The 113,340-nt window shown below is 54.2% G+C and carries 118 protein-coding genes and 1 pseudogene (1 of these 119 cut by a window edge); 85 read left to right on the plus strand and 34 right to left on the minus strand.

Going from position 1 to position 113,340, the window contains the following annotated elements; translation table 11 throughout:
• A protein-coding gene (rluC, locus tag MKR05_RS00525; RefSeq protein WP_012542245.1) for a 23S rRNA pseudouridine(955/2504/2580) synthase RluC crosses the window boundary here: on the plus strand, positions 1–666 show its 3' portion. The gene continues 288 nt to the left of window position 1, outside the view; 666 of the gene's 954 nt are visible here — the last part of the coding sequence; the start codon falls outside the window, past its left edge; the stop codon is at positions 664–666.
• A gap of 37 nt (positions 667–703) precedes the next feature.
• Here rluC and MKR05_RS00530 read toward each other — a convergent pair whose 3' ends face one another.
• Positions 704–1,288 (minus strand): nucleoside triphosphate pyrophosphatase, encoded by a 585-nt coding sequence (locus MKR05_RS00530; RefSeq protein WP_023289135.1) that lies wholly within the window; start codon positions 1,286–1,288, stop codon positions 704–706.
• A gap of 141 nt (positions 1,289–1,429) precedes the next feature.
• On the opposite strand from MKR05_RS00530, the gene yceD reads away from it, so the two are divergent.
• The 22 genes from yceD to MKR05_RS00640 all read left to right on the plus strand — a co-directional run bounded on the left by yceD (position 1,430) and on the right by MKR05_RS00640 (position 20,403).
• Positions 1,430–1,951 (plus strand): 23S rRNA accumulation protein YceD, encoded by a 522-nt coding sequence (gene yceD, locus MKR05_RS00535; RefSeq protein ID WP_017900733.1) that lies wholly within the window; start codon positions 1,430–1,432, stop codon positions 1,949–1,951.
• 16 nt (positions 1,952–1,967) lie between these two features.
• A complete protein-coding gene (gene rpmF, locus MKR05_RS00540) occupies positions 1,968–2,141 on the plus strand; it encodes a 50S ribosomal protein L32 (RefSeq protein ID WP_000290724.1) in 174 nt (57 codons plus the stop codon).
• A 203-nt stretch (positions 2,142–2,344) separates the two neighbouring features.
• Positions 2,345–3,442 carry a phosphate acyltransferase PlsX gene (gene plsX, locus MKR05_RS00545; protein ID WP_201785712.1) on the plus strand — a complete coding sequence of 366 codons (1,098 nt, stop codon included), beginning with the start codon at positions 2,345–2,347 and terminating at the stop codon, positions 3,440–3,442.
• A gap of 53 nt (positions 3,443–3,495) precedes the next feature.
• A complete protein-coding gene (locus tag MKR05_RS00550) occupies positions 3,496–4,449 on the plus strand; it encodes a beta-ketoacyl-ACP synthase III (protein WP_002899288.1) in 954 nt (317 codons plus the stop codon).
• Positions 4,450–4,464: 15 nt separating this feature from the next.
• The gene (gene fabD, locus MKR05_RS00555) at positions 4,465–5,394 is read left to right on the plus strand and encodes an ACP S-malonyltransferase (protein WP_023289138.1); all 930 of its coding nucleotides are present in this window, start codon (positions 4,465–4,467) and stop codon (positions 5,392–5,394) included.
• 12 nt (positions 5,395–5,406) lie between these two features.
• On the plus strand, positions 5,407–6,141 hold the full coding sequence (gene fabG / locus MKR05_RS00560; protein ID WP_002899294.1) for a 3-oxoacyl-ACP reductase FabG: 735 nt from the start codon (positions 5,407–5,409) through the stop codon (positions 6,139–6,141).
• 210 nt (positions 6,142–6,351) lie between these two features.
• Positions 6,352–6,588 (plus strand): acyl carrier protein, encoded by a 237-nt coding sequence (gene acpP / locus MKR05_RS00565; protein ID WP_000103754.1) that lies wholly within the window; start codon positions 6,352–6,354, stop codon positions 6,586–6,588.
• An 89-nt stretch (positions 6,589–6,677) separates the two neighbouring features.
• Positions 6,678–7,919 (plus strand): beta-ketoacyl-ACP synthase II, encoded by a 1,242-nt coding sequence (fabF, locus tag MKR05_RS00570; protein ID WP_002900666.1) that lies wholly within the window; start codon positions 6,678–6,680, stop codon positions 7,917–7,919.
• Positions 7,920–8,044: 125 nt separating this feature from the next.
• Positions 8,045–8,854 (plus strand): aminodeoxychorismate lyase, encoded by an 810-nt coding sequence (pabC, locus tag MKR05_RS00575; RefSeq protein ID WP_032452437.1) that lies wholly within the window; start codon positions 8,045–8,047, stop codon positions 8,852–8,854.
• Between the two features lies 1 nt (position 8,855).
• Positions 8,856–9,878: a cell division protein YceG gene (yceG, locus tag MKR05_RS00580; RefSeq protein WP_023289140.1), complete on the plus strand. Its 1,023-nt coding sequence runs from the start codon at positions 8,856–8,858 to the stop codon at positions 9,876–9,878.
• Positions 9,868–10,509 carry a dTMP kinase gene (gene tmk, locus MKR05_RS00585; protein WP_023289141.1) on the plus strand — a complete coding sequence of 214 codons (642 nt, stop codon included), beginning with the start codon at positions 9,868–9,870 and terminating at the stop codon, positions 10,507–10,509. Before yceG ends, tmk begins: the two co-directional genes overlap by 11 nt.
• A complete protein-coding gene (holB, locus tag MKR05_RS00590) occupies positions 10,506–11,510 on the plus strand; it encodes a DNA polymerase III subunit delta' (protein WP_284118013.1) in 1,005 nt (334 codons plus the stop codon). Before tmk ends, holB begins: the two co-directional genes overlap by 4 nt.
• Before the next feature lie 10 nt (positions 11,511–11,520).
• The gene (locus MKR05_RS00595; protein ID WP_032452441.1) at positions 11,521–12,315 is read left to right on the plus strand and encodes a metal-dependent hydrolase; all 795 of its coding nucleotides are present in this window, start codon (positions 11,521–11,523) and stop codon (positions 12,313–12,315) included.
• 296 nt (positions 12,316–12,611) lie between these two features.
• Positions 12,612–14,045: a PTS glucose transporter subunit IIBC gene (gene ptsG / locus MKR05_RS00600; RefSeq protein WP_002900680.1), complete on the plus strand. Its 1,434-nt coding sequence runs from the start codon at positions 12,612–12,614 to the stop codon at positions 14,043–14,045.
• 261 nt (positions 14,046–14,306) lie between these two features.
• The gene (hinT, locus tag MKR05_RS00605; protein ID WP_032452442.1) at positions 14,307–14,663 is read left to right on the plus strand and encodes a purine nucleoside phosphoramidase; all 357 of its coding nucleotides are present in this window, start codon (positions 14,307–14,309) and stop codon (positions 14,661–14,663) included.
• Between the two features lie 4 nt (positions 14,664–14,667).
• Entirely contained in the window at positions 14,668–15,042 is a 375-nt protein-coding gene (locus MKR05_RS00610; protein ID WP_004204572.1) for a YcfL family protein, read from the plus strand.
• Between the two features lie 21 nt (positions 15,043–15,063).
• Positions 15,064–15,702, plus strand: coding sequence for a penicillin-binding protein activator LpoB (lpoB, locus tag MKR05_RS00615; RefSeq protein ID WP_072096711.1), 639 nt, complete (start codon positions 15,064–15,066; stop codon positions 15,700–15,702).
• Positions 15,683–16,510, plus strand: coding sequence for a thiamine kinase (gene thiK, locus MKR05_RS00620; RefSeq protein ID WP_048297235.1), 828 nt, complete (start codon positions 15,683–15,685; stop codon positions 16,508–16,510). The genes lpoB and thiK overlap by 20 nt, the downstream gene beginning before the upstream one ends.
• Positions 16,511–16,533: 23 nt before the next feature.
• Positions 16,534–17,544, plus strand: coding sequence for a beta-N-acetylhexosaminidase (gene nagZ / locus MKR05_RS00625; RefSeq protein WP_072422053.1), 1,011 nt, complete (start codon positions 16,534–16,536; stop codon positions 17,542–17,544).
• Between the two features lie 35 nt (positions 17,545–17,579).
• Complete coding sequence (gene ycfP / locus MKR05_RS00630; protein ID WP_002900775.1) at positions 17,580–18,122, plus strand: alpha/beta hydrolase YcfP; 543 nt, start codon at positions 17,580–17,582, stop codon at positions 18,120–18,122.
• A gap of 245 nt (positions 18,123–18,367) precedes the next feature.
• On the plus strand, positions 18,368–19,672 hold the full coding sequence (locus tag MKR05_RS00635) for an NAD(P)/FAD-dependent oxidoreductase (RefSeq protein WP_008805997.1): 1,305 nt from the start codon (positions 18,368–18,370) through the stop codon (positions 19,670–19,672).
• Between the two features lie 191 nt (positions 19,673–19,863).
• Positions 19,864–20,403, plus strand: coding sequence for a glycine zipper 2TM domain-containing protein (locus tag MKR05_RS00640; protein WP_064158277.1), 540 nt, complete (start codon positions 19,864–19,866; stop codon positions 20,401–20,403).
• Positions 20,404–20,460: 57 nt separating this feature from the next.
• Here the strand turns inward: MKR05_RS00640 and MKR05_RS00645 are convergent, their stop codons facing one another.
• Positions 20,461–22,650, minus strand: a complete 2,190-nt coding sequence (locus MKR05_RS00645; RefSeq protein ID WP_044522092.1) for a TonB-dependent siderophore receptor — start codon at positions 22,648–22,650, stop codon at positions 20,461–20,463.
• Positions 22,651–22,718: 68 nt separating this feature from the next.
• Between MKR05_RS00645 and MKR05_RS00650 the strand changes: the two genes are divergently transcribed.
• Entirely contained in the window at positions 22,719–22,841 is a 123-nt protein-coding gene (locus MKR05_RS00650; RefSeq protein WP_012542233.1) for a hypothetical protein, read from the plus strand.
• Positions 22,842–22,893: 52 nt separating this feature from the next.
• On the opposite strand, the gene MKR05_RS00655 is transcribed toward MKR05_RS00650, so the two are convergent.
• Complete coding sequence (locus tag MKR05_RS00655; protein ID WP_023289148.1) at positions 22,894–23,529, minus strand: TetR/AcrR family transcriptional regulator; 636 nt, start codon at positions 23,527–23,529, stop codon at positions 22,894–22,896.
• Positions 23,526–23,645, minus strand: a complete 120-nt coding sequence (locus tag MKR05_RS00660; RefSeq protein WP_044522093.1) for a hypothetical protein — start codon at positions 23,643–23,645, stop codon at positions 23,526–23,528. Before MKR05_RS00660 ends, MKR05_RS00655 begins: the two co-directional genes overlap by 4 nt.
• Before the next feature lie 133 nt (positions 23,646–23,778).
• On the opposite strand from MKR05_RS00660, the gene bhsA reads away from it, so the two are divergent.
• Positions 23,779–24,036, plus strand: coding sequence for a multiple stress resistance protein BhsA (bhsA, locus tag MKR05_RS00665; protein ID WP_002900788.1), 258 nt, complete (start codon positions 23,779–23,781; stop codon positions 24,034–24,036).
• Positions 24,037–24,164: 128 nt separating this feature from the next.
• Here the strand turns inward: bhsA and MKR05_RS00670 are convergent, their stop codons facing one another.
• Both MKR05_RS00670 and mfd read right to left on the minus strand, forming a co-directional pair.
• Positions 24,165–25,118: a L,D-transpeptidase family protein gene (locus tag MKR05_RS00670; protein WP_023289149.1), complete on the minus strand. Its 954-nt coding sequence runs from the start codon at positions 25,116–25,118 to the stop codon at positions 24,165–24,167.
• 165 nt (positions 25,119–25,283) lie between these two features.
• Complete coding sequence (gene mfd / locus MKR05_RS00675) at positions 25,284–28,730, minus strand: transcription-repair coupling factor (protein ID WP_238875528.1); 3,447 nt, start codon at positions 28,728–28,730, stop codon at positions 25,284–25,286.
• Positions 28,731–28,769: 39 nt separating this feature from the next.
• Between mfd and MKR05_RS00680 the strand changes: the two genes are divergently transcribed.
• The 9 genes from MKR05_RS00680 (at position 28,770) to MKR05_RS00720 (ending at position 38,045) form a co-directional block, all read left to right on the plus strand.
• Entirely contained in the window at positions 28,770–28,901 is a 132-nt protein-coding gene (locus MKR05_RS00680) for a hypothetical protein (protein ID WP_060592440.1), read from the plus strand.
• A gap of 133 nt (positions 28,902–29,034) precedes the next feature.
• Entirely contained in the window at positions 29,035–30,234 is a 1,200-nt protein-coding gene (gene lolC, locus MKR05_RS00685; protein WP_284118016.1) for a lipoprotein-releasing ABC transporter permease subunit LolC, read from the plus strand.
• Positions 30,227–30,928 carry a lipoprotein-releasing ABC transporter ATP-binding protein LolD gene (lolD, locus tag MKR05_RS00690; protein ID WP_065812111.1) on the plus strand — a complete coding sequence of 234 codons (702 nt, stop codon included), beginning with the start codon at positions 30,227–30,229 and terminating at the stop codon, positions 30,926–30,928. The genes lolC and lolD overlap by 8 nt, the downstream gene beginning before the upstream one ends.
• Complete coding sequence (gene lolE, locus MKR05_RS00695) at positions 30,928–32,172, plus strand: lipoprotein-releasing ABC transporter permease subunit LolE (RefSeq protein WP_023289152.1); 1,245 nt, start codon at positions 30,928–30,930, stop codon at positions 32,170–32,172. Before lolD ends, lolE begins: the two co-directional genes overlap by 1 nt.
• A 48-nt stretch (positions 32,173–32,220) precedes the next feature.
• A complete protein-coding gene (nagK, locus tag MKR05_RS00700; protein ID WP_044522096.1) occupies positions 32,221–33,132 on the plus strand; it encodes an N-acetylglucosamine kinase in 912 nt (303 codons plus the stop codon).
• 14 nt (positions 33,133–33,146) lie between these two features.
• Positions 33,147–33,977, plus strand: coding sequence for a Sir2 family NAD+-dependent deacetylase (gene cobB / locus MKR05_RS00705; protein ID WP_017898959.1), 831 nt, complete (start codon positions 33,147–33,149; stop codon positions 33,975–33,977).
• A gap of 90 nt (positions 33,978–34,067) precedes the next feature.
• A complete protein-coding gene (locus MKR05_RS00710) occupies positions 34,068–34,412 on the plus strand; it encodes a hypothetical protein (protein WP_044522101.1) in 345 nt (114 codons plus the stop codon).
• A gap of 283 nt (positions 34,413–34,695) precedes the next feature.
• The gene (locus MKR05_RS00715) at positions 34,696–36,324 is read left to right on the plus strand and encodes a long-chain fatty acid--CoA ligase (protein WP_044522103.1); all 1,629 of its coding nucleotides are present in this window, start codon (positions 34,696–34,698) and stop codon (positions 36,322–36,324) included.
• Positions 36,321–38,045: an aldehyde dehydrogenase family protein gene (locus MKR05_RS00720; RefSeq protein WP_072422052.1), complete on the plus strand. Its 1,725-nt coding sequence runs from the start codon at positions 36,321–36,323 to the stop codon at positions 38,043–38,045. The genes MKR05_RS00715 and MKR05_RS00720 overlap by 4 nt, the downstream gene beginning before the upstream one ends.
• Before the next feature lie 45 nt (positions 38,046–38,090).
• Here MKR05_RS00720 and potD read toward each other — a convergent pair whose 3' ends face one another.
• The 4 genes from potD to potA are packed head-to-tail and all read right to left on the minus strand — an operon-like array spanning position 38,091 to position 41,893.
• The gene (gene potD, locus MKR05_RS00725) at positions 38,091–39,137 is read right to left on the minus strand and encodes a spermidine/putrescine ABC transporter substrate-binding protein PotD (RefSeq protein WP_023289157.1); all 1,047 of its coding nucleotides are present in this window, start codon (positions 39,135–39,137) and stop codon (positions 38,091–38,093) included.
• Positions 39,134–39,919, minus strand: coding sequence for a spermidine/putrescine ABC transporter permease PotC (potC, locus tag MKR05_RS00730; RefSeq protein WP_004150813.1), 786 nt, complete (start codon positions 39,917–39,919; stop codon positions 39,134–39,136). The genes potD and potC overlap by 4 nt, the downstream gene beginning before the upstream one ends.
• A complete protein-coding gene (potB, locus tag MKR05_RS00735; protein WP_004150812.1) occupies positions 39,916–40,773 on the minus strand; it encodes a spermidine/putrescine ABC transporter permease PotB in 858 nt (285 codons plus the stop codon). Before potB ends, potC begins: the two co-directional genes overlap by 4 nt.
• A complete protein-coding gene (gene potA, locus MKR05_RS00740; protein ID WP_017898964.1) occupies positions 40,757–41,893 on the minus strand; it encodes a spermidine/putrescine ABC transporter ATP-binding protein PotA in 1,137 nt (378 codons plus the stop codon). Before potA ends, potB begins: the two co-directional genes overlap by 17 nt.
• A 257-nt stretch (positions 41,894–42,150) precedes the next feature.
• On the opposite strand from potA, the gene pepT reads away from it, so the two are divergent.
• Together pepT and MKR05_RS00750 are read left to right on the plus strand one after the other, a co-directional pair.
• Positions 42,151–43,383 carry a peptidase T gene (pepT, locus tag MKR05_RS00745; protein ID WP_023289160.1) on the plus strand — a complete coding sequence of 411 codons (1,233 nt, stop codon included), beginning with the start codon at positions 42,151–42,153 and terminating at the stop codon, positions 43,381–43,383.
• 403 nt (positions 43,384–43,786) lie between these two features.
• Positions 43,787–44,278 carry an REP-associated tyrosine transposase gene (locus MKR05_RS00750; protein ID WP_044522118.1) on the plus strand — a complete coding sequence of 164 codons (492 nt, stop codon included), beginning with the start codon at positions 43,787–43,789 and terminating at the stop codon, positions 44,276–44,278.
• Positions 44,279–44,533: 255 nt separating this feature from the next.
• Here the strand turns inward: MKR05_RS00750 and MKR05_RS00755 are convergent, their stop codons facing one another.
• From MKR05_RS00755 to MKR05_RS00770, 4 genes are all read right to left on the minus strand, one after another.
• On the minus strand, positions 44,534–45,655 hold the full coding sequence (locus MKR05_RS00755) for a cupin domain-containing protein (RefSeq protein ID WP_004206634.1): 1,122 nt from the start codon (positions 45,653–45,655) through the stop codon (positions 44,534–44,536).
• A gap of 85 nt (positions 45,656–45,740) precedes the next feature.
• Complete coding sequence (phoQ, locus tag MKR05_RS00760) at positions 45,741–47,207, minus strand: two-component system sensor histidine kinase PhoQ (protein ID WP_004206635.1); 1,467 nt, start codon at positions 47,205–47,207, stop codon at positions 45,741–45,743.
• Entirely contained in the window at positions 47,207–47,878 is a 672-nt protein-coding gene (gene phoP / locus MKR05_RS00765) for a two-component system response regulator PhoP (protein WP_004206636.1), read from the minus strand. Before phoP ends, phoQ begins: the two co-directional genes overlap by 1 nt.
• 41 nt (positions 47,879–47,919) lie before the next feature.
• Complete coding sequence (locus MKR05_RS00770) at positions 47,920–48,138, minus strand: hypothetical protein (RefSeq protein ID WP_123822730.1); 219 nt, start codon at positions 48,136–48,138, stop codon at positions 47,920–47,922.
• A gap of 21 nt (positions 48,139–48,159) precedes the next feature.
• Here MKR05_RS00770 and MKR05_RS00775 point away from each other — a divergent pair, with 21 nt between their 5' ends.
• Positions 48,160–48,966 carry an AraC family transcriptional regulator gene (locus MKR05_RS00775; protein ID WP_048297242.1) on the plus strand — a complete coding sequence of 269 codons (807 nt, stop codon included), beginning with the start codon at positions 48,160–48,162 and terminating at the stop codon, positions 48,964–48,966.
• Between the two features lie 83 nt (positions 48,967–49,049).
• Positions 49,050–49,412 (plus strand): cupin domain-containing protein, encoded by a 363-nt coding sequence (locus MKR05_RS00780; protein ID WP_044522124.1) that lies wholly within the window; start codon positions 49,050–49,052, stop codon positions 49,410–49,412.
• A 54-nt stretch (positions 49,413–49,466) separates the two neighbouring features.
• Here the strand turns inward: MKR05_RS00780 and purB are convergent, their stop codons facing one another.
• The 5 genes from purB to rluE are packed head-to-tail and all read right to left on the minus strand — an operon-like array spanning position 49,467 to position 53,825.
• A complete protein-coding gene (gene purB, locus MKR05_RS00785) occupies positions 49,467–50,837 on the minus strand; it encodes an adenylosuccinate lyase (RefSeq protein WP_004176557.1) in 1,371 nt (456 codons plus the stop codon).
• A 3-nt stretch (positions 50,838–50,840) separates the two neighbouring features.
• Entirely contained in the window at positions 50,841–51,482 is a 642-nt protein-coding gene (gene hflD / locus MKR05_RS00790; protein WP_004140557.1) for a high frequency lysogenization protein HflD, read from the minus strand.
• A 54-nt stretch (positions 51,483–51,536) separates the two neighbouring features.
• On the minus strand, positions 51,537–52,643 hold the full coding sequence (mnmA, locus tag MKR05_RS00795) for a tRNA 2-thiouridine(34) synthase MnmA (RefSeq protein WP_248569373.1): 1,107 nt from the start codon (positions 52,641–52,643) through the stop codon (positions 51,537–51,539).
• Positions 52,644–52,699: 56 nt separating this feature from the next.
• Positions 52,700–53,158: an NUDIX hydrolase gene (locus MKR05_RS00800; RefSeq protein WP_112201696.1), complete on the minus strand. Its 459-nt coding sequence runs from the start codon at positions 53,156–53,158 to the stop codon at positions 52,700–52,702.
• 16 nt (positions 53,159–53,174) lie between these two features.
• On the minus strand, positions 53,175–53,825 hold the full coding sequence (gene rluE, locus MKR05_RS00805) for a 23S rRNA pseudouridine(2457) synthase RluE (RefSeq protein WP_112201695.1): 651 nt from the start codon (positions 53,823–53,825) through the stop codon (positions 53,175–53,177).
• A gap of 240 nt (positions 53,826–54,065) precedes the next feature.
• On the opposite strand from rluE, the gene icd reads away from it, so the two are divergent.
• Both icd and MKR05_RS00815 read left to right on the plus strand, forming a co-directional pair.
• Positions 54,066–55,316: an NADP-dependent isocitrate dehydrogenase gene (gene icd, locus MKR05_RS00810; protein ID WP_023289166.1), complete on the plus strand. Its 1,251-nt coding sequence runs from the start codon at positions 54,066–54,068 to the stop codon at positions 55,314–55,316.
• A gap of 146 nt (positions 55,317–55,462) precedes the next feature.
• A complete protein-coding gene (locus MKR05_RS00815) occupies positions 55,463–56,407 on the plus strand; it encodes a hypothetical protein (protein ID WP_284118017.1) in 945 nt (314 codons plus the stop codon).
• A gap of 2 nt (positions 56,408–56,409) precedes the next feature.
• Here the strand turns inward: MKR05_RS00815 and MKR05_RS00820 are convergent, their stop codons facing one another.
• The 5 genes from MKR05_RS00820 to MKR05_RS00840 all read right to left on the minus strand — a co-directional run bounded on the left by MKR05_RS00820 (position 56,410) and on the right by MKR05_RS00840 (position 58,908).
• A complete protein-coding gene (locus MKR05_RS00820; RefSeq protein WP_099755944.1) occupies positions 56,410–57,543 on the minus strand; it encodes a site-specific integrase in 1,134 nt (377 codons plus the stop codon).
• Complete coding sequence (locus tag MKR05_RS00825) at positions 57,524–57,769, minus strand: excisionase (protein WP_012542206.1); 246 nt, start codon at positions 57,767–57,769, stop codon at positions 57,524–57,526. Before MKR05_RS00825 ends, MKR05_RS00820 begins: the two co-directional genes overlap by 20 nt.
• A gap of 52 nt (positions 57,770–57,821) precedes the next feature.
• Positions 57,822–58,169 carry a 3'-5' exonuclease gene (locus MKR05_RS00830; protein ID WP_409254879.1) on the minus strand — a complete coding sequence of 116 codons (348 nt, stop codon included), beginning with the start codon at positions 58,167–58,169 and terminating at the stop codon, positions 57,822–57,824.
• Between the two features lie 157 nt (positions 58,170–58,326).
• The gene (locus tag MKR05_RS00835; RefSeq protein WP_014228879.1) at positions 58,327–58,671 is read right to left on the minus strand and encodes an Rrf2 family transcriptional regulator; all 345 of its coding nucleotides are present in this window, start codon (positions 58,669–58,671) and stop codon (positions 58,327–58,329) included.
• Between the two features lie 42 nt (positions 58,672–58,713).
• Positions 58,714–58,908 carry a DUF1482 family protein gene (locus MKR05_RS00840; protein ID WP_039103071.1) on the minus strand — a complete coding sequence of 65 codons (195 nt, stop codon included), beginning with the start codon at positions 58,906–58,908 and terminating at the stop codon, positions 58,714–58,716.
• 389 nt (positions 58,909–59,297) lie between these two features.
• Between MKR05_RS00840 and MKR05_RS00845 the strand changes: the two genes are divergently transcribed.
• Positions 59,298–59,612: a hypothetical protein gene (locus MKR05_RS00845; protein ID WP_040234937.1), complete on the plus strand. Its 315-nt coding sequence runs from the start codon at positions 59,298–59,300 to the stop codon at positions 59,610–59,612.
• A gap of 329 nt (positions 59,613–59,941) precedes the next feature.
• On the opposite strand, the gene MKR05_RS00850 is transcribed toward MKR05_RS00845, so the two are convergent.
• Complete coding sequence (locus MKR05_RS00850) at positions 59,942–60,325, minus strand: helix-turn-helix domain-containing protein (protein ID WP_014228883.1); 384 nt, start codon at positions 60,323–60,325, stop codon at positions 59,942–59,944.
• Positions 60,326–60,426: 101 nt separating this feature from the next.
• On the opposite strand from MKR05_RS00850, the gene MKR05_RS00855 reads away from it, so the two are divergent.
• The 5 genes from MKR05_RS00855 to MKR05_RS00875 are packed head-to-tail and all read left to right on the plus strand — an operon-like array spanning position 60,427 to position 63,183.
• Positions 60,427–60,648 (plus strand): helix-turn-helix transcriptional regulator, encoded by a 222-nt coding sequence (locus MKR05_RS00855; RefSeq protein WP_072042998.1) that lies wholly within the window; start codon positions 60,427–60,429, stop codon positions 60,646–60,648.
• A 5-nt stretch (positions 60,649–60,653) separates the two neighbouring features.
• Positions 60,654–61,208, plus strand: a complete 555-nt coding sequence (locus MKR05_RS00860) for a toxin YdaT family protein (RefSeq protein ID WP_284118018.1) — start codon at positions 60,654–60,656, stop codon at positions 61,206–61,208.
• 44 nt (positions 61,209–61,252) lie between these two features.
• Positions 61,253–62,272 carry a DnaT-like ssDNA-binding domain-containing protein gene (locus MKR05_RS00865; protein WP_194429242.1) on the plus strand — a complete coding sequence of 340 codons (1,020 nt, stop codon included), beginning with the start codon at positions 61,253–61,255 and terminating at the stop codon, positions 62,270–62,272.
• Positions 62,184–62,729, plus strand: a complete 546-nt coding sequence (locus MKR05_RS00870) for a replication protein P (RefSeq protein WP_284118019.1) — start codon at positions 62,184–62,186, stop codon at positions 62,727–62,729. The genes MKR05_RS00865 and MKR05_RS00870 overlap by 89 nt, the downstream gene beginning before the upstream one ends.
• A gap of 13 nt (positions 62,730–62,742) precedes the next feature.
• Positions 62,743–63,183 (plus strand): PerC family transcriptional regulator, encoded by a 441-nt coding sequence (locus MKR05_RS00875; RefSeq protein ID WP_277555558.1) that lies wholly within the window; start codon positions 62,743–62,745, stop codon positions 63,181–63,183.
• 536 nt (positions 63,184–63,719) lie between these two features.
• Here MKR05_RS00875 and MKR05_RS00885 read toward each other — a convergent pair.
• From MKR05_RS00885 to MKR05_RS00900, 4 genes are all read right to left on the minus strand, one after another.
• Positions 63,720–64,862: a hypothetical protein gene (locus tag MKR05_RS00885; RefSeq protein WP_284118020.1), complete on the minus strand. Its 1,143-nt coding sequence runs from the start codon at positions 64,860–64,862 to the stop codon at positions 63,720–63,722.
• A complete protein-coding gene (locus MKR05_RS00890) occupies positions 64,859–65,308 on the minus strand; it encodes a response regulator (protein WP_186957463.1) in 450 nt (149 codons plus the stop codon). The genes MKR05_RS00885 and MKR05_RS00890 overlap by 4 nt, the downstream gene beginning before the upstream one ends.
• A complete protein-coding gene (locus MKR05_RS00895) occupies positions 65,305–68,286 on the minus strand; it encodes a hypothetical protein (protein WP_284118021.1) in 2,982 nt (993 codons plus the stop codon). Before MKR05_RS00895 ends, MKR05_RS00890 begins: the two co-directional genes overlap by 4 nt.
• 1,053 nt (positions 68,287–69,339) lie before the next feature.
• Complete coding sequence (locus MKR05_RS00900) at positions 69,340–69,567, minus strand: DUF1737 domain-containing protein (protein WP_186957465.1); 228 nt, start codon at positions 69,565–69,567, stop codon at positions 69,340–69,342.
• Positions 69,568–69,968: 401 nt separating this feature from the next.
• Here MKR05_RS00900 and MKR05_RS00905 point away from each other — a divergent pair, with 401 nt between their 5' ends.
• The 5 genes from MKR05_RS00905 to MKR05_RS00925 all read left to right on the plus strand — a co-directional run bounded on the left by MKR05_RS00905 (position 69,969) and on the right by MKR05_RS00925 (position 72,787).
• Complete coding sequence (locus MKR05_RS00905) at positions 69,969–70,202, plus strand: DinI family protein (RefSeq protein ID WP_284118022.1); 234 nt, start codon at positions 69,969–69,971, stop codon at positions 70,200–70,202.
• Between the two features lie 44 nt (positions 70,203–70,246).
• Positions 70,247–70,504: a hypothetical protein gene (locus MKR05_RS00910; protein ID WP_284118023.1), complete on the plus strand. Its 258-nt coding sequence runs from the start codon at positions 70,247–70,249 to the stop codon at positions 70,502–70,504.
• 40 nt (positions 70,505–70,544) lie between these two features.
• Positions 70,545–70,937: a DNA-binding protein gene (locus MKR05_RS00915; protein ID WP_284118024.1), complete on the plus strand. Its 393-nt coding sequence runs from the start codon at positions 70,545–70,547 to the stop codon at positions 70,935–70,937.
• 199 nt (positions 70,938–71,136) lie between these two features.
• Positions 71,137–72,168, plus strand: coding sequence for a DUF968 domain-containing protein (locus MKR05_RS00920; RefSeq protein WP_284118025.1), 1,032 nt, complete (start codon positions 71,137–71,139; stop codon positions 72,166–72,168).
• 16 nt (positions 72,169–72,184) lie between these two features.
• Positions 72,185–72,787, plus strand: coding sequence for a hypothetical protein (locus MKR05_RS00925; protein ID WP_284118026.1), 603 nt, complete (start codon positions 72,185–72,187; stop codon positions 72,785–72,787).
• 243 nt (positions 72,788–73,030) lie between these two features.
• On the opposite strand, the gene MKR05_RS00930 is transcribed toward MKR05_RS00925, so the two are convergent.
• Complete coding sequence (locus MKR05_RS00930) at positions 73,031–73,234, minus strand: hypothetical protein (RefSeq protein ID WP_192138578.1); 204 nt, start codon at positions 73,232–73,234, stop codon at positions 73,031–73,033.
• A gap of 654 nt (positions 73,235–73,888) precedes the next feature.
• Between MKR05_RS00930 and MKR05_RS00935 the strand changes: the two genes are divergently transcribed.
• From MKR05_RS00935 to MKR05_RS01100, 33 genes and pseudogenes are all read left to right on the plus strand, one after another.
• Positions 73,889–74,104, plus strand: a complete 216-nt coding sequence (locus MKR05_RS00935) for a class II holin family protein (protein WP_017880269.1) — start codon at positions 73,889–73,891, stop codon at positions 74,102–74,104.
• On the plus strand, positions 74,104–74,601 hold the full coding sequence (locus tag MKR05_RS00940) for a lysozyme (RefSeq protein WP_032735240.1): 498 nt from the start codon (positions 74,104–74,106) through the stop codon (positions 74,599–74,601). Before MKR05_RS00935 ends, MKR05_RS00940 begins: the two co-directional genes overlap by 1 nt.
• Positions 74,598–74,948: a hypothetical protein gene (locus MKR05_RS00945; protein WP_064142524.1), complete on the plus strand. Its 351-nt coding sequence runs from the start codon at positions 74,598–74,600 to the stop codon at positions 74,946–74,948. The genes MKR05_RS00940 and MKR05_RS00945 overlap by 4 nt, the downstream gene beginning before the upstream one ends.
• A gap of 208 nt (positions 74,949–75,156) precedes the next feature.
• Positions 75,157–75,522 carry a hypothetical protein gene (locus tag MKR05_RS00950; protein ID WP_202678101.1) on the plus strand — a complete coding sequence of 122 codons (366 nt, stop codon included), beginning with the start codon at positions 75,157–75,159 and terminating at the stop codon, positions 75,520–75,522.
• A gap of 799 nt (positions 75,523–76,321) precedes the next feature.
• Positions 76,322–76,546, plus strand: a complete 225-nt coding sequence (locus tag MKR05_RS00960; protein ID WP_227694765.1) for a DNA gyrase subunit B — start codon at positions 76,322–76,324, stop codon at positions 76,544–76,546.
• A gap of 143 nt (positions 76,547–76,689) precedes the next feature.
• Positions 76,690–77,052, plus strand: coding sequence for an HNH endonuclease (locus MKR05_RS00965; RefSeq protein ID WP_094315821.1), 363 nt, complete (start codon positions 76,690–76,692; stop codon positions 77,050–77,052).
• Complete coding sequence (locus MKR05_RS00970) at positions 77,004–77,327, plus strand: hypothetical protein (protein ID WP_199660235.1); 324 nt, start codon at positions 77,004–77,006, stop codon at positions 77,325–77,327. Before MKR05_RS00965 ends, MKR05_RS00970 begins: the two co-directional genes overlap by 49 nt.
• Positions 77,324–77,755 (plus strand): hypothetical protein, encoded by a 432-nt coding sequence (locus MKR05_RS00975; RefSeq protein WP_077269189.1) that lies wholly within the window; start codon positions 77,324–77,326, stop codon positions 77,753–77,755. The genes MKR05_RS00970 and MKR05_RS00975 overlap by 4 nt, the downstream gene beginning before the upstream one ends.
• Before the next feature lie 248 nt (positions 77,756–78,003).
• Positions 78,004–78,438 carry a phage terminase small subunit P27 family gene (locus MKR05_RS00980; protein ID WP_012542168.1) on the plus strand — a complete coding sequence of 145 codons (435 nt, stop codon included), beginning with the start codon at positions 78,004–78,006 and terminating at the stop codon, positions 78,436–78,438.
• Positions 78,438–80,159, plus strand: a complete 1,722-nt coding sequence (locus tag MKR05_RS00985; protein ID WP_012542167.1) for a terminase large subunit — start codon at positions 78,438–78,440, stop codon at positions 80,157–80,159. Before MKR05_RS00980 ends, MKR05_RS00985 begins: the two co-directional genes overlap by 1 nt.
• Complete coding sequence (locus MKR05_RS00990; RefSeq protein ID WP_017898992.1) at positions 80,153–80,332, plus strand: hypothetical protein; 180 nt, start codon at positions 80,153–80,155, stop codon at positions 80,330–80,332. Before MKR05_RS00985 ends, MKR05_RS00990 begins: the two co-directional genes overlap by 7 nt.
• Positions 80,332–81,591 (plus strand): phage portal protein, encoded by a 1,260-nt coding sequence (locus MKR05_RS00995; protein ID WP_284118027.1) that lies wholly within the window; start codon positions 80,332–80,334, stop codon positions 81,589–81,591. Before MKR05_RS00990 ends, MKR05_RS00995 begins: the two co-directional genes overlap by 1 nt.
• A gap of 36 nt (positions 81,592–81,627) precedes the next feature.
• Complete coding sequence (locus MKR05_RS01000; RefSeq protein WP_033128541.1) at positions 81,628–82,548, plus strand: S49 family peptidase; 921 nt, start codon at positions 81,628–81,630, stop codon at positions 82,546–82,548.
• A 77-nt stretch (positions 82,549–82,625) separates the two neighbouring features.
• The gene (locus MKR05_RS01005; RefSeq protein ID WP_284118028.1) at positions 82,626–83,912 is read left to right on the plus strand and encodes a phage major capsid protein; all 1,287 of its coding nucleotides are present in this window, start codon (positions 82,626–82,628) and stop codon (positions 83,910–83,912) included.
• 57 nt (positions 83,913–83,969) lie between these two features.
• Positions 83,970–84,257: a hypothetical protein gene (locus MKR05_RS01010; RefSeq protein ID WP_048964994.1), complete on the plus strand. Its 288-nt coding sequence runs from the start codon at positions 83,970–83,972 to the stop codon at positions 84,255–84,257.
• The gene (locus MKR05_RS01015) at positions 84,238–84,555 is read left to right on the plus strand and encodes a head-tail connector protein (RefSeq protein WP_023339902.1); all 318 of its coding nucleotides are present in this window, start codon (positions 84,238–84,240) and stop codon (positions 84,553–84,555) included. Before MKR05_RS01010 ends, MKR05_RS01015 begins: the two co-directional genes overlap by 20 nt.
• Positions 84,552–84,890 carry a head-tail adaptor protein gene (locus tag MKR05_RS01020; RefSeq protein ID WP_014228910.1) on the plus strand — a complete coding sequence of 113 codons (339 nt, stop codon included), beginning with the start codon at positions 84,552–84,554 and terminating at the stop codon, positions 84,888–84,890. Before MKR05_RS01015 ends, MKR05_RS01020 begins: the two co-directional genes overlap by 4 nt.
• Positions 84,871–85,251 carry a hypothetical protein gene (locus tag MKR05_RS01025; protein WP_284118029.1) on the plus strand — a complete coding sequence of 127 codons (381 nt, stop codon included), beginning with the start codon at positions 84,871–84,873 and terminating at the stop codon, positions 85,249–85,251. The genes MKR05_RS01020 and MKR05_RS01025 overlap by 20 nt, the downstream gene beginning before the upstream one ends.
• A gap of 4 nt (positions 85,252–85,255) precedes the next feature.
• Positions 85,256–85,669 (plus strand): HK97-gp10 family putative phage morphogenesis protein, encoded by a 414-nt coding sequence (locus MKR05_RS01030; RefSeq protein ID WP_176713423.1) that lies wholly within the window; start codon positions 85,256–85,258, stop codon positions 85,667–85,669.
• Positions 85,670–85,689: 20 nt separating this feature from the next.
• Positions 85,690–86,169, plus strand: a complete 480-nt coding sequence (locus MKR05_RS01035) for a hypothetical protein (protein WP_049013950.1) — start codon at positions 85,690–85,692, stop codon at positions 86,167–86,169.
• 14 nt (positions 86,170–86,183) lie between these two features.
• Positions 86,184–86,528 (plus strand): hypothetical protein, encoded by a 345-nt coding sequence (locus tag MKR05_RS01040; protein WP_016160678.1) that lies wholly within the window; start codon positions 86,184–86,186, stop codon positions 86,526–86,528.
• A gap of 228 nt (positions 86,529–86,756) precedes the next feature.
• Positions 86,757–89,753, plus strand: coding sequence for a phage tail tape measure protein (locus tag MKR05_RS01045; protein WP_284118030.1), 2,997 nt, complete (start codon positions 86,757–86,759; stop codon positions 89,751–89,753).
• Entirely contained in the window at positions 89,753–90,103 is a 351-nt protein-coding gene (locus MKR05_RS01050; RefSeq protein WP_044650396.1) for a phage tail protein, read from the plus strand. The genes MKR05_RS01045 and MKR05_RS01050 overlap by 1 nt, the downstream gene beginning before the upstream one ends.
• 12 nt (positions 90,104–90,115) lie before the next feature.
• Positions 90,116–90,268 (plus strand): hypothetical protein, encoded by a 153-nt coding sequence (locus tag MKR05_RS01055; protein ID WP_284118031.1) that lies wholly within the window; start codon positions 90,116–90,118, stop codon positions 90,266–90,268.
• 6 nt (positions 90,269–90,274) lie between these two features.
• Positions 90,275–90,475 carry a hypothetical protein gene (locus MKR05_RS01060; RefSeq protein WP_284123262.1) on the plus strand — a complete coding sequence of 67 codons (201 nt, stop codon included), beginning with the start codon at positions 90,275–90,277 and terminating at the stop codon, positions 90,473–90,475.
• A gap of 92 nt (positions 90,476–90,567) precedes the next feature.
• A complete protein-coding gene (locus MKR05_RS01065; protein WP_110209385.1) occupies positions 90,568–91,317 on the plus strand; it encodes a phage minor tail protein L in 750 nt (249 codons plus the stop codon).
• A gap of 2 nt (positions 91,318–91,319) precedes the next feature.
• Positions 91,320–92,027: a C40 family peptidase gene (locus tag MKR05_RS01070; protein ID WP_064148978.1), complete on the plus strand. Its 708-nt coding sequence runs from the start codon at positions 91,320–91,322 to the stop codon at positions 92,025–92,027.
• Complete coding sequence (locus MKR05_RS01075) at positions 92,017–92,616, plus strand: tail assembly protein (protein ID WP_016160684.1); 600 nt, start codon at positions 92,017–92,019, stop codon at positions 92,614–92,616. Before MKR05_RS01070 ends, MKR05_RS01075 begins: the two co-directional genes overlap by 11 nt.
• A 1,959-nt stretch (positions 92,617–94,575) precedes the next feature.
• Positions 94,576–105,264, plus strand: coding sequence for a DUF1983 domain-containing protein (locus MKR05_RS01080; RefSeq protein ID WP_284118199.1), 10,689 nt, complete (start codon positions 94,576–94,578; stop codon positions 105,262–105,264).
• Between the two features lie 61 nt (positions 105,265–105,325).
• On the plus strand, positions 105,326–106,750 hold the full coding sequence (locus MKR05_RS01085) for a tail fiber domain-containing protein (protein ID WP_110225057.1): 1,425 nt from the start codon (positions 105,326–105,328) through the stop codon (positions 106,748–106,750).
• Between the two features lie 422 nt (positions 106,751–107,172).
• Complete coding sequence (locus tag MKR05_RS01090) at positions 107,173–108,231, plus strand: sensor domain-containing diguanylate cyclase (protein WP_032430712.1); 1,059 nt, start codon at positions 107,173–107,175, stop codon at positions 108,229–108,231.
• Between the two features lie 355 nt (positions 108,232–108,586).
• Complete coding sequence (locus MKR05_RS01095; protein WP_023159863.1) at positions 108,587–109,279, plus strand: EAL domain-containing protein; 693 nt, start codon at positions 108,587–108,589, stop codon at positions 109,277–109,279.
• 634 nt (positions 109,280–109,913) lie between these two features.
• Positions 109,914–110,081: pseudogene (locus MKR05_RS01100) on the plus strand (isocitrate/isopropylmalate family dehydrogenase); the annotation flags it as partial.
• A gap of 273 nt (positions 110,082–110,354) precedes the next feature.
• Here the strand turns inward: MKR05_RS01100 and MKR05_RS01105 are convergent.
• The 4 genes from MKR05_RS01105 to MKR05_RS01120 all read right to left on the minus strand — a co-directional run bounded on the left by MKR05_RS01105 (position 110,355) and on the right by MKR05_RS01120 (position 112,383).
• Positions 110,355–111,068, minus strand: a complete 714-nt coding sequence (locus MKR05_RS01105; protein WP_049014914.1) for a helix-turn-helix transcriptional regulator — start codon at positions 111,066–111,068, stop codon at positions 110,355–110,357.
• Positions 111,065–111,457: an amino acid-binding protein gene (locus MKR05_RS01110; protein WP_017899009.1), complete on the minus strand. Its 393-nt coding sequence runs from the start codon at positions 111,455–111,457 to the stop codon at positions 111,065–111,067. The genes MKR05_RS01105 and MKR05_RS01110 overlap by 4 nt, the downstream gene beginning before the upstream one ends.
• Complete coding sequence (locus MKR05_RS01115; protein ID WP_049014917.1) at positions 111,450–111,773, minus strand: antibiotic biosynthesis monooxygenase; 324 nt, start codon at positions 111,771–111,773, stop codon at positions 111,450–111,452. Before MKR05_RS01115 ends, MKR05_RS01110 begins: the two co-directional genes overlap by 8 nt.
• Before the next feature lie 136 nt (positions 111,774–111,909).
• Complete coding sequence (locus tag MKR05_RS01120; RefSeq protein ID WP_238875519.1) at positions 111,910–112,383, minus strand: OsmC family protein; 474 nt, start codon at positions 112,381–112,383, stop codon at positions 111,910–111,912.
• Between the two features lie 157 nt (positions 112,384–112,540).
• Between MKR05_RS01120 and MKR05_RS01125 the strand changes: the two genes are divergently transcribed.
• Complete coding sequence (locus MKR05_RS01125; protein WP_044522232.1) at positions 112,541–113,182, plus strand: GntR family transcriptional regulator; 642 nt, start codon at positions 112,541–112,543, stop codon at positions 113,180–113,182.
• Positions 113,183–113,340: the final 158 nt, after the last annotated feature.

A 113,340-nucleotide genomic window follows, 5' to 3' on the forward strand; every position in this document is an offset into this window, starting at 1 on the left:
TATGAAGACGATCATATTCTGGTCCTCAATAAGCCTTCCGGCACTGCGGTACATGGCGGCAGCGGCCTGAGCTTCGGGGTGATTGAAGGGTTGCGCGCCCTGCGCCCGGAGGCGCGCTTCCTTGAGCTGGTGCATCGACTCGACCGCGATACTTCAGGCGTGCTGCTGGTGGCGAAAAAGCGCTCGGCGCTGCGTTCGCTGCACGAGCAGCTGCGCGATAAAGGCATGCAGAAAGACTATCTGGCGCTGGTGCGCGGCCAGTGGCAGTCGCATACCAAAGTAGTGCAGGCCCCGCTGTTGAAGAACATTCTGCAGAGCGGGGAGCGAATTGTCCGCGTGAGTCAGGAAGGCAAGCCGTCAGAGACGCGCTTTAAAGTGGAAGAGCGTTATGAATTCGCCACGCTGGTGCGCTGCAGTCCGGTCACCGGGCGCACCCATCAGATTCGCGTTCATACCCAGTATGCCGGCCATCCTATCGCCTTTGACGACCGCTATGGCGACCGCGAATTTGATAAGCAACTCTCTGGTACCGGCTTAAACCGCCTGTTCCTCCACGCTGCTGCGCTGAAGTTTACCCACCCGGGGAGCGGGGAGGTGATGCGCGTTGAGGCGCCGCTGGATAACCAGCTGAAGCACTGTTTACAGGTGCTACGGAAGAGCAAATAAGCGCAACGGCGGAATCAGTTCCGCCGTTTTTTTTGCCTTAGCCTAACAGTGGGTTGTCGTTTTCGCGGCGCAGCATCTGACACAGCGCGATTAAGGGTAACCCGACCAGCGTATTCGGGTCGCGGCCTTCCAGCCGTTCGAACAGCGTAATGCCTAACCCCTCGCTCTTGAAACTCCCGGCGCACTGCAGCGGGTTCTCTTTGCGCACATAGCCTTCGATCTCTTTATCGCTGAGATGGCGGAAGTGGACGTCAAAGGGCTCGCATTCGGTTTGCAGATGACCGCTGGCGGAGTTATACAGCGCCAGGCCGGTATAAAAGGTGACGATTGACCCGCTGGCCTTTCTCAACTGCCTGCGAGCATTTTCCTCGGTGTGCGGTTTACCGGTGATCTCACCGTCCAGTACGCAAACCTGATCGGAGCCTATAATAAGGTGATTGGGGTAGCGCGAGGCCAGGCTCTGCGCTTTGGCCTGCGCCAGCCGGGTGACAAGCTGACGCGCGGATTCTTCAGGACGGGGCGTTTCGTCGACGTCAGGCGCCGCGCATTCAAACGGTAATCCCAGTTTTTCCAGCAGCATGCGCCGCCAGGGAGAGGTTGACGCCAGGATAAGTTCAGACATATTTTTTCATCCACATATAGCGCTTCGCAGAGCATCATCTTAAACTATGCGCCGCAATGTGTGCGAATAAATGGCAAAAGGCAACCTGAGGCTGCCTTTTTCTTTGACTCTATGACATTACAAAGTTAATATGCGCGCCCTATGCAAAAGGTAAAATTACCCCTGACTCTTGATCCGGTACGCACGGCTCAAAAACGCCTTGATTACGAAGGCATCTATGCCCGCGATCAGGTTGAACGTGTAGCCGATTCTGTAGTCAGCGTGGACAGCGATGTGGAATGCAGCATGTCGTTCGCTATCGATAACCAGCGTCTCGCCGTCATTACAGGCGATGCGAAGGTAACGGTAACCCTCGAATGCCAGCGTTGCGGGAAACCGTTCTCCCATCACGTCCACACCACGTATTGTTTTAGCCCCGTCAGAAATGACGAACAGGCCGAAGCACTACCGGAAGCGTATGAGCCGATTGAGGTTAACGAATTCGGTGAAATCGACCTGCAGGCAATGGTCGAGGATGAAATTATCCTCTCCCTGCCCGTAGTTCCGGTGCATGATTCTGAACACTGTGAAGTGTCCGACGCGGACATGGTCTTTGGCGAACTGCCTGAAGAGGCACAAAAACCAAACCCATTTGCCGTATTAGCCAGCTTAAAGCGTAAGTAATTGAGGAGTAAGGTCCATGGCCGTACAACAGAATAAACCAACCCGTTCCAAACGTGGCATGCGTCGTTCCCATGACGCGCTGACCGCAGTCACCAGCCTGTCTGTAGACAAAACTTCTGGTGAGAAACACCTGCGTCACCACATCACTGCCGACGGTTTCTACCGCGGTCGCAAGGTTATCGCTAAGTAATCACGCGATACTCGCAGGATTTCCCGTTGCAGGCCATGGCGGGCGTGTGCGTACCTGGACACTCGGTTAACCCGGTAACCAGAAGCGTCAATGCCCGGATTGTTGCGTCTGCAGCGTGAAAATTCGCGGGTGCCAGCGTGATGAAGCTTAGTGAGGACTCCCCGGGCAACTGGGGAATCACCGAACCGGGCAGCGACGATACCTTGACACGTCTAACCCTGGCGTTAGATGTCATGGGGGGCGATTTCGGCCCATCCGTGACAGTGCCTGCAGCACTGCAGGCACTGAACTCTAATTCGCAACTCACACTTCTTTTAGTCGGCGATCCCGACGCCATCACGCCATTACTCGCCAAAGCTGACTTCGAACAACGTTCGCGTCTGCAGATTATTCCTGCGCAGTCAGTTATTGCCAGTGATGCGCGACCCGCACAGGCTATCCGCAGCAGTCGCGGAAGCTCAATGCGCGTGGCGCTGGAGCTTGTGAAAGAAGGGCGGGCGGAAGCCTGCGTTAGCGCCGGCAACACCGGCGCGCTGATGGGCCTGGCGAAACTGCTGCTCAAACCGATTGAAGGTATTGAGCGGCCGGCGCTGGTGACGGTTCTGCCACACCAGCAGAAGGGCAAAACCGTGGTGCTGGATCTCGGCGCCAACGTCGACTGCGACAGCACGATGCTGGTGCAGTTCGCGGTGATGGGCGCGGTGCTGGCGGAAGAGGTGGTCGGCATTGCCAATCCACGCGTCGCCTTGCTGAACATCGGCGAAGAAGAGATGAAAGGCCTCAGCAGCATCCGCGATGCTGCCGCAGTGCTCAAAACGCTGCCTTCCCTCAACTACATCGGCTATCTTGAAGCCAATGAACTGTTGACCGGAAAAACCGATGTGCTGGTTTGTGACGGATTCACGGGCAACGTCACATTAAAAACCATGGAAGGTGTTGTCAGAATGTTCCTTTCACTGCTGAAATCTCAGGGAGAGGGCAAAAAACGGTCGTGGTGGTTGCTGTTACTAAAACGTTGGTTACAAAAAAGCCTGGCGAGGCGATTCAGTCACCTCAACCCCGACCAGTATAATGGCGCCTGTCTGTTAGGATTGCGCGGTTCCGTGATCAAGAGTCATGGTGCTGCCAATCAGCGCGCCTTTAGCGTCGCGATAGAGCAGGCAGTGCAGGCGGTGCAGCGGCAAATTCCTCAACGGATCGCCGCGCGCCTGGAATCTTTATACCCAGCTGGTTTCGAGCTGCCGGAAAGCGACAGTGACGTGAACGCCCGACAGCAAAGCGGGACGAATGGACACCACTGACGCCGCGGCGGTTGAACGAGGCGGGTATATTACCCAAGAGTGACTGAGCGTACATGTATACGAAGATTATTGGTACCGGCAGCTATCTGCCCGAGCAAGTGCGTACAAACGCCGACCTGGAAAAAATGGTAGAGACCTCTGACGAGTGGATTGTCACCCGCACAGGTATCCGTGAGCGTCGTATTGCCGCAGCGCATGAAACAGTTGCTACGATGGGCTTTGAAGCCGCAAAGCAGGCGCTGGCGATGGCGGGCGTGTCCGCGGAGCAAATTGGTCTGATCATCGTTGCGACCACCTCCGGCACGCACGCGTTTCCGAGTTCGGCTTGCCAGATTCAGTCTATGCTGGGCGTCAAAGGCTGCCCGGCGTTTGACGTCGCGGCCGCCTGCGCCGGTTTCACCTATGCGCTGAGCGTCGCCGATCAGTATGTGAAAAACGGCGCGGTGGATTATGCGCTGGTCGTTGGCGCTGATGTGCTGGCGCGCACCTGCGATCCGGCCGATCGCGGGACGATTATTATTTTCGGCGATGGCGCCGGCGCGGTGGTGCTGGGCGCCTCCGAAGAGCCTGGCATTATCTCGACGCATCTGCATGCTGACGGTAGCTATGGCGAACTGCTGACCCTGCCGAACGCCGATCGCGTCGATCCGGAAAATCCGATCTATCTGACGATGGCCGGTAATGAAGTCTTCAAAGTGGCGGTCACCGAGTTAGCGCATATCGTTGATGAGACGCTGGCCGCGAATAATCTTGAACGTTCAGCGCTGGACTGGCTGGTGCCGCATCAGGCAAACCTGCGGATCATCAGCGCGACGGCGAAGAAACTGGGCATGTCGATGGATAACGTCGTAGTGACCCTCGACCGCCATGGCAACACCTCCGCGGCGTCAGTCCCTTGCGCGCTGGATGAGGCCGTCCGCGATGGCCGCATTCAACGTGGGCAGCTGATTTTGCTGGAAGCCTTTGGTGGCGGTTTCACCTGGGGTTCCGCGCTGGTTCGTTTTTAGTATAAGGATTTAAACATGACGCAATTTGCTTTTGTGTTCCCGGGACAGGGCTCTCAGGCCGTAGGCATGCTGGCCGATATGGCGGCGACCTGGCCGGTCATTGAAGAGACCTTCGGTGAAGCTTCCGCAGCGTTGGGTTACGATCTGTGGGCGCTGACGCAACAGGGCCCGGCAGAAGAACTGAATAAGACCTGGCAGACCCAGCCGGCGCTGCTGACCGCCTCCGTGGCGCTGTACCGCGTCTGGCAGCAGCAGGGCGGCAAAGCGCCGGCGCTGTTGGCAGGCCACAGCCTTGGCGAATACTCCGCGCTGGTTTGCGCGGGCGTTATCGCTTTCGCTGACGCCGTTCGCCTGGTTGAACTGCGCGGCAAATTTATGCAGGAAGCCGTACCGGAAGGTACCGGCGCCATGTCAGCGATTATCGGTCTGGACGACGCGGCTATCGCCAAAGCCTGTGAAGAGTCGGCCGAAGGGCAGGTCGTCTCTCCGGTGAACTACAATTCCCCGGGACAGGTGGTTATCGCCGGTCACAAAGAGGCCGTCGAACGCGCAGGCGTCGCCTGTAAAGCCGCGGGCGCTAAACGCGCGCTGCCGCTGCCGGTGAGCGTGCCCTCCCACTGTGCGCTGATGAAGCCCGCTGCGGAAAAACTGGCGCTTGAGCTGCAGAACATCACCTTCAACGCGCCGACGATTCCGGTGGTAAATAACGTCGACGTGAAGTGCGAAACCGCGCCGGACGCCATTCGCGACGCGCTGGTACGCCAGCTGTATAGCCCGGTTCAGTGGACCAAAACCGTTGAGTTTATGGCTGCTCAGGGCGTCACGCATCTGTATGAGGTTGGCCCGGGTAAAGTCCTCACCGGCCTGACCAAACGTATTGTTGACACCCTGACCGCTTCCGCGCTTAACGAGCCGGCGGCGATGTCTGCGGCGCTTGAGCAATAAAAGAGGAAAACCATGAGTTTTGAAGGAAAAATCGCGCTGGTTACCGGTGCAAGCCGCGGTATTGGCCGCGCCATCGCTGAAACGCTCGTCGCCCGCGGCGCGAAAGTTATCGGTACTGCGACCAGCGAAAGCGGCGCGCAGGCGATCAGCGACTATTTAGGCGCCAACGGTAAAGGTCTGATGTTGAATGTGACCGACCCGGCATCTATTGAATCTGTTCTGGAAAATGTGCGCGCAGAGTTTGGCGAAGTGGATATCCTGGTTAATAATGCCGGGATCACTCGCGACAACCTGTTAATGCGCATGAAAGATGACGAGTGGAACGATATTATCGAAACCAACCTGTCATCGGTTTTCCGTCTGTCAAAAGCGGTAATGCGCGCTATGATGAAAAAGCGTCATGGACGTATTATCACTATCGGTTCTGTGGTTGGTACCATGGGAAATGCGGGTCAGGCCAACTACGCTGCGGCGAAAGCGGGTCTGATCGGCTTCAGTAAATCACTGGCGCGTGAAGTTGCGTCACGCGGTATTACTGTAAACGTTGTTGCTCCGGGCTTTATTGAAACGGACATGACGCGTGCGCTGACCGATGAGCAGCGTGCGGGTACGCTGGCGGCAGTTCCTGCGGGGCGCCTTGGCACCCCAAATGAAATCGCCAGCGCGGTGGCATTTTTAGCCTCTGACGAAGCAAGTTACATCACTGGTGAAACCCTGCACGTCAACGGCGGAATGTACATGGTCTGACCGAGATTTGTGCAAAACGTTCAGGAACCGCGCACTTCGCACGGTTCTGTGTGCGGTTTTGTGCGAAAAGATTTGCGTTCTTAGGGCAAACGGCCTCAAAATAGCGCAAAATCGTGGTAAGACCTGCCGGGATTTAGTTGCAAATTTTTCAACATTTTATACACTACGAAAACCATCGCGAAAGCGAGTTTTGATAGGAAATTTAAGAGTATGAGCACTATCGAAGAACGCGTTAAGAAAATTATCGGCGAGCAGCTGGGCGTTAAGCAGGAAGAAGTTACCAACAATGCTTCCTTCGTTGAAGACCTGGGCGCTGATTCTCTTGACACCGTTGAGCTGGTAATGGCTCTGGAAGAAGAGTTTGATACTGAGATTCCGGACGAAGAAGCTGAGAAAATCACCACCGTTCAGGCTGCCATTGATTACATCAACGGCCACCAGGCGTAAGTGAACATCTCCAGGCGGTCATTCGACCGCCTGAGTTTTATCTTTTTTTTGTCCCACAAGAATCTATTTTCCCTCCCTGGAGGACAAACGTGTCTAAGCGTCGTGTAGTTGTGACCGGACTGGGCATGTTGTCTCCTGTCGGCAATACCGTAGAGTCTACCTGGAAAGCTCTCCTTGCCGGTCAGAGTGGCATCAGCCTGATCGACCATTTCGATACTAGCGCCTATGCAACGAAATTTGCTGGCTTAGTAAAGGATTTTAACTGTGATGACATCATCTCGCGCAAAGAGCAGCGCAAGATGGATGCCTTCATTCAATATGGAATTGTCGCTGGCGTTCAGGCCATGCAGGATTCTGGCCTTGAAGTGACGGAAGAGAATGCTACCCGTATTGGCGCCGCGATCGGCTCCGGTATTGGCGGCCTCGGCTTGATCGAAGAAAACCACAGTTCGCTGGTCAACGGCGGACCGCGTAAGATCAGCCCATTCTTCGTTCCCTCCACAATTGTTAACATGGTGGCCGGGCATCTGACCATCATGTTTGGTCTGCGTGGACCAAGTATCTCCATCGCGACCGCCTGTACTTCAGGCGTGCACAACATCGGTCAGGCTGCGCGCATCATCGCCTATGGCGATGCCGATGCGATGGTGGCAGGCGGTGCGGAAAAAGCCAGTACCCCGCTTGGCGTGGGCGGCTTTGGCGCAGCGCGGGCGCTCTCCACGCGCAATGACAACCCGCAGGCGGCAAGCCGTCCGTGGGATAAAGATCGCGACGGCTTCGTGCTGGGCGACGGCGCGGGCATGGTGGTGCTGGAAGAGTACGAGCATGCGAAAAAACGCGGCGCGAAAATCTACGCCGAGATCGTCGGCTTCGGCATGAGCAGCGATGCTTACCACATGACGTCACCGCCGGAAGATGGCGCGGGCGCCGCGCTGGCGATGGTGAATGCCATTCGCGATGCGGGCATCGAACCGGGCCAGATCGGCTACGTCAATGCCCACGGCACCTCGACGCCGGCTGGCGATAAAGCGGAAGCGCAGGCGGTTAAGTCTGTCTTCGGCGATGCGGCGAGCCGCGTACTGGTGAGCTCCACCAAATCCATGACCGGGCATCTGCTGGGCGCGGCAGGGGCGGTAGAGTCGATTTACTCTATCCTGGCGCTGCGCGATCAGGCGGTTCCGCCGACGATCAACCTCGACAACCCGGATGAGGGCTGCGACCTCGACTTCGTTCCGCACGAAGCGCGTCAGGTTTCCGGTATGGAGTACACCCTGTGCAACTCCTTCGGCTTCGGCGGCACTAACGGTTCGCTGATCTTCAAAAAAGTGTGACAGGGCTTGCCCCGGTACTGCTTTAACAAAAGGCCCGTTCGTCGGGCCTTTTTTATTCGGCTTTCTCCGCTTGTCCTCTGCTCCGTGTCCTGAGACACTCACCGACCTGTGAAAAGGAGTCCTTTATGTTCTTGATAAATGGCGTTGAACAGGACACGCTGGCGGCGAACGATCGCGCCGTCCAGTTTGGCGACGGTTGTTTTACCACCGCCCGTATACAGCACGGGCAGGTTGCGTTACTGGACGCCCATCTGCAGCGTTTGCAGACGACCTGCGAAAAATTACGCATCCCATTTGACGACTGGCTGACGTTGAGCGACGAGATGCAGCGTCTGGCTCGGCCGCACGCCCAGGGTGTGCTTAAGGTGGTCCTCACCCGCGGCGTCGGGGGGAGGGGATACAGCACGGCGGGCTGCACGTCGCCCACCCGCATTCTGAGCGTCTCTTCGCTTCCGGCGCACTACGCGCGCTGGCGGGAGGAGGGCATTACCCTGACCCGGAGCCCGGTGACCCTGGGGCGCAACCCGTGGCTGGCCGGTCTGAAGCATCTTAATCGTCTGGAGCAGGTGCTGATCCGCTCTCATCTTGAACAGACGGACGCCGATGAGGCGCTGGTCCTTGACAGTGACGGGTGGCTTACGGAATGCTGTGCCGCGAATTTATTCTGGCGTCAGGGACGGGATGTCTTTACTCCGCGACTCGATTATGCCGGGGTCAACGGCATAATGCGGCAGCGTTGTATCGCGCAGCTGGCACCATCGACGTTTCGCGTTGTCGAAGTGACAGCGCGTCCCGAGACGTTGCGGGAGGCCGATGAAGTGCTGATCTGCAATGCGCTTATGCCGCTGGTGCCGGTTCGTCGCTGGGAGGAGACCGTCTGGTCCTCTCGCGAGCTTTACCATTTTTTAGCCCCTTTGTGTGAGCTGTCTGGTTAGTATGAAGAAAATGTTACGTTTTATCCTGTTGCTGGTCGTGCTGTTGGGCATCGCCGCGGCGGCAGGAATGTGGAAGGTACGCCAGCTGGCGGACAGCAAGCTGCTGATTAAAGAAGAGACCATCTTTACCCTCGAAGCCGGCACCGGCCGGCTGGCGCTGGGGCAGGATCTCTATCGCGAGAAGGTGATCAATCGTCCGCGCGTGTTCCAGTGGCTGCTGCGGATGGAGCCTGAGCTGTCTCACTTCAAAGCCGGGACCTATCGCTTCACGCCGCAAATGACGGTACGCGAAATGCTGCAGCTGCTGGCCAGCGGCAAAGAGGCGCAGTTTCCGCTGCGCTTTGTCGAAGGCATGCGCGTCAGCGACTACCTTCGTCAGCTGCGCGATGCCCCCTACGTGAAGCACACGCTTGAAGACGATAGCTACGCGACGGTGGCTAAGGCGTTAGGTCTTGACCACGCCGACTGGGTGGAAGGTTGGTTCTGGCCGGATACCTGGATGTACACCGCCAATACCAGCGACATCGCCATCCTCAAGCGCGCGCATCAGAAAATGGTCACCGAAGTGGCGAAGGTCTGGGAAGGACGGATGGATAATCTGCCCTATGACGATCAGAATCAGCTGTTGACCATGGCCTCGATTATTGAGAAAGAGACCGCGGTGGCGGAAGAGCGCGATCGCGTCGCGTCGGTGTTTATCAACCGCCTGCGCATCGGCATGCGTTTACAGACTGATCCAACGGTGATCTACGGGATGGGAGAAGGGTATAATGGTAAGTTAACGCGTAAGGATCTGGAGACGCCGACCGCGTACAATACCTATACCATCAGCGGCCTGCCGCCAGGCCCTATTGCGGTGCCGGGCGAAGCGTCGCTGAAGGCGGCCGCCCATCCGGCGAAAACGCCATACCTCTATTTTGTCGCCGACGGGAAAGGGGGCCATACGTTTACCACAAACCTGGTCAGCCATAACCGCGCGGTGCAGGACTATCTGAAAGTACTTAAGGAAAAAAATGCGCAGTAACTATATCGTCATCGAGGGGCTGGAGGGCGCCGGGAAGACCACCGCACGTCAACTGGTGGTGGAGACGCTGCAGTCGGCAGGTATTCACGATATGGTGTTTACCCGTGAGCCGGGGGGCACAATCCTTGCCGAAAAACTGCGTAGCCTGGTGCTGGATATCCAGTCCACGGGCGATGAAGTGATTAACGATAAAGCGGAAGTGCTGATGTTTTACGCGGCGCGCGTCCAGCTGGTGGAGACCGTGATTAAGCCTGCTCTGGCTCGCGGCCAGTGGGTGATCGGCGATCGTCACGATCTCTCCACTCAGGCCTATCAGGGCGGCGGCAGGGGGATTGACCGCACGATGCTGGCGACGCTGCGTGACGCCGTTCTCGGCGATTTTCGCCCCAATTTGACGCTGTACCTCGACGTCACGCCGGAAGTGGGCCTGCGGCGCGCCCGCGCCCGCGGCGAACTGGATCGCATTGAGCAGGAGTCCATGAACTTCTTCAATCGTACCCGCGCGCGCTACCTTGAGCTGGCCGCGGCGGATCCTTCTATCCGCACGGTGGACGCGACGCAGCCGCTGGATGCCGTCGCGCGCGATATTCGCGCCACGATCGTCCAGTGGATGGCGGAGCAACCGGCATGAAATGGTATCCGTGGCTGCGCCCCTCGTTCGAGCAACTGGTCGGTAGCTATCAGGCCGGACGAGGCCACCACGCCTTACTGTTACAATCCCTGAGCGGGATGGGCGGCGAGGCGTTGATGTATGCGCTGTGCCGCTTCCTGATGTGCCGCCAGCCCGAAGGGCATAAAAGCTGCGGTCACTGCCACAGCTGCCAGCTGATGCAGGCCGGTACGCACCCCGATTACTACCCGCTGAGCCCCGAGAAAGGCAAAAGCGCGCTGGGTATTGACGCGGTGCGCGATGTCAACGACAAGCTCTATGAGCGCGCGCGCCTCGGTGGGGCGAAGGTGGTATGGATTAGCGATGCCGCCTTGCTGACCGATGCCGCCGCCAACGCGTTGCTGAAAACGCTGGAGGAGCCGCCGGAAAATACCTGGTTCTTCCTCGCCTGCGAGGAGCCGGCGCGTCTGCTGACCACTCTGCGCAGTCGCTGCCGCCTGCATCACCTGTCGCCGCCGACGGAATCTTATGCCCTGGCCTGGCTGGAGCGTGAGGTGAACCTGCCGCAGGAGGCGCTGCTGACCGCGTTACGTCTGTGCGCCAGCGCGCCGGCCGCCGCGCTTGAGCTGCTTAAGGAGCCGCAGTGGACGGTGCGACAGCAGCTGTGTCAGGCGCTGGCGACCACGCTGGCGAGCGGTGACTGGCTGGCGCTGCTGCCAATACTCAATCATGAACAGGCGGCGGTTCGCCTGCACTGGCTGGCATCGCTGCTGGTCGATGCGCAAAAACGACAGCAGGGAATTGCCCTGGTGAGTAATCCGGATGTCTGGCCGCTGCTGGAGCAGCTGGCGCATAGTCTGCCCGCCTCCCGGCTGCAGGCGATTGCCCATGACGTCTGTACCTGCCGCGAGCAATTGCTGAACGTCGTCGGCGTCAACCGCGAACTGCTGCTCACCGAGCGCCTGCTGCGCTGGGAACATTACCTGCAACCCGGGACGGTTTTACCCGTCTCCCACCTCTGAGTGAGACATTATGTTTTTAGTCGACTCCCATTGCCATCTTGATGGTCTGGATTATCAAACTCTGCACAAAAACGTCGATGACGTGCTGGCAAAAGCGGCCGCGCGCGATGTGAAATTTTGCCTGGCGGTCGCCACGACGCTGCCTGGCTACCGCAGTATGCGCGAGCTGGTAGGGAGGCGTGACAATGTCGTTTTCTCCTGTGGCGTGCACCCGTTAAACCAGGACGAGCCCTACGAGGTGGAGACGCTGCGCACGCTGGCGGCGGAAGAGGGCGTCGTCGCGATGGGAGAGACCGGGCTGGATTATTTTTATACCCCGGAGACCAAAGCCCAGCAGCAAACCTCATTCCGTGACCATATCCGCATCGGCCGGGAGCTGAATAAGCCAGTGATCGTGCATACCCGTGACGCTCGCGCCGATACCCTGGCCATTTTACGTGAAGAAAAGGTGACGGATTGCGGAGGCGTACTACACTGTTTCACTGAGGACAGGGAGACGGCGGGTAAGCTGCTCGACATGGGGTTCTATATCTCGTTTTCCGGTATCGTCACTTTCCGTAACGCCGAGCAACTGCGCGATGCGGCGCGCTATGTTCCGCTGGATCGTCTGCTGGTGGAGACCGATTCGCCGTACCTGGCGCCGGTACCCCATCGCGGCAAAGAGAACCAGCCGGCGATGGTTCGTGACGTTGCTGAATACATGGCGGTACTGAAGGGTGTGTCGCTGGAGCAACTGGCTCAGCAGACCACCGACAATTTTGCCACGCTGTTCCACATTGACCCCGCCCGCTTGCAACCTGCTTGATCTGCTTATTATTTTAAGGCTCGTAATTAATAGCCAAAGCGAGTAAAGTTCACCGCCACAAAAGTGGCGGTGAAGGTTTTTTGGCAACATCTGGATACAACTTATGTAAGCTGATGTAAATTTTTACCGGAAGGCTGATTGAAACGTGATAGCCGTCAAACAATCATCCCGTTAATTATTTTACTCTGTGTAATAAATAAAGGGCGCTTAGATGTCCTGTCCACGGCGCGGTTCTCCCCCCGGGCCAATGCGTGAAAACGTAAAAAAGTACCAAATACTCAGGAGCACTCTCAATTATGTTTAAGAATGCATTTGCTAACCTGCAGAAGGTCGGTAAATCGCTGATGCTGCCGGTATCCGTACTGCCTATCGCAGGTATCCTGCTGGGCGTCGGTTCCGCAAACTTCAGCTGGCTGCCAGCCGTGGTCTCCCACGTCATGGCAGAAGCAGGCGGTTCTGTTTTCGCCAACATGCCGCTGATCTTCGCTATCGGTGTGGCCCTCGGCTTCACCAATAACGACGGTGTATCCGCACTGGCTGCAGTCGTAGCTTACGGCATCATGGTGAAAACCATGGCGGTGGTTGCGCCGCTGGTGCTGCATTTACCTGCTGACGAGATTGCGGCAAAACACCTGGCTGATACCGGCGTGCTTGGCGGTATTATCTCCGGTGCTATCGCCGCGTACATGTTCAACCGCTTCTATCGCATCAAGCTGCCAGAATATCTCGGCTTCTTTGCGGGCAAGCGCTTTGTACCGATTATCTCTGGTCTGGCCGCTATCTTCACTGGCGTGATCCTCTCCTTCATTTGGCCGCCGATCGGTTCCGCGATCCAGACCTTCTCCCAGTGGGCTGCTTATCAGAACCCGGTGGTGGCGTTTGGTATCTACGGTTTCATCGAGCGTTGCCTGGTGCCGTTTGGTCTGCACCACATCTGGAACGTTCCTTTCCAGATGCAGATCGGCGAATACACCAACGCGGCGGGTCAGGTATTCCACGGCGATATCCCGCGCTACATGGCAGGCGACCCGACTGCGGGCAAACTGTCTGGCGGCTTCCTGTTCAAAATGTACGGTCTGCCGGCAGCGGCTATCGCGATTTGGCACTCTGCTAAACCGGAAAACCGCGCCAAAGTAGGCGGTATCATGATCTCCGCCGCGCTGACCTCGTTCCTGACCGGTATCACCGAGCCGATCGAGTTCTCGTTCATGTTCGTGGCGCCGATCCTGTACGTTATCCATGCCATCCTGGCGGGTCTGGCGTTCCCGATCTGTATCCTGCTGGGTATGCGTGACGGTACCTCGTTCTCTCACGGCCTGATCGACTTTATCGTGCTGTCCGGTAACAGCAGCAAGCTGTGGCTGTTCCCGATCGTCGGTATCTGCTATGCGATCGTGTACTACGTCATTTTCCGCGTGCTGATTAAAGCCCTGGATCTGAAAACCCCGGGTCGTGAAGACACCACCGAAGAGAGCAAAGCTGGCGCAACCAGCGAGATGGCTCCGGCTCTGGTCGCCGCTTTCGGCGGTAAAGAGAACATCACCAACCTCGACGCATGTATTACTCGTCTGCGTGTTAGCGTGGCGGATGTAGCGAAAGTTGACCAGGCTGGCCTGAAAAAACTGGGCGCCGCTGGCGTGGTAGTGGCAGGTTCTGGCGTACAGGCCATCTTCGGTACCAAGTCCGATAACCTGAAAACTGAAATGGATGAGTACATCCGTAACAGTTAAGACGTAGTATCGGGGAGACTAAGGCAGCCAACTGGCTGCCTTTTTTACGTCACCAGATCGGCCTTCCAGAGGCGATAACCCCGCAAACTGTCCGCCAAATGCTTATTCCCTCAGCAGCTAAGTCTATAGTTGAATAAGAAAAAGAGCTTTCAGGTTGAAAGAGAGGGAGGATGTCGCTCATACTCTTACCGTAACCTGTGCGTCCGCGTTTATCTGCAGAAGCAGGCCAGCGTACGGGATAAAACTAATAAGGAATCAGTCATGGCAGAAGAAACGATTTTCAGCAAAATCATTCGCCGGGAGATCCCGTCGGATATGGTTTATCAGGATGAGCTTGTGACCGCTTTTCGCGACATCTCCCCGCAGGCGCCCACCCACATTCTGATTGTCCCGAACGTTCTGATTCCTACCGTAAATGACGTTACCACTGAACATGAACTGGCCCTGGGCCGGATGATGACCGTCGCGGCGAAGATTGCCCGCGATGAAGGCCTCGCCGACGATGGCTACCGGTTGATCGTCAACTGCAACCGTCACGGCGGCCAGGAAGTTTACCATATCCATATGCATCTGCTGGGCGGTCGTCCGCTGGGTCCGATGCTGGCGCACAAAGGCTAACGTCATGCTCAGGACCCTTTTGGGCGCGTGTCTGGCGGCGGGGCTGCTGGCCGGATGTAGTTCACATCCGGAGATCCCGGTTTCTGACCAGCAGGCGCTGGTGATGGAGTCGAGCGTGCTGGCCGCCGGGATCAGCGCCAGCGAGCCTGTCGTCGTGGCGACGGAGATCCAGGCCACCGCCTCCTCTACGCTGTATAACGAGCGCCAACAGCCGGTCACCGTGCATTATCGTTTTTTCTGGTATGACGCCCGAGGGCTGGAGATGCACCCTCTGGAGGCGCCGCGCACCATCGTGGTTCCGGCTCGCTCCTCGGTGACGTTGTATGGCAGCGCCAATATCCTGGGGGCGCATAAGGCCCGCCTTTATCTTTATCTGTAAGGGGTAATTATAATGATGAAAATGTGTCGCTATGCGTTAATCACAGCACTGGCGATATTCCTCGCAGGCTGTGCGGGGCTGCGTGAGCAGCCCGCGCCGGTAGAAGAGGCCAAACCGCAGCCGCAGCAGCCTGCGCAGCCGCAGCCCACGGTGCCGACGGTACCGGCGGTGCCATCCGTCCCGTCACAGCCAGGACCGATTGAGCATCAGGATCAGCAGTCGGGTCAGCCGGCGCCGCGCGTGCGTCATTATGACTGGAACGGCGCGGTGCAGCCGATGGTGGGACAGATGCTGCAGGCGGGCGGGGTCAATGCCGGCAGTATTCTGCTGGTTGACAGCGTGAACAACCGCACCAACGGTTCGCTGAATGCCGGAGAAGCTACCACCGCGTTACGCAACGCGCTGGCGGGCAACGGCAAATTTACCCTTGTTTCACCGCAGCAGCTGGCGGTCGCCAAGCAGCAGCTGGGCCTGTCGCCGCAGGACAGCCTCGGCAGCCGCAGCAAAGCCATGGGCATCGCCCGCAATGTGGGTGCGCAGTATGTGCTTTACTCCAATGCCACCGGCAACGTCAACGCGCCTGAGCTGAAGATGCAGTTGATGCTGGTGCAAACCGGCGAGATTATCTGGTCAGGTAAAGGTGCTGTTCAGCAACAATAAGCTAACGCGCGACGAGCTCTTGTCGCGCTTCTTTCCCCACTATCATCCTGTCGCCTCGCTGAGCCAGACCGGCCTCAGCGGCGGCAGTGTGATTATCAGCGACGGCGAACGGCGACGAGTGCTGCGTCAGCCGCACGACCCGTCTGCCGCTGCCTGTTATTTTCGCCGTCAGTATCGCGCGCTGCGCCGGCTGCCTGCCAGGCTGGCGCCCAACCCCCTGTTTTACTCGCCCTGCTGGATGGTGGTGGAGTATTGCGCGGGTGAGGTGAAAAGCGAGTTACCTGACTGCCCGCAGCTGTCTGCCTTATTGTATGATTTGCATCAGCAACCGCGGTTTGGCTGGCGTGTTAGTCTCGGGCCGCTGCTGGCGCAGTACTGGCAGAGGAGCGATCCGGCCCGGCGCACGCCGCGCTGGCTACGCTGGCATCAGCGGCTGTGCCGCCGGGGCGAGCCTCGTCCTCTGCGCCTGGCGCCGCTGCATATGGACGTCCATGCCGGCAATATTATCCACAGCGACGCCGGTCTGAAGCTGATCGACTGGGAATATGCCGGCGATGGCGATATCGCGCTGGAGCTGGCCGCCGTATGGATCGCCCCGGGCGAGCGCCGCCAGCTGATGACGGCGTATGCCCGGCGGGCGGCCATCGACCCGCAGCAGCTATGGCGGCAGGTGGCGCGCTGGCGTCCGTGGGTACTGCTGCTGATGGCGGGCTGGTATGAAATGCGCTGGCGGCAGAGCGGGGATCGGCAATTTATCACGCTGGCAGATGAAACATGGTGTCAGTTAGACAACGAACGCAAAGGATAAGAGAGGTCAGTGTGGGCCCAGTGATGTTGGATGTTGAAGGGTATGAACTGGATGCGGAAGAGCGAGAGATTCTGGCGCATCCGCTGGTGGGAGGGTTGATCCTCTTCACCCGAAATTATCACGATCCGGCGCAGCTGCGGGAGCTGGTGCGCCAGATCCGCGAAGCCTCCCGTAACCATCTGGTGGTGGCGGTCGATCAGGAAGGGGGACGCGTTCAGCGTTTCCGCGAAGGCTTTACCCGTTTACCGGCGGCCCAGTCTTTCGCCGCGCTGCTGGGGATGGAAGAGGGGGGCAAACTGGCCGCCGAGGCCGGCTGGCTGATGGCCAGCGAAATGATCGCCATGGACATCGATATTAGCTTTGCGCCGGTGCTGGACGTCGGCCATATCAGCGCCGCGATCGGCGAACGTTCTTATCATGAAAATCCGCAGAAAGCGCTGACGATGGCGCGTCACTTCATTGACGGCATGCACGCTGCGGGCATGAAAACCACCGGCAAACACTTCCCGGGACACGGGGCGGTGACTGCCGATTCGCACAAAGAAACCCCGTTCGATCCGCGTCCGGCATCGGTCATCCGCGACCACGATATGGCGATATTCAAAAGCCTTATCGCCGAGCAGCGTCTGGATGCCATTATGCCGGCGCATGTGATTTATCCGGAGCTCGATCCGCGCCCGGCCAGCGGTTCAGCGTACTGGCTGAAGACGGTGTTGCGCGGCGAGCTGGGCTTCGACGGGGTGATTTTCTCCGACGATCTGTCGATGGAAGGGGCGGCGATCATGGGCAGCTATGCCGAACGCGGCCAGGCATCGCTCGACGCCGGTTGCGATATGATACTGGTCTGCAATAATCGTAAGGGCGCGGTCAGTGTGCTGGATAACCTGTCGCCGATCAAAGCAGAGCGTGTTACGAAATTGTATCATAAAGGTTCCTTTTCCCGTCAGGAGTTAAGGGATTCAGCCCGTTGGAAAACGGTGAGTGCCCAGCTGGAGCAGCTTCATGCGCGCTGGCAAGAGGCGAAGTCCGCGTAACGCTCTGCGGGGCGTTGTTGTCTGGTGAGGATGCGATGATTATCTATTTACACGGTTTTGACTCGAACAGCCCCGGTAACCACGAGAAGGTGATGCAGTTGCAGTTTATTGACCCTGACGTGCGGTTGATAAGCTACAGCACGCGCCACCCCAAGCACGACATGCAGCATTTGCTGAAAGAGGTCGATAAAATGCTGCAGCTTACCGCCGATGACCGGCCGCTGATCTGCGGCGTTGGACTCGGCGGTTACTGGGCTGAGCGGATTGGTTTCCTGTGCGATATTCGTCAGGCGGTGTTCAATCCGAACCTGTTTCCGCATGAGAATATGGAAGGCAAAATCGACCGACCGGAAGAGTATGCTGACATCGCCACCAAGTGCGTGACCAACTTTCGCGAGAAGAACCGCGATCGCTGCCTGGTGGTGCTTTCCCGGCAGGACGAAGCGCTGGACAGCCAGCGTTCCGCCGACCTTTTGCACCACTATTATGAAATTATCTGGGATGAAGAGCAGACCCATAAGTTTAAAAACATCTCGCCGCACCTGCAGCGGCTGAAAGCGTTTAAAACCCTCGGTTAAGCCTTTTTCCCCTATCTCCAAACCCGCGCCGGGTTCACCGCGCGGGTTTTTTCATGTCTACACTTATTGGTTTCGCTGAAAAAATACGCGACAAAACTTGATGCACATCAATTTTGGTATGACCAATGCACCGTTCATGGTATTCTCGACAGTGCTGAATGGTTTCATTGACGTAACTTGTTGTTAAATAAAGGCTATTTTAATAACTTTTATTTAACAATTGGTTAATAATTTTAGGGGTACACATGACTACGCCATTGAAAAAAATCGTAATTGTGGGTGGCGGCGCAGGCGGACTGGAACTGGCAACTCAGCTGGGGAAAAAGTTAGGGCGCCATAAGAAAGCGAAAATCACCCTGGTGGACCGTAACCACAGCCATCTGTGGAAGCCGCTGCTGCACGAAGTGGCCACCGGTTCTCTGGATGAAGGCGTTGATGCGCTGAGCTATCTGGCCCATGCCCGCAACCACGGCTTCCAGTTCCAGCTGGGATCGGTGGTCGATATCAATCGCGAAGGGAAGACCATCACCCTCGGCGAACTGCGCAATGAAAAAGGCGAGCTGCTGGTGGCTGAGCGTAAACTGCCGTACGACACGCTGGTGATGGCGCTGGGCAGTACCTCGAATGACTTCAACACCCCTGGGGTGAAAGAGAACTGCATTTTCCTCGACAACCCGCATCAGGCGCGTCGTTTCCATCAGGAGATGCTCAACCTGTTCCTTAAGTACTCCGCGAACCTTGGCGCTAACGGTAAAGTGAACATTGCCATCGTCGGCGGCGGCGCCACCGGCGTGGAACTCTCCGCTGAGTTGCATAATGCCGTGAAACAGCTGCACAGCTACGGTTACAAAGGGCTGACCAACGAAGCGCTGAACGTCACGCTGGTCGAAGCGGGCGAACGCATTCTGCCTGCGCTGCCGCCGCGCATTTCCGGCGCGGCGCACAATGAGCTGACCAAGCTGGGCGTACGGGTGCTGACGCAGACCATGGTCACCAGCGCCGATGCGGGCGGCCTGCACACCAAAGATGGCGAATATATTGAAGCGGATCTGATGGTTTGGGCGGCCGGGATCAAAGCGCCAGATTTCATGAAAGAGATCGGCGGCCTGGAAACCAACCGTATCAATCAGCTGGTGGTTGAGCCGACGCTGCAGACCACCCGCGACGCGGATATTTTCGCCATCGGCGACTGCGCCTCCTGCGCCCGTCCGGAAGGCGGGTTTGTGCCACCGCGTGCTCAGGCGGCGCACCAGATGGCCACCTGCGCGCTGAATAACATCCTCGCGCAGATGAAAGGCAAACCGCTGAAGGCGTATACCTATAAAGACCATGGCTCGCTGGTGTCGCTGTCCAATTACTCCACCGTCGGCAGCCTGATGGGCAACCTGATGCGCGGCTCGATGATGGTGGAAGGGCGCATTGCGCGCTTCGTGTACATCTCCCTGTACCGTATGCACCAGATCGCCCTGCACGGCTATTTCAAAACCGGCCTGATGATGCTGGTTGGTCGCATCAACCGCATCATTCGCCCGCGTCTCAAGCTGCACTAATCGCTATCGCGACCCGGAGCGCCCTGGCGGCGCCTCCGGGCTCTTCTGCTGAACCGGCGGTGATCCCGCTCGGAATCCTCTGAATCCCTTTGATTTGCAGCGAATTCTCGCACTTTTCATCCGCTATCTGATTTGCGCCTTCCCGGGTCCGGTTGCAAAATTGTATCAACAGCAACAAAGGAGGATCTCCCGTGAATAAATCTATGTTGGCGGGTATAGGGATAGGCGTGGCTGCCGCGCTGGGCGTTGCAGCTGTCGCTGGTCTCAACGTGTTAGATCGCGGCCCGCAGTATGCGCAAGTGGTCTCCAGTACACCGATTAAAGAAACCGTCAAAACGCCGCGCCAGGAATGCCGCAATGTCACCGTGACCCATCGTCGTCCGGTACAGGATGAAAACCGCATCGCCGGTTCCGTGCTGGGCGCGGTGGCGGGCGGGGTGATTGGCCACCAGTTCGGCGGCGGTCACGGACGCAGCGTGGCGACGGTGGTGGGCGCGCTGGGCGGCGGCTATGCCGGTAACCAGCTCCAGGGCGCGATGCAGGATAACGACACCTACACCACCACGCAGCAGCGCTGCAAAACGGTGTATGACAAATCCGACAAAATGCTGGGCTACGATGTGACCTATAAGATAGGCGATCAGCAGGGGAAAATCCGTATGGATCACGATCCTGGCAGCCAGATCCCGCTGGACAACAACGGCCAGCTGGTCCTGAACAACAAAATCTAAAAACAGATTTGTGTAATGATTAGCCCCTCAATCGCTCAGGCTGAGGGGCTTTTTTTGTCAGAAAGTTAACGCGTAATTCAGACCGAAGGTACGGCCACGGCCTTTATATTCATACAGCGACGAGCTGCCGTAGGTTGGGCTGTAGAGCAGCGGCGCGCGCTGGCCCCAGATGGTGACATAATCTTCGTTAAGCAGGTTTTCGATACTGAAGGTCAGTTTCCCCACCGGCAGCGCGTAACTGCCGATAAAATCGACGGTATTATAGCCTTCCAGCTTGTTGCCGGCGGCGTCGCTGAGGTCAAACACCTGCTGGCTCTGCACGCGCAGGCTCCACGGATCCGGCGCCCAGCCTACCCAGGCGGTGGCTTTGGACGGCGAGGCGAGGGTGACGTCCCATTTTTGCCAGCGGCCATCGGTCTGCACCTGTGATTTCAGCACGTTGAAGTTGCCGCCGACGCTCCAGTCGCTGTCCGGAATAAAGTAATCGATCGCTCCCTCAACGCCGTAAATACGCCGCTTGTCGGACTGAACATCGATGGTCATGTCGGTACGGTTGACCACGATGGTTTTATCCGAAGTCGAGTAATACGCCGCCAGCTGGGTGCGCAGGTTATCGCCGGTGTAGCGCCAGCCCAGCTCATACGAGTTAACTTTGATCCCCTGCAGCGGCGAGTCATCGACGTTGACGCTGGAGAGCAGCGGCAGATGACCATTGACCGCGGCGCCGTATTTCCCGATGCCATAGTATTTACCCGGATCCGGCAGCTCAACGCCCTGCGAGAAGTTAAACCAGGTCTGTTGACGCTCGGTCAGATGGGCGACGATCCCGGCGTTAAACAGGAAGTTGTCATAATCGGTTTTGCCGCCTTTGATGGCGTCGGCGGAGCGCGCTTTGCCGTTGGCGATATCCTGTTGCTGGGCGTAGCCGACAAAGTCGTCAACCCGGTTTTCGGTCCACTGGTAGCGAACCCCGCCGCTAATGGTAAAGATATCGTTCAGATCGTAGCTTGACTGCAGGAACGGCGCGACGTTGGAGATGCTGTATCCCGGGTAGCGGCCGGTGGTGTAGATCGATTCGTTGTGCAGCCCGCCGGAAGCCAGCGATTGTTGCAGATCGAAGAACATCTGATTGGCATTGAAGGTCTCATGATCGGCGTCGAGACCCCAGGTGAGATCCCAGCCCGCCAGCGGCTGACTGTTCAGGGTCAGCTTTGCCCCATACTGATCGGTATCCTGCTGCGACGAGGAGAAACTGCTGACCTGGCCTTTGCTGAGCGTCGGGAACGGATAGAAGGTGAGGGATTCATCGCGATAGTACACCTGGCTCACCAGATTCTGACCGAAGAAGTCGGCATCGGAGTACTGGAGGCTGATCAGATGGCGCTCGGTGCCGGGGATACGATCGGAATTGAGCCCATCGGTGGTGTACGCTTTGCCGCCGCTGGTCACCGCGGACATATTCTTTCCGAGCCACAGGCCATAGTCATCATCGCCCTGGCTTTTATAATACTGGGTGACCAGCTGCAGCTGGCGGTTGTCGTCGATCTCGATCGTCCCCGTTCCCATGACGTCCAGACGATCAGAGTGCTGGAGCCCCGTTTGGGTGTTATCGAGGAGCAGCGCATCGTTGTTGCCATCGTACCAGCCGCCGAAACGCTGATAGGCTACCGATAAACGCCCGGACGCGTGGTCTGTCCCGCCGCTGACGGCCGCCGCGACGCGCTCATCATGATCGTTGCTGTTGGCAAACCCGCTCTTGCTGCCCACCTCAAGATCGACCTGCCGATCCTGCTGCCCTTTTTTGGTGACGATGTTGATAAGTCCGCCGGTACTGCCGCCGCCGTACAGTGAGGTCGCCCCGGAGATCACTTCGATATGTTCGATGTTGAATGGATCGATGGCGTCGAGCTGGCGACTGTCGGTGCGTGAGGAGTTGAGCCGGACGCCGTCAATCAGCACGACGATGGCGCGCCCGCGCATGTTCATCCCGTAATTGGTGCGCCCCTGGCTGCTGACATCGATGCCCGGGATCAGCTGCGCCAGCACGTCTTTGAACTCTTTCCCGCCCTGGACCTGCTGCTCAATCTCCTGGCCCTCAATGACCCAGGTGGTTTGGGCCATCTCGGCCACGGTGCGGTGGGTGCGGTTCGCGCTAACGATGATGCTGTCTTCATCAGACTGAGCCGCCAGCGCAGGCAGCGCGCTGGCCAGCAGCAGAGGGTGGAGCACCCAGAGGCGCTTTTTCATATCCATTCCTTTTATGAGCAAGTTGCTTTGTCGTTGTTATGGGCCGGCGTCGGCCGGTATTCGTTACAATGCGAAACATCTGGAAAAACTCAAAAAAGGATTTTGCACATAATGAATATCGCAATCAATATCATTTGCGTTTATCTTGCACGAGAAAAGGTAATAAAAATCAATCTATTTTGTGGGGGTAAAGCGAAACGGCGGGCGGTTCCGGCGGCAGAATACCGCCGGAAGCGGGGCGCATCAGGACTCGAGGACCAGCGGCCAGAGACGGAGAGTGGTGTCAGTGATTTGCATCAGTTTGTCGAAATCGGCGCCTTCCCGTGCGCTGATGGACATCCCCTGCAGGACACAGTTGAGAAACTGCGCGAGCTGCGCCACGTCGCGGCCCGCAGGCAGTTCGCCCTGCGCTTGCCGCTGCTGCAGAAACTGGGTTAGCGCCTGCTCCTGCATCGCATGGCGGGATTTGATGGTGTTGGCGATATCCGTCGAGGAGGCGGCCAGCGCGGCGGAAGTATTGATGATAAAGCAGCCGGCCGGCGTCTCTTTGCTGGTAAAGCAGGTGGCGACCGCGGTGAAGTAGTCGCGCAACGCCCGATCGACGGTTTTTCCCTCAGCAAACAGCACGGCTTCGTGCTTCGCGGCAAAGCGCGAAATGTAACGATCCAATACTGCGCGGAACAGTCCTTCTTTATTCACAAATTCCGCATACAGGGTGGGGGCTTTTGCTCCTGTCGCCTCGACCAGATCGGCGAGCGAGGTCGCCTCATAGCCGTGCTGCCAGAAGAGTGTCATGGCTTTGTCCAGCGCCGCATCCCTGTCGAACACCTTCGGTCGGCCACGGCTTTTTTTGGCGCAACTTTGAACGTCAGTTGTCATGATGCCGTTGTACCTATGTTGGTTTGGTGAATGGCCATTATAAAAATAAACGATCGCCGGGGCCAGCGCTGTTGGTTCAAAAATAAATAATTCATATGCGTATGAAAATTAAGCATTTTATAAATAGTTAAACGATCGTTATAAAAATGCGTTGACGTGTGACTTAGATCACATTATTATTTACCTATCGATCGTTAAGTTAATGCTTACGACCCTACTATAAAATTCATCTGCATAGGTATAATAATCATGAAAACCGTTAATACTCTGGCTATTGCCGCCGTGCTTAGCTCCCTCTCTTTCGCCAGCTTTGCCGCTGTTGAGGTGCAGTCCACCCCAGCCGGCCAGCATAAAGTGGGCACCATCTCTGCGTCCGCAGGGACTAACCTGGGGTCGCTGGAAGACCAGCTGGCGCAGAAAGCGGATGAAATGGGCGCCACCTCATACCGTATTACTTCGGTAACCGGTCCGAATACTCTTCACGGTACTGCGGTTATCTACAAGTAAACCCGATGCGTCGCTGCCCGGCCCCCTTCACCGGTCAGCGATGAGTAAGACCCTGTTGTACCCCTGTTTGACCCTTGCCAACAAAAAACCCGCCGTCAGGCGGGTTTTTTGTTTTCTGCAGCGTGAGGTTACAGCGACTGCGGACCAGGGTCGGCATGACGGGTAACGTCAATGGGCATGCCCGAGCGGTAATTCATCGCGCGCTCCATTACCGTGCCGTCGGTCTGCGGCGCCTGTTTGAACGCCTTCATGGCCGCGTTAAGCGTAATAGGCAGGGTCTGCGGGTCGTCATCGATATGCTCAGACAGCGGCTGGTGGATTTCGACCAGACGGCGGCCGTCCGGCTCCACCGACGCCTTAATCGGCGTGTTGATAATATTCACCTTCGTGCCCGGCGAGATCGCGTTGTACAGCGCCTTGATATCGTTGTCGCGCAGACGAATACAGCCGGAGCTGACGCGCATGCCGATGCCGAAATCGGCATTGGTGCCGTGCAGGAGATAGACTCCGCCATAGGCGGCAAGGCGGATAGCGTGATGGCCCATCGGGTTGTCAGGACCGGCAGGCACCACCGCCGGCAGCTCAATCCCCATCGCTTTGTAGCGCGCGCGAATGTTAGCGGTTGGCGTCCAGGTCGGATTAGCCCGCTTGTCGGACACGGTGGTGACCATCGTCGGTGTGATGGTGGTTCCGCCCAGTTGGCCGATGCCGATCGGGTAGACGGTCACTTCATTCTTGCCCGGCGGGTAATAGTAGAGGCGCAGTTCGGCAAGGTTGATCACCAGCCCTTCGCGCGGCGCATCGGGCAGCAGCGTCTGCAGGGGGATAGTCAGCACGCTGCCGGCGCGCGGAACATAGGGGTCTACCCCGGGATTGGCCTGCAGCAGGGCCAGAAAGCCGACATTGTACTTTTTGGCAATCGCCTCCAGCGAACCGCCGTTATCCTGCACCACATGGAACTGATTCTGCCCCACCAGCCGGCTGCCCGGCGGGGGAAGGGGCCAGGTGTTAGCGCGCGCAGGCAGCGCCAGCGCGGCAACCAGCGCGACCAGCGCCAGCGCCAGGGGGAAACGGTTTCTCATTACCATAACTCCAAAATATATAACTGGTTATTTTTATATGAAAAAGGAGATGAGATTATGGCGTGAGTCTGTGTGGGGAAATCCAGGCGGATTGCAAAATGTTTGTAAAGATTGCCAGATATGTGAAAAGGGAGATACGGCGTACCGGCCGTATCTCCCCCGCGATCAGGCGACGGCGTTCTCTTCCAGCTGGCGCATGAACTGGCGAACCCAATCCATCCGCGTCTTACGCTCCTCGAGATCCTGCATGAACTTCAGGCGCGTCGGCCCGTCCAAGCGGAAGTGCTGCGGCTGCTTCTGCAGCAGGCCGATCAACCACACCGGATTGACGTTGTTTTTCTCGTTAAATTCGATCACGCCGCCTTTTTCATTGCTCTCCAGCTTACGGATCCCCAGCTTCTGCGCTTGCTGACGCAGACGGGCGATATCCAGCAGATTGCGCGCGGCGTCGGGCAGGCGGCCAAAACGATCGATCAGCTCGACTTTGATCTCCTCCAGATCCTGTTCGTTTTTGGCGCTGGCAATGCGCTTATAGAACGACAGACGGGTATTGACGTCGGGGATGAAATCATCAGGCAGCAGGGAAGGCATGCGCAGTTCGACTTCCGTCTGCTGGCTGGTGAGATCTTCCAGCGACGGCTCGCGCCCGGCTTTCAGGGCATCTACCGCATTCTCCAGCAGCTCCATATACAGGGAGAAGCCGATGGTCTCCATCTGACCGCTCTGATCTTCGCCCAGCAGCTCCCCGGCGCCGCGGATCTCCAGATCGTGGGTCGCCAGCGCAAAGCCGGCGCCAAGATCTTCCAGCGAGGCAATGGCTTCGAGGCGCTTTTGCGCATCGGTGGTCATCGCCTTCGGATGCGGCGTCAGCAGCCAGGCATAGGCCTGGTGATGGGAGCGGCCAACGCGGCCGCGCAGCTGGTGCAGCTGGGCGAGGCCAAAGTGGTCGGCGCGTTCGATAATGATGGTGTTGGCGGTGGGAATGTCGATCCCGGTTTCGATGATGGTGGTGCACACCAGCACATTGAAGCGCTGGTGATGGAAGTCATTCATCACCCGCTCCAGCTCGCGCTCCCGCATCTGACCGTGGCCGATGGCGATCCGCGCCTCAGGCACCAGCTCCGCCAGCTTGTCGGCGGCTTTCTGGATGTTCTCGACGTCATTAAACAGGTAGTAAACCTGGCCGCCGCGCAGCGTTTCACGCAGGATCGCCTCGCGCACGACCAGCGAATCGTATTCGCGAACGAAGGTCTTTACCGCCAGGCGGCGCGCCGGCGGCGTGGCGATGATCGACAGATCCCGCATCCCGCTCATCGCCATGTTCAGCGTTCGCGGGATCGGCGTGGCGGTGAGGGTCAGGATATCGACATCGGCGCGCATCGCTTTGATGCGCTCTTTATGCCGCACGCCAAACCGGTGCTCTTCGTCGACGATCAGCAGCCCCAGATCGCGCAGCTTCACCTCGCTCTGCAGCAGCTTATGGGTGCCGATCAAGATATCGATTTTGCCTTCCGCGGCCTGCTCGAGGATCTGCGCCTGCTCTTTAGCGCTGCGGAAGCGGGAGAGCATTTCGATGCGTACCGGCCAGTTGGCGAAACGATCGCGGAAGTTGTCATAGTGCTGCTGAGCCAGCAGGGTGGTCGGCACCAGTACCGCCACCTGTTTGTGGTTCTCCACGGCGAGGAAGGCGGCGCGCATGGCCACTTCGGTCTTGCCGAAGCCCACATCGCCACACACCAGGCGGTCCATGGCCAGCGGCTGGCACATATCGCTGAGGACGGCGTTGATCGCCTGTGCCTGATCCGGCGTGGTTTCAAATGGGAAACCGTCGCAGAACAGCTGATACTGTTCGCGGTCGTGTTTGAAGGCAAACCCGGCTTTCGCCGCGCGCTGGGCGTAGATATCCAGCAGTTCGGCCGCTACGTCGCGTACCTTCTCGGCCGCTTTTTGCCGCGCCCGGGTCCAGGCATCGCCGCCCAGCTTGTGCAGGGGCGCGTTCTCTTCCGCTCCGCCGGCGTAGCGACTAATAAGATGCAGCGAGGAGACCGGAACGTATAATTTGGCATCGTTGGCGTAGGTCAGCATCAGGTATTCGCCGGTGATGCCGCCCGCCTCCAGGGTGGTCATCCCCGCATAGCGGCCCACGCCGTGTTCCAGGTGAACGACCGGCTGGCCGATATGCAGTTCGGCAAGGTTGCGAATTAGCGTGTCAGGGTTAATGGTGCGACGGGAATCCTGACGACGGCGCGCTACGCGCTCGCCGAGCAGGTCGCTCTCGCAAATCAGCGCCAGGCCGCGCTGGCTGTCGATAAACCCGTGCTCGGCGGCGCCAATCATCAGATAGCGCCCGTTGCCGGTGGCTTCCTCCAGGCGCAGCAGGTGTTTCGGCGCAATTTTGATCCGCGCCAGCATTTCGCTCAGCGCTTCCCGGCGTCCCTCGCTTTCAACGGAGAAGATCACCGGACCGGCAAACGCGTCGAGGAAGCGGCGCAGATTATCCAGCGGCGCTTTGTTTTGCGCCTGGACGGCGAGGTCCGGCAGCGTCTGGTAGCCCAGGTTTGTATTCGCTGCTTTTTCGGCCAGGCGCTCGGTTTTCAGCTGAACGCGCGGCCACTTTTTCAGTTCGCTGAACAGCTCATCGCTGCGCAGCCACAGCAGTTCCGGCGGCAGGAGCGGGCGCATCGGATCGACGCCGCGGTTTTCAAAGCGGGCGCGGGCTTCATTCTGGAAACGCTCCGCGCTGGCCTCGAGATCGCCGGTGTTGACGATCAGCGTGCTGGCCGGGAAATAGCTAAATAACGGCGGCAGCGGCTCGCTGAAGAACAGCGGCTGCCAGTATTCGATACCGGCAGGCAGCGTCCCTTTACTGACCTGCTGATAGATATGCTCGGCGTCGCGCTTCACCTCAAAGCGGTCGCGCCACTGGCTGCGGAACAGCTCGATGGCGGTCTGGTCGGTGGGGAATTCGTGCGCCGGCAGCAGGTTAATGGCCGCCACTTCCTCCAGCGTGCGCTGGCTGTCGACGTCGAACAGGCGCAGGCTGTCGATGTCATCGTCAAAGAAATCGAGGCGGTAGGGCTGGTCGCTGCCCATCGGGAACAGGTCGAGCAGCGCGCCGCGGGTGGCGTATTCGCCATGCTCCATCACCTGATCGACATGGCGGTAGCCGGCCCCCTCGAGCTGGTCGCGCAGCGCATCGCGCGACAGGCGCTGACCCTTTTTCATCACCAGCGCGTGGCCGTGAAGGAAGCTGTGCGGACAGACGCGCTGCATCAGCGTGCTGACCGGGACGATCAGCACGCCGCGCTGCATAGTGGGTAACTGGTAAAGGGTGGCAAGACGGGAGGAGATGATGTCCTGATGCGGCGAGAAGCTGTCGTAAGGGAGCGTTTCCCAGTCCGCCAGCCCCATCACCAGGCTGTCGGTGAACTGCCTGATCTCGTCGTTCAGACGCAGCGCGTTTTGCATGTCAGGCGCCACCAGCACCACCGGACCCTTGTGGCGTTCGGCCATCTCCGCCACCAGGGTGGCGCAGGCTGCGCCGGTCAACTCGCCAAGCTGGCGCTGGTCACCGGCTTTCACCGGCAATGAGTATCGATATTGTTCAGGCATAGACGGTTTCATGGTCTCTTAGGGATTCGCTCTGCCGATATGGAGGGCAACTCGCTGATATTCAATAGTGAGATTATCCGCGATTGGTCTGGATTCGCCAACCCGAATTGCCATTGCGTGTTGAGTGAAGAAAGGTCAGCGCTGTCGATAAGCGTAAAGATTAATAAATAAGTACTTATCTATCCGTTTGTATTTGCTTGATTTTTAGGATTGTTGCTAATAAAGTCGTCAGGTATCAGTCATTTACGCTGCCCCTAATCGCTTATATACTCGGGAATCGGCTATCAGCAACCAGATGGATGACATGTACCAACCTGCCGCACTCTTTATCGGCCTGCGCTATATGCGCGGGCGCGCAGCCGACCGCTTCGGTCGTTTCGTCTCCTGGCTTTCCACCATCGGTATTACCCTCGGCGTCATGGCGCTGGTGACGGTCCTGTCGGTGATGAACGGCTTTGAACGCGAACTGCAAAACAACATCCTGGGGCTGATGCCCCAGGCCATTCTTAGCGCCAAACAGGGTTCGGTGAATCCCCAACAGCTGCCGGAGCGCGAGGCGAAACTCCAGGGCGTCACCCGCGTGGCGCCAATCACCACCGGCGACGCGGTGCTGCAGAGCGCGCGCAGCGTGGCGGTCGGTGTGATGCTGGGCATCGACCCGGCGCAGAACGATCCCCTGACACCGTACCTGGTGAACGTCAAACAGAGCGATCTGCAGGCGGGCAAATATAACGTGATTCTCGGCGAGCAGCTGGCGGGCCAGCTGGGGGTGAATCGCGGCGATAAAATTCGCGTGATGGTCCCCTCCGCCAGCCAGTTTACGCCGATGGGGCGCGTGCCGAGCCAGCGTCTGTTTACAGTCATCGGCACCTTCGCCGCCAACAGCGAAGTCGATGGTTATCAGATGCTGACCAACATCGACGATGCTTCCCGTTTAATGCGCTACCCGCTGGGGAATATCACCGGCTGGCGCCTGTGGCTGGATAAACCACTGCAAGTGGATACCCTCAGCCAGCAGACGCTGCCGTCGGGCACCCAGTGGCAAGACTGGCGCGAGCGCAAGGGCGAACTGTTCCAGGCGGTGCGTATGGAGAAAAATATGATGGGCCTGCTGCTCAGCCTGATCGTCGCCGTCGCGGCCTTCAATATTATTACCTCGCTGGGGATGATGGTGATGGAGAAGCAGGGCGAAGTGGCGATCCTGCAGACCCAGGGGCTGACGCCGCGACAGATTATGGCCGTCTTTATGGTGCAGGGCGCCAGCGCCGGGATCGTCGGCGCGCTGCTGGGAGCCGTACTTGGCGCGCTGCTGGCCAGCCAGTTGAATAATTTAATGCCGATCATCGGCGCCTTCCTTGACGGCGCGGCGCTGCCGGTGGCGATTGAGCCGCTGCAGGTCGTCGTGATCGCCCTGGTGGCGATGGCGCTGGCATTGTTGTCTACGTTGTACCCTTCCTGGCGCGCTGCCGCCACTCAACCCGCTGAGGCTTTACGTTATGAATAAGATCCTGCTGCAATGCGACAACCTGTGCAAACGCTATCAGGAAGGCAATGTGCAAACCGATGTCCTGCACAATGTCAGCTTCAGCATTGGTGAAGGCGAGATGATGGCCATCGTCGGCACCTCCGGCTCTGGCAAAAGTACGCTGCTGCATCTGCTCGGCGGCCTGGATACGCCCACCTCTGGCGATGTGATTTTCTCCGGTCAGCCGATGAGTAAGCTTTCCACCGCCGCGCGCGCCGACCTGCGTAACCGCGAGCTGGGCTTTATCTATCAGTTCCACCATCTGCTGCCGGACTTTAGCGCGCTGGAAAACGTGGCGATGCCGCTGCTGATTGGCAAAAAGAAGCCGGCGGACATTGAACGTCAGGCGAAAGCGATGCTGCAGGCGGTCGGGCTTGAACACCGCAGCCATCACCGTCCGTCGGAGCTCTCCGGCGGCGAACGCCAGCGGGTGGCGATTGCCCGCGCGCTGGTGAACAAACCGCGGCTGGTATTGGCGGATGAGCCGACCGGTAACCTCGACGCCCGCAACGCGGACAGCATCTTCCAGCTGCTGGGCGAACTGAACCTCGCGCAGCGCACCGCGTTTCTGGTGGTGACCCACGACCTGCAGCTGGCGAAGCGGATGAGCCGCCAGCTGGAGATGCGCGATGGCCGCCTGACCGCCGACCTGACCCTGATGGGGGCCGAGTAATGGCCTCTCCGTTATCGTTATTAATTGCATTGCGTTTCAGCCGCGGCCGGCGGCGCGGCGGCATGGTGTCGCTGATCTCGGTGATCTCCACCATCGGTATTGCGCTGGGGGTGGCGGTGCTGATCGTCGGTCTCAGCGCGATGAACGGCTTTGAGCGCGAGCTGAACCACCGCGTGCTGGCGGTGGTGCCGCACGGTGAAATCGAACCCGTGAACCAGCCGTGGAATAACTGGCAGGAGGCGCTGGCGAAGGTGCAGAAGGTGAAGGGGATTGTCGCGGCGGCGCCCTATATTAACTTCACCGGCCTGGTGGAGAGCGGCAGCAATATGCGCGCCATCCAGGTGAAAGGGGTCGACCCGCAGCAGGAAACCCGGCTCAGCGCGCTGCCCACCTTTGTGCAGAATAACGCGTGGGCCGGCTTCAAGGCCGGCGAACAGCAGGTGATTCTGGGTAAAGGCGTCGCCGATGCCCTGCACGTGAAGCAGGGGGACTGGGTGTCGATCATGATCCCTAACGCCGACGCCGACCATCAACTGCTGCAGCCGAAACGCGTCAGGCTGCATGTGACCGGTATTTTACAGCTGAGCGGCCAGCTCGATCATAGTTTTGCCATGATTCCGATGCAGGATGCGCAGCAGTACCTGGAGATGGGCGGCAGCGTGACCGGCATCGCCATCAAGGTCACCGACGTTTTCCATGCTAACAAGCTGGTGCGCGACGCCGGCGAGGTGACCAACAGCTACGTCTACATCAAGAGCTGGATTGGCACCTACGGCTATATGTATCGCGATATCCAGATGATCCGCGCCATTATGTACCTGGCGATGGTACTGGTGATCGGCGTGGCCTGCTTTAACATCGTCTCGACGCTGGTGATGGCGGTCAAAGACAAAAGCGGCGATATTGCGGTGCTGCGCACGCTTGGCGCAAAAGACGGCTTAATTCGCGCGATTTTCGTGTGGTATGGTTTATTAGCCGGATCGGTAGGCAGCCTGTTCGGGGTGGTGATCGGCGTGATCTGCGCGTTGAATCTGACGTCAATCATCAACGGCATCGAATACCTGATTGGGCATAAATTCCTCTCCGGCGACATCTATTTTATTGACTTCCTGCCGTCTGAACTGCACTGGCTGGACGTCTTTTATGTGCTGGTGACAGCACTGTTGCTGAGTTTGCTGGCCAGCTGGTATCCCGCCCGCCGCGCCAGCCGTATCGACCCGGCGAGGGTGCTGAGTGGCCAGTAATTTATCGTCATCGTCGGCCTGGCTGACGACACAAGAGGAATTGCTGAAATGTACTATGGATTTGACATTGGCGGCAGCAAGATAGCGCTGGGCGTATTTAATCAGGAGCGGCGGCTGCAGTGGGAAAAACGCGTCGCCACGCCGAAAAGCAGTTATGAGGATTTTCTCCAGGCGGTGGAGGCGCTGGTCCGCGAGGCCGATGCGCGCTTCGACCGGCAGGGGACGGTTGGGATCGGTATCCCGGGGATGCCGGAAACGGCGGACGGCACGCTGTATGCCGCTAACGTGCCTGCCGCCAGCGGCCGGCCGCTGCGCGCCGACCTCAGCGCGCGACTGGGGCGCGATGTGCGCCTCGATAATGACGCCAACTGCTTCGCGCTGTCGGAAGCGTGGGACGATGAGTTTACGCAATACCCGCTGGTGATGGGGCTGATCCTCGGCACCGGCGTGGGCGGCGGCCTGGTGTTGAACGGTAAATCGATTACCGGACATAGCTATATCACCGGCGAGTTTGGTCATATTCGTCTGCCGGTGGATGCCCTGGAGGTGGTCGGGCGTGATTTTCCGCTGCTTCGCTGCGGCTGCGGCCAGCTGGGCTGCATTGAAAATTATCTCTCCGGCCGCGGTTTCGCCTGGCTGTATGAACATTTTTATCAGCAACCGCTTACCTCGCCGGAGATTGTGGCGCAGTGGCAGCAGCACGATCCGCGCGCCCAGGCGCATGTAGAGCGCTATCTCGATCTGCTGGCGGTGTGTCTGGGAAATATACTGACCATTGTCGACCCGGATTTGCTGGTGCTCGGCGGTGGATTATCTAACTTTACGGCCATTAGCGAAGGGCTGGCGCAGCGATTGCCGCGCCATCTTCTGCCGGTCGCCAGGGTACCGCGCATTGAGCGCGCGCGCCACGGCGATGCCGGGGGAATGCGCGGTGCGGCCTTCCTTCATCTGAGCCATTAACCACAGAGGTAGCTATGCAGTCGCGCCGTTTACATCGATTGAGCCGTTTTCGTCGCAATAAACGTCAGTTGCGTGACCGTCTGCGTCAGCGGATTTTCTTTAGGGAGGACAGGATGAAGCCTGAAGCGATGGCCAAACCGAGAGTGGTGGTGTTAACCGGCGCGGGCATATCGGCGGAGTCGGGGATCAAAACTTTCCGCGCGGCCGATGGCCTGTGGGAAGAGCATCGGGTGGAAGATGTGGCGACGCCGGAAGGCTTCGCCCGCGACCCGGCGCTGGTGCAGGCGTTCTACAACGCCCGCCGTCGTCAGCTGCAGAGTCCGGAGATCGCGCCGAACGCGGCACATCTGGCGCTGGCGCGTCTGGAGGATCTGCTGGGCGACCATTTTCTGCTGGTCACCCAGAATATCGATAATCTGCATGAACGCGCCGGCAACCGCCGGGTGATCCATATGCACGGCGAGCTGCTGAAGGTGCGCTGTTCGTGGAGCGGCCAGGTGCTGGAGTGGACCGGGGACGTCACCGCAGAGGACAAATGCCACTGCTGCCAGTTCCCGGCGGCGCTGCGTCCGCACGTGGTCTGGTTTGGCGAAATGCCGCTGGGGATGGACGAGATCTACAGCGCGCTGGCCGAAGCGGATATTTTTATCGCCATCGGCACCTCCGGCCACGTCTATCCGGCGGCCGGCTTTGTGCACGAGGCGCGACTGCACGGCGCCCATACCGTTGAACTGAACCTCGAGCCCAGCCAGGTGGGCAGCGAGTTTGCCGAAAAGCACTACGGGCTGGCAAGCGAAGTGGTACCCGCCTTTATCGATAAGCTGCTGCAGGAAAACGCGCTGTAAACTGAATCAGCCTGCCGGGGGTCAGGGCGACGCCCACCGCTTCCGGCAGCGCTGTTGACAAGGATGTCACGTCATGACAGGAGTCAGACCATGCATCATCCCCTCGTCATTGCATCGATCGCCTTGATCGCGTCCATTATCGTCGGCATCTGGAGCCAGCGTGCGCTACCTGAATACGCCGATAGCCGACCGATCCTCTTCCTGCTGTGCCTGTTGATCGGCACCGGCAGCGCGTTGTGCCTGCTGCTGGATGGCTTAGCCCTGCTGTTTACCGGTCAGGTCGCGACGGGCGGTGTGCGGGTATACGGCCCCATGCTGCTGCTGGTGGTGCTGTGGAAACCCCTCAACGGGCTCTTCAGCATCATTGAAGATTTTGTGCAACGGCGAGCCGAAAAAGGGAAGGACAAAGGCCAGCCCGAGGATGGGCGACGCTGAGCCGCTTTCCTCTGAAGCGCGCATCACGTACTCCAGGCTATCGTCAGTCCCCGGCGGTCGCTCTGGCGATATCGCCCGGACCGGCGCCGGGCAATGCCCTTCATCATATCATTCTCGGCTTCTCCTTTCTGAGCGATTACCCGCGATAATTTTGTGCGTGACCGCTGATTTCCGTACGTTTTTTTGTGCAGACCGGCAAATGTAGACCAGATTCAATAGGCGTCCGCACGTTCGCGCCGCGACCCTGTTCCCCCGCCCGGAAGTCTGTAAAGGAGACCCCGCCATGCCGTCACCGATGATTTATCAGGATCTCACTACCACCGCGCTGCTCAGCCATGCGGCGCAATACCACAGCGAGACGGAGATCGTCTCGGTGGGCGCCGGCGGTGAGAAGGAGCGCAGCAGCTGGGGGGAAGTGGCCAGCCGCGCTCAGCGGCTGGCATCGGCGCTGGCGTCGCTGGGGCTGCCGCCGGGCGCCCGCTGCGCCACCCTCGCATGGAACAATCGCCGCCACCTGGAGATCTATTTTGCCGTCGCCTCCGGCGGCTGGGTGACGCACACCGTCAATCCGCGGCTGTCGGTTGACCATCTGCGGTATATCCTCAACGACGCTGCCGACGAGGTGCTGTTCTTTGACCAGACCTTTTTGCCGCTGGTGGCGCAGCTCCTGCCGCAGCTGCCGACGGTGAAACACGTCGTGCTGATGGCGCCCCGCAGCGAAGCGGCGCTCAGCCAGCTGCCCTCATTGCTGTTTTTTGACGAACTGTTGCAGCAGGGGATGGCAGACTATCGCTGGCCGCCGCTCAATGAACTGACGCCGGCCTCGCTCTGCTACACCTCGGGGACCACCGGCCGACCGAAAGGGGTGTTGAATACCCATCGTTCGCTGGTCCTGCATGCCCTGAGCGGCAATCAGCCGGACGCCGCCGGGATCTCGGCCAGGGATAGCCTGTTGCCGGTGGTGCCGATGTTCCATGTCAACGCGTGGGGGACGCCGTTTATCGCCGCCATGGTCGGCGCGCGGCTGGTGCTACCGGGGCCGCACCTCGATGGCGACAGCCTGCTGCAGCTGCTGGCCGCCGAGAAGGTGACGGTGGCGTTCGGCGTGCCGGTGATCTGGGCCGGTCTGTTGGCGGCGATGCGGCGGTCGGACATGCGGCTGCCTGATTTTAAACGCGCGTTTGTCGGGGGCTCCGCGCTGCCGCCGTCGATGATGGAGGCCTTTCAGCACGATTACGGCATTACGCTGATCCACGCCTGGGGAATGACCGAAACATCGCCCATCGGCACCATTAACACGCTGTTGAGCAAACATGACGCACTCCCGGCGCCGGAGCAGCAAAAACAGCGTACCGGTCAGGGGCGGCCTATTTTTGGCATCGAGCTACAGGTGGTGGATGTCGAGGGGGACCCACTGCCGATGGACGGCCAAAGTCAGGGATATCTGCAGGTCAGAGGGCACTGGGTGGTGGAGCAGTACTATGGTCAGGACGAAAGCGCCCTGACCGCGGCAGGCTGGTTTGATACCGGCGATATCGGTACGCTCGACGCCAATGGTTATCTGGTGATCAGCGATCGGGCAAAGGATATCATCAAGTCCGGCGGCGAGTGGATCTCCACCGTTGAGCTGGAGAATATCGCCATCGCGCATCAGGCGGTGCGCAGCGCGGCGGCCATCGCCGCCCGTCACCCGCGCTGGGACGAGCGGCCGGTGCTGCTGTGCGTTCGCGTGGAAGGGGGCGAAGTGGAAGAGAGCGATCTGCTGGCCTGGTTTGAGAAACGGGTGCCCAAATGGCAGATCCCGGACCGGGTGATATTTGTCGATGCGCTACCGGTCAGCGCCACGGGCAAGGTGCTCAAGAATCAGCTGCGCCAGGCCTATGGAGAGATTTTAATGAGTGAGGGAAAATGAGCCACGCGCGACCCGGTCTGACGACCTGCTCTCAGTATGACGCAGCGCTGCACGCCTTGTCGGCGGCGCGCCAGCGCTGGGCGGAGACCTCAGTGAATCGTCGTCTGGCGCTCCTGCGCCAGATCAAGGATGCCCTGGCTTCAATTGCTCCTGCGTGGGTGGAGGCGGCGGCGAGGGCCAAAGGACTACCGCCAGGCGATCCGCTGACGGGCGAAGAGTGGCTGGCAGGCCCCTGCGCGCTGATGGTCGGCTGCAACGGGCTTATCGCCACCCTGGAGCAGCTGGAGGAGAAAACCTTTCTCCGGCGGATCCCGCTGCGGACGCTAGCGGACGGCCGCCTGGCGCTGCGGGTGGTGCCCGGCACGCTCTGGGATCGACTGTTGCTGTCTGGTGTTCGCGCTGAAATTTGGATGCAGCCGGGGGTCACCCGGGCCAATCTCGATCGCTGCGCGGCGGCCGCATACGATATCCCGCCGGCCGCGCGGCAGGGCAAGCTGGCGCTGGTGCTCGGCGCCGGGAATGTGGCCTCTATCGCGCCGCTGGACGTATTACACAAACTGTTTATTGAAAATCAGGTCTGCCTGCTGAAGCTCAACCCGGTGAATGATTATCTGCACGATCTGCTGGCTCAGGCTCTGGCGCCGCTGATCGCCATGGATGCGCTCCGCATCGTCACCGGCGACGCCCAGGCGGGGGCGTGGCTGACCACCCATCCCGCTGTCGATGAGATCCATATCACCGGCTCGCGGGAGAGCCATGACGCTATCGTCTGGGGCGATGGTGAGGCGGCTCGCCAGCGTCGGGCCGCCGGGACGCCGCTGAACCCGCGTCGGGTGACCTCGGAGCTGGGCGGCGTCAGCCCTACCATTATCGTCCCCGGTCCGTGGAGCGAGGCGGATATCGCTTTTCAGGCGCAGCAGCTGGCGACGCAGAAGATGAACAATGGCGGGTTTAACTGCGTGGCCAGCCAGGTGCTGATCCTGCAGCAGGGTTGGGAGCCAGCGTCGGCCCTGCTTAATCAGCTGTACCGGCTGATCGCCGCCAATACCCGCCCGGACTATTACCCCGGCGCGGAAAACCGGCTGACTGACTTTCGCCTGCGCGCCCGTCAGCCGCTGGAGATAGCCCGCGGCGACGCGCTGCCGTTGATTGTGGCGAACACCGAGGATGATCCGGACTTCTGCCAGCAGGAGGTCTTTGGCCCGGGGCTGTCGGTCACCCGCCTTGAGGCCGACAGCGCGGAAAGCTTTTTGCGCCAGGCGATCGGCTATGCCAATCAGCGGCTGCAGGGCACGCTGGGGGCCAATATTGTGATCCACCCGCGCACCCGCAAGGCGATTGGGCGTAAGCGTTTTAACGCGCTGATCGCCGAGCTGCGCTATGGCACGGTGGCGATCAACTGCTGGAGCGGGGTGGCCTTTCTGTTAGCTCCCTGCCCGTGGGGGGCGTTTCCCGGCCACAGGCTCGACGATATTCAGAGCGGGCGGGGCAAGGTGCATAACAGCTTTATGCTGGAGAAAACCGAGCGCACGGTGATTGAGGCGCCGTTTCGGCCGTTTCCGCGCAGTCTGTGGCATGGCGAACTGACGCTGATGCCCCTGCCGCCCTGGTTTATTACTCACCGGGGGCAGGAAGCGGTGGCGCAGCGGCTGGTGGATTTTTACCATCGGCCGCGCTGGCGCAAGCTGCCGGCGATCCTCTGGCGCGCGCTGAGGGGCTAAAGTGAGAGCAAAAAAAGGGCGGAACCGCGGTTCCGCCCGGCGGGATTAGCGGCCCGCTTTCAGCTTCTGGTAATACTCTTCATAAATAGCGCTGGCGCTGCCGACGTCATTTTGCCATTCGCCTTTCTCGATGGTGGCGGCGTCCGGATAGAGCGATTTATCGTTGGCCACGGCCGGGCTGAGCATTTTGCGCGCCGCCAGGTTTGGCGTGGGGTAGCCGATGGTTTCCGCGACCTGTTTGGCGACATCCGGGCGTAGCAGGAAGTTAATCAGCTTCAGCGCGCCGTCGACGTTTTTCGCATTTGCCGGGATCGACAGGCTGTCCATCCAGAAGATGCCGCCTTCTTTCGGCCAGATCACTTCCAGCGGCGTACCGGCCTGGCGGGCGACGTAAGCCGAACCGTTCCATACCATGCCGAGGTTCACTTCGCCTTCCATATACGGGTTCGCCGGGTTATCGGAGTTAAAGGCCGCGACGTTGGGCATCAGTTTTTTCAGCTCGTTATAGGCGGCTTCAATCTCTTTCGGGTCGGTAGTGTTGCCGGAATAGCCCAGCTTACGCAGCGCTATCTGGAACACTTCGCGCGCGTCGTCGGTCAGCAGCAGGCTGCTTTTGTATTCCGGCTTCCACAGATCGGCCCAGCTGGTGACGGTTTTCGGATCGATAGCGTCGCTGTTGACGCCGATGGCCGTCGCCCCCCAGATGTAGGGGATGGAGTAGTCGTTATTCGGGTCGAACGGTTTGTTCAGCATCTGCGGATCGAGGTTGCTGAAGTTAGTCAGCTTGCTCTTATCGATCTTCTGCAGCATGCCTTCTTTACGCATCTTGTCGACGAAGTAGGTCGACGGGACGACCAGGTCGTACGCCCCGTCTTTATAGGTCTTGAGCTTGGCGTACATGGTTTCGTTCGACTCGTAGGTCGAGTAGATAACCTTGATGCCGGTCTCTTTGGTGAACTGCTCCAGCAGGCCCGGCGGCACATATTCGGTCCAGTTGTAGAAGTAGAGCGTTTTGCTGTCGTCCGCGTGGGCGGCGCTCATGCCGATTGCCAGAGCGCCCGCCGCGAGCAGGTGGCGTGACCATTTTTTCATTTTAACGTCCCCTGAGTTTTATCACGTGCAATTAACTGACTGGCGATGACCATCACCAGCGACAGAACCAACAGTATCGTTGCCAGAGCGTTCACCTCTGGCGAAACGCCGACCTTGACCATCGAATAGATCTTCAGCGGCAGGATTTCATACCCCGGACCGGTGACGAACGAGGAGACCACCACGTCATCCATCGACAGCGTGAAGCTCAGCAGCCACCCGGCCGCCACCGCCGGCAGGGCCAGCGGCAGGATGATTTTGCGCAGGATGGTCATCTCGCTGGCGCCCAGATCTTTCGCCGCCTCCAGCATCCGCACATCAAAGCCTTTCAGCCTGGAGTAAACGGTGACCACCACAAACGGCAGGCAAAAGGTGATATGCGAAAACAGCAGCGACCAGAAGCCAAGCTGGACGCCAATCAGCATAAACAGCACCAGCAGGGAGATGGCCATGACAATATCGGGCGACATCATCACCACAAACAGCATGCCGCTAACGAACGGTTTGCCGCGAAAACGGTAGCGGTACAGCGCCACGGCGGTTAGCGAGCCGATAAGGGTGGCGAAGGTCGCCGACAGCACCGCCATGGTCAGCGAGTGCTGGGCGGCCTGCAGCAGGCTATCGTTGTTCATCAGCAGACTATACCAGTCGGTGGTGAACCCCTGCCAGTTGATGCCGAAGCGCGACCGGTTAAACGAGTTAACGATCAGAATAATAATAGGGATGTAGAGATACGCGTAGATGGCGGTCATAAAGCCGCCGCGCAGCAGTCGACCGATCATTCCAGCTCCACCTTTTTATTCAGCAGGCGCGCCGCGCGCCAGTAAATCAACAGCATCAGGCCCATCACCAGGGTTAAGGTAATGCTGGTTGCCGCGCCGAACGGCCAGTCGCGAATATTGAGGAACTGGCTCTTGATCACATTGCCGATCAGCAGGTTCTTGGCGCCGCCCATCAGGTCGGAAACGTAGAACAGCCCCATCGCCGGCAACATGACCAGCAGGCAGCCGGCGATGATCCCCGGCATGGTCAGCGGAATGATGATGCGGATAAACGTCTGCAGCTTGCTGGCGCCGAGATCTTTCGCCGCTTCCAGCAGCGGCCGATCCAGTTTCTCAATGCTGGAGTAGAGCGGCATCACCATAAACGGCAGCAGGATGTACACCAGGCCGATAATCACCGCCGACGGGGTGAACATAATGCGTATCGGCGTGTCGATCACTCCCAGCCACAGGAGAAACTCGTTCAGGTAGCCTTTGGTGCTGAGGAAAATCTTCAGCCCGTAGATGCGGATCAACGAGTTGGTCCAGAAGGGAACGATCAGCAGGAACAGCAGCAGGGGCCGCACCTTCTGCGGCAGCCGGGCAAGGAACCACGCAAACGGGTAGCCCAGCGCCAGGCAGGCAAGGGTCGCCAGCAGCGCCATGTTCAGCGAATGCAGCAGCACGTCGTAATAGAGCGGATCCAGCAACCGCGAGTAGTTGTCCAGCGTGAAGACCAGCTTGACGAAGTTAGCGTCGTCGCGGGTCAGGAAGCTGGTGGCGATGATCATCAGGTTGGGCAGAAAGACAAACAGCACCAGCCAACCGACGATGGTGGCGATCACCACATTCTGGAATTTACTGGTGTTCTTCATCGGCCAGCACCACCTCCCAGCTCTCCACCCAATTGATAGACATTTTCTGGTCAAGAGAGTGGTCGAAATCCGGGTCGTCTTCGTTAAAGAATTCGCTGACCATCACCATTTTGCCGTTTTCCAGCTCCACCACCGACTCGAGGGTCATGCCCTTATAGTTGCGCTCGCGCACATAGCCGATCAGGCCGTCGGCGTCGCTGTTGTGGTGGATCTCATCGACGCGCAGATCTTCCGGGCGCAGCAGGACATGCAGACGCTGGCCGGCCTCCACCGCAAAATTGACGGTGATGTTGCATTCACGCCCTTCCACGCTGGCCCGCACGCGCTGTTCGTCGAGGCGTTCAATGACCGTGGCGTCGAAGATATTGATCTCGCCGATAAAGCTGGCGACGAACAGGTTTTTTGGCTCTTCGTAGATCTCGCGCGGGGTGCCGTCCTGTTCGATTTTGCCATCACGCATCACCACGATGCGATCGGACATGGTCAGGGCCTCTTCCTGGTCGTGCGTGACGAAGACGAAGGTGATGCCGAGCTTACGCTGCAGCGCTTTCAGTTCGTTCTGCATCTGCTTACGCAGCTTGTAATCCAGCGCCGAAAGGGATTCATCGAGCAGCAGCAGGCGCGGTTTGTTGACCACCGCGCGGGCGATGGCCACGCGCTGCTGCTGGCCGCCGGAGAGCTGGTGCGGTTTGCGCTGGGCAAACGCCTCCAGCTGCACCATCTTTAAGGCATCCATCACCCGCGGAGTGATTTCCGCCGCCGGGGTTTTCTGCATGCGCAGGCCGAAGGCGACGTTCTCGAACACCGTCATATGCGGAAACAGGGCGTAGCTTTGGAATACGGTATTAACGTGGCGGTTTTCCGCCGGAACATGAGTGATATCGTGATCTTCGAGATGGATCCGTCCGCTGTCGACGTTTTCCAGGCCGGCGATAAGGCGCAGAACGGTGGTTTTACCGCAGCCAGAGGGGCCAAGCAGGGTGAGAAACTCACCATTGTTGATGGTCAGGTTAAGGTTATCGATGACCGTTTTACCATCAAAGCTTTTGCGAATTCCCGCCAGTTGCACCAGCGGCGAACGCGAACGCGGTTGTATATTCAATTTTTGACTCTGTCCCATGTAGACGCAACGGAAACTTCCGACCGCTGCGGGGTTTGTGATTAACCACCTTTGGGGTTGCACGTTTTTAATAAGGGCCAGCATTCTACGGCAAACGAGGGTAATCGCCAATCCTTGATACGCCTGCATAGTCTACCTTTACACCATAACGTCGGTTCCGTTATTAAATTTCGCTTTACGGGCTAAGAATGACCTGACGCAATATTTGTCTTTTCTGGCTTATCAATAATGTTGTCACAAAAGAAGAGGGTGGCTACATGGATAAATTGCTTGAGCGTTTTTTGCAGTACGTTTCTTTGGACACGCAGTCGAAGCCTGGCGTTCGTCAGGTCCCCAGCACGGAAGGGCAGTGGAAGCTGTTACGCCTGTTGCAGGCGCAGCTGGAAGAAATGGGACTGGTCAAGGTAACGCTGAGTGAAAAAGGGACGGTAATGGGAACCCTGCCCGCCAACGTCGAGGGCGATATCCCGGCCATCGGCTTTATCTCTCACGTTGACACCTCCCCGGATTTCAGCGGCAAAAACGTTAACCCGCAGATTGTCGAAAACTATCGCGGCGGCGATATTGCGCTGGGTATCGGCGATGAGGTGCTCTCCCCGGTGATGTTCCCGGTTCTCCATCAGCTTTTGGGGCAGACGCTGATCACCACCGACGGGAAAACGCTGCTGGGGGCGGACGATAAGGCCGGCATCGCCGAGATCATGACCGCGCTGGCGACCCTGCAGGCGAAAAATATCCCCCACGGCGATATCCGCGTGGCCTTCACCCCCGATGAAGAGGTCGGAAAAGGGGCGAAACATTTCGACGTCGAGGCCTTTGACGCCCGCTGGGCCTATACCGTTGACGGCGGCGGGGTCGGCGAACTGGAGTTTGAAAACTTCAATGCCGCCTCGGTGACCATTAAGATCGTCGGCAACAACGTGCACCCCGGCACTGCGAAAGGGGTGATGGTCAACGCGCTGTCGCTGGCCGCGCGGATTCATGCCGAAGTGCCGGCCGACGAGGCGCCGGAGACTACCGAAGGCTATGAAGGCTTTTATCATCTCACCAGTATCAAAGGCAGCGTCGATCGGGCCGAGATGCACTACATCATCCGCGATTTTGACCGTAAGCACTTCGAGGCGCGCAAGCGCAAGATGATGGAGATCGCCAAAAAGGTGGGCAAGGGGCTGCACCCGGACTGCTATATCGAGCTGGTGATCGAGGACAGTTATTACAACATGCATGAGCAGGTGATCGCCCATCCGCACGTGGTCGATATTGCCCGCCAGGCCATGGTGGACTGCGATATCGAACCGCAGATGAAGCCGATCCGCGGCGGTACCGACGGTGCGCAGCTCTCGTTTATGGGACTGCCATGCCCGAACCTGTTTACCGGCGGCTACAACTATCACGGCAAACATGAGTTTGTCACCCTGGAAGGGATGGAGAAAGCGGTGCAGGTGATCGTGCGTATCGCCGAGCTGACGGCGGCACGAAAAGGGCATTAATCTTCTCAGGCAGCCCGGTAGGGCCGCGAGTCGGACAAGACGCCGGATGGCGGCTGCGCCTTATCCGGCCTACGGTCCAACCGGTGACCGCGGTACCCGTAGGCCCGGCAAGCGCAGCGCCGCCGGGCGGTCAACAGCAGAGCGGGTGCCTGTCTTCGTGCCGGATGGCGGCTAACGCCTTATCCGGCCTACGGTCCAACCGGTGACCGCGGAACCCGTAGGCCCGGCAAGCACAGCGCCGCCGGGCGGTCAACAGCAGAGCGGGTACTCGTCTTTATGCCGGATGGCGGCTAACGCCCTATCCGGCCTACGGCCCAACCGGTGACTGCGGAACCCGTAGGCCAGGCAAGCGCAGCGCCGCCGGGCAAAAGCGATAAGGCTAATACTGAGGAGGGAACCTCACATGTCTGATTATCGTCGCAGTTATATCCCCGGCGGCTGCTGGTTCTTCACCGTTAACCTGCAAAATCGCCACAGCGATCTCCTGACGCGGCATATTGCTCATCTGCGTACCGCTACAGCGCTGGTTAAAAGCAAAAAACCTTTTCTGATTAACGCCTGGGTGGTTTTACCGGAGCATATGCACTGCATCTGGACCCTGCCTGAGGGGGATACCGATTATTCCGGTCGCTGGCGGGATATTAAAAAAACGTTTACCCGGGCGCTGGCGCAGCGCCACATCTGGCAACCGCGCTTCTGGGAACATGCCATCCGTAATGAAGAAGATTACCGGCGGCATATGGATTACGTTTATATCAATCCCGTTAAGCACGGTTATGTCCGTCGGGTGCAGAATTGGCCGTATTCGACCTTTCATCGTGATGTGCGCCGGGGATGGTACCCCCCGGAGTGGGCGGGTGAGGTAAGCGACTTTGATGCAGGCGAGAGGCGATAATGCTCGGGTAAGACATTGCCGCCATCGAAACCACAAAGTGCCGGATGGCGAGTAACGCCTTATCCGGCCTACGGTCCAACCGGTGACCGCAGAACCCGTAGGCCCGGCAAGCGCAGCGCCGCCGGGCAGTCAACAGCAGAGCGGGTACTCGTCTTTATGCCGGATGGCGGCTGCGCCTTATCCGGCCTACAGTCCAACCGGTGGCCGCGGAACCCGTAGGCCCGGCAAGCGCAGCGCCGCCGGGCAGGATGGCACTCAGTCGCCAAAGAACCAGTAGCCGCTGTTGACCAGCGCCGCCAGCATGGCGAGGAAAGAGGGATCTTCCAGCGCATCGCCAAAATGGTCTGCGCGCAGCGTCAGGTGGGTGGCTAAGGCGTCCAGCGCCGGGCGGTGCGGAGAGTTGATCTTCTCGCCATTGACGAACACCTCGCCGTCAATGCGCAGCACCCGCAGGCCGCCCAGGCGTTCCAGGGTATCGCCCTGCTGCAGGGCATCGTAAATTTCATCGGGCTGATACGGCGGCTCCGGCGGCGCGACGTCGAGCTCATGACGCGACTGAGTGATAAACTCGCCGAACCACTGCTTAAAGTGCTCCGGTTGGTTAATCAGCCCCAGCATCATCTCGCGCAGGCGGTCGAGTTCGGCCGGTAAAATATCCGCCGGATGGTCGCGGGAGGGCACGTCCGGATCGGCGTAGCGCTGGCTGCCCAGTTCGCGCTGGAGAACGTAGTCGGCAAAGCCGCTGAACAGCTCGCGGGCATTCGGTGCGCGATAGCCGACCGAATAGTTCAGCGAATTTTCCAGCGAATATCCCTCATGCGGGAATCCTGGCGGAATATAGAGAATATCGCCCGGCTCCATCTCTTCATCGATGATCGCCTCGAAGGGGTCAACCTGCAGCAGGTCCGGATGCGGGCAGTGCTGTTTCATCGGCACTTTTTCCCCGACGCGCCAGCGCCGACGGCCAGTGCCCTGGATGATAAACACATCATACTGATCCAGATGCGGGCCGACGCCGCCGCCCGGTACGGAGAAGGAGATCATCAGGTCGTCGATACGCCAGTCCGGCAGGGCGCGGAACGGGTGCATCAGCGCCGCCGACGGCTCATGCCAGTGGTTGACCGCCTGTACCAGCAGGGACCAGTTGTTTTCGCTCAGGTGATCGTAGCTTTCGAAGGGACCGTGACTGACCTGCCATTTTCCATCCTGATGGCTGACAAGGCGGCTATCGACCTCGCTCTCCATGGCCAGTCCAGCCAGTTCGTCCGGGCTCAGCGGGTCGATAAAATTGGCGAAGCCGCGCTTCAGTACCACCGGCCGTTTTTGCCAGTAGCGTTCGATAAAGTCGGGCCAGTTAAGCGTTAATTGATAATCCATATTGATATTCCACTGCAGGTGTCTGACAGGGATTATAACGGATGCGGCGCCCCGGCGATGCAGGCGCCGTGAAAAAACTCAACGATTAACTCTCTTTATCTTCCATCAGCTGGCGGCCAAACACCACCTCCATGCAGGCGCCGCCGAGCAGGCTCTCGCCGGCGATGATCTCCCCGTCATATTGTTCGACGATTTCCCGGGCGACGGAGAGCCCCACCCCCTGGCCGGGACGCAGAGTATCCGCCCGCTGACCGCGGTCGAAGACAGCGCGGCGCTGGCTCGGCGGGATCCCCGGCCCATCGTCTTCCACCAGAATGTGCAGATGGCTGTCGGTGGTCTGGCGCACGGAAACCTCCACGAACTCCAGACAGTACTTACAGGCGTTATCGAGAACGTTACCCATCACTTCCATAAAATCGTTCTGCTCGCCGACAAAACTGATCTCCGGCGAGATGTCGAGCGAGATATTGACCCCCTTGCGCTGATAAACCTTATTGAGGGCGGAGGTCAGGCTGTCGAGCAGGGGGGCGATCGGGTGCAGCTCCCGGCTCAGCAAGGTGCCGCCGCTGCGCATGCTGGCGCGATGCAGATAGTAACCAATCTGCTGCGAAATACGGCTGATCTGCTCCAGCATCACCGGCTCCGCCTCGTCGACGCTGATCTTCTCGCCGCGCAGCGAGCGCAACGTGCTCTGCATCACCGCCAGCGGCGTTTTCAGGCTGTGGGTGAGATCGGTGAGGGTGGTGCGGTATTTGTCATAGCGTTCACGCTCGCTGCGAACCAGCCGGTTAAGGTTGCTGACCAGCCGGGTCAGCTCGCGGGTGGTGTTGGGATTGAGCTTCTCGCGGTGATGTTCCTCCAGCTCGCGCACCTCTTTGGCCAGCGACTCGATGGGGCGCAGGCTCCACCAGGCGGCGACCCACAGGAGGGGGATCACCAGCAACAGGTTGGCGGCCAGCACGTAGATAAACCAGCTCCACACCATATAGCTGCGCTTGAGCTCCACCGGGATGGTGTCGACCACCACGATACTGAGCTGGGGCATTTTGCTGGTGGCCGGGTAGAAGTTGATCGCCACCGAGTGGGTCATCTCCGAATCGTCGCCCTGTTCGCGGATGGCGTCCAGCTGTTCCTGAACCTCATGGTTATTGCGCAACAGCATACTGCTGCTGTCGACATCGGCTTCAATTTCATGGAAGCCATTGCGTTTCAGCCAATCCGGTTGAATGCGTTTTGTCAGCCAGGGGACATCGCGCTGCGCCCACAGCAGTTTGCCCTTCTCATCATAAATAAGGGTCACCGTCGGGCTTTCCATATTCAGATTTTCCGGGATATCGACGTCAATGGCCCCGTTCTCCCATTTGGCCAGCATATAAAAGAGATTGCTCTCGCCGCGCAGCAGACGGAAGGTGGTTTTATCGAAGCTGACGCTGTAGCCCACCAGCGCCACCATGCCATAAGCCAGGGAGAGCACCAGCACCACCCCGGCGGTCGCCAGCAGGAAGCGAACCCGTAACGACAGCGGGAAAATATGCCGCAACAGTCCCTTCATCAGCGCAGTTCGAACAGATAGCCCTGGCCGCGCACCGTAGTGATGACGTCCTGCGGGTATTCAGCCTGAATTTTCTTACGCAGCCGGCCCATCAGCACGTCGATGGTATGGCTTTCACGCAGTTCGGCATCCGGGTAAAGCTGGAGCATCAGCGAATCCTTACTGACCACTTTGCCGCGATTGCGGATCAGGGTTTCCATAATGGTGTACTCAAAAGCCGTCAGCTTGATCGGCTGGTCGTTCACCGACAGCTCGCGCCGGGAGAGGTCGACCTGGAACGGCGGCAGAGAGATCACCTGCGAGGCCAGGCCGCTATTGCGGCGCAGCAGCGCCTGCATGCGGGCGGCAACCTCTTCAATATGGAAAGGCTTGGTGACGTAATCATCCGCCCCGGCGCTCAGCACTTCGACTTTATCCTGCCAACCTTCGCGGGCGGTAAGCACCAGCACCGGCAGTGACACGTCGTGGCTGCGCCAGCGGCGGATCAACGATAATCCATCTTCGTCCGGCAGACCGAGATCGACGATGGCGATATCCGGGAGATGTTCGCCCAGATAGTAATCCGCTTCCTTGGCATCCTCTGCGGCATCGACCTGATGGCCCAGCTCCTGTAGCTGAACTTTGAGGTGGTGACGCAGCAGGGCATTATCCTCAACCACGAGTACGCGCATGGCTGTTCTCCCTTGCAATTTCGAAAGTAGTCTGACGCTTATTATATACGCAAAATATAAACAGCTGTTAAATAAAGCTTTTTATACAAACGGCGTGCAGCATCGCCGGGCAGGTCGGCGTTGGGCGGCGCCTTTTGCGCACGGGCATGGAACTCCTTCATTCTATGCGTAATTTCAGCAAACGCCCAGCGGCAGGGCGCGGGCAGCGGCGGGTTGGTGATGTTAATTTTTTGTGTAATAGTGCTGGAATTATCCCTCAATGACGCCGCAGGTTATCCATTATGTCTCAGCAGCAGAGCGCGGACTGGGTCAGGCTGGCGCAGTCGCCCAGTCGGACGGAGCGCATCGAAGCCTTCTTCGGCGGCCACGGCTATGAGCCGCACCGGCATGACACCTACGCCATCGGCCAGACGATCGCCGGCGTGCAGAGCTTTCACTATCGCGGCGGGCTACAGCACAGTCTGCCCGGCGGGACGATGGTCCTTCACCCGGACGAAATACACGATGGCGAGGCGGGCACTGAGGCGGGGTTTCACTACCGCATGGCCTATATCGAACCCGCTCTGATCCAGAAGATACTCGGCGGCAGGCCATTGCCGTTTATCCCCGGCGGCCTGTCGGCGGATCCACGGCTACGTCGCGCCGCGCAACCGCTGTTGAAAGCGGTCACGGCTACCTTCGAGCCGCTGGAGGAAGAGGACGCCCTGTACGACCTGGCGCAGACCCTGGCCGTGGTCGGCGGGCAGCGTGCCCGTCGCCAGGCGTTTGATTATCAGGCGGCGGAGAGGGCCCGGGAGTATATCCATGCCTGTTTTATGCAGGATATGACCCTCGACATCCTGTCGCAGGTCAGCGGCCGGGACCGCTGGAGCCTGAGCCGCGATTTCAGAACGCTGTATGGCACCAGTCCGTGGCGTTACGTCATGATGCGCCGGCTTGATTTTTGTCGCCAGCGGATGCGCGCCGGGGAGCGTCTGGTGGATATTGCCGCCGAGGCGGGCTTTGCCGACCAGAGCCACATGACGCGCCAGTTTATCAGCCGCTTTGGCCTCTCTCCGGGGCGCTGGCTGCGGGCGATCCGCGGCTAAGGCGGCGCAGGTTGCACAATCGTTCAAGCGTAACCGCGGCGCGGCGAACTATGCTGACTGCCTTTATCACAAGGAGACAGCCTATGTATCAACTCGTTAATCTTGCTCATAAATTTTCCCTGTTCAGCGAACAATGGCAGCCCAAAGTGGTGGCCGAAATGAACGACTATCAGTTCAAGATCGTGCGCATCGCCGGCGACTTTATCTGGCACAGCCATCCGGAAACCGATGAGACGCTGATGGTGGTGGAGGGGGTATTGCGCGTGGACTTCCACGACGGACATGTGCTGGTGAAGGCCGGGGAGATGATCGTCGTGCCGCGCGGGGTGGAACATAAGACCTCGGCGGAGATGGAAGCGAAGCTGCTGCTGATTGAACCGCGCGGGGTGCTGAATACCGGCCACGAGGGCGGCGAGCGGACGGCGGTGAACGACGTCTGGATCTGATCGCCTTCCGGCGATAAAACGCCCCTCTTTCCGGCGGAAAGAGGGGCAGGGCGATTACTTCAGCTCGTCAACCATGGTGGTTGCCCGACCGATATAGTTGGCCGGGGTCATCGCTTTGAGACGCACTTTTTCCTCTTCCGGCAGGGCGAGGCTGTCAATAAACTGCTTCATCCCTTCCGCGTCAACGCGTTTGCCGCGGGTCAGCTCTTTCAGCTTCTCGTACGGTTTTTCGATACCGTAACGACGCATCACGGTCTGGATCGGCTCAGCCAGTACTTCCCAGTTGTGATCCAGTTCGTCCAGCAGGCGATCCTGGTTCAGCTCCAGCTTGCTGATCCCTTTGAGGGTGGACTGATAGGCGATCAGCGCATAGCCGATGCCCACGCCGAGGTTACGCAGGACGGTGGAGTCGGTCAGGTCGCGCTGCCAGCGGGAAACCGGCAGTTTGCTGGCCAGGTGCTGCATGACCGCATTGGCCAGGCCGAGGTTGCCTTCGGAGTTTTCGAAGTCAATCGGGTTCACCTTGTGCGGCATGGTGGAGGAGCCGATTTCCCCGGCGATGGTCTTCTGTTTGAAGTGGTTGAGCGCGATGTAGCCCCACACGTCGCGATCGAAGTCGATCAGAATGGTGTTGAAGCGCGCGATGCAGTCAAACAGCTCAGCGATATAGTCATGCGGCTCGATCTGCGTGGTGTACGGGTTCCACTGAATGCCCAGCGAAGTGACAAACTCTTCGCTGAACTGATGCCAGTCGACTTCCGGGTAGGCGGCGATGTGGGCGTTGTAGTTACCCACCGCGCCGTTGATTTTACCGAGGATTTCCACCTGGTTCAGCTGACGGTACTGGCGCTCCATACGGTAGGCGACGTTCGCCATCTCTTTACCCATGGTGGACGGCGTCGCCGGCTGGCCGTGGGTACGGGAGAGCAGCGGTACATCGCGGTACTGGGTCGCCAGATCTTTTACCGCGTCAATCAGCTTGCGCCAGTAAGGCAGAACCACTTCGTCGCGGGCGGTTTTCAGCATCAGCGCGTGGGAGAGGTTATTGATGTCTTCGGACGTACAGGCGAAGTGAATAAACTCCGACACGGCGTGCAGTTCAGCGACGTCAGCGACTTTCTCTTTCAGAAAGTACTCTACCGCTTTCACGTCGTGGTTAGTGGTGCGCTCAATGGTTTTGATGCGCTCGGCGTCTTCGACGCTGAAATCGGCGACGATTTTGTCAAGGAAACCGTTTGCGTCGGCAGCAAAAGCAGGAACTTCCTTGATCGCTGCGTGGGCGGCCAGTTTTTGCAGCCAACGTACTTCCACCTGAACGCGGAATTTCAGCAAACCGAATTCGCTGAAGATACCGCGCAGCGCGCTGACTTTATCGCCGTAGCGGCCGTCTACAGGGGAAACGGCGGTCAGTGAGGATAATTCCATAGATCACAACTCCGGGGTTAAATGAGCAAGAATTTGCTTTGCCTGGTTAACCAGACGATTACGGGAAAACATAAGCTGCAGACGTCCGCCGCCCACCTGATGCCAGAGCACCGCGGCGCGAATCCCCGCCAGCAGCGCTGAGCGAACTTTCGCCTGCACCTGCGGGCTTTGCAGCACGGCAGGGGAGCCGGTCACCTGAATACGCGGGCCCAGCGGGCTTATCACATCGACATAGATGCCCGCCATGGCGCTGAGCAGCGTTTCGGACTGCAGGTCAAAGTGCTCCAGCTGACGGTGCAGGCCGGCGATGCGGTTGCCGAGCGTGTCCATCGCCCCTTTACTGGCGGCGAGCTTGCGCTCCAGCACCATCAGGCTCAGGGTATAGCGGGTCAGTTCCGCATTGAGGCCCTGACGGCTGCTGGTATTGAGCACCCCGAGCAGCGTTTCAAGGCCGAGGCGAAGATTGGCTTCACTGCCACCGAACACCGCCAGCGTCGACTCGGGATCGAGGTCGATGATGCTGTTCAGCGACACATGCAGGGCATCGCTGTCGCAATGTCCCTGATGCGCCAGTTGCTGAACCAGTCGCGCCGCCTGGCAAACGCCAGCCAGCGCCAGGGTGATGTCATAGTAATTCTTCGCCACACATACTCCTTGTCAGCCGCCGGGGCGGTTCGTCCCGGCGGAAATAACGCGCGTTCAGGACTGCAGAGGCAGTCGTTGTTCAATAATTCCGCCGCCGAGGCACACTTCACCCAAATAGAACACGGCGGACTGGCCCGGGGTCACCGCCGCGACCGGCTCATCGAAGCGGACTTCGATACTGTCTTCATCCAGCGCGGTAACGGTGCAGGGGATATCGGTCTGGCGATAGCGGGTTTTCACCGTGCAGCGCAGGGTGCCCTGCAGCGGTTCACGGTCAACCCAGTGCAGCTGTTGGGCAATCAGGCCGACGGACATCAGGCGCGGGTGGTCATGGCCCTGGGCGACGATAAGAATATTATTCTCCACGTCTTTATCGACCACGTACCATGGGTCTTCGCTACCCTCTTTGGTGCCGCCGATACCCAGTCCTTTACGCTGGCCCAGGGTATGGTACATCAGCCCCTGATGGGTACCGATCTCCTCGCCGTCGACGGTGAGGATTTTGCCCGGCTGCGCCGGCAGATAGCGGCCAAGGAAATCGCGGAATTTACGCTCGCCGATAAAGCAGATGCCGGTGGAATCTTTTTTCTTCGCGGTGATCAGATCCAGCTCTTCGGCGATCTTACGCACCTGCGGTTTTTCCAGCTCACCCACCGGGAACAGGCTCTGGGCAATCTGCTCGTGGCTGAGGGTATAAAGGAAGTAGCTCTGATCTTTGTTGCCGTCGAGACCGCGCAGCAGCTGGCTTTTACCGTCGACATCGGCGCGGCGCACATAGTGCCCGGTGGCGATGTAGTCGGCGCCGAGGTCTTCAGCGGCAAACTCGAGGAAGGCTTTAAATTTGATCTCTTTATTGCACAGAATATCCGGGTTTGGCGTGCGGCCGGCTTTGTACTCTTCCAGGAAGAGCTCAAAGACGTTATCCCAATATTCGGCGGCAAAGTTAACGGTGTGCAGTTCAATGCCCAGCTTATCGCAGACCGCTTGCGCATCGGCAAGGTCGGCGGCGGCGGTGCAGTATTCCTCGCCGTCGTCTTCCTCCCAGTTCTTCATGAACAGGCCTTCCACCTTATACCCTTGCTGCAGCAGCAGGTACGCGGAGACCGAGGAGTCGACGCCGCCGGACATGCCGACGATCACTTTTTTCTGGCTTTCTGACATGGAAATACTCGCTACATTGAACTTCGAGGCGGCGTATTCTAGCACGCGCTCACCGTTCATTCACCCCCTGTGAACGGCCAGTTAAATGCGCCAATCAGCGACAGCGGCTGGCGCGGGTCCTGCAGGTAGCAGCGAATGCTTTCGGCAACCAGCGGCGAGCGCAGGTTTGGCGCGTTAAGAATTTCCTCAGCACTGAGCCACAGGCAGCGATCGATATCGCTGTCGTGCGGTTCAGTGGCGCACAGATCGCTAAGTTCGATGGCGAACAGGAAGCGCAGAAACGGGGTGCTATCGGGGGCCAGCCACTGATGCATGCGGATGAAGTGCTGCGGCGTGGCGCGAATGCCGGTCTCTTCCCGCAGTTCACGTTCGGCGGCCTGCAGCAGCGTTTCATTGGCCTCGAGATGGCCCGCCGGCTGGTTCCACAATGCTTTGCCGTTAATGGTCTCTTCGACGATGAGAAATTTATCCTGAGCGTGAACCACGCAGGCAACAGTGACATGAGGTTTAAACATCGCTTTTCCTTTTCGGTTATTCGGCTTTGCACCAGTCGCCGTTGGCCAGCCCGTCGAGGGTGTAGCCGCCCATAGCGTAGCGGATCAGCCGCAGGGTAGGGAAGCCGACGTGGGCGGTCATCCGGCGCACCTGACGGTTGCGTCCCTCGTAGAGCGTGATCTTCAGCCAGCGGGTGGGGATCGATTTGCGCTCACGAATCGGCGGGTTGCGCGGCCACAGCCAGGCGGGCTCCTCCACAAGTTCTACGCCGGCAGGCAGGGTGGGGCCATCGTTGAGGGTGACGCCGTCGCGCAAAGCGGCCAGCGCCTCGGGCGTGGGTTCGCCTTCCACCTGGACGTAGTAGATCTTGCCGGTGCGTTTACCCGGCTGGGTCAGCTTCGCCTGCAGCGCGCCATCGTTGGTCAGCACCAGCAGCCCTTCGCTGTCGCGATCGAGTCGACCTGCGGCGTAGACGCCCGCTACGGGAATAAAATCTTTCAGCGTGCTGCGCCCGGCCTCGTCGGTAAATTGCGGCAACACATCATAGGGTTTATTGAACAAGATCACAGTTTTTGGCTGGCGTTCTTTACGTTGTCTGGTGACTTGTTGTGTGCTGAATCGCTCAACGCGATGTTTTCTAAATGAAGTTTTCTGCATGGTATTTTCAGGCTCTATCAATTGCCGCATTATAGCCTAATTACGAATGCCTTTCATGGACGCAAACATTCAGGTAGTATTGACATGCTCATTACAAATTATTAACAAAAAATTGCTCAAACCGATTCGCAACACAGGCAGGAAGGCGACACGGACGCGATAGCTCCGGTTAGCGGGAAGACCCGGTACTCCGAAGCTGGCCGACTCAGCCAACACCAGGCTCGCGTGAAGAGGGAAGAGCAGAACCAGAAGCGCTCGAAGGAGAGGTTAATGGAAAGCAAAGTAGTAGTTCCGGCGGAAGGTCAAAAAATCACCCTGCAAAACGGCAAACTGAACGTCCCTCATAATCCGATTATCCCGTTCATTGAAGGCGACGGTATCGGCGTTGACGTTACCCCAGCGATGCTGAAAGTGGTTGATGCCGCCGTTGAGAAAGCCTATAAGGGCGAGCGTAAAATTTCCTGGATGGAAGTTTACACCGGTGAGAAATCGACCCACGTCTATGGCCAGGATGTCTGGCTGCCAGCTGAAACCCTCGATCTGATTCGTGACTACCGCGTTGCTATCAAAGGTCCTCTGACGACCCCAGTCGGCGGCGGCATTCGTTCCCTGAACGTGGCGCTGCGTCAGGAGCTGGATCTCTACGTTTGCCTGCGTCCGGTACGTTACTACCAGGGCACCCCGAGCCCGGTTAAGCACCCGGAACTGACCGACATGGTTATCTTCCGTGAAAACTCCGAAGATATCTATGCCGGCATCGAGTGGAAAGCCGACTCTGCTGAAGCAGACAAAGTGATCAAATTCCTGCGCGATGAGATGGGCGTGAAGAAAATTCGCTTCCCGGAACATTGCGGCATCGGCATCAAGCCGTGCTCTGAAGAAGGCACCAAACGCCTGGTTCGTGCAGCCATTGAGTATGCGATCACCAACGATCGTGACTCTGTGACCATCGTTCACAAAGGCAACATCATGAAGTTCACCGAAGGCGCGTTCAAAGACTGGGGCTACCAGCTGGCTCGCGAAGAGTTCGGCGGCGAGCTGATCGACGGCGGCCCGTGGGTGAAAATCAAGAACCCGAACACCGGCAAAGAGATCGTGGTAAAAGACGTGATCGCCGATGCCTTCCTGCAGCAGATCCTGCTGCGTCCGGCGGAATACGACGTTATCGCCTGTATGAACCTCAACGGCGACTACATCTCTGACGCGCTGGCGGCACAGGTTGGCGGTATCGGTATCGCCCCGGGCGCCAACATCGGCGACGAGTGCGCGCTGTTCGAAGCGACTCACGGTACTGCGCCGAAGTATGCAGGCCAGGACAAAGTGAACCCGGGCTCCATCATCCTGTCCGCAGAGATGATGCTGCGCCACATGCAGTGGTTCGAAGCCGCAGACCTGATCGTCAAAGGCATGGAAGGCGCTATCGCCGCCAAGACCGTGACCTATGACTTCGAACGTCTGATGGAAGGCGCTAAGCTGCTGAAATGTTCAGAGTTTGGCGACGCGATTATCGCGAACATGTAATCCAGTCTCTGGGTTAAACAATAACGGGAACTTAATAGTTCCCGTTATTTATTATTAGTATTCGAATGGTTATCAAAATTTTATCAAAATAAGTTATCAAAATAATAGTATCTTTCTTCTAAATGTTCAGGGAAAGCGATAAAACAATGAAAATCAATTTTTCCTCAGTATTGGATGCATTTTTTTCACGTCCCTTACTTGTTCTGTTTTTTTGCATTGCATGTTCTTTACTGTGGGTTGTTGTAGGTTTCAATTCTCCGCTTGTTTTTCTTACTGAAAATCAAAATCTTTATATTTATTCGACGCAAGCACAAGTATTGGCTGGGATCTACGGATTAATGCTTGCAGGGTATATTTTTTTGAGGAATGAGCAAACAAGGCGACTTGAAAAAGATGAAACCTTGGATGGTGTAATTAAAAGTGTACAAAAAAAAGAATTTGGTATGTTAATTGTAATAACTATTACAACAATGGTAACTATCATCCTTGATTTATTAGTCCTTTCATTATATTTAAGTGCATTTAAAGGAGTTAATATTTTAATAAAAAACACTGCAGCCTCTTTGTTTGTACTTAGTTTGATTATGATTTCATTTTTTATATTTCAGGCATTAAAAGAGACAAAGTATGAACAAGCAGTGCAGGATATAATGAGACAAGAGGAGGGGAATATACAACATATAAATGAGATGAATGTATCTGCATCTAGTGTTAATGCAGATGAAAATAGAGATTTAATATATGGGACATTTATGAATTCATTTAGAATGTTAGAGAGAATGTTGGGGGTGTTATATTCCAATATTTACAATAATAGAGTCGTTTACAAACTTGCAAATGAACAGCAAATAAACAGCAAGAAAAATAAAGTACATGTACCTATTTCTCGGATGTTAAGAGACTTGGTTTCATCTGGAATTATCGACCCATATTTTGGTGAGGAGATCTCTTCTATAATTAGATATCGAAATGCGTTAGTACACACTACAGAAACTGATCCGTCTCAGAAAATGGTTGATAGGATCAGTATAGTTATTGAAAAAATAAATGGGATATCTCGTGAGCAATTCCCTGATTTTATAAATAAATAGTTTTAAAGATTAGTGTTTACCTTTATCCAATTTTTTCCACGATCATCATGATAGAGATCGGTTTGCTGTTGAGTTTTATGCCCCAGTAAATCTTTTGTATTTATACCCTGAGCTTTATAAAGTCTTTCGGAAAGTGATCTTTGTTCATGGAATGTTGCGGGTGTACCTTCTCCCCATTCGATATTTGCACAATCTCTTGCCTTACTAAAATTCATCGTCAACGTTCTGGCTTTAACCTGAGCACCACGTTCTGCCTGAGATGTTGTCCTGAAAAAGTGCACCAAAAATGGACTGACCGCATAATCCCGGCAACGACTGATTACATCTCTGAGGCTCCAGTTGATTGCGTTGCAACGCAGAGCTAATGGTATAGCGATTTTGCTTCCGGTTTTCTCTTGCTCAACGTGTAGATGATCGTCCCAGATGTCCGAGAATTTCATACGGGATATGTCACCTAGTCGCTGTCCTGTTACTATGGCTAAAAGCATGGCGTTCCCCATGTATTTGTGATTTTCATCGGCTATATCAAAAATCTTTTGCCATTCCTCAAGAGTTAGGCGCTGGCGAGTGACTTTTCTACGAGGTTGTTTAGTTGCTAGTGCAGGGTTATAACCAGGAGGTACTTCTCCCGCATGTTGAGCTTCTTTAAAAACATCTATTAGGACAGAGCGAATGACCTGAGCCATTCTGGGTTGTCCCTCCGCTAAATATTCATCAAGAATTTGCGCAACATCTCGAACATTGACAGTGGATATTAATTTCATTCCTACCCGCTCCTTAAGTAGAGATACTGGTTTTGCTTTTTGTTTGATAGTGTTTTCTTTAATATCTCCGGACTTTAATCTTTCCTGCTGAATCTTCCAGTAACGTTCAAGCCAGGTGTTAGTTGATATTGATTTTCCTGAGCTGGTGGAAATTCTGTCAGTGATTGCCATTATCTGGCGGGTTTGTTGTTCCGCCAGTCTTTTATTTGCTTCAATAGCTATTGCCGTTGCCTCTGCTTCGTCTGTGCCTAGACTATGAAACTTACCAGTTATCGGGTGCTTATAACGCCAGTATACTTTATTAACCTTTCTACTGAAGAGCGGGTATAAATTTGGAATAGATATATTATTTTTACGTGGTCTGGCAGCCATCGTTCAAAATCCTCTGCAAAAGAACAGGGTCGCTTTTCTTTACTACAGGAGTGGTCAATGTACCGACCAACTCAGCATCCTCCCTGACGCGCCAGAATCGACCTTCTTTTTTGGCTGGGGGAGAAAACATATTCTGTTTAGCATAATTCCTGAGAGTGGAAACACTTGGAGGATTGCTTCTGTATTTCTCGTTTGCCCACTCTTCAAGGGTTAACATCTGGAGCATATGTTTTACCTCATTATGGCCCATTGCTGGGCCAGTATTTGAAAATAAAAAATCAGTTTTGCATCAATTTTTGCAGCACCTGATTGCCGGCAATTATTCGCTGCCAGATCGCTGATACATAGCGGGCCGGATGAATAGCATCAGCGAGGGCATTGTGACGATCACCTTCAAACGGGATCGTTGCTTTGGGGTCGAAGCTAATGGCCTTGCCGAGCTCTACCATTGTTCGCACGTCCCGATCGTTCCAGTATTCCCACGGATAATCTTCAGCAATGCAATCGTAAGAAGAACACAGAATAGAGTTATCGAATTTTGCGCTCGGCGCGAGAATCAGATTTAGCAGAGGACCAGCAGAAGAGACTTTTCGCTTCGTTTGCTTTTGCCTTAGCTTTAATGAGATACGGGTAGTTGTTTATTGCGTTTAGGCTCCTTTGGATTGTAAGATACCCGGCTGCTGATGGCAGCCGCCCTGGTGGTGGTCATTGGTCAAAACTCGATTCCGGAAAGCTTTGGTCGGCTGACCGGGTACTTAACCCGCCTTGTGCGGGTTTTGTGCTTTATGGGGCTGGCGAATCGCCCCGCAGCAGCTGCGATACGCGAACGTCGTCAAGCGCTCGCAGGATAGGCTCAAAAGTTTTATGGGCTGGCAGTTTAGATACCGCAGTGATCACTTCTGTAACGGTGATGTCATCGCCGCGGGGGCTATAACCACCACCTGGGCCACGCTGTGAAATTACCAGGTTACCCGCCCGCAGCTTTTTGAAGATCTGCTCAAGGTATGAAGTAGACAGCTTTGACTCTTTACTGATGGCCGTCAGTGAAACAGGCGAGCCGTCATAGAGCTTATTCAAAGTGGCGGCGGCCTGGACAGATGCCAGAACGCGTTTCATTCCAAATTCCATAATCACTTCTCCGGCCGTAATGGCCATCGGTCAAAACTCGATTCAAAAACTCACTGCAGGCTGTTGGTCGTCAGCCATTTTTTGTGCATTTCGGTAGGGGAGGCACTGGCCCTGTACTTTTTGTTCATCGGCGTTGCTGTTGCAACTGGCCTCTGATGGATAAACACCGATCAGAACATCAGAGCATTCACCAGTGAGAGCACATACGCTGATGACAAGGGCAAACAGGGTATTCATGCCTCAGCCTCAGGGTTTCCTTTCTGCGCCAGCAAGTAACACAGCTGGCGTAGTCTCACCTCGAACCAGTTCAGGCGGGTCGCCTGGTTGCCGGTAGGTACTCGGGCAAAATCCTTCATAGTTATCTCCAGTTAACTCAGTATTAGCATGTGGTTTTGCAATGCGGCGCCGGGTGCCTCCCGGTGACGGCAGCCAGTTAACAACTACCGCCGACAACTTTTTCCCCACAACATGTGAATAACCGCCATGTTTATTTTTTAACTGTGCCGCGTGCGCATAGCCGCATTCACCGCATTGCAAAACCTACTAGTCGTGATGCCTGTCTTTTCACCACTTCAGGCTCGGTGGTATTCTTGGCGCTCTCACACAGCCAAATAAAAGAGAGCAAAATGTCTCGTAGCCCTATACCTGTCTTCTGGTACGAAAATCCCGCTCACTATGAAGAATTCCAAAAAATCCTTTCAGATGCTTACGTCCTTCCCTTTGACTACCACGACTGGCGTATCCGCACCGATAGCATGGTGGAGCGCTACGAAAACAGCGGTATCCAGGCTGTGAAGGTGGTAGCCAGCACTTACGATTTCATTACCTGGTGCCAGGCCCATGGACGTGATATCAGTACCAAAAGCTGCAATGATTACGCGGTCTCCGAATCGGGCCTCCAAATCCTGCGCGACAGAGAGTTTGATTGGGGAGACGAGTAAAAAGTAAATTTTCCCTATCTTGGATATATCTATTCTCATAGTGATGCCCTATCTCATGCCTGTAACGCCGGCCGGCGGAACGTTATAACCTGCTGCGATTAATGTTGCTGTCATCTCATCCGGTGTTTCGTATGCCGCCGGCAGCTACTTCGTGGGCTTCCTGCCTCGATGACCCATACTGCGTTGTGTGTTTTGAAGTTTCACATGTCGTGAAATTGTTGTCAATACGAAATGTGAAATCAGGATTACTCATTTTGTGTAATTTATTGGTGAGGGTACAAAAAAACCGGCTCAAGGCCGGTTATGCAATGCTTATTTTTTGGATTGAGTTAGGTGGGGTTGTATCTTCCGCGTAGGTATTTTTCTACATACTCGTCAATTTCTTTAAGTCTAAGCTCAAAGGTATCAATCATGCGTTCCTGTTCAGCTTCAGGCAATTGATTGAATAGGGAAAGAACCCTTTTTTGTTTGTCTGTTAACCAGTTCGATGGATCACTTTGTTCGCCAAATAAAATCATAACGGGCGTGGTGCCTAATGCTTTCGCTAAAGACAATGCATCATCTACACCAACGTTTCGATTGCCATATTCATAATTGGCGACACGCGACGCCCCAGACCAGCCACATAATTTCGCAAGCTGCCCTTGGCTCATTCCTTTCTCAGTTCTTAGCGCCTTGATGCGCTCACCGATTTCTTCAGCAAGTGTCTTCATACCCTCATTTTATCACGAAGAGTGAATATTGGTGATTCACGTTTTGTATTGACAGTGATTTCACGATATGTGAACATCGTTTTACACAACAGGAGAACTGTATGAACCACATTTCGCATCTACGGAAAAAAGCCCACATTTCGCAGCAAGCCTTGGCTAAGGCGGCTGGTTGGAACCAACCTCGGTTAGCCAACTATGAAAAATCTTTACGCGTTCCAAGCCTGGCTGACTCTCGTCATATCGTGGCCGCACTTAATACGTTAGGGGTTAGTTGTTCGCTTGATGATGTATTCCCTCCAGAACCCTCAAATCCCAGGGAGTAATAAAAATGCAAACCATCTCTTTTGAAAATTATACCCAAGACATGGCGGTGCAACTGAAAACCAAAAATCACTATTCGCCGACGCGCCGCGATAGCCAGAAGTGCAGGGCAATTCTGGCCGCTGTTCAGGAATGGGAATCTTTATTACCTGGCCGTGCACAGGACCACATCGCGCAGCTGGTGGCTGAGCAATGGAGAAAACAAAACGGTCGCGGAATTAACGTCAATAAACAGAATCTGTACCGCTACCTGAAAAACGAATCCGGATCAGAGAAGTACACCAGCTACGTCATGCAGCTTTCAGGAGCGATCGCTGATGCGATGCCTATTGAGATTGCGCGCAAACACGGATTGAAACGTGGATTGACTGAAAGCGAGCTGGTGGCTCAAGCAATCAAAGAGTGTAGCGAAGCGCACCAGGCAAAATTGCTTGGTGCTCCGTTGCAGAAGTTAGAGCGTGAAATTCGGGAGGCAGCAATTGCACTTTTTAACATGCTTCCTGCAGATGCGGCGGGACCACTACTGGCGAGCATTAGCGCCGTAGCGCCACAGTGTTTTTAATCGAGTTTTGACAATGAGTACCGTACAGAAAATAGGGGGGCTTCATGAGCATTGACGCAATGCGATGGGCCAAAAAAGTCAAGACTGGGAAGTCCTCTGCAAAAGCAGTTCTGACCTGGCTGGCCGATATGTGCGGGGCTGATCTTTGTGCTTTTCCATCCATTCCTGCACTGGCTGAAGCGACTGAGCTGGATAAGAAAACGGTCCAGTCGAGCCTGCAGTATCTGGTTTCGATCGGGCTTATTGAAGATACAGGTGAGCGACGTGGGCGGACAAAGCAAATCCCGGTATACCGCCTTTGCGGTGTGGAAGAAAGCATTGCCGATACTGAACACCCCCAAAAACGGGAACATTACCAAAAACGGGATCGTTCAAACGCACCCGAAAACGGGGTCGTTATAGCAGAAAAGCCCACCGAAAATGGGATTGTTCCAAGCACGAAAAACAACCAAACGATCCCGTTTTTTCCGTCAAACGATCCCAAAAACGGGATCCGGAATCTACCAGAGGAACCAAAAGATATAACCCCCACACATAGCGGAATGGTCAGACCAGATTTTCCCGACTATCCAAATCAGCCTGGTGTTTATTCCGGACATGCTCAGTCGTTTGGAAAATTTGCGATGTATCAGGGATGGAAACCATCAGTTGATTTTCCGAGACAAGCGACCCTGTGGGGAATGCCATTAAAGCCAGGGTTAAACCTGCCGGCAGAACTGAGCAGTTTCATTTCCTACTGGCAGGCAGAAGGCAAAGTATTCCATCAGGTGCAGTGGGAGCAAAAACTTGCCCGGCATCTTAACCGTGCAGAAGTGCGACAGATTAAACCAGTTAACGGGGGTAATGATCATGTGGGAGTACGAGCAGAACCAGCAGCATCAAGAGCTGTTCAGCAGATTCGAGCCGCCCGTGAGCAACGGTTGCGAGTTGCAGGATCAGACGGCCATAGAAACGTCGTGGCGCCTATGGGAAGTGATGGGCGAAATCTTTTCGAACCGATGGATCCTGAAGAACGGAGAGGAACCATCAGAACTCTGGATCGCTCAGATTGGGTCGATGAGTGAAGCCCAGATTATGCTGGTTTGCCGGCAGTGCATGGAGCTTTGCGCCGCGGGCAGCACATGGCCGCCGGATCTCGCTGAGTTCGTTGCGCTGGTATCTGCCAGTGGTGCTAACCCATTCAATCTGACATCCGATGCAGTGATGGCGGAGTACAAACGCTGGAGAAACGAGTCTTACCGATATTCGGGAAGCGACAAATACCCATGGAAACAGGATGTTCTGTATCACATTTGCATTGAGATGCGAAGAACCGGAGTTGAGAGGAACCTGACTGAGGGAGAGCTGAAAAAACTGGCAGAAAACTTACTCACGAAATGGACCAAACACCTGGCTAACGGGTTTTCGATTCCGCCAATTCGTCAGCAGTTGGCAGCACCGAGACATCCAGCAGGACCGACGCCAGCACAGATTCTGATGGAAGAGTACAAACGCCGCAAGGCGGCAGGTTTAACCAAGTAAACGAGTTTTGACCATGACCAAACAATCAAAAACCAAAGTAACCAAAGCACAGATGGTGCTTGCCATCGTTATCCGGACGCCAGAATGCGTCCTGCAGGATGTCTGCGATGCGCTCGACTTGCAAGCCAGTACAGCAGGTAACTTGCTGCGTCAGCTCCATGCCGCGGGAAAACTCCATCGTACCCATAACGGCTACCAGTATGTCTATCGAGTGGTTGCAGGCGTTGAGGTTCCCGATGTTGTCCTGCCGCAGACTGCAACACCATTATCTGAAGATGATGTGAAAAAAGTCCAAAACGCACTGTCCTTGGCTAAGATGTTGGAAGACAAAAAGCTGTGGCGCCGGGCTGCGACTGTTTATACATCGATGCTTGGAATGACAACAACAGCAAACGAACTCTGGATGCTTGCCAAAATGCGTAACCGCTGCCTGCGCAATGCGGGGAGGTGCTGAATATGCCTAAAATGGAATCAACAGCAGCTGGTACGGAATGTCAAAGCTAAGTTTAAATACTCCGGTGTGAGGCAAAGCTGAGATGTCCGCTGAGTGCCAAGAGCGGACATTGTTCACATATAACTGCATAATCTGCGGGGGAGCAGACCTGGGGAAGGGGTTATGATGCGCTGATGGGTGAAGCGCTGGAGATGGTGAACGCACTGAGTCGGATGACGCAATTAGGGATACCGTGCAGCGTTCGAATCACGTGACAGGTGTGCCAACAGTAGCCATCCCGCCGACCAACTTTTACGATATATACGTCAGAGCAGGCCAGCGGAAAGAAATCAACCGTCTCAAAATTCTTCAGGATGTCATCGATCACAAGCCGCGTCATGGCAAGGCTTCCTAAATGCTCGGTATCCCGCAGTACCACTGCAGCCTTCTGCAGAAACGTTATCGCCCGTCTGGGCCACTTGGTATGAACAATCTCTGGCGTCACTTTTCCTGACATAGCTCAGGTCATAAATAGTTATTGATTAATAAAAATAGTATTATGTATTTAATTTGTAATGATTTTTAATGGCTAATATAATAAACTTAGCAGAAATGTAACTTCCGTATATATGTAAATCATCGTCTTTATTAGAATCGCAAAGATCTACGACGGTCTTCGCACAAATACATAATGGTTTATTGATGGATAACTCAGCAGCACGATGGATTGCAAATATCTCCATATCCAAGCCACCTGATTTACGATGATGATTTTGTATGCTCGTTAACAACTCTTTAGATGCTACTACAGCTGAACCACTAGTAAAAATGGAGAAAATAGGGGGAGTTGGTTCATCAGGTTTAGTAGCACTATAACCTTCTTCAAGTTCTTTAAGAAAATCATCTTGGTCGATCATTATGTTTAAATTTGTCAATGTATTCTGATCGGTGGATACTTGGTAAGGTTCTTGCTTGAAGCCATCATCAGTCCATTTACCAGACTGGTATTCGTATGCCATTTTTGAAACAAGTAATTGGCCCAGTTTAACATTATCTGTAAATCCACCACAAATCCCACTCATTGCTACAATTGATGGCTTATAGCGATCAATACAAGCCCCTGCGATGATAGCTGCATTAACAAGTCCCATGGATGGCAGAAGGACGACTGAACCTTTTTTCTCTCCGATATCAATGTCATAGAAATCAATTCCTCGTCTATTACATTTTTTACCATTAATCATGGTAATATAAGGAGTTCGCTCTTCTTTTAATGCACAAAAAATCAAAAAGTCGAGAGTTATATTTTTATTTAGTTGAATCAGTAAATGCTCAAGTGTCGACTTCCACCCTTTTTTGTTAGAATAAGTAGAAAGAATACAACCATGTGATTCATAGAAATCTCTGAGCTTTGGGAATTCATCTGGAAAAGAACTGATAGCTAATAAAAGAGATTCTTGCCTACTAGATTTCTTGATAGTCTCTAATATCGTTAATCCATTAAATTGCGCTTCCCCACCGTCAATATTAGGTAATTTTAAATCAATTATGAATAATCCAATATCATGATGTAGATTTGTAGTGAAGTCGGTCATACTCTTGGCTATGATAATATCACTATCGACTATATTTTTTGATAGTAGAAAACCCTTGATATCATCTCTTTTGTTTTTATTATCTTCAATTAGCATTATTTTCATGCATGTTTTCTCAGTATAGATATTATCTTTTGCAAAGTAGGTTGAGATTTATAAGTATATAACACGGCACCAATCATATCTTGATTATATTTTTCTTTGACAACACTTATTGATTGTTGCAACTTCACCTTAACGCCGCCAATGTAAAAATCAGGATATTGGGTGATAATTATTATTTTTGTTGTTTTCTTGCGCGATTTTAATGCTCTCAAAACTTCTATTCCACCTTGAGCTTGGTCATGTCCTTTTTTCTTATCTCCAGAGTTATCGCTAAAAGTAGATAATGCCATATCTAAAATAATCAAATCGAAATCATTGTCAATAACAGCCAAAACCGCATCATTTACGCAATCGACTATTTGTGGTTCAATTTCGTAAACTGTTTTAACACATTGTATTAACTCATCTCTTTTATGTACTTCATCCTCAACCAAAAGTATTTTCATGCAATTGCTCCTGAAGTGACTGTATTTTCTTCTGTGGCTATTTCTGCGTGGATCGAAAACCCTAAGGTCAGCTGCGAATTATCATTATCAAAACGAAATCTCATAGTCTGTTTGCCTTCGTTAGCTCTGGTAATGAATTTTATCTTTTTAATTCCAGAATAACCTTCAGTAACCATATCTGTACTATCTTCTTCTGCACTAATTGCTTCTTCAATTCTTAGTTTAGATTCTTCAAAATCATGTTTTGCTACTTTTGATGTGATATCTACAGATACAGACTCTAATACTGAATCTAAGTCTACTTTTAGCACAGAGACATCAATATGTATTACAGTATTCTCCTCTCCATGTGTATGCGCGTTTTGTAATAGCACTGCGAGACAGTCATACAAACGATGAACACTTATACCTGTGTATTTGTTGTCTATTGCTTCACCATTAAACTCTACATCATTATTTCTATTTAGATCAATTAGAATAATTTGACATAGATCTTTAATTGAAGCTGAGATGAATCCAGTGTCAGGAACTTGGAACCAATCAGAAACTTTGATAAATACTTCGTTTACCGCTTCGTGTAGTTCAGCTACAATTTGTGTCTCCCCAATGCTGTGATTTTGGAAGTGTTTATCGATAGAATCCTTTGCTTGTTGTAATAGTGTTGTCCTAATAAACCTTGCAGCATTTTCAAGTTGAGGTGTTATCTGCTTCCAGCAGAAAGCAATGATGAGCTCATTTAGTAATTCACTTCTACCGGTTGAACGAAGAGTGTTTGTTAAGAGACGAATATTTTCACTGGTCGCGGAATCATCAGTGTCAATCGATGCATTAAATAAGGAGTTACTGGACTTAAATTGAAGGTGTTCACGCCTGAGTTTATCAACAATAGCTTTATAAGATGCAAGCCAGGATTCAACTACCCTTTGCATCTGTTGATTTGCAAGTACTATTCTATGTTCAGGTTTCCGAAGTACCGCATCTACAGTATCTGTTGTTACACCATCTAGAGTATTATGTCTAATTCGTCTGCCGAGGTAAGACTGAATACCAAATTCGTTATTAAGGCAAAATTGTTCAAAAGCGTCTTTTGCAATTTGAGGTATAAGATAGTCACCACTATTTACTAGTATATATAATATATCTGATTCATTTTCATTATTACTTTGCGCAGTTGATATAATAGCCTCTGAGCGATTGAATAGTGAACGATATTGTTCTGTGGACATCGTAGGGTTACTGTCTAACCAATTTTTCATCGAAACACTATCAACATAAATTCTACTACTATCAAAATATTTTTGAAGCTTCGATACCTTTTCTCTTGTATTTATTGATTCTGCTTCTATTATGTACTCGATTTGATTTAATTTTTTTCCAACCGACATTAAAATCTCACGTCGTATTGAAGAAGCTTCTGAAGCATTAGATACAAGGCCGTACATTTTCTCCAGAGTTACTTCATCTAAAGATACAACTATATAGCTAGCTATTGCAGGGCTGCTTTCAAGTAAATCAGAAATAAATTTTACGATAGAGCCACTAAATTTTTCTTTAACGTATGATATAAAATCTGTTCTAAAGTCAAAGTCAGTATCAGGGTCTGCTGATTTTTTCCTGTATAATGCAAGTGTCAGTACAGTAACTAAGCTTTTATTGTCTTCCGATGATGTTAACAGAAGCGTCTGCATTTCATCTTCGGTCAGCAATGTATCTAGCCTCAAAGTATTTTCAAAAATAAATTTTATATTCTCTCCTGTTAATGATAACAGGTTATTTCTATTTCTAAGAATATTTAAAAATAAGTAGGTTCTATAGAATGTATCCTGCTTTATTCCTAATTTCTCATTAGTGCTTACACCATCGTTAGCTAATAACAATCTTTTTTCATCTTCAAATTTTGCAGTTGAGTAGCTCTGTTTGATTTCTATTTCATTTAATAATCTGGCCCCTATAACCTTATCAATTTTGTTTCTATATCTTGCTATATCTTTTCGTTCTAAAAATGCTGAAGAGTTTCTATATAAATCTAATGAATAATCTCCTTCCTCGTTTAGAGAACGGTAATAATCAGTCACTATTTGATTATTTTTAAGTTCGGATGTGTATAACAATAAATTATGAATTCCAGATGTTAGCTTAGAGTCAAGTCTTTTTTCTAATTCAAACTTAGCCTCTTTAAATTCATCATCCATATTAAAAAGCACGACTAGCGAGTATATAGCATCAATTAGAGTTGATTCAGAGGCTCTTAATAAGAATTCCGCTAAGTCATCGATAGATAATGGTGTAGGTATAAAGTTATTAAGCGATATAGCCTTTCTTATATTCCCATCTACTTTTCCAATTAGTGCACTTACTCTTCTTCGTGCAACAACAAATAAGGATATTCTTGAATTTAAGTTCTCTAAGGCGCTGAAATGAAATCCAGGTCTATCTTTATGTCCGAATTCATCTTCAATTTTTGTGACTATCTTTTGATCATTTGATGTTAAATCACGTGAGCTGATGAGATAAGCTAGTTTGTATGATAAGAAATTAGATGCTCCATATTCTTCGCTATACTTTAATATCAGTTTAAGAGCCGTTTCTGTTTCTAATTGCTCTAAATATGATAGCGATTTGATAACTTCCAGATGTCTTAATGAAACATCTTCAAATGAATTTATAAAGCCAGATAGGTAGCTTAGCTCTTCTCTCCATGATAATGGTTTAGGTGTAATCATAGTGTAAAGTTCACTGCTTGTTGGCTTTTCACTTATTTTTAGTAACCCATCTCTTCCCTTAATTACTGCTCCTATTATCATGCAATCAGAAAGATTATTATCTTTTCTGATTTTCTGGATTTCAAACTTATTAATTCTTGATTTATTTAAATATCCCCTCAATAAATTTCTTTTGTTTTTGTTTTTAACTTTAGATAATGCATTTAGCAACTTTAAGCTATTATCTGACTTTGATTGCCATTTGGTATAGTCCATTTTACTTCAGCCCTATAAAATTGATAAAATTAGCTTATGAAATTTATAACCATCGGAGTTATTGAAATCATAAAGCCAAGGTATGATATGATAGCGAAAGATAGTCGAAAACATCTCCCATAACTCCATAGTGAATACATGCTTTTATTGAGATTTTCATTATTGTGGTCAGAGGTGAAAATTTTCATTTCTTCATTATCATAATTATCCTCTGCCTTTCTCAAGGCTTTCTCTGCATTTTTTATAAGAAATGACACCCTTAAATCAAGTTTATGAAAAATAAAAGTTATAAATATAATAAACATACCCAAGGCAGATGTCAGATAAATTAGATTTCCTCCTTGCTGTAAGCATATTCCACTACCTGCTATCAAAAGACTTATTATCGTAATATAGAAATTAAATACAGTCATTCTTTGTTGAGAATGTAGTTCAAAATATTTCCAAGCATGTTCTTGCATCATATTAATCTATATCTCTTCAGATTTACTATCTATCAAGGTTATCTTTTTTTACGAAAAACTATCTTCGCCAACCTGTAAGGTTCATGTAAGATATTAATTCTTCTTCTACAATGCTACCGCCCTCAGGAATCCTTAACCTGACAAATCTTCTTATGCTTCTACATATCCTACATAGTTCAACAACATCTTCAATATTTTTTGCTGCTCTGATTGTGCAATTCATCCTGCTACAGAGGATTCAGAGACAGAGTGTGACCAGTGCTTCTAGCACTAAATCTTAATGTCCGTTTTTCGCTCTAAGTGGTCTTTGAGACTGTCATGGCATATTACCGCAGGCAGAAACCCTGCGAGGGTAGGTTTATCCCGCCTTTGCTGTTGAAAAAGGTAGTTTAATTTGCACCCGACATCACTCTCATTGATTAAAGCATGAAGTGGAGATTACTGCGATCCACAGTTCTGACAAACAGTGAAAGAGAAGGCCAGCGTAAAGAAAAAAGGTGTCGCGATGCGTGATGCAATTACCTTATGACAGACCCTGTGATGATTTACGGCACCGGGCGGATTCCGGACGCTGTGAGCCCACTCATTGCTACGAAGCCTGATTCTGCTGTACCTCAGACCATATGATAGCCTGCGCAACAATCACATCCTGCCCATTAAACGTCGCGGCGGGGGAACCATACAGTTGATAACCAAGCGCCAGAGCTTCTGAAACCCGATAACAAAATTTAGCGTCATCCTTACCTGTCAGGAGACGATAACGAGGAAGACCATCCGGAGGTTCATGGCCCTTATTATTTATTTCTGGGTTGCTCATGGTAGTGCTCCTCTTCAATTTTAGCCTTTTTGGCTCTGTCGTTATTTTATCTTCACAAAACCATAAAAAATTATAATGGTCAATCTGGACCATGCGTGCCGGGGAGTACTCCCGGGCACTGGACTTCCCCCGTGTGCCAAGAGCGGAATCTGGAGCGCCAGAGGTCTTTTAAAAATTGATGGTTCGCTTTGCAGGGATACTTACAGTAGCAACGTTTCATATCAACGGAGTTGATCACCACAAAAATGACTGTATCCCTGTGATAGCGGATTTCGTCCTTTGTGGAGAAAAGATCAATCTAAACATGAGCATGGGTTAGCGAAAAGTGGCATTAAACGCTTGAACATTTCACCTAACAAGTATACTGTTTATTTATACAGTACTTGCATGAGGAGCTAGTTATGAAAGTGGAAATCACAATTGATCGCCAAAAAAAATTGCCGGATGGCGCTGTGCCTGCTCTGGAGAAGGAGCTACTGCGGCGATTGGATCAAAACTATAATAGCTGCAGTCTTGTGATTCGTCGGGCCAGCTCTGATGGGTTGACCGTGCTTGGTGGAATGGACGGAGATAAAAAACGAGTAGAGGAAATCCTGCAGGACACCTGGGAAAGCGCTGATGACTGGTTTTGTTAAGTTGAGGTCCAGTGGCTTGCCTGGTTTATTTTGAGGATTTGGCTGTGAGTAAAAAACAAGAAATGCCGAACACCGGCTATGCAATTATCAGATGCGATGATGGGGTGATCATTGCTCGTCTGACATCCTTTCCTGTGTGTGAGCGCGCTCTGATGTACCGGCGCGGCGACACTGTTTCGTTTATGCCTTTGCAGCCAGATGAGATCGTTGGGACTCTCTCTCTTTTTTCGCAGATGATTGAAAAGGCTAAGTCTGGCGTTGGTTACCAGGTTCCCCCTGGTTCTGTTACAATTCCGTCATAGGCCTGAACAACCTATACCTGCTGCGTCGCGGAGAGAAACCATGACGCAAACCCTCGAAGTATCAAATTCCCATCAGACTGGTGCTCCTTCATCGAGCGCCGGTTTGCTTTCGTCTTCAAAACTAACTTTTCGACAGCAGGAAGTTTTCGATCTGCTGGTGGCCTACATCAATCAGCATGGCTACCCACCTACGCTATCTGAGCTGGCCGATATGCTTGGCGTTAGCTCGTCTAATGCTGTCCTGTTGCATCTGCGTGCGTTAGAGAGAAAAAATTTTATAAAACTTTCTCGCCGTGTCTCCAGAGGAATTTCCATCGTCGGGCGAAAGGAGCCTATGCTCGCCGTGCAGCTGCTGCAGGAAATGATCGCTGAAGAACCCGGCGCGCGTGAAAGAGCGATTGAGTTTTTGCGACTGTTCGGTGATCAGCCATGAAGAAAAGTTGGTTTTTACACGAGCAACTTTCAGAGGCTGAGGCTACAGAGCTGGTGGAGCGATACCGTAAAAATAACTGTGTGGTTGAGAAGAGCTTGTCCAGAGACTTTGCATCGTGGGAGATCCGCGTGCTGTTGCCGGAATCGAAGAAGCCGCCACGGATTGACAGGACCTACATACAGAAGATGTGGAGGGACTGATGCGAGCTTTGCTTAACGTGGATATTGCACGCCATCTTGGAATTGTGCTGCTTAAGCCGGGTAGTGAATTAATGCCGTTATTCGGTGCCGGCCGAGTTCTTGTGGAAATACCGCCGGCAAGCATGAAAAAGATACCCAGCGGGCGTCTTCCTGATGCCCAGCAGCCGTTGCGGGATGATATGGGGCTCAGACCATTTTTCATGAAGAAGGCAGTTATCACTGCGGCTGGTGGTGTTAGTGCTTTAGAGTCATGGTTGCGCCGGCAGGTTAAAAACTGTCAGTGGACACATTCCGATTACCATCACCATGAGCTCGTCCCGTTTCGCCATTCGACGGGGGTAATAATCGCATGCTGGCACTGTGATAATGAGCTGAAAAACCAAACAGAACAAACCCTCGATCAACTGGCAGGTGTTAATAACGCTGACTGGATAATCGACACTGCCCGCATCGCGCTTGGGCTGGACGCTCAGCGATCATTGTCACTGGCGGAGCTATGCTGGTGGGCGGTAGGCGCCGGGATTGGCGATGAAATTACAGAAGAAATGGCGCGCCGATCCCTGCGTATTAAAGACGATGGCATTAAATCGGTTTACAGGGAGAGTGAGATTGTTCCGTCGGTACCGGCCACCAGTATTCTTTCTCCTCGCCTCGAAAAGGCGATTAGTCCAACGGCAATAACAACGCCGGGCAAACCTCTGGTACCTGTGAACGTCGATCCTGTTGCACCGGCGACACTATTCGCCAGACCTAAGCGGATTCGATGGTTATCAGCTGACTTTATCTCATGGGTTAAAAAACAGCCGTGTATGTGCTGTGGGCAGCCTGCAGATGATGCACATCATCTTATTGGCTGGGGTCAGGGCGGCGTAGGCACCAAGGCCCACGATATTTTTACGATCCCATTATGCCGCAAGCACCACCGTGCTTTGCACCATGACCCTGCCGCTTTTGAGCGTGAATACGGCACCCAGCCTGTATTGATTATTAAATTGCTGGACCGGGCATACGCGCTCGGCGTTCTGGCGTAGTAAGGAGAAGAACAGAATGACACCACGTCAACGCCGTCTACACCGTGCAGGATTAGAAACAGTGGCCGCCGCCCCGCGCAAAAGCTGGCTGGGCCGATTCACTCCCCTTAATGGCATTCAGTCCGCCTGGATAAAATCTCTGCTTACTGTATGGGGAGAAGGTATGAGAGGAGGTGCGGCCCCGCGCAAACCATCAGGACATTCATGCTGGCGAGGTATGAAGGGTGATCACTGGTCAGATAGAGCATTAGAGCGCTTTACGGCAGCAATCGAGCAGGCAAGGAGTGAAGGCTATCGCGGGCGGCAGGCACTAAGCAGGGCGCATGCCATTTTGTGGCCAAAACCTCCAACTGTCGCCATTGACGCTGCGATCACTGAGGATGATGTTGAATTTGTTGAACGATGTGTACTGGCGATATTTGAAACGGGTGATCCTGTTTATCTCGTTGGCGTTAACTATTACACCACCCGCAAAAAAATCTCAGACATAACACGGGAAATACAGCTGGTGGCGCCATGGTTAACAGACAGTGAGGCCCGGAAAAGAGTGCGCTGGTGTCTTGAAATATTCAGAGCAAAAGCTTTCCTTTCTGTTCATAAGGCGATTCATGTGGATTAGCAAAAAGTGCTATGTTGCCTTTTTGGTATTGAAAATGGGCCAGAAAGTTAGATAATTCCTTCATGCTTGGCAGAGCTGCGCCACTCGGCAGCGACAAAAAGCGACAATCTGAATATAACGAAAACCCCGCCCGTGCGGGGTTTTTGCTTTCCGGCGATACGACAGGGGTATTCGCGAGATGCGCTGCATCAATACCCCTGTCATATCGTCGTATTGCATACGCAATCTCACATGCTTCAGCATTCACTGAGGATTTTTAGTGATTTTTTTGAAGAGCTCTAGGGCTTCGGTTGTTAACTGATCATGTTCGCTAAAGTAACTGTCACATGCTGCCTGCTTTTGAGCAGGGGATAGATTAGGGTTGCTTGTTAATTCAGCAGTTTTAGCTGCTATTTCTGCCAAACGTTCAAAAATCTCTGAAATTCTTTGGTTATCAGTAGATAGCATTTTACTTACCTCGTATTTACCTGATATCAGTGAGTGCTACATTGAGTCAGGGCTTCCAATAGCTTTAAGTATTAGAATGCATACAATTTAAGTGGGCGTTGTTGGCTTATATTATGGCAGAGGCGCTGGCGGTATGGTCAGATATTGACACTTTGAATGTTTGCATCATAAATTATTGAGGTGGTGAATCCCCCTATGCGGAGGGGCGACCAGTCAGTTACAGAAACCTGTAAATGCAGCGCGGGCCATGCTGACTGGGGCATGCTCACCGGGAGGCACCCGGCACCACACTGTCACTAAGCATATTGAATATTTCATAGTTGGTTTACTTTTGCGGTTGCCCTTCTATGTTTATAGAACGTAACGGCAAAAGTGAATGCTTCCTGGTAAATCGGTAGCTCGGACTATTAGGAGTGCCTTCGTTTCGTTACTACCTAGAATGCCTACTTTCTGCCCGCCTTCTGGCGGGCTTTTTACGCCATCAATAGGGCGCTTCAGAAAGAAAAGGTAAACATCATTTGAAGGCTGCGCTTTGCGTGGCCTTTCTTATTTCAGGCTCACGGGAATCATCATCGATACGGCTCGTTGTTAAATCAGCCCGATGGGCCTGACCCCCTACACGCACAAAGCACCCCGTTAATCCGGAGGTGGAGTATGTATCGAATGGACAAGCTAACAACAGGTATTGCCTACGGAACGTCCGCAGGTAACGCGGGGTTCTGGATGTTGCAATTGCTCGACAAAGTATCCCCATCCCAGTGGGCCGCTATTGGTGTTCTGGGAAGTCTGGTATTTGGTTTGCTGACATACCTGACGAATCTGTATTTCAAAATTAAAGAAGACCGGCGAAAAGCTGTGCGAGGTGAATAATGTCTCCGACACTACGTAAAAGCGTTCTTGCTGCAGTCGGCGGTGGAGCCTTTGCGATTGCCTCTGCACTCATTACTGGCCCGACGGGTAATGATGGGCTTGAGGGAGTGCGATACGAGCCTTATCAGGATGTGGTAGGTGTCTGGACGGTTTGTTACGGCCACACAGGTAAAGACATCATGCTCGGCAAAACCTATACCGAGGCAGAGTGTCGGGCGCTACTAAATAAAGACCTGAATACCGTCGCTAGGCAGATCAACCCTTACATCAAAAAACCGATCCCAGAAACAATGCGTGGGGCTCTGTACTCATTTGCCTATAACGTCGGTGCCGGGAACTTCCAGACCTCAACTCTGCTTCACAAAATCAACAAGGGGGACCAGAAAGGTGCATGTGATCAACTGCGCCGCTGGACCTATGCCAAAGGTAAGCAGTGGAAAGGACTTATTACCCGGAGGGAAGTTGAGCGTGAAGTTTGTTTATGGGAGCAAAGATGAATCGCTTAACCGCTGTTATCATCGCTATAACAATCCTGCTGGCCTCCAACGTGATTTCGTGGCGCTCAGGCTGGAGTTCTCACGCTGATCACATCAAGGCTCAGGCTTCAAAGAAGAGAGAGAAGGCCGAGAATACTATTAAGCCTGTAGAGGAAAAGGCCGCTACTGCTAACGAAGCGGGTAAGGTCATCTACAAAACAATAACCCGTGACGTGGTGAAATATGTTCAGTCTCCGAATCGTATTGTATGTAGGTTTGATGATGATGCTGTGCAGCTGCGTCAGCGCGCCATCGATGCTGCCAACTCCATCCCCGGATTTGATGAGCCCCCCGTGCAAAGCAAGTGACGCCGCGAAGGACAGCGACGAAGATCTGCAGGCTGATATTGAAAGCACTCAGTGCTTGCGGCAACTTAGATTGGATAAGTACCGCTGGCAGGCTTATTATAAAGCGATAGCTCGATAGGTTATTTTCTTGTTGAATTCAGTCCCTGCCTTGCTTATATTCTACCCAAAAATGAGTAGGTGGGTTGTGATTAGAAAATGTTATGCAAGAATGTCTGATCCAGCTTCAGGTGACAAACTGACATTGGAAGTACTTGTATCCGATGGTAGAGATAAGATTTTCATCTATGATTTTAATAAAGGAGTGGGGACTCTCTCTCATGGTATAAGAGATAAGCAAGGTAAGTATATTTTACAAGGTGAACGGGATGCCGGGAATATCAATCTTGTCAGAGACAGCAAGATTGACTACACTCTTCATGTGGTTAATAATCACACCGGTGGATATGGTGATTCCTATAAATTCTCTCCCGTATTTTGCTCATTGTGCGAGGGGCAGATACTCATTATCGAATGTAAAAAGACTTTTATAAGAAAACCATTAAGGCTTGATGAACTCAGGTTTGAATATAACTAATCATTATACGCTCCTTATATGTTCGAAGTAGATAGCAACTTTTAGGTATCTTGTTTCTGGATACTCTGTAAATGTGCTGCTGGTGGGCTTAGTTCTTGGAGCCTTTTGTCCAGCAGCTTCAGGTTATAAAAAACCCCGTGGAGTAAATCCGACAAATTGACGGGGTGCTGCAGGGGCAGCCAATGTCGGAGTTTAGTCAGATTGCGGGATGTTTTTCTACTGGTTTTGAGAAAAAATGGAAGGTCAGACACTACAGGAAGTGGCTCATCCCTGAGCTCACGGGTAGAACGACGGACTTTGTCATGGCAGAGCAAAGTCATTAGATAGTTTAGACAACACTCCGGATATAACAAGCGTAGCGGGTGTAAATCAGTTAACGGAGCTCAGCGGCTAAGGCATCAAGCATTCACTAAGTGGCTTTGATAATGCTATAGTTCGCCAGAAAGAACAGATTGCATGGTGTCATGCGATACAGCTCATATTTAGATCGTCAGGGTTAAGTTAGCGGTGAATATAACTATTAATAGTGGATTTTTTGGTTGTTTGCTTTTGTTATTGACTATGTGGCCAGTTTTTATAACGCTGTGTCTAGCAATGTCTATAGCATTTTACGGAGTCTTAATGAAGAAGACTGCGCTTGCCTGGCTGCTTGCTGCTTTGTTTTTTGGCATATTTGGGGGGCTGTATGGGTATTAATTTACTGATATTGAAGTTTTTTCGAAGTCTGCAAGAATTCATTGCTGCCGTCATCCATCGAATTCATGTATGCTGATGAGGATTTTTAAAGGAAAAGGAATGGATGATGAATACCCAGAAGCTTCTGGATACATACATGTTAGTTGGTGCCGGTCTTTCTCGCGTCAAATATGAGATTTTCTCAGGAGATGAAGGTTCATATGCGTTTATTACGATTTATGCATATGAGCCTCATTTCCATATTAAGGGCTATGATTCCTTAAAGTTAGACGAAACTGTTGATATCAGATCTCAGATCGAAGGGCATTTCGCAGATACCTACCAGTAGCCAAAACCATATTTCTGAATCTACAGCCCCGCTTATGCGGGGCTTTTTATTGGGGTGAACATGGTATCAAGTTCACCCTGGCATCATCCCTGTAACACAAAACGGTGTTAACGACTGCGTTATCACTAACTTCGGAAAAAGTTATGCCACCACGCGCTAAACGACCTTGCCGGCACAGAGGATGCATGGCAGTAACGAATGATGTCAGTGGGTTCTGTGAGATCCATCGGCAGCAACACGCCGGTGATGGCTGGCGTAACTATCAACCCGGAAAAACTCGGCAGGAACGTGGTTATGGTCGTCCGTGGGAAATTAAACGGGCCCGTATCATGAAGAGGGATAAATACCTTTGTCAGAACTGCAGGCGAGACGGTATTGCCACGAAAGCCTCAAGTGTCGACCACATTATTCCTAAAGCTCATGGCGGTACGGACGATGACTTTAATCTCGAGTCGTTGTGCTGGAGCTGCCACAGCAAGAAAACAGCAACAGAGAGAACCCGATGAAGAATTTCAAAATTGAATACGTTGATGGCACTTTGACCGTTCTGGAAACGGATGGTCAGTCACGGATGAATGAAGCCGTACATGGCATCCATTTTGAGCATGTTCAGGGCAGCCGTCCCCTGCTTAAACTGACGATTGCACATGATATTGCTCCGGCCCCTGCTTCATCACCTGCTCAGGAACAGGAGCCTTTAGAGGGTGAGCTGGTACAGGAACAACAGACGACGGCTCCCGGTGGTCGCCGCTCACGTCATCGCCGTGGAGGTAAGCAATGATGTATCAACGCTCGGATCTGACGCTCTCCATGTTCTATGCATCCAGCGCTGATGCAGACGGGAACAAAGTGGCTACGTTGACGATGCAGGTCATTGCGGCAGAGGTTGGAGCCGTCCAGACCAGCCAGCTGCGATGTATCACCGATAGCGCAAAGAAAAAAACGTATAGCGTAGGTGAACAATCTGTCAGTAATGGTTCCGATCCGTTGCTGGTCGCGATTGAGAATTACTGGCGTCAGAGTACGGATGTCGTCGTTAAAGGATTGATCGCCGAGGTGACCGACTTCATCGCAGGGAACATCAACTCAGTCAGCACCTGGATCGGTCAGTTTGGGATGAAGGTGTTCGAGAACCAGCCATTAGATGAACGGCTTCCAGAAAGCGTACTGCAGGCCGATGGAGGCTCCGCTACAGCGACAGGATCCTGACCGCCGTTATAACAACTGGTGTTCATTGAACGTCTGAGATATGCCGGCCCACGCAATGTGAACCGTATTCGCCGCCGGCGCAGCCGGAATGACGACCTCCACCTCGACCGAGGCAGCTGCAGCCAGGGGTAGGGGGGAGCAAATCCCTGACCCCTTTCGCGCTTCGGGACTGCCCGTTGAAGTCTATTTTTACACGCCAGAAATAAGAAACTTTTTTCCGGAAGGTTTCATCTATCAAAGGAACGTTTATGGCCGGAGGAATTCGATCGTCCGGTGGTGGCCGAAAACCCACTTTACCCACCGGGCAAAAAAGCAAATTAACACGTATTGCGCCTCCCGCTGAGTTAATGGGGGAGGCGGCAATAAGAATGTGGAAGACGCAAAGCAAAATACTCATCGACCGAGGGGTGTTTGAGCTGGAGGACGCACCTTTGTTGCTGGCTTACTGCAATGCTTTTCATCTGATGCTCGAAGCCGAAAAAATGCTGGCCAGCGGACTGACCTCAGAAAGTGAAATGGGGGGCTTGAAAAAACACCCTGCAGTTAATGTCCGGAATGACTCGGTTTCCCAGCTTGCCCGCCTCGGCTCTCTGTTGGGGTTAGATCCGCTCAGTCGTCTTCGCATGACCAGCGGACAAAAGGATCCGGACGATGACGGGAATGAATTCGATGAGTTTGACTGATGGCTACCTATCCGAACGTCAATGCGGCGAACCAGTATGCGCGGGATATCGTTGGCGGGAAGATTCTGGCGTGTCAGTTAACGGTACTTGCCTGTCAGCGACATCTGGACGACCTCGAACGAGCAAAGGATCCCCACTGGCCCTACCGCTTCGATAAAAACAAAGCAGAACGGTTTCTTCGTTTTGCCCAGAAAATGCCTCATACCTCAGGGGAATGGGCCCGGCGTAAACTCCGGATTGAATTTGAAGCCTGGCAGAAGTTCGCTCTTGGCGTACCGTTTGGATGGGTACACAAGAAGACAGGCCTGCGTCGTTTCTCTGAAATCTATATCGAGGTGCCCAGGAAGAACGGGAAATCCGCTATTGCCGCTGCTGTAGGAAATTATATGTTTTGTGCAGATGGCGAGCATGGTGCAGAAGTCTATTGCGGCGCCACGACTGAAAAACAGGCATGGAAGGTATTTTCTCCGGCGCTGCAAATGGTGAAAAAGCTGCCGGCATTGCGGCAAAAATTCTCGATAAAACCCTGGGCAAAAAAAATGACGCGCCCTGACGGTTCGGTTTTTGCGCCTGTGATCGGTGACCCGGGGGATGGTGATTCGCCATCATGCGCCATCATTGATGAATATCACGAACATACTACTGATGCGCTTTACACCACCATGACCACCGGTATGGGGGCTCGTGAACAACCGATGACACTGATCATCACCACCGCCGGCTATGACATTACATCCCCTTGCTATGAAAAGCGTACTCAGGTTGTCGAGATCCTGCGGAGAACCCGTAATGGCGAGGAAAATGAAACCATATTTGGGCTGATTTATGGCCTTGATGACGATGATGACTGGACGACTCCTGAGGCATTAATCAAGGCAAACCCTAACTATGGCATTTCGGTAAAAGCAGATTTTCTCCGGGCTAAACAATTATTGGGTATGTCGACGCCCGGGCAGACAAACAAGATTCTGACCAAGCATTTCAATCGCTGGGTAAGCGCAAAATCAGCTTATTACGACCTGAGAAAATGGATGGATGCAGCCGATAAAAACCTTAAGTTGTCAGATTTTGAAGGGGAAGAATGCTGGCTGGGTATAGATCTGGCCTCGAAAGTTGACCTCAATGCCGTGGTTCCAGTTTTTCGTCGTGAAATAGACGGAATAACACATTTTTACTGTGTTTCTCCTCTGTTCTGGGCACCGGAAGAAACCATTTACTCGCAGGAGACCGCGCTGAAAAGTACCGCAGAACGTTATCAGTCCTTTGTCCGGCAGGGTAAGTTGATCCCGACCGATGGTGGCGAAGTTGATTACAGGCTGATATTTGAAACGATCCTGAAGCTGCGGAATACCGTAAAAATTGCCCAATGCCCCATTGATCCTTATGGCGCGACTTCATTACGTCACATGCTTGAGGAAGAGGGGCTTGAGCCTGTCGAGATAAGACAAAATTTTACCCATATGAGTGATCCTATGAGAGAGATTGAGGCTGCGCTCATCTCGGGGAGATTCCATCATGACGGACACCCTGTCATGAACTGGTGTATTTCCAATATCGTCGGCCAGTACCTTCCCGGAAGTGACGATATTGTGCGTCCCGGGAAAGAAGGGCGGCAGAACAAGATAGATGGTGCGGTTGGTTTAATGATGGGGCTGGGGCGCGCCATGCTTAACAGTTCAGTGATGACATCCGTATACGATGAGGAAGATATAGCATGCTAATTTCAGTTCTGAGTTTTATTGTCGGCCTCACTGGTGCTGGATTGTTATCCGCAGGTGCCTGGCTTATTTCTCCATCAGTGGGATTGATAACAGGGGGGATTATTTGTCTGGGCTGGTCATATATGACAACCCGGGCCTTTTCCTCCGGCGTCAGCAATGGCGGAGGTAAATAATGTTCCTACCCCAGATGTTCAGGGGCCGACAATACTCGGGTAATAGCTTCTGGGAAGCCATGCTGGGCGGGGTTCGTTCAAGCCAGAGCAAAACTGGCATCATAATCACGCCGGAAACCGCTCTTGGACTTTCAGCGGTCCGGGCCTGTGTCACCCTCCTGGCGGAGTCCGTCGCGCAGCTGCCGTGCGAACTTTACCGGCGGGATAATAATGGTGGGCGCCAGCGTGCGACGGATCACCCGGTTTATGACCTGATTCACTCCCAGCCTAACAGGAAAGACACCTCATTCGAGTATTTCGAGCAGCAGCAGGGGGTGCTGGGGCTGGAGGGAAATTGCTACTCGATCATCGAACGGGACGGAAAAGGCTACCCGAAAGAGCTGATCCCCATTAACCCGAAAAAGGTCATTGTGCTGAAAGGGCCGGACGGTATGCCGTATTACCAGCTCCCGGAAGTCGGCGAAATTCTGCCGATGCGCATGATGCACCATGTGAAGGTCTTTTCTCTGGATGGCTATATCGGTAGTTCCCCCATTCAGACGAACGCCGATGTTCTGGGGCTGAATCTGGCGGTTGAGGAGCATGCGGCCGCGACATTCCGGCGCGGGACAACGATGAGCGGGGTGATCGAGCGTCCGAAAGAGGCCGCGACCATTAAAAGCCAGGATGCTATTGATCGCCTGCTGGCGAAATGGACCGAGCGCCATTCCGGTATTCACAATATGTTCTCTGTGGCATTGCTGCAGGAGGGCATGAGCTACAAACAACTGTCACAGGATAACGAAAAGGCTCAGCTGCTACAGTCGCGACAGTGGGGCGTGGAAGAGGTCTGTCGGCTCTATAAAATCCCGCCACATATGGTGCAGATGCTGGCGAAAGCGACCAACAACAACATCGAGCACCAGGGGCTGCAGTTCGTGATGTACACGCTGCTGGCCTGGTTGAAACGCCATGAGGGGGCGCTGCAGCGCGATCTGCTTCTCCCCAGCGAACGCCGCGATTTGTACATCGAGTTCAACGTTTCCGGGCTGCTGAGAGGCGACCAGAAGTCACGCTATGAATCGTATGCGCTTGGCCGCCAGTGGGGATGGCTATCCACTAACGATATCCGGCGTATGGAGAATCTGCCGCCAATTGCCGGCGGGGACAAATACCTGACGCCGCTCAATATGGTCGACAGCGCGAAGATCCTTCCTGGCGATAAGTCGCCGACAGCAAAACAGCTGGCCGAAATCGAAACCCTTCTGGCCAGAGCCTGATTATTTCCCGCCGCGCGGGATGACCTGGAAGACAACATGACAACGAAATTAATTAACCTGCCGCACCTGGCAGATATGGTCTTTGGTGTGCCGCATTACGTTACCCGGCAAACAATGGACTCTGTGAAAGCAGTGCTCATCCCCCGTATTCAGGGGATCACCGAAGATGCCGTCATTCAGATGGCATTGAATCCGGGTAAATCACCTGCTGCTGAGCAGGTCCAGCCCACCGGCGGGGTGGCGGTGATCCCCGTTCACGGCATTCTCGTTCCACGCCGGGGGCAGATTACGGCGATGTGCTCCGAGCTGACCAGCTACGAGCGGATCCGCGGGCAGTTGCAGGCGGCGTTAAACGACCCCTCAATCAGCGAAATCGTTCTGGATATTAACTCCGGCGGCGGCGCAGCGGTGGGGTGCAAGGAGCTGGCCGATTACATTTATCAGTCTCGCGACACGAAACCCATCACGGCGATTGTGAACTACAGCGCGTATTCCGCCGCGTATTTCATCGCATCGGCCTGCAGCAAAATCATCGTCAGCCAGACCAGTGGCGTGGGGTCGATTGGTGTGATCATGGAGCACCTCGATACGTCGAAGATGGAAGAAAAAATGGGGCTGACGTTCACCACCATTTACCGGGGAGATAACAAAAATAACGGCACCCAACATGAACCACTGAGTGAAGAGTCGCTGGGTATGTTCCAGGGCATGATCGACGAAATGTACGAGACGTTTACGGGGTCAGTGGCCGAATATCGCGGCCTGAAGCAGCAGGCCATCATTGATACGCAGGCGGGGCTGTATTTTGGCCCTGGCGCTGTGTCAGCCGGCCTGGCGGATGAAGTCTCTGACCCCCAGGCGGCGATCAATGCTATCGCGGCAAAGTATCAGCAACCCCGTCAAAAAACCTCCATTCAGATGCAGGCAGCCGCGATGGACCTGCAAACCAAAATGTAACCCGGCGCAAACACAAACCGCGTCACCTTAAGCAGCCAGCAGGCTGCTTTTTTTATGTCTAAAAAGAGAGAAATCAAATGCCACAGATTGAAGAATTGCGTCGTCAGCGTGCGGGTATCAACGAACAGGTTCAGGCCCTGGCAACCATTGACGCCAGCGGCGGCACGCTGACTGCGGAGCAGCTGACGGAGTTTGCGAACCTGCAGCAGCAGTTCACTGATATCAGCGCCAAAATTGAACGCCTGGAAGCCGCCGAACGTGCTGCGGCGCTGGTCGCAAAGCCAGTCAAGGCTACCCAGCAGGGGCCGGCAGTCATCGTCAAAGCTGAGCCGAAGCAATACACAGGCGCAGGTATGACACGTATGGTGATGTCGATTGCCGCAGCGAAGGGTGATCTGCGTGATGCAGCGGTCTTTGCCGCTGAAGAACTGAATGATCAGTCTGTATCGATGGCCATTTCCACCGCTGCGGGTTCCGGTGGGGCGCTCATCCCGGAGAACATGCAAAACGAAGTCATCGAGCTGCTGAGCGACCGTACCATCGTCCGTAAGCTGGGCGCCCGCTCCATTCCGCTGCCAAACGGTAATCTGTCGTTACCGCGCTCGGCTGGCGGTGCAACAGCCAGCTACACCGGCGAAGGAAAGGATGCCAAATCGTCTGAATCAAAATTCGACGATGTAAAACTGAATGCCAAAACCATGATCGCACTGGTCCCGATGTCGAACCAGCTGATTGGCCGCGCCGGTTTTAACGTTGAGCAGCTGGTCCTGCAGGATATTCTGACCGCCATCTCTGTTCGTGAGGATAAAGCGTTTATGCGCGATGACGGTACCGGCGATACACCGATTGGTATGAAGGCGCGTGCGACACAGTGGAACCGCCTGCTGCCGTGGGAAGCGGGTTCCACGATCAACCTGAACACGGTCGATGAGTACCTGGACAAGATTATTTTGATGGCGATGGATGGCAACAGCCTGATGATCCGTTGTGGCTGGGGTATGTCGAACCGTACCTATATGAAGCTGTTTGGCCTGCGTGACGGCAACGGCAACAAAGTCTACCCGGAAATGGCGCAGGGGATGCTCAAGGGCTATTCGATTCAGCATACCAGCGCTATTCCGGTTAACCTGGGCGAAAGTGGCAAGGAATCGGAAATTTATTTCGCTGACTTTAATGATGTTGTTATCGGTGAAGATGGCGCCATGAAGGTCGATTTCTCCAGAGAAGCCACTTATCTGGATGCCGAAGGCAACACGGTTTCCGCGTTTGCGCGAAACCAGTCGCTGATCCGCGTCGTCCTCGAACACGATATCGGCTTCCGTCATCCGGAAGGGCTGGTGTTGGGTACCGGCGTCCTGTTCTAACCCACCCCTCTGTTAATAAAGCCCGCATATGCGGGCTTTTCCCTTTAAGGAGAATGTATGGCTGCGAAAAATAAAGCAGTGGAGCCGGAAGAAACGGCCGGACAGGACAACCATGCGACTGAGACCGCACAGGAAAACCATGCGAACGTCGTCGCACAGGCAGAACGTAAATCCGTTGTGTTCCTCGGTCCGCATAGCCGTTATTCCCGTGGTGATATCGCGTGGTTTGAAGGATCGCACGCCGAAGAGCTGGTTAAGCGCCGTATCGCGGTATGGCCGAAGGATGCCGAACGCGCGCTGAAACCGAAGCCGGGAGACAGCGATTTTGATACTGACATTGGATGATGTGAAAAACCAGCTACGCCTGGAACTGGATTTCACGGAGCATGACGCCATGCTCACGCAAATGGTGAACGCCGCGCAGCGGAGCATCGAGCGTGATTATTACTGCAAGCTGGTCACCAGTGATGAAGAGCTGCAGGCACTCCCGGAAACCGTCCGCGGATTTATCGCGGATGAAGATATCCGTCTGGCCATTCAGTTTCTGGTCAGCGATGCGTATCTGAATGGCCATACCGGACAGTGGCTGGAAACCGCTGCGGTGAGGCATCTTCTTTTCCCCCTGCAGGAGCATACGCTATGAGCCTGAAACCGGGTGATATGAACTGTCGCATTGCGATTAGCTACGTTCAGTCCGGTCGGGGGCCGCTGGGCGAACCGCTACCGGAAAAGCAGGTTGAATCGGGAAAAGCGTGGGCAAAACGGGAGCTGGTATCGGGGCGGAAAGTCCGCACGCTGGATCAGCAGCAGGTGGTGGAAACCTGCCTGTTTACGGTCTATCCGGGTGTGCTGGTTGATATCGACTGGAAAATCACGACGAAAAATCTGGTTTATACCGTCCGTAATATCGACCGCAAAACGGACCGGATCATTATCACGGGGGAGGCTGACGGTCGGCATGATAGAGCTGGCGATTAAGGGTGCGCTGGAGCGCATCACCGGCATGAATGCGCATCCGCTTTTACTGCCGGACACGGTCCAGGAAGGGGTGACATATCAGCGTATTTCGGATGCGCCGGTAGGGGCTGGCCTGGCCAGAACTGGGCTTTCCTCTGTCCGCATACAGGTGGCGATTTATCTGATCGATAACTACAGCCGCCTGCTGATGCTGGATAAGCAGATTTGGTCAGAATGGAAAGCCATTGTGCAAAGCTGTCTTGAGGATTGTCCGGTCAGTTACGTGACGCGCGGCAGTATCCAGCAGGACAAGATCACGCTGACCAGTGGTCGCATCCAGTACCGTCTGGTGCGCGACTTTATATTCACCACTCCGGAGTAACCCCATGCGCATTGAGATGAAATTCCCATCGGGGAAGGATTTTGAACGCCTGATTTTCGATATGGACAAGAAAGTCAGCACCAAGTTGTTGCGTGATGCCGGGCGCCGGGCGCTGGCCATCGTGCAGGAAGATATGCAGCAAAACGCCGGCTACGACGAGTTAAGCGGCGGGCCGCACATGCGCGACACGATCAAAATCCGTAGCTCAACCAGCGCAGCAAAGAGCGAGCGCTACGGGACTCTCATCACGTTTCGAGTCGGTCCCAGCAAAGCGCATCACATGAAAGCGCTGGCGCAGGAGTTCGGCACGGTGAAACAGGTGGCTAAGCCGTTTATTCGTCCGGCGCTGGATTACAACGTCGAAAAAGTGCTGTCGATACTGGCAGCTGAAATTCGCTATGGGCTGGAAGGCCGGTAGTCAAAAAGAGAGAGAAAAAAATGGGTGAAGACGTCATTAAAAGCCCCTCGGAATATGCAAGCATTCCGGCGGGAACCCGCACGTACTGGGGTATGAAAGGCACGCTGAAGGCGGCCGCAAAGCTACTGCAAAGTACGATGGCCATCGGTGCCGTAGGCAAAAAGGGTACCTTCATGAAGGTGACACGCCTGATTGACCGTGATCCGAAATACATGGCCGATATGGGCGAGGGTGAGGATAAAACCCTGGTGTTTATTGCCGATCCGACGGATGCGAATCAGCAGGCGTTGCTGGAAGCGGCGGAGGCCAATAAGACCGTGGTGTTTTTCTTCGACTTCCCAAATGGGCGCTCGGCGGAAATGGAGCTGGTGCTATCCGGATGGGCGCAGCAGGCCGTTGACCAGCCTGATGGTAAAGTCCTGCAGGACGAGGTATACGGCAAGCAGAACGGCGGCGTGAAATGGACTACCACGAACGCCGCCAATAGTGGTAGTGAATAAAAGGAATAACGACTGTGAATTATCAAAACCTTCTCAACCCTATTATCAAAGCCCACCCGATTACGCTGCTTGGTCAGCAGATCTTTATTCGCCGTCTGACGCAGGAGGAACTATGGGATTATGAAGCCGATCTGCAGGCGCTGGAAAAGAGCGATGACAACGCTCGCCAGACCTCTATCCGTGGCATCACACTGTTTCTCTCTGCGCTGGTAAATGAGGACGGAAGCCGCCCGGCAGCGGATGAACTCCCGGCCGCAGAGGCTTTTCTGTCAGCCCATTCGGGAGCAGATCTGCTGGAGGCGGTCATTGCCGTACAGCGTCATGCTATCGGCACACTGGAAGATGCCAAAAAAAACTAACCGAATCACCCCAGCTGCGCACCCTGTTTACGCTGGCAGATCGCTGGGGTGAGCCGGACCCCACGAAACTGGCCGCCATGCCGGCGAACATCCTGACCTACTGGGAGGCGTACTTTGCGCTCCTTAAAGAAGAGGGAGAACCACCACTGGCGGCTCCACAGTCATCTACAGCACCCTCTGCCGTAGCCCGGGATGATGATTTTGAAAACTGCCTGAGGGTTCTTGGAAATGGCTGATGTAGCATCACTCGCTGTCGCGTTGCACCTCAACCGTGCGACGTTTAATTCGCAGTTCGCTGACGCAATGCGTCAGGCGGATGGCAACGCACAGCAGTTCAACAAAAAAGCACAGGCTGATGCGGCAAAAACTGAGGCTGCCTTTAAGGGGATCGGCGTAGGTGTAAAAGCCGCTGATGCTGAATTTTCCAGGCTGGATAAACGTATCGAAAAGCTGGGGTCACTACGGCTTACCGGGCTGGATGAGATGCGTAACGTACTGGCGAATCTGTCTGCCGGTAGTGGCGTTACCGGCAGCAGTTTCACCACTGCGGCGATCTCGGCGCTGACCGAAGGTATGAGTACTGCGCTGACCAGTAGCACCCAAAGTCTGGAGCTACAGCGACAGGCTCAGATTGCCGCATCGCAGGCGGCGGTAGATGGCGCGCAGGCGTCTATCAACAATGCCCGCACGCTGCGAGAAGAGGCACTGGCGCGGCAGAAAGCAGCCGTACAAACCATTCAGGCGGCGCAGGCGGAGCGCGAGAAGGCGTTTGCGCTGGATGAGTATTATGCCAAACAAGCAGAGGTGAATAAGCAGTATGGCATCACGGCCAGCTATGAAGCAGAGCACGCGAAAAATGCCCGCACCATCAGCGAGGCCAATATAGCTGAGGCACGCGGGAAAAAGAGCCTGGCAGAAGCCACAAAAGAGGTTCTGGCCGCAGATATCGCTGAGTCTGACGCCAGGCGTACCCTGACCACCTCAACGCGAACGCTGGCCACGGCCAGCCAGGAGCTGACGTTCCGGCAGCGCGCAGCGGCGGCGGCGGCGGGAACACTGCGTGGCGCCCTGGCGCTGGTCGGTGGCCCGGTCGGGATCGGTATTATGGCGATCGCCGGCGCGGTGACGATGCTCTATTCTTCGTTTTCAAAGTCTCAGGAAACTATCAGCGGCTACAGCAATGCGTTATTCAAATCAGGGCAGCAGTCGATTATGTCGGTTCAGTATCTCCAGAGCCTGCAGTCGCAGCTGGGAGATACTGATGGTGCCGTAAAAGCGATCACCGCGTCTGTTAATGCCGGATTCGGTGGGGAAATGCTGGACCGTGTTGCCGGACTTGGCGCCCGGATGGAAGAGCTGGGGCAGAGTTCGGGGGATCTGGTCTCGATGCTCACGAATCTGCAGGGCGATCCTGTCCAGGCGATGGAGAAGCTGAACAATCAGGGAATTCAGCTAAACGCGACGTTTATCGATCAGATAGTCACGCTGCAGCGCCAGGGCAGGGAAAGTGAGGCTACGGCGCTCCTGCAAAAGCAGGCGATGGCCGAGCTGGAAAAGCAGATAAAGGATCAGGAAGATAAGGTTGACGGGCTGAAAGGGGCCTGGAAATCGCTGAAGGATTATGTCAGCAGCGCGTTTAAAACAATGGGTGACGCCCAGATGGCCACAGCCCAGGCGCAGGCGTCAGCATTGGGAATTAACCTGACACCCAGCCCGGACCCGGCGATAAAACAGCGCGAAGAGGTGGAAAGGCTGCGGAAGGAGCAAGAAAAGCTGCGGAAAGATACAGCTGATCGCCTGAAGGCCGAAAATACCGTTCAAGGACTGATGGCTGCTGGCGTGACAAAAGAGAAGCAGCGCGCCGATGCACTGGCGGTTCTCAATCGCACTCTCAAGAAAGGAACGGAAGAGTACGCGCAGGCGTTACGCGGTATAGATAAATTGTACGGGGAGAAGCAGAAGAAACCGGCGGCGTACAAAGATGACCAGGCCACCCAGCGTCTGCAGAGTCTGCGCGAGCAGGAATCGGTTCTTCGTCAGCAAAACCAGCAGACCGTTAACCTGACCGGTTCAGAGCGAAAGCTGCTGCAGTTCAACCAGGAGATCGCCGATCTCAAGGCAAAAAAAATCCTGACCGCCGGGCAGCGCAGCATTCTCAATGCTGAGCAGGAGTTGCGCGCTCAGCTGAACATCAACGTACAGCTGGAGAAGGCGAACATGCAGCGCCAGCTGTCGCTGAAAATGCAACAGGAGAATAATGAGCTGCACCGCTCAACCATTCAGCTACAGGCCGAGATGGATGCCAACGTGGCCAGGATGACGATGAGCAGCGCCGCCTATGACCAGATGGCGAAGGAGCAGCAGGTCAGGTCGAAATTCGCGAAGTTGCGCGAGGATGCAGATAGGGATTTTAAATCAGTAAACCCAACCATTTATAAAGCAAAAACTGCAGCATTGAACGCTGAGGAACAAAAGCAACTGAGCATAGTTCGCAATGGTGCCAGGGATAAAGCGCAGATTGAGGGTTCCTGGACCGAGGGATTACGAGCCGGGCTGCGTGAATGGGGCGCCGATGCAACCAATATTTATGCCCAGGTTCGTGACACCTCAGTCAATGCTATGGACAGTATGGCTAACTCGATCTGGCAAATGGCATCGCGGGGTAAATCGTCATTTAAGGAGATGGCGCTGTCTATCATTGACGATATTGGGCAGATGATAACAAAAATGCTCTTTTTTCAGTCCATCCGATCTGCAGGCTCAGCTATGTCGGGGTCCGGGATTGGCATCCTCGCGGATTTTGGCGGGTTTCTGTCTGGGTTCTCCGGCGGCGGGTATACCGGTGACGGCGGGAAGTATGAGGTTGCCGGGCCAGTCCACCGGGGTGAGTGGGTTGTGCCACAGGAGGTGGTTAAAAGGCCTGGCATGCTCAGCTTTCTGAACCAGTTAACTTACGGCAGTGGCTACGCCAACGGTGGGCGGGCTGGCGCGCCGAGCGGGGCGCTGCCGATGAGCGGCCAGAGCCAGCGCGCAGCAGGGGGAATAACGGTTAATATCCCGTTACAGGTGGTCAATAGCAATGGTAATCAGGACCAGTCCGGGAAGCGGTCAGAGAGTGGTATCGCTCAGATGAAGCAACAAATCATTCAGATAGTTTTGAGCACCCTGGATAAGGAAATGGGTAACGGTGGGATGATCGATGTAAAACTGAGGAGCATGCGCTAATGGCCGCACTGGAAACGTTCGACTGGTCGCCGCTGAATGGTCCCACTGCGGATATTAAATATGCGACGCGGTCCGTGAAATATGGTGATGGTTATGAGCAGGTCACTGGTGATGGTATTAATCCTGAATCGCAATCATGGCCACTGACATTCACCGACTACAGGGAGGAGGTCATGCCGATCCTGCAGTTTTTGCGCCGTCATGGCGAAACACGTGCATTCATATGGGTTAATCCGCTGGGCGAGCGGGGGCTATACCGTGCGACACAGATAAAGCCTCAACTGCTTGATTTTGCGCGCATGACCGTTACTGTTACGTTTGTGACGGCATACCGAGCCGCACCGATATAATGGAGAATGATAATGCAAAAAATGGTACTGGCGCTGGCAAGCATCGCCGTTCTTTTTTCCGGTACAGCGACAGCACGTGAGTTAACGGCGTCGGAAAAAAAGGTCATCGAAGAGTCTGCGAAGCAGAAGCTGAAAGATCCGGATAGCGCCAAAATTTATTGGTAACCGGATATGGGTGGGGATGCTTATTGCGCTCAAATTAACGCCAAAAATTCCTATGGAGGTTACGCAGGGAAAGCGCTTCTGTTGGCAGGTGTTAAACGTGATAGCCAAGGGAAAATCATTGAAGCTGGAGTATCTATTGACAGTGATGATATAGCCGAACTGATGATGCCAATTTGCACCGATGCCGGCTACCACTTTCCCCGTTAACCTCCCGTGCCGTCCGGCACCCACACCATCAACTTAACCCCGCTCTGCGGGGTTTTTTATTATTGGGACTACGGTCCCGCAGCGAGGACATTATGGGCATTGCAGCCGACGATCAAAAACTGGAACCCGGTAACGTTATCACTCTGTTCGAAGTGGATGGCACCACTTTTGGTGCAGACGTACTGTATTTTCACAACCACGCTATCCCGTATACCGAAGAAGAAATTATCGCCGCTGGCAGCGATGCGGAAAAGCTAACGGGCAAACCGATTTACTGGCAGGGCGTGAAATATACGCTCTGGCCATGTGAGATCGAGGACGTTGAGTCCAACGGTGAAGGTTCGCCAGCTTCCCCCAAGCTGTCCATTGCGAACCTGGATGGCTCAATCAGCGCGTTATGCCACATGTTCCAGGATATGAAGCAGGCGAAGGTAACGGTTCACCGCACGTATGCGCACTATCTCGATGCCAGGAACTTCCCTGACGGCAACCCACAGGCTGACCCGACAGCAGAGCAGATTGATGTTTTTTACATTGACAGTAAATCCAGCGATGACGATGAACAGGTCCAGTTCAAACTTAGCTCGCCGGTCGACGTTACCGGCCAGAAGTTGCCTGCACGCCAGATGACCAACCGTTGTGCCTGGTGCATGCAGGGCCAGTACCGTGGTGCTGACTGCGGCTATACCGGCACGCGTTATTACGACAAATTCGGCAATCCCGTAGACAACCCGGCACTGGACGTCTGCCCGGGAACAATCGCGGGCTGTAAGTTACGTTTTGGTGATGATGCCATGCTGCCGTTTGGCGGATTCCCGGCTATTGGCCTGCTGAGGATGTAGTCATGCTGAGCCAGAGACTGAAAACCGCTATTGAGGCGCACGCCGCGGATGTTTACCCGAACGAATGCTGTGGCCTGATTATCCGGGTCGGGCGGCAGCGGCGATATATTCGCTGCGAAAACAGTCATGAAATGCCGACGGAGCATTTTCGGATCGCAGCCGGTGACTGGATTGCCGCAGAAGATGCCGGAGACGTGCTGGCCGTAGTGCATTCGCATCCGGATGCAGGTCCGCACGCATCCGCCGAGGACCTGCAGGGCTGCCAGAAAACAGGTCTGCCGTGGATCATTATCAGCTGGCCAGGAGGCGACTACACCGTCACGACGCCGGATGATTCCCCGCCTCTTCTGAACCGTCCGTTTATCCACGGTAGCTGGGATTGCTACGGACTGGTCCGCGACTGGTATATGCAGGAGCGTGGTATCGAACTGCCTGATTTTCCCAGAGAGGACAACTGGTGGACCCGGGGGGAAAACCTGTATGTGCGGCACTATGCGGAGGCCGGGTTTTATTCTCACGCCAGCGAGCTGCAGGCAGGCGATGTGATCCTCATGCAGTACAGAGCGGACGAAATCAACCACGCCGGCATTTACCTGGGCAACGGAAAAATGTTGCACCACATGTATGGCCAGCTGAGTGGTGAGGTTCCATACGGTGGGATCTGGCGGGAGCGAACCATGCTGACGCTGAGGCATAAAAATGACGACTAATACGATAGAGAAAATGGTTCTGGTTCGCCTGTACGGCAAGCTGGGCAAGTTGTTCGGCCGGGAGCATCGCCTGTCGGTATCTTCTGTACGGGAGGCTATCCGCGCGCTGTGCATCATGGTTCCAGGACTGGAACGATGGCTGGAGACCAGCGAGGGACGTGGAGTCACGTACATGGTCTTTAACGGTGAAAAAAACCTGAGCCAGGATGACCTGTTTCTGAATGGTGTGCATGACGTAATCAAAATTGCGCCTGTGATTATTGGCAGCAAAAAAGCAGGGGTGTTCCAGACCATCTTTGGTGCCGTACTCGTTGCCGTTGGTATGGTGCTGAGTTTTACCCCTGCCGCTGCTGCCTCGCCGTTCCTCTACAAAATGGGGGCGGCGATGATGCTGGGCGGCGTTGTACAAATGCTGGCGCCCAGCGGTACCCAGGGTATGACAACGGATCGGGATACGAAAAAATCGTACTCATTTGGTGCGCCTGCTAATCAGGTCGCTGCCGGCAACGGTGTACCGATCTTGTATGGCCTGCGTGAAATAGGCGGCGTCATTATCAGTGGCGGTATTTATACCGAAGAACAGCAATAAAAAAATGCATTTTACCCTTCCCGCCACGGCGGGATTTTTTTTGCCCGGAGTTTGAGAATGGCTGAAATAAAAGGAATCGCTGGCGCTAAAAATAACGGTGGTAGCAAGGATAACGGGCAGAATCGCGGGACGGAAATTGCCTCGGTCGCCTATATGAAAATCTTGCTGGCACTGTCAGAAGGTCAAATTGCCGGTCAGTTTACCGGTCAGGATATTTGCCTCGACGGTACGCCGTTGCTCGATGCCGATGGCCATGAAAATTTTCCGGGCGTGACGTGGGAGTGGCGCAGTGGTCTGGTTGACCAGGATTACATTCAGGGTTTCCCGGCGGTCGAAAACGAAATCAGCGTCAGCACGGAAATCAAGTCTGGCACCCCGTGGGTAAAGGCGATCAACAACACGCAGCTGTCGGCTGTTCGCCTGCGTATTAAATTTCCGAACGGGGTCTACAGCCTGCGTGACAGCGGTGGCAAAGATGGTTACCGCATTGAGTTCGCCATCGATGTTTCAACAGACGGCAGCACGTATACCGAATATGGCCGCGATACCGTCGATGGCATAGCTAACACTGGCTATGAGCGCAGCTACCGCATCGATTTGCCGCGGGCAAACTCCGGCTGGCAGATCCGCGTTCGCCGTCTGACTGAGAATAAGAATAATAACAAAACGGCGGACGTGAGTCGTATCGAGTCGATAACGGAAATCGTTGACGCCAAACTGCGCTATCCGAACACCGCGCTGTTGTTCGTTCAGTTCGATTCAACGCTTTTTGATGGCCGGACACCGACCGTGACGGTCAAGGCAAAGGGGCTGGTCATTCGCGTACCGTCGAACTATGACCCTATCGAACGTACCTACAGCGGAAGCTGGGACGGGACCTTCAAGTGGGCCTGGTCGAATAACCCCGCCTGGATTTTTTACGATCTGGTGCTGAACAAACGCTATGGACTTGGAAAGCGTATTTCGTCCGACCAGGTGGATAAATGGACCCTGTATCAGATCGGCCAGTATTGCGATGCGCCGGTCTCAGATGGTGCCGGCGGAAAAGAGGCCCGTTATCTCTGCGATCTCTATATATCCCAGCGGACTGACGCCTGGACCGTATTAATGGATCTCGCGAACATTTTTCGGGGCATGATTAGCTGGTCGAATAATCTGCTGTCGGTTGATGCCGATATGCCGCGTGAGATGGACCCCGATTTTGTTTTCAACAAATCGAATATTGTCGGCTCCTTCACGTTCTCCAGCACGTCCGAGCGGACCAACTATAGCGCGGCCATCGTCACTTACAGCAACCCACAGAATAACTATCAGGACGATCAAGCCAGCGTCTATTCGCAGGAGGTTGCAGACCGCTTCGGATTTAACACTATCGAGCTGTCCCGGATTGGCTGTACACGTGAATCCGAGGCGCAGCGCCACGGCGCCTACGCCATCGAGACAAACCGCGACGACAATGGCGTTGAGTTTAAAACGGGGATGGAGGGTCGCATTCCCCGTGTTGGCAAGGTTATCGGTATCAACAATGCCCCTATGGCTGGCCGGCAGAACGGCGGTCGTGTGGCGGCAGTCTCAGGAAAAAGGATTACTCTCGACCGCGCGGTCGCGGCAAAAGCCGAGGATACGCTCATCATTAACCTGCCGGACGGAAAGTCGCAGGGGCGTAAAGTTCAGGGTGTGCAGGACCGTATTGTTACGGTAGAGCAGGAGTATAACCCGGCACCGCAGGCTGAGGCGGGTTGGATTCTGGATCAGTCAGACCTGGCCATTCAGCAATTCAGGGTTAAGCGCGTTGTGAACAATAACGATGGCACGGTCACTATTAACGGCCTGCCGTATAACCCGAACAAGTTTCCCCGGGTGGATGATGGCGCGGTGATCGAAGACCGTCCTGTGACCGTTGTTCCCCCACGGGGACAGGAGGCACCGGACGACATTACCATTTCCAGCCTCTACCGGGTGTCGCAGGGGATTGGCATCACCACCCTGGTTGCCACCTGGTCGCCGGTGAAAAATGCGATTGCGTATGAAATGCAGTGGCGTCAGAACAATGGTGACTGGATTAACCTGCCGCGCACCGGCAATACGCGGTTTGAGGTCGATGGTATCTATACCGGTCGATACGTTGTGCGTGTGCGGGCGATTAACGCGCAGGATATCGCGTCCGTATGGGGGATCTCGAAAGAAACCGAGCTGACCGGTAAGTCTGGTGCCCCACTTCCGCCGCTGGCGCTGGCAACCCGTTCGCTGGTTCATGGGGTCCAGGTTAGCTGGGAATTCCCGACCGGCTCGGGGGATACGCTGCGCACGGAACTGCAGTACAGCAAAAATCAGGACGGCAGTGCGCCGATGCTGTTATCAGACGTGGCCTATCCGGGGAAAAGCTATCAGCAGATGGGCCTCAGTATGGGCGCAGAATTCTGGTATCGGGCGCGCCTTGTGGATCGTCTGGGCAATGAAAGCCCGTGGACCGGCTGGGTCCAGGGGATGGCCAGCGATAACTTTGATGACTACTACGAAAACCTGACTGACGCGATCAAGGATACAGCTGCCTGGGAGGAAACGCAGCGCACCATTAGCGAAACGCAGGAAGGTATCCGCAATACGCAGCAGGAACTGGAGCAGACCGCTGAAGCTCTGCGTAAGGAAGCCGAAGACCAGGCGAAGCAGGTCAGCCAGGAAATTGATGCATCGGCGAAAAGCATCACTGCTGATGTTGACGGGAAGATCTCCGCCGTGAATAAAACCATCACGGATGAGATCACCTCGGTCAATGAGGCTCTCGATTCTGGTCTGGCTCAGGCAAACAAAGGCGTTCAGGAGGCAAAATCCGCCGTCGCAGATGCGAACAAGCAGATCGCAACTGTGAACAAGTCGCTGACCGACAGCATCACCCAGGTAAGACAGTCAGTCACCGATACGGCTGCGGAAATCAACGCCACCATCGACCTGGAGATTGCCAGGGTCAGCAAAACGCTGGCCGACGGCGATGCCGCATTGAATGCGCAGATAAAGACTGCCGAAAATGGCCTGAAGCAGTCGCTGTCTCAGGTCAACACCACGCTGACCAGTGCGGTGAAGCAGGAGACCGCGGATCGTATCGCCGATGTTAACGCGAAGGCGTCACAGGCCGCTGATGAACTGCTGGCGGCAACGCAGGGGATTGAGGCGAGTATCGAGAGCCTGACTCAGGTGATGAAGACCGCCGATGAAAATCTGGCGCGGGAAATGTCCAGCCTCGCTGCCGGCGCTAATATCCAGTTCGATTCGCAGGTTATCTGGCATTTCAACAATCAGACGACCGAGGGCTGGACCGGCAGCGCCGGCGTACCGGGTGTGTCACAGGATGGCTGGTTACGCCCGGCGGACAGCGCCACCGATCCGTACATTACCTCTCCTGGCGGGCTGGCTGTCGATGGTGCGGCGTACCGCTTCATCATGCTGCGCTTTCGTAAAACCGGCAAACCCGTCTGGACGGGTGAGATCCGCTGGGTGTCTGCCGGCGAAAACTTCAATAACACGAAGCGATACATTGTTGCTGAGCCGGAATATGCCGATGGGGTGGCAACCCTGACTGTGCGTGATATTCCGTGGACAGGGAACATTGATCGTATTCGCCTGGACCTGACGAACCAGCAGGATGCCAGCAACTTTATCGAGTTCGACTGGATCGCCGTTGGCCGGCCAGCCCCCGGCGCCAGTACGGCTGCTTTGCAGGATGTGCGCAGTACGCTGAGTAACGCGCTGACCGCCGAAGCGCAGGCACGCAGCACGCTGGCGGCGCAGATGCGTGGCTCCTATGATGGGAGCGACCTGGAGAAAGTTACCTCCGGGCTGCTGTACCAGGAAAAAACCGCGCGCGTTACCGCCATCTCGGCGGAAGTTAAGGCCAGAGAGTCCCTGCAGACGCAGTTTAACGACAACAAAGCTGCTGTTTCTGGTGAACTGAGTTCTCTGACGACAGAGCAGAGCGCGCAGGCGAGCCGTATCGGTGGCCTGGAAACCAGCCTCGGGAAAAAAGCCGATGCGGCCGCGCTGACGTCCCTGACGCAGAAAGTGGAGCAACAGGGCGCCACGCTGACATCGCAGGGCGCCGCGTTAACATCGCTCACTAACCGGGTTGGCCAGACGGAAACGGGCCTGGCTGGTACGAATGAGGCGCTGAGCGGGCTGCAGTCTGTTGTTACCCAGCAGGGTGACAGGATAACCAGCCAGGGTCAGTCCATCACGAAACTGACGAGCGATTTGGGCACGACAAATGCCGCGCTGGCGAAGAAAGCCGAAGCGGCTGCGGTCACTGCCTTAACGCAGCAGGTAGAGCAAAACGGGCGGGATATTCGCAGCAATACTGACAGCATCACCAGCCTGTCAAATCAACTGGTCAATGGCCAGCCGAATCGCTGGTCCCGTCGACTCTATCCTGTGCAGCTGGCTAACGCCGGGACAGTCCCGTCATTCAGCGATATTCGCGCCGTGGCGCCAACGGTCGTGGATGAGGTGGCCGACGCGGCCAAACTGGATTTTACGTCCGCCGGCAGCTATCTGATCGCGCTGTATTCCTGCCAGGTGAAAGTGGCCGCAGATACCACCATCACACTGGCGCCCGGCGCCAGGGTTTTTGATGATACCGGCGCCATATTTGTGAATGGGGTTCAGGTCGCCTGGGGTAATGCCAGCTGGAATACTGTCAGTTTTGAACTGAAAGCCGGCTGGAACACCGTTGAGTTTCTGGTGACTCAGTGGACCGGCCAGGCGTATATCAACCTGGGCCTGAAGCTGTCAGACCTGGTTGCTGAGATGTACTCCGGTCTCGGGGTTTCCGCGCTGGCAAACGCAGCCGGCGTGCTCAGCTCGAATGTCAGCCAGATTGGCAACGATGTGGTCAGCAATTCGCAGAACATCACCCAGCTCCGGAATGCGCTGACGCAGACAGACGCGAACGTGGCCAGCAAAGCGGATCAGACGGCGATGAACTCGCTAACCGGACGAGTGGAGAAGACGGAATCCGGGCTGACGGCTGCTAACGCCAACATTACCTCGCTGAAATCCGCTGTACGGGCCGGAAACGCATCAGGCGGGGATTTAATTCCCAACCCGACGTTTGACCCGGCGTATGACCAGATGGGGTTCAGCGTGGTAGCCACGACGGCTGAGGAGGTCCCGCCGGGCTGCCCGTATGGTTATGCGGCCCGAATTGCCAGCCGGGATCACCATCCTAACTTTGCCGCGTTCCCGGCCACGCTTAACGATGTGATTGAGATCAGCGCACTGGTTGCCTGCGGCGCCGGCACGGCGAATTTTAATCTGTATGTTGGCACCGCCGTTCGGCCAGATACGAGCACCGGTGCGCCACTCATGGCGGGGGGCGGGAAATCACCCTCCGCGACCTGGCAGAGAACCACCTGGCGCTTCAAGGTCACGCAGGCGATGGTGGACAGGGGTTATATCCGCCCGTTCCTGCAGATCTCGCAGAACAGCCCGTATGGCACCGTATGGTTCGTTACGGACTGGCATATGCGAAATGTGACAGCGGCGCAAAAGGTTCAGGATACTGCGGATGCCACGGCGGCGGCGGTTGACTCCCTGACCACCACCGTGACGCAACAGGGTAATCTGCTGACCTCGACCGGCAACCGGACAACTCAGCTGGAAAACGGGCTGGCAACTACCAATGCCGCAGTGGCCAAAAAGGCTGATGCGACAGCGGTGCAGGATTTGACCAATACCGTCACACAGCTGGGCAACGACCTGACTGCTGCGAACAGCGCCATCACGAAACTGACCGGAAATCTGGCGAATACCGATAAAGCGCTGGCGCAGAAAGCCGATGCGACAGCGCTGGCCACGCTCGACACGAAAGTGACGCAGCAGGGCAAAACGCTGGAGAGCCAGAGCAATTCGCTGACGAACCTGTCGAACAGCCTCTCGCAGGTCGCAGCAGATATCGATGCCAGCGGGCAGATACCGGGTAACCTGGTCGTGAATCCCTCGTTTGAACGCGGGCTGGATGGTTACACCGGACGGTCAACCGCGACCAGTGTGGTGGAGGTTTCCGTTCCTCACAGCGGGACGCGGGCGCTGAAAGTTGACCCGGGGAATGTGACTCCGGGGCAATACATCCCGTTTGTTCAGGGGCGAACCTATGAAATCGGGGTGTGGGTCAAGGAACCCGGAGCGACGACGGATAATGGCGTGGGGAACAACAAGCTGCGGATCGGCAACTCTGCCGGCCAGCCGGTTTTTGAGCGTCCATACAACAGCGGTACGGTGGGGACAAACTGGACCCTGATTTCCGGTCGCTGGAAAGCGACGGAGACAGCCAGCCTGCCGGTGACGCTGAGTAACTATCTGATTAGCGGCAGCCGCTACTTCGATGATTTTTACGTCACTGACGTTACCGACCGGGTGGACATCGATGCCACCGCCGGCGCCGTGACCGGACTGACGAGCCGGGTCAGCACAGCGGAAGGGGCCATCACCTCACAAAGCCAGCAGCTGACGAACCTGCAGAACAGCCTGAACACGACCAACAGCAATGTATCGAAGAAGGCCGATGCCACGGCACTGACTTCGGTCGATAACCGGGTGATAGAGGCGGAAGGGAAACTGACCACACAGAGCCAGCAGCTGACAAATCTGGCGAATGTGCTGACGGCGACCCGCAACGCCGGCGACAACCTGATCCCGAACTTTGATTTTCTGCAGGGCGACACGGCCTGGGATATTCAGTATCCAGCCGGTGTGACCTTTGGCGATTTCGGGGACGGGAAAGCGGGGGTCCGGCTGAACCGGACGACTAACACCAGTCCGGGGATCTTCTCCAACAACAACAAGCCGGTGCCGCTGAATGGCCAGCGCAAGTACCGGGTGGTGGTAAAGGTCAAAGGTGTTTCCGGCGCGATGAGTCTGCTGATCCGTCGCCAGAACAAAATCGGCCAGACGGACAGTACGTATGAGGATAAAACGGTCACGCTGACCACTGACTGGCAAACCATCACATGGGAAACCGGATTGACGGCTGCCGGCGCGGACGGGCAGAACTTCAAACTTTATTCTCATCCGACAAACGGTGAAATCTGGCTCGATTCCGTCCGGGTGTTTGATATCACCGATGAAACCAACATCAAGGCGACCAGCGATGCTGTTTCGTCTCTGACCGGGACGGTGACGAACCAGGGGAACACCCTGACATCGCAGGGGCAATCCATCACGGCGCTGAATAACGCGCTGGAAGGGGTCAAAGGCGATGTGGCGAAGAAGGCTGATGCGTCGGCGGTCAGTTCACTGACCAACCGGGTTACCCAGACTGAAAAGGATATCCGTAGCCAGGCCGACAGCCTGACCAGCCTGAATACATCGCTGAAGCAGCAGGCGACACGGGGAGCCAACGTACTGCCGGACGGCAGTTTTGAATCCTATGCCGTCGGCGATGTTCTCAGTAATGCCCGCGCCGTTATCACCAGTGAAGCTGCTCACAGCGGGACCAAAAGCCTGCGTGTTACGCGCAGTACGGAGTACAACCCGAACGCGACGGATAATAACGATACCCATATCTTTTCAGGCATGCAGGTTCGCGATAACGCGGTCTACTACGTGGAGGCGTGGGTTAAGTTGCCGGCTGGCTCGACCGCCGATCCGACCGTTTATATGGTGCTCGGATTTTCCTTCCAGGATTCTGCCAATGGCTGGTCGTGGCCTGGCCTGAACGTGAAAGTCTCCGAGTTGTCGGTGGACAACTGGACAAAAGTCAGTGGCTATCTGACCAACAACCGAACCGCGCTGAAACAGGCAATGGTGAGGATCTCCATCCCGAATACACCAAAAGTTCGCCTGGGTGACGCCTTCCTGATTGATGATCTGATCATCACTGACGTGACCGATGCGAAAGCGGCGCTCGATGCCGCCGATGCGAATGCGCAGGCGCTTTCCAGTCTGTCCGCGTCAGTCACGCAGAACGGGAAGAATATTACGTCTCAGGGCAGCGCGATCACGAAACTGCAGTCGGATGTGACGCAACTGGGTAAGGATATCAGCGGCAAGGCCAATGCCAGCGCGCTGACGAATCTGACGACCCGCGTGACGGCTACCGAAGGCGGTCTGAAATCGCAGGGAGACAGCCTGACCAGCCTGCAGAACAGCCTGAACACGACTAACAGCAATGTAGCGAAGAAGGCTGATGCAACGGCGCTTCAGAGCCTGCAGAACACCGTTGAACAGCATGGCAGGGATCTGACCACGCAAAGCAGCGCGCTGACGAACCTGGAAAACAACTTTTCCTCCCTGGCCGTGGGAGGGACCAATCTTATCCGCAATGCGGACACTCTGGAGGGATGGAGCAGCCGCCACGCCACAGAAACCTATCTGGGCGACCGCGTGGCCTATACCCGGCTGGCGAAAGGTGCATCCGGTTATACCCAGCTGGATGAACAGACGCTGGACGTTACCGGGCGTACGGAATTTGTATTCAGTTTCTATGCGAAAGGGGCTTATGACGGGCAGGAGATGGCGAGTTATTTCTATAACCCGTCGAACACCACCACCACGGAAACCAGCCAGGGCGTTAAAGGCGGGGCCGGTGACGGCAAGGCGGTCACGAAACTGACCACCGCATGGGCGCGTTACTGGGTGAAATGGGTTATTCCTGCCACCAGTGGCACCAAACGGCTGATTGCCGCGCGTCTGGAAAGCGCGACGTCTGCCGACAAAGAAGTCTGGCTCTGCCGCCCTCAGCTGGAAACCGGGACCGTGATGACCGACTGGTCACCGAGTCCGGATGATGCGGCCAGCGGTATTACCGCGAACACATCGGCCATTAACAGCCTCACCAGTCGGGTGACGAATGCCGAGGGGCAGTTGACCGCGCAGTCTCAGAGCATCACGAATCTGCAGAACAGCCTGAACACCACCAACAACAACGTGGCACAAAAGGCCAGCGCGCAGTCGGTGAGTGATCTCACCAGCCGGGTCACCAGTGCGGAAGGCAAAATCACCTCCCAGGGGCAGGCTATCACGAAGCTGCAGGGCGATTTGAGCAGCACCACCGATAAGGTCAACACCAAAGCGGATCAGACGGCGCTTAACGCGCTGACTGGCCGGGTGGAGAAAACCGAGGCAGGCCTCACGGCAGCCAACAGCAACATCGTCAGCCTGACGGCGGCGGTGAACGCCGGGAATGCTGCCGGGGATGATTACATCCCAAACCCGTCATTTGATCCGGCGTATGACCGCATGGGTTATGACGTGGTGGAGACCACCGCCGATGGTGTGCCGGCTGACTGCCCGTTCAGGTATGCCGTCCGGCTGGCCGGGCGAGACCATGTGCCAAAAATCAACAATATCGCCGTGACACCGGGCGACGTTTTCGAAATGTCTGCTCTGGTAGCGTGTGGTACCGGCAGCGCTGACTTTAACTTCTATATCGGTCGGGCCACTACCGCCACCGGTGGCATCGGAGCGAAAGCGTCCGGGGGCAACACCAGGACCACCTCCGCGTGGAAACGAGCCACCTGGCGCTTTACGGTGCCATCCGATACCAGCTTGCTGCGGCCGTTCCTGCAGGTTAATCAGAGCAGCCCGTTCGGCACCGTCTGGTACGCTGCCGACTGGCATATGCGTAACGTGACGGCGGCGAACAGTGCGCAGAAAACCGCAGATGTGACTGCAAAAGCGGTGGATTCACTGACCACCACGGTTAGCCAGCAGGGCGATACGCTCAGCAGCATCGGCACGCGGACCACCTCGCTGGAGAACAGCCTCCGGTCGACAAACGATACGGTGAGTAAAAAGGCTGACACGACAGCGGTGACGCAGCTGCAGGGCACGGTGACGCAGCAGGGGAATGACATCGCGGCAGCTAACAGCGCGCTGACAAAACTCAGCAGCGATCTGGCCACGACGAATGCGAACGTGAACAAAAAAGCGGATGCAAGCGCGATGAACACCCTGCAGAACCAGGTCACGGAGCAGGGCAAAACACTCAGTGCGCAGGGGGATTCTCTGACGCAACTGAGTAACAGCCTGAGCCAGACGGCAGCGGATATTGACGCCAGCGGGAAAATACCGGACAACCTCATTGTCAACGGCAGTTTTGAGCGCGGCGCGGCGGGCTTTACCGGCTGGAGCAGTACCGCGACGGTGGCCGATTTACAGGTTCCGCACTCGGGTAACAAGGCGCTGAAAATGTCCGCCGGCCAGTCGAACCTGGTCGGACAGGAAATCAGTATCACGCAGGGCCGTACCTACCGCATGGGGGTATGGGCGAAGCAGGACTCGGGGACCACGATTAAAGATGCGGGTAACACGAAGTTTCGTGTGGCCGACAGCACTGGCCTGCTGGTCGGCTCAAACTACGGACCGTTTAGTTCTGGCTGGCAACTGGTAACGTTTGACTGGAAAGCCACGAAGACCACGACGGCCAGTTTCCAGCTGACGACCTTCCTCAGCGCGGGGGCCATGTATTTTGATGATTTCCATGTTCTCGATGTTACGGATGAAAAGGATATCGCGGCTAATGCCGGGGCCATCTCTCAGATGAATACCCGCGTCACTGCTGCGGAAGGGGCTATCACCACCCAGGCGCAGCAGCTGACGAAACTCAGCGGCGATCTGGCCGTCACGAATGCGGCGGTCAGTCAGAAAGCAGAGCAAAGCGCTGTCACCGGGTTGACCACCCGGATGACGTCTGCCGAGGGTAAACTGGATTCGCAGTCGCAGCAGCTCACCAGTCTGCAGAACAGCCTGACCACGATGAATACTGAGCTGGGTAAAAAGGCTGACACGTCCGCGGTGAGTTCACTGACCGGTCGCGTCAGCCAGGTGGAAAACACCATCACCAGCCAGTCGCAGAGCATCACGTCGCTGACCAGCACCATCAATACCATCCGCACTCAGGGAGCTAATCCGTGGGTTGACGGTACGTTTGAAAGCTACAGCGATGGCCAGGTGCTGGGCGGGAACGGCACCGCCGTTGTGGTGGCGTCTCGGAAATTCACCGGCGGTAAGAGCCTGAAGTTGAGACGGGATGAGAACAACAGCGGCAACAGTGATAAACAGCTTGGCACCTGGCAGTCAGTCCGTGAGGACGCGAAGTTCCGGTTTGAGTTCTGGGCCATGATGCCGGCGGATCAGGCGCCCTCCTCCGGGTGGACAACGCTGGTCGGTATCCAGTCGCAGAATGCTGCCGGGCAAAATGCGTGGCAGGCGGCGGTCACTGTCAGCGAAGCCTCTCTGGGCGCGCGCGATAAGTGGGTGAAATTCACGGGTATCGCCAGTAACAACGGGGCAGGCAGAACACGTGCGGTGGTCTGGATCTCCACTCGTGGCGCCACCGGCAACGGTACCCCTGGCTATTCACTGTATATCGACGATCTGGTCATCACGGATGTTACCGATGCGAAAGCGGCACAGGATGCCTCTGACGCGACGGCGAGCGCCGTGAGCGGCCTGACGGCGCGCGTAACGGATGCCGAAGGGAAAATCACTGCCCAGGCGCAGCAGCAGACGGCACTGGCCACGAAAGTGGATAACGCCAACTCCCGCGTCGATAACATGGCGAAGACGCTGAGCGACAGCCAGAGCACACAGGCCAGCCTGAATACCTCGCTTCAGTCGCAGATTGACGCCCAGGCGGCCGCCAACATCAAAAACCAGACGACGCTGGACAACACGATTAAATCGGTGGCCAGTATCACCAGTACCCAGCAGACGCATGCAACGGCACTGGAGGCGCTGGCAACGCAGCAGACGACCCTGACATCCAGTGTCGGGGATCTCAGCGCTTCCGTTCAGAACACCGCTAAAACTGTGGCGGATGTGAATGGTACGGTGAGTTCGCTGTGGTCGATGAAGGTTGAGACGGTTAACGGGAAGAATGTTGGCGCGGGGATTACGCTGGGCAGCAATGGTCAAACGAGCGACATGATCCTCTACGCCGACCGCTTCTCGCTGTTTAACCGTAACAATGCGACGGCAGTGCCGGTGATGATTGCCGAAGGCAATGAACTGTATATCGATACGGCACGTATCAAAAACAGTTCCCTGACCTCTGCCAAAATCGCGGACGGTTCCATCACGAACGCGAAGATCGGCAACGAGATCCGCTCGAATAACTTTGTTGACGGGTCGCAAGGCTGGCGTATCGCCAAGGATGGCTCTTCGCAGTTCAATAACGTGATCGTTCGTGGCAGGGTCGAAGCGAATAGCGGCGTGTTCCGTGGCACTGTCCAGGCGGATGCGTTCATCGGTGACATTGCGGTGGCAAAAGGTTACGACAGCCTGACCTTCCGCCGCAACCAGACGGTACAGCGGAACGGTGCGTATCAGAACAGGGGGTATAGCATGACAGTGGTTCTGGCCTGCACCCTGGTGTGCCAGACCTATGGGACAGGCAGTGGCCTGGGGTATACCTCTGATATTACGTTCAACATTGGTGGGCAGGAGGTAACCCGCCGTATCTTCGTCGATGCCGGTAATATCACAGCTGGCACCACGGCCTTTGAATTGCGGTTTGCCGCGCGCCTGGATGCTGACTACAACAATGTCGGCTTCTTTATCAAGGCTACAGGTCGTAATGCCGCGATTGATTACACCTGCACAGTCGAGAACATCACCGCAACCGCATTCCGAACGGACAGCAGTTCATTTAGCTAACAGAGGCCCCGCCAGGGGCCTTTTCTTTTTCCAGGGATAACCATCCAGGAGGAACTTTATTATGGCGATGTATGAAGTCGGTACCGTCACGGGTGCAGCGTCGCAGGCACGGGTGACAGGAGCGACAACAAAGTGGTCACAGGTGGCGCTGGGGATACAGCCGGGGTCGATTCTGGTGGTCTACCGCAGCGGTAGTACTGACCTGTATGCGATCAAATCCGTGGACAGTGACACGCAGCTGACGCTGACCCGGAATATCACCACCGCATTTTCCGGCGCCAGTTACGGAATTATTACCGCTGAAACCGCCAGTACCTCGTCGTTTGCTAACCAGCTGGCCAGCGCATTTGCATTCTGGCGTAGTGTGGTGGAGGGCTGGTCGATGGCCCTGACCGGCAGCGGCAATATCACCATGACTGACCCGATCACAGGAAAGCAGGTAACCGTGCCGGCGATAGGCGGGATGGCGAAGGCATCGGATCTTAACGCGCTGGCAAAACTCACCGGAGGAAACAAACTCGACGGCTCGCAGGTTATAACCAGCGATAATGCCGGTTTTATTCTCGGTAAGAACTCAGATCTGGCTCTGCTCAAAAAACAGGGGCAAGGCGGGACAATTGCCGTTGGATCGGGAACACCGTTCAGGGTTCAGCGTTCAAGAGCGACCACTGTGTCACCGTCAGATACCTTTGATGACATCCTCGTTATTGGGACCGATAACCAGACGACTTTGCCCGGTGGGTTATCAGCTGGCGGCAACATCGATAACACGTCAAAGGGGAAGGTTCTGACGCAGGCGATCGAGCTGTCAATGAGCACGCCTTACATTGACTTCCACTACAATGGCAGCAGTGCGGATTATACCGCTCGCCTTATCCACGACAGGCAGAACCGCCTGAACGCGCAGGTACAAAGTTTTTGGGTAACGGACGGGAGGATCACAGCATCATCGACCATGCCAGCCAACCCAGCCATCGGAACGCAACTGACCTCCAATCCGGTACGCTCATTGATGGCAGGGCGAGGAGCGTATGGTGACGTGGATGGCGCTTACGTCCAAATGTACATGGAGGAGCAGGTAGGCACCGAACACCGACTTGTTCTGTACGCTGACGGATTCGGGCGAACCGATGCATGGATTTTCCGGGCTGGCGGCACGATCTCCACCGGTAAGGGGGACGTCCTGACCACCGGCTCAGATGTCCGGCTGAAAGATGCGTTCATGGAGCCTCAAGAAGGGGCCTCCAGGCGCATTAACTCGCTGGGAGTATGCGAGTTCAATATGAAAGGCGAAACGCGCCGGAGGCGTGGCTTTATCGCCCAGCAGGCTGAAAAAGTTGACGACTTGTATACCTTCCTCGGCATCGAGCAGGAGATCGATGGTGAAAAATTCAGGGTGATGAATGTGGATTACACGGCAATCATTGCCGATTTGGTGACCGTGGTACAGGATTTGATTAGGCGAGTTGACGCACTAGAAAGTTGAGGAACATAAAAAATCCCCCGGAGGCACTTGCCGGGGGCAACTGAAACGACATTAATTGCTGTGTACATCACAGAACAATTTGCAGTAAACGATAAGTAAGTTCAAGTAAAGTTTTACTGGTCAGATGTTGTGTTATTTTTTAATAGCCTACCAAAATTAATAATGCAGTAGCTCTAAACTCCACTGGAAATTCATTTTTAAGAATATAACCCTAAAGTATTACTAAGTATCAGATATAAATCGTGTGGATGGATTCAAAGAAATGGATACCAAATGTTATTATTGATACGTTTATCATTAATTGAAGTGCAATCTTGTAATTTTCACATCCGTGTTATAACTTTGTAATGCAGGGCGGTTTTATCTTGTTATTTAGTGGGTTAAAGTGATGGCGGCTCTTAGTGATTTATAATAGGCTTTCTATGTTAACAAATTTCCCCGATGAAAAATACATATCTGATAGAAATTCATCGTTCATTAAGCGAGTATATTTTTTACGTCAGATTGGTGTCGTTCTTTGCTTTCTTCCTATATATTCAGTCCTCCAGGAACAGTCACATCAAAAAATAACAACAGCCTTGTTAATTCTGAATGCACTCATCTGGCCATCGGTTGCTTATCTTGCAAGCATGATGTCGAAGGATATGCTGAGTACTGAAAAGAAGAATATGATACTTGATTCATTCTGGGCTGGAATCTGGATAGCCGTAATGCAAGTTAGTCCAATTCCATCATTATTCATAATCTCAGTTCAAATAGCTGATCGCTATGCTGCTGGTGGATGGAAAATTTTAAAACCAGCATTAATGTGGATGATGATTAGTTTCCTGACAGTTTGGTTAGTAAATGATTTCAGATATACGATAGAATTCAGTACCCGAACGGTATTGCTTTCTTTACCCTTGGCGACCTGTTATCCCATAGTACTGAGTATTGTTTCAAGGCACTTATCTATAAAGTTGAGGAAAAGAAGGGAGTTACTGGAAAAACAGGCTCTGATGGATCCTGGCTTAGATCTACCAAATCGCCGTTTTTTTGAGCAAAAAATGGAAAGTGCTTTTCGTGCAACGCGTAAAAAGAGAATTCATTCTTATCTTATGCTCATTGATGTTGATAATTTTAAAAAAATTAATGATACCTATGGCCATGAAGTAGGTGATGCGGTGTTATCTCGTATATCAACAATATTACGAGAGTGTGCTGGCGAGAAGGACGTACCAGCAAGATTTGGTGGCGATGAGTTGGCTATTATTGTTAATAATAGTAATAGCAAGCTTGTTATAGCTATGGTTCATATAATTCAGAAAAAAATTAAAGATCTTTCATTACCTTCTCACAACGATATTTACTGTACTGTCAGTATCGGTATTTCTTGTGCAGAAAATAAAGAATCAATCATCGAGTGGATCAAAGAGGCTGATGAAATGCTATATGAAGTTAAACGTAACGGGAAGAATGGATATTGCATGCCGAATAATTAAAGATGAAATGATTTCTTTTCTCATGATTTTATACATATAAATTTTTAAGATGGTTTATTATCGGCATTGCCAATACGGATAAATTTCCTCGGAACCACAGACCCCTCTCAACTAACGTTTGATACATGCCACTAATGTATTGTCATTCCATAACAATATGATTTTATTCAAATTTATATTGAAATCATGTTTCTTTTTTTTCCCTTTTAAGTCATTTGATTTGAATAATCGATCGATTTAAGAAATGTGATAGGTTTCGTCTATTGTTCGATCGTTATCGATCATTTTAAACTATTTTCCTTTGATTTCTAAATATGACACGATTAGGATTATTCCTAGTTCCGGTGTTTTTTTAATGATAAAGAACAATATGGAAATAGATTCCTGTAGATTTGTTTTAGAACCATCTTTTAAAAAAGATGGTTCTATTCATTCTTGGGAAATTCTCACGAAAAATGTTAAAAAAAAGGACTGCAATGATTACCTTGCTAATGAAAGTGGTTTTTGTTTCACTTCATTAAGCGATAAAGAAAAAATCGATGTGTTTAAGAAACAGATATTGACAATTGAAAAGCTTGATGCATCAGAATTGAAGTTCAAGCCAGTTTCGTTAAATGTTGACAGTCTTATTAGCGATTGTATTTTGAACGATAAATATATTGGTGATTACTTAAAAAACCAAAAAAACATTGCTTTTGAGATTAACGAGCATTTTCATGAATTCAATACTAAATGCTGTATGGTTGACTTAAAGTGTCTTTCAAAATTGTGTCCAGTATGGCTGGATGATTTTGGGAGTGGCTTAACAAGCTTAACAGTTATAGATATGTTTAATTTTGAATGTATAAAAATTGATAAAGATTACTTCTGGGGAATACAGAGTGAGAGCGAATTCTTTAAAATAATAAATAAAATAAAATCATACTGCAATTTCGTGATTGTTGAGGGAGTTGAGACAATAGAACAAAAAAATAAAGTACATTCTGTTGTTGATTGCGCTTGCCAGGGAAGGTTGTGGATGAGTGATTACTATTATGTTGAGATTTAAAATAAATGACAACAAAAGATGATAAATGTCCATTTTGTGGTGCAATTTTAATTAATGAGGACCACTGCCACAGTTGCCATGCATTTAAGATTAAAGGTTATGTATCAAGAGATGCACGCAAGACAATTAATTTGATATCTATCTGCACATCTTTACTGGTAGCGCTCTTTGGGATCTTGGTTGTGTTTCTGGTGTCTTTCGGCATCGGGACATATATTGCTATCATAGGGTTTTCTCTTATTTTATATTTTATTATGAAAAGGATTCTGCATATAAAAGAAGAAAAAAAAGGGAAGATGGTTTGGAAAAGAGCAATCATTACTTGGTAGGTAGTAATTAAATAATATAATGGCGCTGCTGGTTCTAATGCAAGCCTCGGACTCCGAGGCTTTTTTATTTTCTTTTCAAATCATGAGTTATAACACCGGAAATATTTAACCCGACTCACAGGGAGTGAGTATTATTGGCTAATAATTCACTATCCAGATGAGCAGAAAGACTCAAAGCCGGTTATCAAAACTGAAAATATACTAATGAATTTCAATAGGTTAGGGCTTAGACTAAAAACATTAACCACTTATCAAAAATGCCTATTTTTCTTTTTAAATCAATAAGTAATGATGTTATTAGTTAACTACTGCTGCGCCATATGCAGTGGTTCGAAGCCGCAGACCTGATCGTCAAAGGTATGGAAGGCGCTATCGCCGCCAAGACCGTGACCTATGACTTCGAGCGTCTGATGGAAGGCGCTAAACTGCTGAAATGTTCAGAGTTTGGCGACGCGATTATCGCGAACATGTAATCCAGTTGATGGATTAAGTAAAAGCGGGAGCCGATGGGCTCCCGTTTTTTTATCGCATGCAGGCCGTTATTTTGCCGGGCGCTCGCTGCGCGGTGCCATCGCCGATTTCCCGCAACACAATGTCCATCAAAGCCATGCACCTCGTGACAGGGATAGCTCAGTTTACCGCGAGATCGCGAGTGGGAATGGATTGAACGCCAGGGGCCATACTGATGGCCCGACCGGCTTAAACCGGCGTTGTTCGGCGAAAATATGATGTAGCCTAAACTCAGGCTATCCGTTCACCTTCAGATTAAACAGCCGGGACAGCGCCGCTCTGCCGCTATCCGTCACTTGCACTTCCCGATATCCCGGCGTGCGGGTGATCCATCCTTTCTGCTCAAACAGCGCCATCAGCGCCGATCCGGCGTCGCCTCCCAGATGAAAACGTCTTTCGCTCCAGTCAAGACAGGGGCAGCAAGGCTTACGTCGCGGTCGAGCGTTAAGTACTGCGCCCAGGCTTTCAAGCTGGGTTTTACCGGCTGACGTCAGGGACTGCCCATCGGCCGTCAGCCATTTCTGCCGCAGCATAAACTCATAAATATTCACCGCCAGTTCGCCCGCCAGATGGTCGTAGCAGGTGCGGGCGTAGCGAAGCGTAACCGGCGTGCTGGTGGCCAGCGCCTTATGCGCCTGCATTGAGACGCCCATCAGGTTTTCCAGCAGCCCGGCGATATGCGGGCCCGCCAGGCGGTAATAGCGGTGGCGCCCCTGCGCGAGACACACCACCAGCCCGTTGCTGAGCAGCCGGGCAAGATGTCCGCTGGTGGTGGAGGCGGAGACCTCGGCGACCGTGCTGAGCTCGGTCGCCGTCCATGCGCGCCCGTCCATCAGCGCGCAGAGAATACTCACCCTTGACGGGTCAGAGAGGGCTGAGGCCACCATCGCCATCGCGGTTTCCAGCGCCGCCTCTGGCTCACTGTCTTGCTGCGCTTTCAGGAGATTCATTCAGAAAGTATGGCCCATTTTTTGGTCACTTCCGCTGCCCGGGTGTCATCATCGGTAAGGAGAATGAGCCGGTTACGGTGGTCGCTGTACTGTACCAGAATATTAATACCGTTGCGGGCCAGGGTGTCTGCAATGTCTCCCAGTTCCCCGGGTCGTTCCTGGGGTAACTTGCGTATCAGAGGGCGGCATACATCGCTGACCGTAAATCCGGCCTCGGTCAGCACCCTGCGGGCTGTCTCACCGTCTTCTACCAGAAAATGCGCATGTCCGGCATCAGGCGTGGTGAATACCCCACCACCTTCGAGACCCACACCGTTGTTGCCCAGCGCTATACCCATTGCGCCAAGCGAGCCCGGCGTGTTGCTGAGAATGACGTGAATATCATACATCTGGCTGTGCTCCCCGCTCCGATGAGTAATCCCGGAACACGCGGGCAACGCGTATTCTGTAATATGAAAAAATCGATGCTTTGCCTTCGCGCTGGGCAGCCAGATGCCGCTCATTTTGCTGCCAGTTGGCCACCGATGCTTCATCTTCCCACCAGGATAACGAAAGGATTTTGCCGGGCGAATTCAGGCTCTGAAAGCGCTCGATGGCGATAAACCCCGGCGTGTCTGAAAGCAAAGGCGTCAGCCCGGCCGCCAGTTGAAGATATCTTTCCTGTGCTTCCGGTAAGGCGTCGGCCTCAAAAATTACCGCAATCATAAGTCTGCTCCGTGGTGAATTTCCCTGCAGTCTAATGACGGCCAGAGCAGGATGCTTCGGCGTGCAGCGAAGTGTGGCTGAGGTTGGATACCCCAGCCACATTTCCTGAGCGCCGGATGACCGCGCCAGAAACGAGTTACTCTTCGTTAAAGATAATAAATTCAGGCTGGTAGCTGACCGGGAAATTGACCGAGCGGGCGATAAAACAGACGTGATGGATCTGCTGATGAATGGCCGCGGCGGCGTCGAGATCGGTACCTGGTAATACGGTGATTTTCGGCCTGAGGGTAGCAGAAATAAAGCGACCCGCGCCCCCTTTTAATACTTCACCCGTTGCCACCGGCGAGTCCTGATATTCCATGACCGTAATGCCGGCATCTGAGGCCAGATGTAAGTACCACAGCATGTGACAGGCAGAGAGAGAAGAGAGCAGGAGATCTTCCGGGTTCATTTTGCTGGGATCGCCGCCCAGTAATGGATCATTTGAACAATGAATAGGTTCTTTTCCCTTTATCGCGATATCCCAGGTTCGGGCATAAGCCTTGTAACCCGAGGTACCCGTGCCCTGATTGCCGGTCCATGTGATATGACTGGTATAAGCATGTTCCATTGGTTTGCCTTTCTCTATAGAGGGATGAATTTCTTCACTGCGGTATCGTCCAGGTGCATTGCCTGAACGAAGCCGCAGGTAGAATCGCAAGGTTGTCATGACGTTGGCTAGAATGGCATAATGGTATACCATTTATGAATGATGTAAAGAGAGCCAAATGAACGCTGCTACCCGTTCGACCGCCGACATCCTTGCCAGTGAGTTAAAAATCTTAATCAACAAGGGGGCATTGCGAGATGGCGACCGGCTTGTGGAGCGCGACCTGGCCTGCCAGTTTTCTGTCAGCCGTATCCCAATGAGAGAAGCGATACAGCAGCTTGAGCGCGAAGGTCTGGTTGAGATTTACAGAAATCGCGGCGCGGTGGTGAAAACGCTGACGGCCGCAGATGTCGATGAAATTTATCAGCTGCGGGCACTCCTGGAAGGTGAAGCCATTTTTCATAGCCTGAAGAATATGGACCCGGAAACGCTTGCCCGGGCAGAGCTGGTGCATCAGCTGCTGAGCAGCGCTTCTGAACCCGAGCAGCAGGGGAGGTATAACCGGGAGTTTCATGAACTGCTGTATCGGAAGTGTAACAATCAGCGCCTGTTGAAGATGATCGGTGAATTGCGCGAGCAGATTGAAAGATATGAGCTTTTTCAGAACAGACTGCTGTCGGATACGCTGAAATTCCAGGATGAGCATCAGCAGATCCTGATGGCCTGCCAGCAAAATAATCCACAGGAGGCTCGGGCATATACCGTGAAACATATTCTTTCAGCAGGTGAAATCCTTCGCGCCTATATTGTAAGCCGTTAATGGTTGCGTAAAGCGGCTGCGTTGTTCACGCATAAATTGCAATCCGTCTCAGCTCAATGCTATAAGAAAAGAGCCGTTTTAATGGCGCTTATGTTTTATCTGTAAAGAATAAGTGAAGGTCAGATAATGATTACGTCAGTGCAGCCAACCACCACCGT

The sequence above is a fragment of the Klebsiella sp. K5-204 genome (assembly GCF_030128585.1).
Classification (GTDB): domain Bacteria; phylum Pseudomonadota; class Gammaproteobacteria; order Enterobacterales; family Enterobacteriaceae; genus Klebsiella; species Klebsiella quasipneumoniae.

Bases quoted from the DNA above. Each gene is read 5' to 3' on its own strand.
- MKR05_RS00530 (WP_023289135.1), bottom strand. From the start codon at position 1,288: ATGTCTGAACTTATCCTGGCGTCAACCTCTCCCTGGCGGCGCATGCTG.
- MKR05_RS00750 (WP_044522118.1), top strand. From the start codon at position 43,787: ATGTCTGATTATCGTCGCAGTTATATCCCCGGCGGCTGCTGGTTCTTC.
- nagK (WP_044522096.1), top strand. From the start codon at position 32,221: ATGTACTATGGATTTGACATTGGCGGCAGCAAGATAGCGCTGGGCGTA.
- MKR05_RS00940 (WP_032735240.1), top strand. From the start codon at position 74,104: ATGTCTCCGACACTACGTAAAAGCGTTCTTGCTGCAGTCGGCGGTGGA.
- MKR05_RS00550 (WP_002899288.1), top strand. From the start codon at position 3,496: ATGTATACGAAGATTATTGGTACCGGCAGCTATCTGCCCGAGCAAGTG.
- lolC (WP_284118016.1), top strand. From the start codon at position 29,035: ATGTACCAACCTGCCGCACTCTTTATCGGCCTGCGCTATATGCGCGGG.
- lolD (WP_065812111.1), top strand. From the start codon at position 30,227: ATGAATAAGATCCTGCTGCAATGCGACAACCTGTGCAAACGCTATCAG.
- MKR05_RS00660 (WP_044522093.1), bottom strand. From the start codon at position 23,645: ATGCTTAATTTTCATACGCATATGAATTATTTATTTTTGAACCAACAG.
- phoP (WP_004206636.1), bottom strand. From the start codon at position 47,878: ATGCGCGTACTCGTGGTTGAGGATAATGCCCTGCTGCGTCACCACCTC.
- yceG (WP_023289140.1), top strand. From the start codon at position 8,856: ATGAAGAAAATGTTACGTTTTATCCTGTTGCTGGTCGTGCTGTTGGGC.
- acpP (WP_000103754.1), top strand. From the start codon at position 6,352: ATGAGCACTATCGAAGAACGCGTTAAGAAAATTATCGGCGAGCAGCTG.
- holB (WP_284118013.1), top strand. From the start codon at position 10,506: ATGAAATGGTATCCGTGGCTGCGCCCCTCGTTCGAGCAACTGGTCGGT.
- phoQ (WP_004206635.1), bottom strand. From the start codon at position 47,207: ATGAAGGGACTGTTGCGGCATATTTTCCCGCTGTCGTTACGGGTTCGC.
- MKR05_RS01125 (WP_044522232.1), top strand. From the start codon at position 112,541: ATGAACGCTGCTACCCGTTCGACCGCCGACATCCTTGCCAGTGAGTTA.
- cobB (WP_017898959.1), top strand. From the start codon at position 33,147: ATGCAGTCGCGCCGTTTACATCGATTGAGCCGTTTTCGTCGCAATAAA.
- MKR05_RS01035 (WP_049013950.1), top strand. From the start codon at position 85,690: ATGGGTGAAGACGTCATTAAAAGCCCCTCGGAATATGCAAGCATTCCG.
- MKR05_RS00855 (WP_072042998.1), top strand. From the start codon at position 60,427: ATGAACCACATTTCGCATCTACGGAAAAAAGCCCACATTTCGCAGCAA.
- MKR05_RS01120 (WP_238875519.1), bottom strand. From the start codon at position 112,383: ATGGAACATGCTTATACCAGTCATATCACATGGACCGGCAATCAGGGC.
- MKR05_RS00890 (WP_186957463.1), bottom strand. From the start codon at position 65,308: ATGAAAATACTTTTGGTTGAGGATGAAGTACATAAAAGAGATGAGTTA.
- MKR05_RS00720 (WP_072422052.1), top strand. From the start codon at position 36,321: ATGAGCCACGCGCGACCCGGTCTGACGACCTGCTCTCAGTATGACGCA.
- MKR05_RS00870 (WP_284118019.1), top strand. From the start codon at position 62,184: ATGGGCGAAATCTTTTCGAACCGATGGATCCTGAAGAACGGAGAGGAA.
- potD (WP_023289157.1), bottom strand. From the start codon at position 39,137: ATGAAAAAATGGTCACGCCACCTGCTCGCGGCGGGCGCTCTGGCAATC.
- MKR05_RS00820 (WP_099755944.1), bottom strand. From the start codon at position 57,543: ATGGCTGCCAGACCACGTAAAAATAATATATCTATTCCAAATTTATAC.
- MKR05_RS01095 (WP_023159863.1), top strand. From the start codon at position 108,587: ATGATAAAGAACAATATGGAAATAGATTCCTGTAGATTTGTTTTAGAA.
- MKR05_RS01085 (WP_110225057.1), top strand. From the start codon at position 105,326: ATGGCGATGTATGAAGTCGGTACCGTCACGGGTGCAGCGTCGCAGGCA.
- MKR05_RS01055 (WP_284118031.1), top strand. From the start codon at position 90,116: ATGCAAAAAATGGTACTGGCGCTGGCAAGCATCGCCGTTCTTTTTTCC.
- MKR05_RS00710 (WP_044522101.1), top strand. From the start codon at position 34,068: ATGCATCATCCCCTCGTCATTGCATCGATCGCCTTGATCGCGTCCATT.
- MKR05_RS01010 (WP_048964994.1), top strand. From the start codon at position 83,970: ATGGCTGCGAAAAATAAAGCAGTGGAGCCGGAAGAAACGGCCGGACAG.
- purB (WP_004176557.1), bottom strand. From the start codon at position 50,837: ATGGAATTATCCTCACTGACCGCCGTTTCCCCTGTAGACGGCCGCTAC.
- icd (WP_023289166.1), top strand. From the start codon at position 54,066: ATGGAAAGCAAAGTAGTAGTTCCGGCGGAAGGTCAAAAAATCACCCTG.
- bhsA (WP_002900788.1), top strand. From the start codon at position 23,779: ATGAAAACCGTTAATACTCTGGCTATTGCCGCCGTGCTTAGCTCCCTC.
- MKR05_RS00845 (WP_040234937.1), top strand. From the start codon at position 59,298: ATGTCTCGTAGCCCTATACCTGTCTTCTGGTACGAAAATCCCGCTCAC.
- MKR05_RS00990 (WP_017898992.1), top strand. From the start codon at position 80,153: ATGCTAATTTCAGTTCTGAGTTTTATTGTCGGCCTCACTGGTGCTGGA.
- MKR05_RS01110 (WP_017899009.1), bottom strand. From the start codon at position 111,457: ATGTATGATATTCACGTCATTCTCAGCAACACGCCGGGCTCGCTTGGC.
- pabC (WP_032452437.1), top strand. From the start codon at position 8,045: ATGTTCTTGATAAATGGCGTTGAACAGGACACGCTGGCGGCGAACGAT.
- MKR05_RS00920 (WP_284118025.1), top strand. From the start codon at position 71,137: ATGCGAGCTTTGCTTAACGTGGATATTGCACGCCATCTTGGAATTGTG.
- MKR05_RS00715 (WP_044522103.1), top strand. From the start codon at position 34,696: ATGCCGTCACCGATGATTTATCAGGATCTCACTACCACCGCGCTGCTC.
- MKR05_RS00995 (WP_284118027.1), top strand. From the start codon at position 80,332: ATGTTCCTACCCCAGATGTTCAGGGGCCGACAATACTCGGGTAATAGC.
- MKR05_RS01090 (WP_032430712.1), top strand. From the start codon at position 107,173: ATGTTAACAAATTTCCCCGATGAAAAATACATATCTGATAGAAATTCA.
- MKR05_RS00655 (WP_023289148.1), bottom strand. From the start codon at position 23,529: ATGACAACTGACGTTCAAAGTTGCGCCAAAAAAAGCCGTGGCCGACCG.
- MKR05_RS00900 (WP_186957465.1), bottom strand. From the start codon at position 69,567: ATGAGCAACCCAGAAATAAATAATAAGGGCCATGAACCTCCGGATGGT.
- MKR05_RS00925 (WP_284118026.1), top strand. From the start codon at position 72,185: ATGACACCACGTCAACGCCGTCTACACCGTGCAGGATTAGAAACAGTG.
- MKR05_RS00610 (WP_004204572.1), top strand. From the start codon at position 14,668: ATGCTCAGGACCCTTTTGGGCGCGTGTCTGGCGGCGGGGCTGCTGGCC.
- MKR05_RS01000 (WP_033128541.1), top strand. From the start codon at position 81,628: ATGACAACGAAATTAATTAACCTGCCGCACCTGGCAGATATGGTCTTT.
- MKR05_RS00980 (WP_012542168.1), top strand. From the start codon at position 78,004: ATGGCCGGAGGAATTCGATCGTCCGGTGGTGGCCGAAAACCCACTTTA.
- MKR05_RS01115 (WP_049014917.1), bottom strand. From the start codon at position 111,773: ATGATTGCGGTAATTTTTGAGGCCGACGCCTTACCGGAAGCACAGGAA.
- MKR05_RS00930 (WP_192138578.1), bottom strand. From the start codon at position 73,234: ATGCTATCTACTGATAACCAAAGAATTTCAGAGATTTTTGAACGTTTG.
- lolE (WP_023289152.1), top strand. From the start codon at position 30,928: ATGGCCTCTCCGTTATCGTTATTAATTGCATTGCGTTTCAGCCGCGGC.
- MKR05_RS00960 (WP_227694765.1), top strand. From the start codon at position 76,322: ATGATGAATACCCAGAAGCTTCTGGATACATACATGTTAGTTGGTGCC.
- ptsG (WP_002900680.1), top strand. From the start codon at position 12,612: ATGTTTAAGAATGCATTTGCTAACCTGCAGAAGGTCGGTAAATCGCTG.
- ycfP (WP_002900775.1), top strand. From the start codon at position 17,580: ATGATTATCTATTTACACGGTTTTGACTCGAACAGCCCCGGTAACCAC.
- MKR05_RS00815 (WP_284118017.1), top strand. From the start codon at position 55,463: ATGAAAATCAATTTTTCCTCAGTATTGGATGCATTTTTTTCACGTCCC.
- MKR05_RS00645 (WP_044522092.1), bottom strand. From the start codon at position 22,650: ATGAAAAAGCGCCTCTGGGTGCTCCACCCTCTGCTGCTGGCCAGCGCG.
- MKR05_RS00860 (WP_284118018.1), top strand. From the start codon at position 60,654: ATGCAAACCATCTCTTTTGAAAATTATACCCAAGACATGGCGGTGCAA.
- MKR05_RS01060 (WP_284123262.1), top strand. From the start codon at position 90,275: ATGGGTGGGGATGCTTATTGCGCTCAAATTAACGCCAAAAATTCCTAT.
- MKR05_RS00840 (WP_039103071.1), bottom strand. From the start codon at position 58,908: ATGAATACCCTGTTTGCCCTTGTCATCAGCGTATGTGCTCTCACTGGT.
- MKR05_RS00935 (WP_017880269.1), top strand. From the start codon at position 73,889: ATGTATCGAATGGACAAGCTAACAACAGGTATTGCCTACGGAACGTCC.
- MKR05_RS01105 (WP_049014914.1), bottom strand. From the start codon at position 111,068: ATGAATCTCCTGAAAGCGCAGCAAGACAGTGAGCCAGAGGCGGCGCTG.
- MKR05_RS00985 (WP_012542167.1), top strand. From the start codon at position 78,438: ATGGCTACCTATCCGAACGTCAATGCGGCGAACCAGTATGCGCGGGAT.
- MKR05_RS00965 (WP_094315821.1), top strand. From the start codon at position 76,690: ATGCCACCACGCGCTAAACGACCTTGCCGGCACAGAGGATGCATGGCA.
- MKR05_RS01030 (WP_176713423.1), top strand. From the start codon at position 85,256: ATGCGCATTGAGATGAAATTCCCATCGGGGAAGGATTTTGAACGCCTG.
- MKR05_RS01005 (WP_284118028.1), top strand. From the start codon at position 82,626: ATGCCACAGATTGAAGAATTGCGTCGTCAGCGTGCGGGTATCAACGAA.
- MKR05_RS00885 (WP_284118020.1), bottom strand. From the start codon at position 64,862: ATGAAAATAATGCTAATTGAAGATAATAAAAACAAAAGAGATGATATC.
- MKR05_RS00780 (WP_044522124.1), top strand. From the start codon at position 49,050: ATGTATCAACTCGTTAATCTTGCTCATAAATTTTCCCTGTTCAGCGAA.
- MKR05_RS00905 (WP_284118022.1), top strand. From the start codon at position 69,969: ATGAAAGTGGAAATCACAATTGATCGCCAAAAAAAATTGCCGGATGGC.
- MKR05_RS00850 (WP_014228883.1), bottom strand. From the start codon at position 60,325: ATGAAGACACTTGCTGAAGAAATCGGTGAGCGCATCAAGGCGCTAAGA.
- MKR05_RS01070 (WP_064148978.1), top strand. From the start codon at position 91,320: ATGCTGAGCCAGAGACTGAAAACCGCTATTGAGGCGCACGCCGCGGAT.
- MKR05_RS01045 (WP_284118030.1), top strand. From the start codon at position 86,757: ATGGCTGATGTAGCATCACTCGCTGTCGCGTTGCACCTCAACCGTGCG.
- MKR05_RS00865 (WP_194429242.1), top strand. From the start codon at position 61,253: ATGAGCATTGACGCAATGCGATGGGCCAAAAAAGTCAAGACTGGGAAG.
- MKR05_RS00670 (WP_023289149.1), bottom strand. From the start codon at position 25,118: ATGAGAAACCGTTTCCCCCTGGCGCTGGCGCTGGTCGCGCTGGTTGCC.
- MKR05_RS00800 (WP_112201696.1), bottom strand. From the start codon at position 53,158: ATGTTTAAACCTCATGTCACTGTTGCCTGCGTGGTTCACGCTCAGGAT.
- hinT (WP_032452442.1), top strand. From the start codon at position 14,307: ATGGCAGAAGAAACGATTTTCAGCAAAATCATTCGCCGGGAGATCCCG.
- pepT (WP_023289160.1), top strand. From the start codon at position 42,151: ATGGATAAATTGCTTGAGCGTTTTTTGCAGTACGTTTCTTTGGACACG.
- nagZ (WP_072422053.1), top strand. From the start codon at position 16,534: ATGTTGGATGTTGAAGGGTATGAACTGGATGCGGAAGAGCGAGAGATT.
- MKR05_RS01025 (WP_284118029.1), top strand. From the start codon at position 84,871: ATGATAGAGCTGGCGATTAAGGGTGCGCTGGAGCGCATCACCGGCATG.
- MKR05_RS00915 (WP_284118024.1), top strand. From the start codon at position 70,545: ATGACGCAAACCCTCGAAGTATCAAATTCCCATCAGACTGGTGCTCCT.
- MKR05_RS00635 (WP_008805997.1), top strand. From the start codon at position 18,368: ATGACTACGCCATTGAAAAAAATCGTAATTGTGGGTGGCGGCGCAGGC.
- tmk (WP_023289141.1), top strand. From the start codon at position 9,868: ATGCGCAGTAACTATATCGTCATCGAGGGGCTGGAGGGCGCCGGGAAG.
- potC (WP_004150813.1), bottom strand. From the start codon at position 39,919: ATGATCGGTCGACTGCTGCGCGGCGGCTTTATGACCGCCATCTACGCG.
- MKR05_RS00755 (WP_004206634.1), bottom strand. From the start codon at position 45,655: ATGGATTATCAATTAACGCTTAACTGGCCCGACTTTATCGAACGCTAC.
- MKR05_RS01075 (WP_016160684.1), top strand. From the start codon at position 92,017: ATGACGACTAATACGATAGAGAAAATGGTTCTGGTTCGCCTGTACGGC.
- MKR05_RS00950 (WP_202678101.1), top strand. From the start codon at position 75,157: ATGTCTGATCCAGCTTCAGGTGACAAACTGACATTGGAAGTACTTGTA.
- mnmA (WP_248569373.1), bottom strand. From the start codon at position 52,643: ATGTCAGAAAGCCAGAAAAAAGTGATCGTCGGCATGTCCGGCGGCGTC.
- MKR05_RS01065 (WP_110209385.1), top strand. From the start codon at position 90,568: ATGGGCATTGCAGCCGACGATCAAAAACTGGAACCCGGTAACGTTATC.
- MKR05_RS00650 (WP_012542233.1), top strand. From the start codon at position 22,719: ATGCGAAACATCTGGAAAAACTCAAAAAAGGATTTTGCACATAATGAA.
- mfd (WP_238875528.1), bottom strand. From the start codon at position 28,730: ATGCCTGAACAATATCGATACTCATTGCCGGTGAAAGCCGGTGACCAG.
- MKR05_RS00875 (WP_277555558.1), top strand. From the start codon at position 62,743: ATGACCAAACAATCAAAAACCAAAGTAACCAAAGCACAGATGGTGCTT.
- potB (WP_004150812.1), bottom strand. From the start codon at position 40,773: ATGAAGAACACCAGTAAATTCCAGAATGTGGTGATCGCCACCATCGTC.
- MKR05_RS00775 (WP_048297242.1), top strand. From the start codon at position 48,160: ATGTCTCAGCAGCAGAGCGCGGACTGGGTCAGGCTGGCGCAGTCGCCC.
- MKR05_RS00595 (WP_032452441.1), top strand. From the start codon at position 11,521: ATGTTTTTAGTCGACTCCCATTGCCATCTTGATGGTCTGGATTATCAA.
- potA (WP_017898964.1), bottom strand. From the start codon at position 41,893: ATGGGACAGAGTCAAAAATTGAATATACAACCGCGTTCGCGTTCGCCG.
- MKR05_RS00975 (WP_077269189.1), top strand. From the start codon at position 77,324: ATGATGTATCAACGCTCGGATCTGACGCTCTCCATGTTCTATGCATCC.
- fabG (WP_002899294.1), top strand. From the start codon at position 5,407: ATGAGTTTTGAAGGAAAAATCGCGCTGGTTACCGGTGCAAGCCGCGGT.
- MKR05_RS01050 (WP_044650396.1), top strand. From the start codon at position 89,753: ATGGCCGCACTGGAAACGTTCGACTGGTCGCCGCTGAATGGTCCCACT.
- MKR05_RS01020 (WP_014228910.1), top strand. From the start codon at position 84,552: ATGAGCCTGAAACCGGGTGATATGAACTGTCGCATTGCGATTAGCTAC.
- rluE (WP_112201695.1), bottom strand. From the start codon at position 53,825: ATGCGGCAATTGATAGAGCCTGAAAATACCATGCAGAAAACTTCATTT.
- rpmF (WP_000290724.1), top strand. From the start codon at position 1,968: ATGGCCGTACAACAGAATAAACCAACCCGTTCCAAACGTGGCATGCGT.
- MKR05_RS00895 (WP_284118021.1), bottom strand. From the start codon at position 68,286: ATGGACTATACCAAATGGCAATCAAAGTCAGATAATAGCTTAAAGTTG.
- MKR05_RS00835 (WP_014228879.1), bottom strand. From the start codon at position 58,671: ATGGAATTTGGAATGAAACGCGTTCTGGCATCTGTCCAGGCCGCCGCC.
- yceD (WP_017900733.1), top strand. From the start codon at position 1,430: ATGCAAAAGGTAAAATTACCCCTGACTCTTGATCCGGTACGCACGGCT.
- MKR05_RS00680 (WP_060592440.1), top strand. From the start codon at position 28,770: ATGGAGGGCAACTCGCTGATATTCAATAGTGAGATTATCCGCGATTGG.
- MKR05_RS00825 (WP_012542206.1), bottom strand. From the start codon at position 57,769: ATGCTCCAGATGTTAACCCTTGAAGAGTGGGCAAACGAGAAATACAGA.
- fabD (WP_023289138.1), top strand. From the start codon at position 4,465: ATGACGCAATTTGCTTTTGTGTTCCCGGGACAGGGCTCTCAGGCCGTA.
- MKR05_RS00945 (WP_064142524.1), top strand. From the start codon at position 74,598: ATGAATCGCTTAACCGCTGTTATCATCGCTATAACAATCCTGCTGGCC.
- lpoB (WP_072096711.1), top strand. From the start codon at position 15,064: ATGTGTCGCTATGCGTTAATCACAGCACTGGCGATATTCCTCGCAGGC.